This is a genomic window from Amycolatopsis speibonae (genome assembly GCF_042647925.1).
GTDB lineage: Bacteria > Actinomycetota > Actinomycetes > Mycobacteriales > Pseudonocardiaceae > Amycolatopsis > Amycolatopsis speibonae.
On record NZ_JBHRWK010000013.1, the window covers coordinates 1 to 111,142 of the forward strand.

Annotated in this window: 113 protein-coding genes and 2 pseudogenes (1 of these 115 cut by a window edge); 62 read left to right on the forward strand and 53 right to left on the reverse strand. The window is 69.2% G+C overall.

Annotated features, from left to right (window positions below; translation table 11 throughout):
- The 6 genes from ACFOSH_RS07250 to ACFOSH_RS07275 form a co-directional block, all read right to left on the reverse strand.
- The coding region (locus ACFOSH_RS07250) for a solute symporter family protein (RefSeq protein ID WP_378237918.1) at positions 1–1,343 on the reverse strand (1,343 nt) is incomplete at its 3' end.
- On the reverse strand, positions 1,340–1,681 hold the full coding sequence (locus ACFOSH_RS07255) for a DUF485 domain-containing protein (RefSeq protein WP_378237919.1): 342 nt from the start codon (positions 1,679–1,681) through the stop codon (positions 1,340–1,342). The genes ACFOSH_RS07255 and ACFOSH_RS07250, both read right to left, overlap by 4 nt.
- A gap of 67 nt (positions 1,682–1,748) precedes the next feature.
- Positions 1,749–3,482, reverse strand: coding sequence for a sodium/solute symporter (locus tag ACFOSH_RS07260; RefSeq protein ID WP_378237920.1), 1,734 nt, complete (start codon positions 3,480–3,482; stop codon positions 1,749–1,751).
- On the reverse strand, positions 3,482–3,829 hold the full coding sequence (locus tag ACFOSH_RS07265; RefSeq protein WP_378237922.1) for a hypothetical protein: 348 nt from the start codon (positions 3,827–3,829) through the stop codon (positions 3,482–3,484). Before ACFOSH_RS07265 ends, ACFOSH_RS07260 begins: the two co-directional genes overlap by 1 nt.
- The gene (locus ACFOSH_RS07270) at positions 3,826–4,596 is read right to left on the reverse strand and encodes a LytR/AlgR family response regulator transcription factor (RefSeq protein ID WP_378237923.1); all 771 of its coding nucleotides are present in this window, start codon (positions 4,594–4,596) and stop codon (positions 3,826–3,828) included. Before ACFOSH_RS07270 ends, ACFOSH_RS07265 begins: the two co-directional genes overlap by 4 nt.
- Positions 4,593–5,639 carry a sensor histidine kinase gene (locus tag ACFOSH_RS07275; RefSeq protein WP_378237924.1) on the reverse strand — a complete coding sequence of 349 codons (1,047 nt, stop codon included), beginning with the start codon at positions 5,637–5,639 and terminating at the stop codon, positions 4,593–4,595. The genes ACFOSH_RS07270 and ACFOSH_RS07275 overlap by 4 nt, the downstream gene beginning before the upstream one ends.
- Positions 5,640–5,710: 71 nt before the next feature.
- On the opposite strand from ACFOSH_RS07275, the gene ACFOSH_RS07280 reads away from it, so the two are divergent.
- Entirely contained in the window at positions 5,711–6,190 is a 480-nt protein-coding gene (locus tag ACFOSH_RS07280; RefSeq protein ID WP_378237925.1) for a hypothetical protein, read from the forward strand.
- An 81-nt stretch (positions 6,191–6,271) separates the two neighbouring features.
- Here ACFOSH_RS07280 and ACFOSH_RS07285 read toward each other — a convergent pair whose 3' ends face one another.
- Genes ACFOSH_RS07285 through ACFOSH_RS07305 form a run of 5 tightly spaced genes read right to left on the reverse strand, consistent with a single transcriptional unit; the run spans position 6,272 to position 11,147 of the window.
- Positions 6,272–7,261: an ABC transporter substrate-binding protein gene (locus tag ACFOSH_RS07285; RefSeq protein WP_378237926.1), complete on the reverse strand. Its 990-nt coding sequence runs from the start codon at positions 7,259–7,261 to the stop codon at positions 6,272–6,274.
- A gap of 28 nt (positions 7,262–7,289) precedes the next feature.
- Positions 7,290–8,351 (reverse strand): ABC transporter permease, encoded by a 1,062-nt coding sequence (locus ACFOSH_RS07290; RefSeq protein WP_378237927.1) that lies wholly within the window; start codon positions 8,349–8,351, stop codon positions 7,290–7,292.
- Positions 8,348–9,112, reverse strand: coding sequence for an ATP-binding cassette domain-containing protein (locus tag ACFOSH_RS07295; protein WP_378237928.1), 765 nt, complete (start codon positions 9,110–9,112; stop codon positions 8,348–8,350). The genes ACFOSH_RS07290 and ACFOSH_RS07295 overlap by 4 nt, the downstream gene beginning before the upstream one ends.
- Complete coding sequence (locus tag ACFOSH_RS07300) at positions 9,109–10,164, reverse strand: class I mannose-6-phosphate isomerase (RefSeq protein WP_378237929.1); 1,056 nt, start codon at positions 10,162–10,164, stop codon at positions 9,109–9,111. Before ACFOSH_RS07300 ends, ACFOSH_RS07295 begins: the two co-directional genes overlap by 4 nt.
- The gene (locus ACFOSH_RS07305) at positions 10,161–11,147 is read right to left on the reverse strand and encodes a LacI family DNA-binding transcriptional regulator (protein WP_378238056.1); all 987 of its coding nucleotides are present in this window, start codon (positions 11,145–11,147) and stop codon (positions 10,161–10,163) included. Before ACFOSH_RS07305 ends, ACFOSH_RS07300 begins: the two co-directional genes overlap by 4 nt.
- Before the next feature lie 284 nt (positions 11,148–11,431).
- Between ACFOSH_RS07305 and ACFOSH_RS07310 the strand changes: the two genes are divergently transcribed.
- Positions 11,432–13,822: a GH92 family glycosyl hydrolase gene (locus ACFOSH_RS07310; RefSeq protein ID WP_378237930.1), complete on the forward strand. Its 2,391-nt coding sequence runs from the start codon at positions 11,432–11,434 to the stop codon at positions 13,820–13,822.
- A gap of 203 nt (positions 13,823–14,025) precedes the next feature.
- Positions 14,026–14,391 (forward strand): DUF3817 domain-containing protein, encoded by a 366-nt coding sequence (locus ACFOSH_RS07315; RefSeq protein ID WP_378237931.1) that lies wholly within the window; start codon positions 14,026–14,028, stop codon positions 14,389–14,391.
- 62 nt (positions 14,392–14,453) lie between these two features.
- Here the strand turns inward: ACFOSH_RS07315 and ACFOSH_RS07320 are convergent, their stop codons facing one another.
- The gene (locus tag ACFOSH_RS07320) at positions 14,454–14,954 is read right to left on the reverse strand and encodes a MarR family winged helix-turn-helix transcriptional regulator (RefSeq protein ID WP_378237932.1); all 501 of its coding nucleotides are present in this window, start codon (positions 14,952–14,954) and stop codon (positions 14,454–14,456) included.
- An 87-nt stretch (positions 14,955–15,041) separates the two neighbouring features.
- On the opposite strand from ACFOSH_RS07320, the gene ACFOSH_RS07325 reads away from it, so the two are divergent.
- Positions 15,042–15,344 (forward strand): thiamine-binding protein, encoded by a 303-nt coding sequence (locus ACFOSH_RS07325; protein ID WP_378237933.1) that lies wholly within the window; start codon positions 15,042–15,044, stop codon positions 15,342–15,344.
- Here the strand turns inward: ACFOSH_RS07325 and ACFOSH_RS07330 are convergent.
- Positions 15,341–15,724, reverse strand: a complete 384-nt coding sequence (locus tag ACFOSH_RS07330; RefSeq protein ID WP_378237935.1) for a hypothetical protein — start codon at positions 15,722–15,724, stop codon at positions 15,341–15,343. The two genes, ACFOSH_RS07325 and ACFOSH_RS07330, sit on opposite strands and share 4 nt — an antisense overlap.
- A gap of 130 nt (positions 15,725–15,854) precedes the next feature.
- On the opposite strand from ACFOSH_RS07330, the gene ACFOSH_RS07335 reads away from it, so the two are divergent.
- On the forward strand, positions 15,855–16,832 hold the full coding sequence (locus ACFOSH_RS07335; RefSeq protein WP_378237937.1) for a tetratricopeptide repeat protein: 978 nt from the start codon (positions 15,855–15,857) through the stop codon (positions 16,830–16,832).
- A 660-nt stretch (positions 16,833–17,492) separates the two neighbouring features.
- Here ACFOSH_RS07335 and ACFOSH_RS07340 read toward each other — a convergent pair.
- The gene (locus ACFOSH_RS07340; RefSeq protein WP_378237938.1) at positions 17,493–18,965 is read right to left on the reverse strand and encodes a neutral zinc metallopeptidase; all 1,473 of its coding nucleotides are present in this window, start codon (positions 18,963–18,965) and stop codon (positions 17,493–17,495) included.
- Positions 18,966–19,103: 138 nt separating this feature from the next.
- Here ACFOSH_RS07340 and glgP point away from each other — a divergent pair, with 138 nt between their 5' ends.
- Both glgP and ACFOSH_RS07350 read left to right on the forward strand, forming a co-directional pair.
- The gene (glgP, locus tag ACFOSH_RS07345) at positions 19,104–21,644 is read left to right on the forward strand and encodes an alpha-glucan family phosphorylase (protein ID WP_378237939.1); all 2,541 of its coding nucleotides are present in this window, start codon (positions 19,104–19,106) and stop codon (positions 21,642–21,644) included.
- Positions 21,645–21,759: 115 nt separating this feature from the next.
- Entirely contained in the window at positions 21,760–22,593 is an 834-nt protein-coding gene (locus ACFOSH_RS07350) for a hypothetical protein (RefSeq protein WP_378237940.1), read from the forward strand.
- A gap of 4 nt (positions 22,594–22,597) precedes the next feature.
- Here the strand turns inward: ACFOSH_RS07350 and ACFOSH_RS07355 are convergent, their stop codons facing one another.
- Positions 22,598–22,993 carry a rhodanese-like domain-containing protein gene (locus ACFOSH_RS07355; RefSeq protein ID WP_378237942.1) on the reverse strand — a complete coding sequence of 132 codons (396 nt, stop codon included), beginning with the start codon at positions 22,991–22,993 and terminating at the stop codon, positions 22,598–22,600.
- Complete coding sequence (locus ACFOSH_RS07360) at positions 22,990–23,538, reverse strand: cysteine dioxygenase (protein ID WP_378237943.1); 549 nt, start codon at positions 23,536–23,538, stop codon at positions 22,990–22,992. Before ACFOSH_RS07360 ends, ACFOSH_RS07355 begins: the two co-directional genes overlap by 4 nt.
- 348 nt (positions 23,539–23,886) lie before the next feature.
- On the opposite strand from ACFOSH_RS07360, the gene ACFOSH_RS07365 reads away from it, so the two are divergent.
- The 6 genes from ACFOSH_RS07365 to ACFOSH_RS07390 all read left to right on the forward strand — a co-directional run bounded on the left by ACFOSH_RS07365 (position 23,887) and on the right by ACFOSH_RS07390 (position 28,898).
- On the forward strand, positions 23,887–24,699 hold the full coding sequence (locus ACFOSH_RS07365; RefSeq protein WP_378237944.1) for an ABC transporter ATP-binding protein: 813 nt from the start codon (positions 23,887–23,889) through the stop codon (positions 24,697–24,699).
- Positions 24,700–24,763: 64 nt separating this feature from the next.
- Positions 24,764–25,543, forward strand: coding sequence for an enoyl-CoA hydratase/isomerase family protein (locus tag ACFOSH_RS07370; protein WP_378237945.1), 780 nt, complete (start codon positions 24,764–24,766; stop codon positions 25,541–25,543).
- Positions 25,544–25,548: 5 nt separating this feature from the next.
- Positions 25,549–26,511 carry a class I SAM-dependent methyltransferase gene (locus ACFOSH_RS07375; RefSeq protein ID WP_378237946.1) on the forward strand — a complete coding sequence of 321 codons (963 nt, stop codon included), beginning with the start codon at positions 25,549–25,551 and terminating at the stop codon, positions 26,509–26,511.
- On the forward strand, positions 26,512–27,681 hold the full coding sequence (locus ACFOSH_RS07380; protein WP_378237947.1) for a class I SAM-dependent methyltransferase: 1,170 nt from the start codon (positions 26,512–26,514) through the stop codon (positions 27,679–27,681). It begins immediately after the preceding gene.
- An 11-nt stretch (positions 27,682–27,692) separates the two neighbouring features.
- The gene (locus ACFOSH_RS07385; RefSeq protein WP_378237948.1) at positions 27,693–28,457 is read left to right on the forward strand and encodes an HAD family acid phosphatase; all 765 of its coding nucleotides are present in this window, start codon (positions 27,693–27,695) and stop codon (positions 28,455–28,457) included.
- A gap of 66 nt (positions 28,458–28,523) precedes the next feature.
- Entirely contained in the window at positions 28,524–28,898 is a 375-nt protein-coding gene (locus ACFOSH_RS07390) for a DUF427 domain-containing protein (RefSeq protein ID WP_378237949.1), read from the forward strand.
- Positions 28,899–29,017: 119 nt separating this feature from the next.
- Here ACFOSH_RS07390 and ACFOSH_RS07395 read toward each other — a convergent pair whose 3' ends face one another.
- Positions 29,018–29,737, reverse strand: a complete 720-nt coding sequence (locus tag ACFOSH_RS07395; RefSeq protein WP_378237950.1) for a hypothetical protein — start codon at positions 29,735–29,737, stop codon at positions 29,018–29,020.
- 67 nt (positions 29,738–29,804) lie between these two features.
- Between ACFOSH_RS07395 and ACFOSH_RS07400 the strand changes: the two genes are divergently transcribed.
- Entirely contained in the window at positions 29,805–30,581 is a 777-nt protein-coding gene (locus tag ACFOSH_RS07400; RefSeq protein WP_378237951.1) for a helix-turn-helix domain-containing protein, read from the forward strand.
- Positions 30,582–30,608: 27 nt separating this feature from the next.
- Entirely contained in the window at positions 30,609–31,034 is a 426-nt protein-coding gene (locus tag ACFOSH_RS07405) for an acyl-CoA thioesterase (RefSeq protein ID WP_378237952.1), read from the forward strand.
- Positions 31,035–31,315: 281 nt separating this feature from the next.
- On the opposite strand, the pseudogene ACFOSH_RS07410 reads toward ACFOSH_RS07405, so the two are convergent.
- Positions 31,316–31,999 (reverse strand): annotated as a pseudogene (locus tag ACFOSH_RS07410) (DUF222 domain-containing protein); the annotation flags it as partial.
- Between the two features lie 311 nt (positions 32,000–32,310).
- Here ACFOSH_RS07410 and ACFOSH_RS07415 point away from each other — a divergent pair.
- A complete protein-coding gene (locus ACFOSH_RS07415) occupies positions 32,311–33,168 on the forward strand; it encodes a nitroreductase/quinone reductase family protein (protein WP_378237953.1) in 858 nt (285 codons plus the stop codon).
- Positions 33,169–33,627: 459 nt separating this feature from the next.
- Entirely contained in the window at positions 33,628–34,605 is a 978-nt protein-coding gene (locus ACFOSH_RS07420; RefSeq protein WP_378237954.1) for an acyl-CoA desaturase, read from the forward strand.
- Here the strand turns inward: ACFOSH_RS07420 and ACFOSH_RS07425 are convergent.
- Genes ACFOSH_RS07425 through ACFOSH_RS07445 form a run of 5 tightly spaced genes read right to left on the reverse strand, consistent with a single transcriptional unit; the run spans position 34,585 to position 38,393 of the window.
- Positions 34,585–35,121 (reverse strand): alpha/beta hydrolase, encoded by a 537-nt coding sequence (locus tag ACFOSH_RS07425; protein WP_378238057.1) that lies wholly within the window; start codon positions 35,119–35,121, stop codon positions 34,585–34,587. The two genes, ACFOSH_RS07420 and ACFOSH_RS07425, sit on opposite strands and share 21 nt — an antisense overlap.
- Positions 35,122–35,169: 48 nt before the next feature.
- Complete coding sequence (locus ACFOSH_RS07430; RefSeq protein WP_378237955.1) at positions 35,170–36,021, reverse strand: DUF4436 family protein; 852 nt, start codon at positions 36,019–36,021, stop codon at positions 35,170–35,172.
- A gap of 58 nt (positions 36,022–36,079) precedes the next feature.
- Positions 36,080–37,108, reverse strand: coding sequence for a sigma-70 family RNA polymerase sigma factor (locus ACFOSH_RS07435; protein ID WP_378237956.1), 1,029 nt, complete (start codon positions 37,106–37,108; stop codon positions 36,080–36,082).
- Positions 37,109–37,125: 17 nt separating this feature from the next.
- Positions 37,126–37,782 carry an enoyl-CoA hydratase-related protein gene (locus tag ACFOSH_RS07440; RefSeq protein WP_378237957.1) on the reverse strand — a complete coding sequence of 219 codons (657 nt, stop codon included), beginning with the start codon at positions 37,780–37,782 and terminating at the stop codon, positions 37,126–37,128.
- A gap of 2 nt (positions 37,783–37,784) precedes the next feature.
- Positions 37,785–38,393, reverse strand: a complete 609-nt coding sequence (locus ACFOSH_RS07445) for a TetR/AcrR family transcriptional regulator (RefSeq protein WP_378237958.1) — start codon at positions 38,391–38,393, stop codon at positions 37,785–37,787.
- 157 nt (positions 38,394–38,550) lie between these two features.
- Here ACFOSH_RS07445 and ACFOSH_RS07450 point away from each other — a divergent pair, with 157 nt between their 5' ends.
- Positions 38,551–38,898, forward strand: a complete 348-nt coding sequence (locus ACFOSH_RS07450; protein WP_378237959.1) for a DoxX family protein — start codon at positions 38,551–38,553, stop codon at positions 38,896–38,898.
- A gap of 2 nt (positions 38,899–38,900) precedes the next feature.
- Here the strand turns inward: ACFOSH_RS07450 and ACFOSH_RS07455 are convergent, their stop codons facing one another.
- The 3 genes from ACFOSH_RS07455 to ACFOSH_RS07465 are packed head-to-tail and all read right to left on the reverse strand — an operon-like array spanning position 38,901 to position 40,376.
- The gene (locus ACFOSH_RS07455; RefSeq protein ID WP_378237960.1) at positions 38,901–39,242 is read right to left on the reverse strand and encodes a VOC family protein; all 342 of its coding nucleotides are present in this window, start codon (positions 39,240–39,242) and stop codon (positions 38,901–38,903) included.
- 38 nt (positions 39,243–39,280) lie between these two features.
- Positions 39,281–39,937, reverse strand: coding sequence for a transcriptional repressor LexA (lexA, locus tag ACFOSH_RS07460; RefSeq protein WP_378237961.1), 657 nt, complete (start codon positions 39,935–39,937; stop codon positions 39,281–39,283).
- Positions 39,915–40,376 carry a nuclear transport factor 2 family protein gene (locus ACFOSH_RS07465; RefSeq protein WP_378237962.1) on the reverse strand — a complete coding sequence of 154 codons (462 nt, stop codon included), beginning with the start codon at positions 40,374–40,376 and terminating at the stop codon, positions 39,915–39,917. Before ACFOSH_RS07465 ends, lexA begins: the two co-directional genes overlap by 23 nt.
- Positions 40,377–40,504: 128 nt before the next feature.
- Here ACFOSH_RS07465 and ACFOSH_RS07470 point away from each other — a divergent pair, with 128 nt between their 5' ends.
- Entirely contained in the window at positions 40,505–40,939 is a 435-nt protein-coding gene (locus ACFOSH_RS07470; RefSeq protein ID WP_378237963.1) for a hypothetical protein, read from the forward strand.
- Position 40,940: 1 nt separating this feature from the next.
- On the opposite strand, the gene ACFOSH_RS07475 is transcribed toward ACFOSH_RS07470, so the two are convergent.
- Positions 40,941–41,390, reverse strand: coding sequence for a MarR family winged helix-turn-helix transcriptional regulator (locus ACFOSH_RS07475; protein WP_378237964.1), 450 nt, complete (start codon positions 41,388–41,390; stop codon positions 40,941–40,943).
- 53 nt (positions 41,391–41,443) lie between these two features.
- Here ACFOSH_RS07475 and ACFOSH_RS07480 point away from each other — a divergent pair, with 53 nt between their 5' ends.
- Entirely contained in the window at positions 41,444–41,815 is a 372-nt protein-coding gene (locus ACFOSH_RS07480; RefSeq protein ID WP_378237965.1) for a VOC family protein, read from the forward strand.
- Between the two features lie 24 nt (positions 41,816–41,839).
- Here ACFOSH_RS07480 and ACFOSH_RS07485 read toward each other — a convergent pair.
- A pseudogene (locus tag ACFOSH_RS07485) lies at positions 41,840–42,658 on the reverse strand (helix-turn-helix domain-containing protein); the annotation flags it as partial.
- Positions 42,659–42,760: 102 nt separating this feature from the next.
- On the opposite strand from ACFOSH_RS07485, the gene ACFOSH_RS07490 reads away from it, so the two are divergent.
- The 3 genes from ACFOSH_RS07490 to ACFOSH_RS07500 all read left to right on the forward strand — a co-directional run bounded on the left by ACFOSH_RS07490 (position 42,761) and on the right by ACFOSH_RS07500 (position 46,191).
- Positions 42,761–43,666, forward strand: coding sequence for an MBL fold metallo-hydrolase (locus ACFOSH_RS07490; RefSeq protein WP_378237966.1), 906 nt, complete (start codon positions 42,761–42,763; stop codon positions 43,664–43,666).
- 13 nt (positions 43,667–43,679) lie between these two features.
- Positions 43,680–44,957: a carboxylesterase/lipase family protein gene (locus ACFOSH_RS07495; protein WP_378237967.1), complete on the forward strand. Its 1,278-nt coding sequence runs from the start codon at positions 43,680–43,682 to the stop codon at positions 44,955–44,957.
- Positions 44,958–45,057: 100 nt separating this feature from the next.
- A complete protein-coding gene (locus ACFOSH_RS07500; protein WP_378237968.1) occupies positions 45,058–46,191 on the forward strand; it encodes an FAD-dependent oxidoreductase in 1,134 nt (377 codons plus the stop codon).
- A gap of 1 nt (position 46,192) precedes the next feature.
- Here ACFOSH_RS07500 and ACFOSH_RS07505 read toward each other — a convergent pair whose 3' ends face one another.
- A complete protein-coding gene (locus ACFOSH_RS07505) occupies positions 46,193–46,723 on the reverse strand; it encodes a hypothetical protein (RefSeq protein WP_378237969.1) in 531 nt (176 codons plus the stop codon).
- A 63-nt stretch (positions 46,724–46,786) separates the two neighbouring features.
- Between ACFOSH_RS07505 and ACFOSH_RS07510 the strand changes: the two genes are divergently transcribed.
- Genes ACFOSH_RS07510 through ACFOSH_RS07520 form a run of 3 tightly spaced genes read left to right on the forward strand, consistent with a single transcriptional unit; the run spans position 46,787 to position 49,468 of the window.
- Positions 46,787–47,437, forward strand: a complete 651-nt coding sequence (locus tag ACFOSH_RS07510) for a helix-turn-helix domain-containing protein (protein ID WP_378237970.1) — start codon at positions 46,787–46,789, stop codon at positions 47,435–47,437.
- Positions 47,438–47,449: 12 nt separating this feature from the next.
- Positions 47,450–48,553: a cytochrome P450 gene (locus ACFOSH_RS07515; protein WP_378237971.1), complete on the forward strand. Its 1,104-nt coding sequence runs from the start codon at positions 47,450–47,452 to the stop codon at positions 48,551–48,553.
- Between the two features lie 51 nt (positions 48,554–48,604).
- A complete protein-coding gene (locus tag ACFOSH_RS07520; RefSeq protein ID WP_378237972.1) occupies positions 48,605–49,468 on the forward strand; it encodes an alpha/beta fold hydrolase in 864 nt (287 codons plus the stop codon).
- Here ACFOSH_RS07520 and ACFOSH_RS07525 read toward each other — a convergent pair.
- Together ACFOSH_RS07525 and ACFOSH_RS07530 are read right to left on the reverse strand one after the other, a co-directional pair.
- Complete coding sequence (locus ACFOSH_RS07525; protein WP_378237973.1) at positions 49,438–50,562, reverse strand: C40 family peptidase; 1,125 nt, start codon at positions 50,560–50,562, stop codon at positions 49,438–49,440. The two genes, ACFOSH_RS07520 and ACFOSH_RS07525, sit on opposite strands and share 31 nt — an antisense overlap.
- A complete protein-coding gene (locus tag ACFOSH_RS07530; RefSeq protein WP_378237974.1) occupies positions 50,562–51,521 on the reverse strand; it encodes a nucleoside hydrolase in 960 nt (319 codons plus the stop codon). Before ACFOSH_RS07530 ends, ACFOSH_RS07525 begins: the two co-directional genes overlap by 1 nt.
- A 53-nt stretch (positions 51,522–51,574) precedes the next feature.
- Here ACFOSH_RS07530 and ACFOSH_RS07535 point away from each other — a divergent pair, with 53 nt between their 5' ends.
- Entirely contained in the window at positions 51,575–52,333 is a 759-nt protein-coding gene (locus ACFOSH_RS07535; protein ID WP_378237975.1) for an acyltransferase, read from the forward strand.
- Between the two features lie 32 nt (positions 52,334–52,365).
- On the opposite strand, the gene ACFOSH_RS07540 is transcribed toward ACFOSH_RS07535, so the two are convergent.
- Entirely contained in the window at positions 52,366–52,932 is a 567-nt protein-coding gene (locus ACFOSH_RS07540) for an NADAR family protein (RefSeq protein ID WP_378237976.1), read from the reverse strand.
- A gap of 106 nt (positions 52,933–53,038) precedes the next feature.
- Between ACFOSH_RS07540 and ilvA the strand changes: the two genes are divergently transcribed.
- Positions 53,039–54,295: a threonine ammonia-lyase IlvA gene (gene ilvA / locus ACFOSH_RS07545; protein WP_378237977.1), complete on the forward strand. Its 1,257-nt coding sequence runs from the start codon at positions 53,039–53,041 to the stop codon at positions 54,293–54,295.
- Between the two features lie 23 nt (positions 54,296–54,318).
- On the opposite strand, the gene ACFOSH_RS07550 is transcribed toward ilvA, so the two are convergent.
- Together ACFOSH_RS07550 and ACFOSH_RS07555 are read right to left on the reverse strand one after the other, a co-directional pair.
- On the reverse strand, positions 54,319–55,104 hold the full coding sequence (locus tag ACFOSH_RS07550; RefSeq protein WP_378237978.1) for an SDR family oxidoreductase: 786 nt from the start codon (positions 55,102–55,104) through the stop codon (positions 54,319–54,321).
- Between the two features lie 78 nt (positions 55,105–55,182).
- Positions 55,183–56,610, reverse strand: coding sequence for a short-chain fatty acyl-CoA regulator family protein (locus ACFOSH_RS07555; protein ID WP_378237979.1), 1,428 nt, complete (start codon positions 56,608–56,610; stop codon positions 55,183–55,185).
- Between the two features lie 229 nt (positions 56,611–56,839).
- Between ACFOSH_RS07555 and aceA the strand changes: the two genes are divergently transcribed.
- The 3 genes from aceA to ACFOSH_RS07570 all read left to right on the forward strand — a co-directional run bounded on the left by aceA (position 56,840) and on the right by ACFOSH_RS07570 (position 60,326).
- Positions 56,840–58,126 carry an isocitrate lyase gene (aceA, locus tag ACFOSH_RS07560; RefSeq protein WP_378237980.1) on the forward strand — a complete coding sequence of 429 codons (1,287 nt, stop codon included), beginning with the start codon at positions 56,840–56,842 and terminating at the stop codon, positions 58,124–58,126.
- Between the two features lie 103 nt (positions 58,127–58,229).
- Positions 58,230–59,834, forward strand: a complete 1,605-nt coding sequence (aceB, locus tag ACFOSH_RS07565) for a malate synthase A (protein ID WP_378237981.1) — start codon at positions 58,230–58,232, stop codon at positions 59,832–59,834.
- Between the two features lie 360 nt (positions 59,835–60,194).
- The gene (locus ACFOSH_RS07570) at positions 60,195–60,326 is read left to right on the forward strand and encodes a hypothetical protein (protein WP_378237982.1); all 132 of its coding nucleotides are present in this window, start codon (positions 60,195–60,197) and stop codon (positions 60,324–60,326) included.
- A gap of 209 nt (positions 60,327–60,535) precedes the next feature.
- On the opposite strand, the gene ACFOSH_RS07575 is transcribed toward ACFOSH_RS07570, so the two are convergent.
- A complete protein-coding gene (locus tag ACFOSH_RS07575) occupies positions 60,536–61,789 on the reverse strand; it encodes a glycosyltransferase family 4 protein (protein WP_378237983.1) in 1,254 nt (417 codons plus the stop codon).
- A gap of 119 nt (positions 61,790–61,908) precedes the next feature.
- Here ACFOSH_RS07575 and ACFOSH_RS07580 point away from each other — a divergent pair, with 119 nt between their 5' ends.
- On the forward strand, positions 61,909–63,675 hold the full coding sequence (locus tag ACFOSH_RS07580; protein WP_378237984.1) for a glycoside hydrolase family 2 protein: 1,767 nt from the start codon (positions 61,909–61,911) through the stop codon (positions 63,673–63,675).
- Here the strand turns inward: ACFOSH_RS07580 and ACFOSH_RS07585 are convergent.
- The 5 genes from ACFOSH_RS07585 to ACFOSH_RS07605 form a co-directional block, all read right to left on the reverse strand.
- Positions 63,663–63,890, reverse strand: a complete 228-nt coding sequence (locus tag ACFOSH_RS07585) for a hypothetical protein (RefSeq protein ID WP_378237985.1) — start codon at positions 63,888–63,890, stop codon at positions 63,663–63,665. The genes ACFOSH_RS07580 and ACFOSH_RS07585 overlap by 13 nt on opposite strands.
- Positions 63,890–64,951 carry a serine protease gene (locus ACFOSH_RS07590; RefSeq protein WP_378237986.1) on the reverse strand — a complete coding sequence of 354 codons (1,062 nt, stop codon included), beginning with the start codon at positions 64,949–64,951 and terminating at the stop codon, positions 63,890–63,892. The genes ACFOSH_RS07585 and ACFOSH_RS07590 overlap by 1 nt, the downstream gene beginning before the upstream one ends.
- 284 nt (positions 64,952–65,235) lie before the next feature.
- The gene (locus tag ACFOSH_RS07595; RefSeq protein ID WP_378237987.1) at positions 65,236–65,724 is read right to left on the reverse strand and encodes a glutathione peroxidase; all 489 of its coding nucleotides are present in this window, start codon (positions 65,722–65,724) and stop codon (positions 65,236–65,238) included.
- Positions 65,725–65,736: 12 nt separating this feature from the next.
- Positions 65,737–67,248: a 1,4-alpha-glucan branching protein domain-containing protein gene (locus ACFOSH_RS07600; RefSeq protein ID WP_378237988.1), complete on the reverse strand. Its 1,512-nt coding sequence runs from the start codon at positions 67,246–67,248 to the stop codon at positions 65,737–65,739.
- Complete coding sequence (locus ACFOSH_RS07605; RefSeq protein ID WP_378237989.1) at positions 67,245–68,018, reverse strand: class I SAM-dependent methyltransferase; 774 nt, start codon at positions 68,016–68,018, stop codon at positions 67,245–67,247. Before ACFOSH_RS07605 ends, ACFOSH_RS07600 begins: the two co-directional genes overlap by 4 nt.
- 130 nt (positions 68,019–68,148) lie before the next feature.
- Here ACFOSH_RS07605 and ACFOSH_RS07610 point away from each other — a divergent pair, with 130 nt between their 5' ends.
- The gene (locus tag ACFOSH_RS07610) at positions 68,149–68,589 is read left to right on the forward strand and encodes a hypothetical protein (protein WP_378237990.1); all 441 of its coding nucleotides are present in this window, start codon (positions 68,149–68,151) and stop codon (positions 68,587–68,589) included.
- On the opposite strand, the gene ACFOSH_RS07615 is transcribed toward ACFOSH_RS07610, so the two are convergent.
- Positions 68,570–69,421, reverse strand: a complete 852-nt coding sequence (locus ACFOSH_RS07615; protein WP_378237991.1) for a DegV family protein — start codon at positions 69,419–69,421, stop codon at positions 68,570–68,572. The two genes, ACFOSH_RS07610 and ACFOSH_RS07615, sit on opposite strands and share 20 nt — an antisense overlap.
- Before the next feature lie 243 nt (positions 69,422–69,664).
- On the opposite strand from ACFOSH_RS07615, the gene ACFOSH_RS07620 reads away from it, so the two are divergent.
- From ACFOSH_RS07620 to ACFOSH_RS07635, 4 genes are all read left to right on the forward strand, one after another.
- Positions 69,665–70,450, forward strand: a complete 786-nt coding sequence (locus ACFOSH_RS07620) for an electron transfer flavoprotein subunit beta/FixA family protein (protein WP_378237992.1) — start codon at positions 69,665–69,667, stop codon at positions 70,448–70,450.
- Between the two features lie 25 nt (positions 70,451–70,475).
- Positions 70,476–71,435, forward strand: coding sequence for an electron transfer flavoprotein subunit alpha/FixB family protein (locus tag ACFOSH_RS07625; RefSeq protein WP_378237993.1), 960 nt, complete (start codon positions 70,476–70,478; stop codon positions 71,433–71,435).
- Positions 71,436–71,611: 176 nt separating this feature from the next.
- Positions 71,612–72,394 carry a GNAT family N-acetyltransferase gene (locus tag ACFOSH_RS07630; protein WP_378237994.1) on the forward strand — a complete coding sequence of 261 codons (783 nt, stop codon included), beginning with the start codon at positions 71,612–71,614 and terminating at the stop codon, positions 72,392–72,394.
- The gene (locus ACFOSH_RS07635; protein WP_378237995.1) at positions 72,391–73,287 is read left to right on the forward strand and encodes a lysophospholipid acyltransferase family protein; all 897 of its coding nucleotides are present in this window, start codon (positions 72,391–72,393) and stop codon (positions 73,285–73,287) included. Before ACFOSH_RS07630 ends, ACFOSH_RS07635 begins: the two co-directional genes overlap by 4 nt.
- Before the next feature lie 74 nt (positions 73,288–73,361).
- Here ACFOSH_RS07635 and ACFOSH_RS07640 read toward each other — a convergent pair whose 3' ends face one another.
- The gene (locus ACFOSH_RS07640; protein WP_378237996.1) at positions 73,362–74,252 is read right to left on the reverse strand and encodes an NADP-dependent oxidoreductase; all 891 of its coding nucleotides are present in this window, start codon (positions 74,250–74,252) and stop codon (positions 73,362–73,364) included.
- Positions 74,253–74,386: 134 nt separating this feature from the next.
- Here ACFOSH_RS07640 and ACFOSH_RS07645 point away from each other — a divergent pair, with 134 nt between their 5' ends.
- The 4 genes from ACFOSH_RS07645 to mnmA all read left to right on the forward strand — a co-directional run bounded on the left by ACFOSH_RS07645 (position 74,387) and on the right by mnmA (position 79,598).
- Complete coding sequence (locus ACFOSH_RS07645; RefSeq protein ID WP_378237997.1) at positions 74,387–75,661, forward strand: helix-turn-helix transcriptional regulator; 1,275 nt, start codon at positions 74,387–74,389, stop codon at positions 75,659–75,661.
- Positions 75,662–75,867: 206 nt separating this feature from the next.
- Positions 75,868–77,247 (forward strand): MFS transporter, encoded by a 1,380-nt coding sequence (locus tag ACFOSH_RS07650; protein WP_378237998.1) that lies wholly within the window; start codon positions 75,868–75,870, stop codon positions 77,245–77,247.
- A 48-nt stretch (positions 77,248–77,295) separates the two neighbouring features.
- Positions 77,296–78,492: a cysteine desulfurase family protein gene (locus ACFOSH_RS07655; RefSeq protein WP_378237999.1), complete on the forward strand. Its 1,197-nt coding sequence runs from the start codon at positions 77,296–77,298 to the stop codon at positions 78,490–78,492.
- A gap of 5 nt (positions 78,493–78,497) precedes the next feature.
- Entirely contained in the window at positions 78,498–79,598 is a 1,101-nt protein-coding gene (mnmA, locus tag ACFOSH_RS07660) for a tRNA 2-thiouridine(34) synthase MnmA (protein ID WP_378238000.1), read from the forward strand.
- 131 nt (positions 79,599–79,729) lie between these two features.
- Here the strand turns inward: mnmA and ACFOSH_RS07665 are convergent, their stop codons facing one another.
- From ACFOSH_RS07665 to ACFOSH_RS07675, 3 genes are all read right to left on the reverse strand, one after another.
- The gene (locus tag ACFOSH_RS07665; protein ID WP_378238001.1) at positions 79,730–80,173 is read right to left on the reverse strand and encodes a GNAT family N-acetyltransferase; all 444 of its coding nucleotides are present in this window, start codon (positions 80,171–80,173) and stop codon (positions 79,730–79,732) included.
- Positions 80,170–81,207: an MBL fold metallo-hydrolase gene (locus tag ACFOSH_RS07670; RefSeq protein ID WP_378238002.1), complete on the reverse strand. Its 1,038-nt coding sequence runs from the start codon at positions 81,205–81,207 to the stop codon at positions 80,170–80,172. The genes ACFOSH_RS07665 and ACFOSH_RS07670 overlap by 4 nt, the downstream gene beginning before the upstream one ends.
- A gap of 107 nt (positions 81,208–81,314) precedes the next feature.
- Positions 81,315–82,124 carry a phospholipid scramblase-related protein gene (locus ACFOSH_RS07675; RefSeq protein ID WP_378238003.1) on the reverse strand — a complete coding sequence of 270 codons (810 nt, stop codon included), beginning with the start codon at positions 82,122–82,124 and terminating at the stop codon, positions 81,315–81,317.
- Between the two features lie 120 nt (positions 82,125–82,244).
- Here ACFOSH_RS07675 and ACFOSH_RS07680 point away from each other — a divergent pair, with 120 nt between their 5' ends.
- From ACFOSH_RS07680 to ACFOSH_RS07695, 4 genes are read left to right on the forward strand one after another with little or no spacing between them, the layout of a single operon-like run.
- On the forward strand, positions 82,245–83,282 hold the full coding sequence (locus ACFOSH_RS07680) for a methionine synthase (protein ID WP_378238004.1): 1,038 nt from the start codon (positions 82,245–82,247) through the stop codon (positions 83,280–83,282).
- A gap of 22 nt (positions 83,283–83,304) precedes the next feature.
- Complete coding sequence (locus ACFOSH_RS07685; protein WP_378238005.1) at positions 83,305–84,009, forward strand: hypothetical protein; 705 nt, start codon at positions 83,305–83,307, stop codon at positions 84,007–84,009.
- Positions 83,990–86,152 carry an NAD-dependent DNA ligase LigA gene (gene ligA / locus ACFOSH_RS07690; RefSeq protein WP_378238007.1) on the forward strand — a complete coding sequence of 721 codons (2,163 nt, stop codon included), beginning with the start codon at positions 83,990–83,992 and terminating at the stop codon, positions 86,150–86,152. The genes ACFOSH_RS07685 and ligA overlap by 20 nt, the downstream gene beginning before the upstream one ends.
- Positions 86,145–86,642 carry a GNAT family N-acetyltransferase gene (locus ACFOSH_RS07695; protein WP_378238008.1) on the forward strand — a complete coding sequence of 166 codons (498 nt, stop codon included), beginning with the start codon at positions 86,145–86,147 and terminating at the stop codon, positions 86,640–86,642. Before ligA ends, ACFOSH_RS07695 begins: the two co-directional genes overlap by 8 nt.
- A 101-nt stretch (positions 86,643–86,743) precedes the next feature.
- Here the strand turns inward: ACFOSH_RS07695 and ACFOSH_RS07700 are convergent, their stop codons facing one another.
- Entirely contained in the window at positions 86,744–87,397 is a 654-nt protein-coding gene (locus ACFOSH_RS07700; protein ID WP_378238009.1) for an amino acid-binding protein, read from the reverse strand.
- Positions 87,398–87,655: 258 nt separating this feature from the next.
- Between ACFOSH_RS07700 and gatC the strand changes: the two genes are divergently transcribed.
- The 9 genes from gatC (at position 87,656) to ACFOSH_RS07745 (ending at position 96,262) form a co-directional block, all read left to right on the forward strand.
- Positions 87,656–87,955 carry an Asp-tRNA(Asn)/Glu-tRNA(Gln) amidotransferase subunit GatC gene (gene gatC, locus ACFOSH_RS07705; RefSeq protein ID WP_378238011.1) on the forward strand — a complete coding sequence of 100 codons (300 nt, stop codon included), beginning with the start codon at positions 87,656–87,658 and terminating at the stop codon, positions 87,953–87,955.
- A complete protein-coding gene (gatA, locus tag ACFOSH_RS07710; protein ID WP_378238012.1) occupies positions 87,952–89,466 on the forward strand; it encodes an Asp-tRNA(Asn)/Glu-tRNA(Gln) amidotransferase subunit GatA in 1,515 nt (504 codons plus the stop codon). Before gatC ends, gatA begins: the two co-directional genes overlap by 4 nt.
- A gap of 1 nt (position 89,467) precedes the next feature.
- On the forward strand, positions 89,468–90,796 hold the full coding sequence (locus ACFOSH_RS07715; RefSeq protein ID WP_378238013.1) for an AAA family ATPase: 1,329 nt from the start codon (positions 89,468–89,470) through the stop codon (positions 90,794–90,796).
- A complete protein-coding gene (locus ACFOSH_RS07720; RefSeq protein ID WP_378238014.1) occupies positions 90,796–91,452 on the forward strand; it encodes a DUF4276 family protein in 657 nt (218 codons plus the stop codon). The genes ACFOSH_RS07715 and ACFOSH_RS07720 overlap by 1 nt, the downstream gene beginning before the upstream one ends.
- Before the next feature lie 25 nt (positions 91,453–91,477).
- Positions 91,478–92,983, forward strand: coding sequence for an Asp-tRNA(Asn)/Glu-tRNA(Gln) amidotransferase subunit GatB (gene gatB, locus ACFOSH_RS07725; protein ID WP_378238015.1), 1,506 nt, complete (start codon positions 91,478–91,480; stop codon positions 92,981–92,983).
- Entirely contained in the window at positions 92,976–93,482 is a 507-nt protein-coding gene (locus ACFOSH_RS07730) for a hypothetical protein (RefSeq protein WP_378238016.1), read from the forward strand. The genes gatB and ACFOSH_RS07730 overlap by 8 nt, the downstream gene beginning before the upstream one ends.
- 98 nt (positions 93,483–93,580) lie before the next feature.
- On the forward strand, positions 93,581–94,642 hold the full coding sequence (locus tag ACFOSH_RS07735; RefSeq protein WP_378238017.1) for a Gfo/Idh/MocA family protein: 1,062 nt from the start codon (positions 93,581–93,583) through the stop codon (positions 94,640–94,642).
- On the forward strand, positions 94,639–95,556 hold the full coding sequence (locus ACFOSH_RS07740) for a DUF6807 domain-containing protein (RefSeq protein WP_378238018.1): 918 nt from the start codon (positions 94,639–94,641) through the stop codon (positions 95,554–95,556). Before ACFOSH_RS07735 ends, ACFOSH_RS07740 begins: the two co-directional genes overlap by 4 nt.
- Positions 95,546–96,262, forward strand: coding sequence for a cupin (locus ACFOSH_RS07745; protein ID WP_378238019.1), 717 nt, complete (start codon positions 95,546–95,548; stop codon positions 96,260–96,262). The genes ACFOSH_RS07740 and ACFOSH_RS07745 overlap by 11 nt, the downstream gene beginning before the upstream one ends.
- Here ACFOSH_RS07745 and ACFOSH_RS07750 read toward each other — a convergent pair.
- Entirely contained in the window at positions 96,259–97,491 is a 1,233-nt protein-coding gene (locus tag ACFOSH_RS07750; RefSeq protein WP_378238020.1) for a PQQ-dependent sugar dehydrogenase, read from the reverse strand. The genes ACFOSH_RS07745 and ACFOSH_RS07750 overlap by 4 nt on opposite strands.
- Before the next feature lie 128 nt (positions 97,492–97,619).
- Between ACFOSH_RS07750 and ACFOSH_RS07755 the strand changes: the two genes are divergently transcribed.
- The 3 genes from ACFOSH_RS07755 (at position 97,620) to ACFOSH_RS07765 (ending at position 100,002) form a co-directional block, all read left to right on the forward strand.
- The gene (locus ACFOSH_RS07755; RefSeq protein ID WP_378238021.1) at positions 97,620–98,525 is read left to right on the forward strand and encodes a 2-hydroxyacid dehydrogenase; all 906 of its coding nucleotides are present in this window, start codon (positions 97,620–97,622) and stop codon (positions 98,523–98,525) included.
- A 32-nt stretch (positions 98,526–98,557) separates the two neighbouring features.
- Entirely contained in the window at positions 98,558–99,382 is an 825-nt protein-coding gene (locus ACFOSH_RS07760; RefSeq protein ID WP_378238058.1) for a DUF72 domain-containing protein, read from the forward strand.
- A gap of 77 nt (positions 99,383–99,459) precedes the next feature.
- A complete protein-coding gene (locus tag ACFOSH_RS07765) occupies positions 99,460–100,002 on the forward strand; it encodes a DoxX family protein (RefSeq protein ID WP_378238059.1) in 543 nt (180 codons plus the stop codon).
- 75 nt (positions 100,003–100,077) lie between these two features.
- Here ACFOSH_RS07765 and ilvD read toward each other — a convergent pair whose 3' ends face one another.
- Both ilvD and ACFOSH_RS07775 read right to left on the reverse strand, forming a co-directional pair.
- Positions 100,078–101,922, reverse strand: coding sequence for a dihydroxy-acid dehydratase (gene ilvD / locus ACFOSH_RS07770; RefSeq protein ID WP_378238022.1), 1,845 nt, complete (start codon positions 101,920–101,922; stop codon positions 100,078–100,080).
- Between the two features lie 73 nt (positions 101,923–101,995).
- Positions 101,996–102,466, reverse strand: a complete 471-nt coding sequence (locus tag ACFOSH_RS07775; protein ID WP_378238023.1) for a PH domain-containing protein — start codon at positions 102,464–102,466, stop codon at positions 101,996–101,998.
- Positions 102,467–102,787: 321 nt separating this feature from the next.
- Between ACFOSH_RS07775 and ACFOSH_RS07780 the strand changes: the two genes are divergently transcribed.
- The 4 genes from ACFOSH_RS07780 (at position 102,788) to ACFOSH_RS07795 (ending at position 106,566) form a co-directional block, all read left to right on the forward strand.
- Entirely contained in the window at positions 102,788–104,656 is a 1,869-nt protein-coding gene (locus ACFOSH_RS07780; protein ID WP_378238024.1) for an acetolactate synthase large subunit, read from the forward strand.
- On the forward strand, positions 104,653–105,159 hold the full coding sequence (gene ilvN / locus ACFOSH_RS07785) for an acetolactate synthase small subunit (RefSeq protein WP_005162051.1): 507 nt from the start codon (positions 104,653–104,655) through the stop codon (positions 105,157–105,159). The genes ACFOSH_RS07780 and ilvN overlap by 4 nt, the downstream gene beginning before the upstream one ends.
- 42 nt (positions 105,160–105,201) lie before the next feature.
- Positions 105,202–106,215 (forward strand): ketol-acid reductoisomerase, encoded by a 1,014-nt coding sequence (gene ilvC, locus ACFOSH_RS07790; RefSeq protein WP_378238025.1) that lies wholly within the window; start codon positions 105,202–105,204, stop codon positions 106,213–106,215.
- An 87-nt stretch (positions 106,216–106,302) separates the two neighbouring features.
- The gene (locus ACFOSH_RS07795) at positions 106,303–106,566 is read left to right on the forward strand and encodes a DUF397 domain-containing protein (protein WP_378238026.1); all 264 of its coding nucleotides are present in this window, start codon (positions 106,303–106,305) and stop codon (positions 106,564–106,566) included.
- Positions 106,567–106,636: 70 nt separating this feature from the next.
- On the opposite strand, the gene ACFOSH_RS07800 is transcribed toward ACFOSH_RS07795, so the two are convergent.
- On the reverse strand, positions 106,637–107,758 hold the full coding sequence (locus ACFOSH_RS07800) for a serine hydrolase domain-containing protein (RefSeq protein ID WP_378238027.1): 1,122 nt from the start codon (positions 107,756–107,758) through the stop codon (positions 106,637–106,639).
- A gap of 143 nt (positions 107,759–107,901) precedes the next feature.
- On the opposite strand from ACFOSH_RS07800, the gene ACFOSH_RS07805 reads away from it, so the two are divergent.
- Positions 107,902–108,561 (forward strand): TetR/AcrR family transcriptional regulator, encoded by a 660-nt coding sequence (locus ACFOSH_RS07805; protein ID WP_378238028.1) that lies wholly within the window; start codon positions 107,902–107,904, stop codon positions 108,559–108,561.
- A gap of 181 nt (positions 108,562–108,742) precedes the next feature.
- On the opposite strand, the gene ACFOSH_RS07810 is transcribed toward ACFOSH_RS07805, so the two are convergent.
- The 3 genes from ACFOSH_RS07810 to ACFOSH_RS07820 form a co-directional block, all read right to left on the reverse strand.
- The gene (locus ACFOSH_RS07810; RefSeq protein WP_378238029.1) at positions 108,743–109,630 is read right to left on the reverse strand and encodes a nuclear transport factor 2 family protein; all 888 of its coding nucleotides are present in this window, start codon (positions 109,628–109,630) and stop codon (positions 108,743–108,745) included.
- A gap of 81 nt (positions 109,631–109,711) precedes the next feature.
- On the reverse strand, positions 109,712–110,653 hold the full coding sequence (locus ACFOSH_RS07815) for an NADP-dependent oxidoreductase (protein ID WP_378238031.1): 942 nt from the start codon (positions 110,651–110,653) through the stop codon (positions 109,712–109,714).
- Positions 110,654–110,807: 154 nt separating this feature from the next.
- Positions 110,808–111,142 carry the end of an ankyrin repeat domain-containing protein gene (locus tag ACFOSH_RS07820; protein ID WP_378238032.1) on the reverse strand. The gene runs 622 nt beyond the window's last position, so the window shows 335 of its 957 coding nt (coding positions 623–957); the start codon falls outside the window, past its right edge; it ends in the stop codon at positions 110,808–110,810.

Sequence of the window (111,142 nt, forward strand, 5' to 3'; positions counted from 1 at the left end):
CACAACGCGCCCTGGGTGTTGAACCGCTTCCAGAACAGCGAGTACAGGATCGTCGGCAGGTTCGCCGACGCCGCCACCGCGAACGCCAGCGCCACCAGGAACGCGATGTTCTGCCCGTTGGCGAGGATCCCGCCGAGGATCGCGACCGCGCCGATCACCAGCGCGGTGATCCGGGCGACCTTCACCTCCGAAGCCGGTGACGCCTTGCCCTTCTTGATCACGTTGGCGTAGACGTCGTGCGCGAAGGACGCCGACGCCGTGATCGTCAGGCCGGCGACCACCGCGAGGATCGTCGCGAAGGCGATCGCCGCGATCAGGCCGAGCAGGATCGGGCCGCCGAGTTCGAGCGCCAGCAGCGGGGCCGCCGAGTTCACGCCACCGGGCGCGGCCTTGATCTTGTCCGCGCCGACCAGCGCGCCCGCGCCGTAGCCGAGCACCAGGGTGAACAGGTAGAAGACGCCGATCAGGCCGATCGCCCACACCACGGAACGACGGGCTTCCTTCGCCGTCGGCACCGTGTAGAAGCGCATCAGGACGTGCGGCAGGCCCGCGGTCCCGAGGACGAGCGCGATGCCGAGCGACAGGAAGTCCAGCTTGGTGGTGCCGGTCTTGCCGTACTGGTTACCCGGTCCGAGCAGCGCCTCACCGGCCTTGCCCGCCTTGTCCACGGCGCCCTGCAGCAGCGCGGAGAGATTGAAGCCGTACATGCCCAGCACCCACAGCGTCATCGCGAGCGCGCCGACGATCAGCAGTGCCGCCTTGATGATCTGGACCCAGGTGGTGCCCTTCATCCCGCCGATGAGGACGTAGGCGATCATGATGATGCCGACGATCACGATGATCACGGCCTGCCCGGCCTTGCTCTCGATCCCGAGCAGCAGCGCGACGAGGCCACCGGCACCCGCCATCTGCGCCAGCAGGTAGAAGAACGAGACGGCCATGGTGGATGTCGCCGCCGCGGCCCGCACCGGGCGCTGTTTCATCCGGAACGCCAGGACGTCGCCCATGGTGAACTTGCCGGTGTTGCGCAGCAGTTCCGCGACCAGCAGCAGCGCGACCAGCCACGCCACCAGGAAGCCGATGGAGTAGAGGAAGCCGTCGTAGCCGTAGACGGCGATCGCGCCCGCGATCCCGAGGAACGACGCGGCGGAGAGGTAGTCGCCCGCGATGGCGACGCCGTTCTGCGGACCGGTGAACGCGCGGCCCGCGGCGTAGTAATCCGAAGCCGTCTTCGTGTTGCGGCTGGCCCGGAACACGACGAACAGCGTGACCACCACGAAGAGGCCGAAGATGGTGATGTTGAGTGCGGGGCTGCTGCCCTCGACTCCGGCGGCGAGGGTCATTTGGCCTCATCCTCGATTTCCGTGCGGATCTTCTCCGCGATGGGGTCGAGCTTCTTGTTCGCGTAGCGGACGTAGAGCCCGGTGATCACGAAGGTCGAAACGAACTGCAGCAGACCGAAGACCAGGCCGACGGTGATGTTGCCGACCAGCTTCGTGCTCATGAAGCCGTGCGCGTAGTCGGCGAGCAGCACGTACAGCAGGTACCAGACGAGGAACAGCGCCGAGACGGGGAACACGAACCGGCGCAGCCGCGAACGCAGCTCTTTGAACTCGGGGCTGTCGTGGGCCTTGTCCCAGTCCACCTCGGGCGGACTGGGAGTGTCCGTTTCGGTGCTCATCGTGCTCTCCTCGCGCCGCGAATGTGTTCCGCGACACGTTAGGGAGGGGGCATGGAGACCGGAACCTTCAGCGGTTCAAACGCCTGCCGAGACGACGAACGGTCGACGAACGGTGGTCGGACCACGACGAAGGGGTCTCGGCCGTGCGATCGTCCAGGTGCAGCCGCAGCATGGCGGCCGTCGACCAGGCGGGCGGCCTGCCCCGCCAGGAAACCACGATCATTACGCCGAATGCCAGTGGAACCGACCACGGCGCGGGCTGCGACACCAGGATCGCGGGCAGCCCGCTCAGCCCGGGGGCGAACAACGCCACGAGGATCGAGCCCGAAGACGCGACGAGTCCGGTGAGGACACCGCTGATCGCGCCCGCCGCGGTGAGCCGGTTCCACCAGATGCCGAGGACCAGCAGCGGGCAGAACGTCGACGCGGCCACGGTGAAACCCCAGGTGACGAGGACGCCCGCGTCCAATCTGGCCGACGGCAGCGCGAGCAGCACCATCACCGCCGCGGCCCCGAGCACCGACCACCGCAGTCTCCGCAGGCCGCCGGGCGCCAGGTCGTGCGCGATCGCGCCGGAGATCACCAGCAGCAGGCCGAGCGACGTCGCCAGGAACGCGGCGAACGCGCCCGCCGTCAGCAGCCCGGTGAACAGCGACCCCGCCCAGCCGTCGTCGATCTGCGCCGGCAGCGCGACGACGACGGTGTCCGTCGCGCCGGAGACGTACAGCTCCGGCACCAGCACCCGGCCGAAGACGCCGTAAACCCCTGGGAACAGATAGAAAACGCCGAGCAGGGCGACGGTGATCGCCGCGGTCCGGCGGGCGGCGCGGCCGTCCGGGCTGGTGTGGAAGCGCATCAGGACGTGCGGCAGGCCCATCGTGCCGAGCATGGTCGCGATCAGGATCGCCCACGTGCCGAGCAGCGGATAGCCGTGGTCGCCGAGGTCGAGCAGCGGCCGTTGCCAATCCGGTCCGCCCAGCGGGGCACCTCCCCGGACGGCGGGAACCGGTGTGCCCGCGGCGAATTCCAGTGTCTCGCCGCTCCTGGCCACCAGTTCTCCCGGTGGCACGACACGCTTTTCCGGCGTGAGCAGGGTGGTCGGCTCGCGCAGGGTCAGTGTCACGTCGATCTCGAAGGACAGGCTGGTGTCGCGGGCGAAGTGGGTGAATTCCACCGGGTGCACCGAAGCCGAGCGTTCCGCCGGGGAGACCTGGGAGACCAGCCAGATCGCGGGGACGATGAACAGCAGCAGTTTCAGCACGAACTGGAACGCCTGGACGTAGGTCGCCGCGCGCATCCCGCCGAGCGCCAGTGTCGCGCTGACGGCGGTGCCCGCGATGACGACGCCGACCCAGTACGGCGTCCCGCCGACGGCGGTCAGCACGAGCCCCGCGGTCCGGAATTGCGGTACCAGGTAAAGGGTTCCGATCACCAGGACGACGAACGCGGCGAGACGGCGCAGGGCGGGCGAGGCGAGCCGGGCCTCGGCGAAGTCCGGGACGGTGAGCGCGCCGGAACGACGCATCGGCGCCGCGACGAGCACCAGCATCGCGATGTACCCGGCGGTGAACCCGACCGGATACCAGAGCGCGCCGATACCGTCCTTCACTACCAGTCCGGCGACGCCGAGGAACGACGCGGCGGACAGGTACTCGCCCGAGACGGCGGCGGAGTTGACCAGCGGCGAGATCCGGCGTGAGGCGACGAGGAAATCCGACGTCGTGCGCATGGCGGCGACGCCGCGCAACCCGATCAGCAGGGTGATCAGCACGACGGGGGCCACCGAGAGTGCGGCGACCACTAGTCGTCCTCGATCTTTTCCGCCCGGCGCAACTGCCACCACGAAAGCAGCGCCATGGCCGGATACGGGAGGACGGCGATCATCAGCCAGGACAGCGGGATCCCCAGCAGCCGCACCGAATCCAGGCCAGGGAACAGCCCGAACACCAGTGGGAGCCCGAACACCAGCCCGAACATCCCGGCCAGCGCGGGGAGTCCGCGACGGCGCTGGGCGCGGTAGAGCAGGTCCGCGCGTTCGGCGTCGCCCGCCGCCAGCCGGGGGACCCGCCAGCGGCCGCGAGCCCGGCGCCGCGAATGCGCGAGCCTGGTCTGCGGACTGGTGACGGCGACCCGTTTGACGCGGCTCACGGGTGGCTCCCCCGGCCCAGCTCACCGCGTTGCGCGGCGGCGAGCAGCCTGTCCCGCAGGTCGCGTGCGTGACGGCGGCTCACCGGGACGTCGCCCGCCTCCGTATGCGCGAGCAGCCCGCCGGTGGTGTCGCTGCGCAATTCGAGCACCGCGTCCACGGCGAGCAGGAAACCCCGGTGCACGCGGGTGAATCCCGTTCCCTCCCAATACTCTTCGAGTCGGGAGAGGGGCATCCGGGTGACGTGGACGCCGGATTTCGTGTGCAGCCGGACGTAGTCGCCGTGTGCCTCGACGAACTGGACGTCGTCGCGCCGGACGTATCGCGTGCGACCACCGGATTCCACCGGCAGCGCGGACATCGCGTCCGGTGCGGATTGCGGCTCGTCGGCCTGGTTGCCCGCCATCCGGACCACTTTGGACAGTGCGGCGGACAGCCTTTCGGCGCGGACCGGCTTCAGGAGATAGTCGACGGCGCCGATGCCATACGCGGCGACGGCGTGGCCGTCGTGCGCGGTGACGAACACGATCACCGGCGGTTCGCTGAGCCGCGAAAGCAGCGAGGCGAGTTCGAGCCCGTCGAGGCCGGGCATGGAGATATCGAGGAAGACGGCGTCGAAATGACTGCCCTGCAACATCTTCAGCGCGGTGAGCGCGTCACCGGCCGCGACCGCCTCGGCGACCTCCGGCGCCTCGCGCAGCAGGCTGCACAGCTCGTCGAGGGCGGGCGGGACGTCGTCGACCGCCAGCACCCGCAACCCGTTCGTCACGGCAGCACCCCCGGCTGGAATCGGGGCACGCGCACCACGACCCTGGTGCCCGCGCCGGTCTCGGTCTCGACAGTCAGGCCGTACCAGGGCCCGTAGACGCTGCGCAATCGTCTGTCCACATTGGCCAGTCCGACGCCGCCGTCGTCGCCGCGCCCGGCCAGGATCGCCGCCGCGCGGGCGGGGTCCATGCCGAGACCGTCGTCCTCGACGCTGATCACGCAGTCGTTCCCTTCCGCCATGCCCTGCACCTGGATGAAGCCCGCCTCGGCGCGCGGTTCGATCCCGTGCCGGATCGCGTTCTCCACCAACGGTTCCAGCACGAGGTACGGCACCGCGACGGCCAGGACCTCCGGCGCCACGCGCACCTGCACCCGGAGCCGCTCGCCGAGCACCGCACGCTGCAACGCCAGGTACGTCTCGATGGCGCGGAACTCCTCGGCGACCATCGTGTACTCGCCGTGCCGGGCGAGGCTGTAGCGGGTGTAGTCGGCGAAGTCGAGCATCAGGTCGCGGGCGCGGTCCGGATCGGAGCGGACCAGCGACGAGATCACGGTGAGCGCGTTGTACACGAAATGCGGGGAGATCTCGGCCCGCAGCGCGCGCAGTTCCGCCTCCGCGGCCTGCTCGGCGGACGCCTCCAGCCGCCCGCGTTCGAGCGCGTGGACGACGAGTTCGGCGGCCTGGCGGGCGATCGTGTTCGTCCCGCCGGAGACCAGGAGGACACCGGACAGTTCGTCGTGGACGTGCAGCGGCAGCGCCAGCAGCCCCGGCTCGGACACCGGCGTCTCGGAGTGGAGGACCTCGTCGAGCGCCGAGACCACGACGTCGTCGGACGCCGGGCGGCCGGACCAGATAAGCGAGCCGGAGAGGTCGGTGAGCCCGAGGCCGGGGACCCCGAACAGCCGGCGGAGGCCGTGTGTGGCGTGGCGGGCGCGGGGACCGGCGAGGCCGTCCATGAGATCGTCCGAGACACGCTGGGCGGCGGCGAGCACCGGCACCGGATCCGCGGTCGCGGCGGGACGCCAGGGCAGACGAGTGGTCATCCGGCCTCCTCCACGACGTCGAAGACCGAATCCTAACGTCGCTGCGTGGTTTCGCCGGTTACGCTCCGGACATGGTCCCCGGTGATGCTGTGGTGCTACGCCTGGACGTCGTGATGCGTCGGGTCGCGCTGGTCGGTTTCGTGGTCTTCGGCGGTGGCGGGATCGTCGCCGTCGTCGTGGCACTGTCCACGCCGGGGGTGTCCGGAGAGGTGTTCGGGCTGCTCAGCGTGGCCTTCGCGGGGCTGATCCTGCTCGCTCTCCGGCGCTCGGCCTCTGTGCTGACGCTGTCGGCCTCGGGTTTCTCGGTGCCCGGGGTTTTCGACGTCCGGTGGACCGAGGTGACGCGGTTGCGGGTGTGGCGCGAGAAGCGCCGGGTGGGGCGGTGGATGCACTGGTGGCACTACCGGCTCGAATGGACCGGTTCGGGGCCCGAGGTGCTGCTTGAGGACGGCGAGTACGCGTACGCGCTGGGGCACCTTGGTGGGGGCGCCCGGCTGTACGCGGCTCTCACGCTCTTCGCTCCCGCTGGGGTGGTCGAACTCGCGGAGTGAGTGCGTCCCGGGACGCTATGAAAGGTCCTTTCCTTGCAAAATTTGCAAGGAAAGGACCTTTCATGGCACTGCCGAAGCGCGTCAGCAGCTCTGCTTGTAGAAGTACTGCGCGTTAGCGTCCATGTTCGCCCTGGTGATGGAGTGCAGCGAAGCGGTCAGGTTGCGCGTCACCGGCTTGCCCTCCAGTGCCGCGATCGCCTGCTGCACGCCCTGCTGCCCGATGGCGGCCGGGTCCTGCGCGATGAGGCCCTGGTATTCGCCCTTCTTCAGGCCTTCGATCTCCGACGGCGAAGCGTCGAAGCCGATCAGGTTGACCGCGCCGATCTTGCCCGCGTTCCGCAGGCCGGTCGCGGCGCCCTCACCGGTGTTGAGGTTCGTCGCGAAGATGCCGATCAGGTCCGGGGTGGACGCCAGCGCGGCGGTCACCTTGGACGCGGCCTGGTCGGGCTCGTTCTGGGTGAACTGCACGCCCGCCGACTTCAGGTTCGGGTAGTTCTTCAGCTCGTCCTCGAAGCCCTTCGCGCGGGTGTTCGTGGTCGAGGTGCCCGCGATGGTGTCGAGCACCAGCACCGAACCGGTCTTGCCCGCGGCCAGCTCCGACATCGTCTTCGCGGCGAGCTTGCCGCCCTCGGCGTTGTCCGAGGAGATCGACGACTCCGCCACACTGGTGTCCTTCAGCGCGGTGTCGACCTCGATGACCTTCGCGCCGCGGGTCTTGACCTGCTGGATCGGCGCGAGCATCGCCTGTGCGTCGGTCGGCGCGATGAGCAGCGCGGCGGGCGGGTTGGAGCCCAGCGCGTTGACCAGCTGGGTCTGCATGGCCGCGTCGAACTTCTGCGGCGCCTGCGTGGTGATCTCGTAGCCGGCCTTCTTGGCCTCGGCCTCGGCACCGCACTGCATCGAGATGTAGAACGGCTCGGCCTGCACGCCCGGGATCAGCGACAGCTTCTTGTTGTTGGTCTTGGCGGCGGAGTCACCGGAGGACGATCCGCCGACCGTGCCGCCACCGCAGGCGGTCAGCAACGCGGCGGCGGACAGGACGGCACCGGTGACGAGCAGGGTCTTCTTCATGGGGATTGCACCTCTTTGTGCGTAGGAACTAACGAGAGTTGCGGCGACGACGGCGCCGCTGGTCGAACCAGACCGCGGCGATCAGCACCGCGCCGACCGCGATCATCTGCCAGAAGTCCTGGACCTGCGTGATGTTGAAGCCCTTCTTCAGCACGGCCGGGATGAACACGCCGATCACCGTGCCCAGCACCGAACCGACACCGCCGAAGAGGCTCGTGCCGCCCATCACCGTGGCGGCGATGGCGTTGAGGTTGTCGGTGGTGTGCGCCGAAATCGTCGTCGACGCGTAGTACGCCAGCGACAGGAAACCGGCGACACCGGCGAGGAAACCGGTGAGCGTGTACACCTTCAGCAGATGCGCGGTCACCCCGATGCCCGCCCGGCGCGCGCCCTCGGCGTTGGAGCCGACGGCGTAGGTGTAGCGGCCGAACTTGGTGGTGTGCAACAGCCAGGCGCCGATCAGCGTGATCACCACGGCCACCAGTACCAGGTTCGGCACGCCACCGAACGACGTCCCGTAGCCGAGCGTCTTGTTGAGCTCGGTCGGCACGCTGCGCACGTCGGACCCGTTGTTCAGCAGGTACGCGGCGCCGAGCGCGGCACCCATCGTGCCGAGCGTGACGATCAGCGGCGGGATGTTCGCCACCGCGATCAGGAAACCGTTGATCAGCCCCCAGATCGTGCCCGCGACGACAGCCGCCAGGAGCCCGACGAGGATGACGTCCCACCCGGCCTTGGTCGCGTCGCCGCCGGGGCTCATCGCCTCCATCGTCTTGCCCGCCACCATGCCCGCGAAGATCAGCACGGAACCGACCGACAGGTCGATACCCGAGGTGATGATCACGAACGTCATGCCGACCGAGAGCACCAGCAGCACCGAAGTCTCGATGAGCAGCGTCTGGAAGGTGAACACGGTCGCGAACTCGGCGGGCGCGATCGCGGTGAACACGATGATCAGCGCCAGCAGCACCAGCGCGATCCAGAACGTGTTGGCCCCGATCAGCCGCTGGCCGATCGACCGCCTGCCGAAGCCGCCCTCCACGGAGGACTGGATCTCGGGGTCCTTCTTCGTCGGAGTGGACACGGTCATGCCACCTCCTCTTGTACGAGGGCGCCCGTCATCGCGGCGACCAGGTCTTCCAGTTTCGTGTCGGCGCCGGTGAACCGGGCGACGCGCTTGCCGAGCCGCAGCACCTCGATGCGATCGGACACCGACAGCACCTCGGGCATGTTGTGGCTGATCAGCACGACGGCGATGCCCTTGTCCCGCACCTTCTTGATCACGTCGAGCACGCGTTCGCGCTGCACGACGCCGAGCGCGGCCGTCGGCTCGTCCATGAACACGACCTTCGAGGCCCAGACGACCGACCGCGCGACGGCGACGCTTTGCCGCTGCCCGCCCGAAAGCGAGCCGATCGGGACGTCGGTGCTCTGCAGGGTCACGCCGAGCCGTTTGAACTCGTCCACGGCCTGACGCTTCATCTCGGCCTTGTCCAGCATCCCGAGCTTGCCGAGGATCCCCTTGCGGTGGATCTCCCTGCCGAGGAACAGGTTCGCGGCCGGGTCGAGTTCCGGCGCGACCGCGAGGTCCTGGTACACCGTCTCGATTCCCATCCACCGGGCGGTGGTGGGGGAGTCCAGGTGCGTTTCCTCGCCGTCGAGCAGGATCTTGCCCGACGTCGGCTGTTCCGCGCCGGACAGGCATTTGACCAAAGTGGACTTCCCGGCGCCGTTGTCCCCGATCAGCGAGGTGACTTCACCGGCGCGGGCCTGGAAAGACGCTCCGCGCAGTGCTTCGACCGAGCCGTACCGTTTGACCAGGTTCTGTGCGTCGAGCAGGAGTTCGCTCACGATCGCTCCCTCTTCTCCGGTGCCGGTGGCCTGCAGCGGATGACCGTGACATCGCCCTCCACAGTGGACTGTCCGGCGTCGTGGGGGACCACGTACGTCTCGCCCTTGTCCAGCGCGTACTCGCCGCCGTGTTCGGTGCGGAGCGTGCCCGAACCGTCCATGACGACCAGGACCGCGAACGACGGGTCGAGTGACAACGTTGTCGACCTACCGGAAACAGCGGGACGGAGCTGGTCGGCCCGGAAGAACGCGTCGCTGCCGTCGGCGAGCAGATCCACAGTGGACGCTTCGTCGGCCGCGGTGCGCTTGACGATCGAGCCGAGCCGCTCTTCGTCCCAGCCCGAGGTGTCCAGGGTTTCGATGGCGGTTTCGAAGCCGATCCCGAGGTGCGCCTTCTCCGGGTTCGCCAGGAAGTCGCGCCATTCCAGGGTCAGCGAGAAGTCGGTCGGCTGCTGGAGCTCGACGACGAACACGCCTTCGCCGATCGCGTGCGGCAGCCCCGCCGGGATGTAGACCGTGTCGCCGGGGGTGACCGCGACGCTGTTCAGCGCTTCGAGCATGGCGGGCGCGTCCTGGCTGCGGGCCCATTCGTTGACCGTCGCCTTGTCGACAGTCTCCTTGAAGCCCGGGTAGACGCGCGGGTCGTCGCCGTAGGTGCCGACCACGATCCACGCCTCGGTCTTGCCGAAGTGCGAGTCGAAATGCCGCCGCGCGAACGAATCCGACGGGTGGAAGTGCACCGGCAGGCGCTGGCCCGCGTCGAGCAGCTTCACCAGCAGGCCGGTCGAATCGCCGAGTGCTTCGACGTGCTTGGCGCCGAGCCAGGCGGACGGGTTCTCGCGGACGGCGTCGCGCAGCCAGATCCCGCTGGGGAGTTTGGTCAGGCCGTTGGTCTCCTGGCCGAACATCGTGGTGGCCGAGCCGACCCAGTCCTCCGGGCCGTACTTGGATTCCGGCGACGCGCCCCGCAGCGCGGCGATGGCGTCGCCGCCGCGGTAGAACTGCGGCGGCTGGTTCGCCGGCAGGCGGATCGGTTCGAGGTGACCGCTCATGAAGGGGTGACCTCCCCGGAACCGCGGGCTACGAGATGCACGGGCAGAACTACCTTTCTCGGTGCGGATTGATCTCCCTGGACCCGGGCGAACAGCAGTTCCGCGGCCGCCCGGCCGAGTGCGCTCACGTCGTGTGAGATCACGGAGACCGGCGGATCCAGCAGATCCGCCAGTTCGAAGTCGTCGAAGCTGATCATCGCGGGCCGCCGTTCGGCGTGGGCCAGCGCGCGCAGCAGGTGCACGGCGACCCGGTTGTTGCCCGCGATCACCGCGGTGGCCGGGTTCGGCCCGGTGAGCAGTCGCTGCACGGCGTCGCCGACGCTCCCTGCCGTCGGGGTCCGCATCGCGACGAGGCTCTCGTCGTAGGGGATCCCGTTGCGGACGCAGCCCTCCCGGAACCCGCGCAGGCGTTCGCCCGCGGTGAAGATGTCCGGGCTGTCGGCGAGGAACGCGATCCGGCGATGACCGTGTTTCGCGAGGTGGGCGACCGCTTCGACGGTGCCGCCGATGTTGTCGACCAGCACCGTGTCGGCCACGATGTCGCCGGCGGGCCGGTCGAGGAACACCACCGGCGTGCCGGCGCGCATCTCGGGGACCAGGTAGCCGTGCTGCATCCCGGCGGGGACGACGAGGATGCCGTCGACGCGACGGGAACAGAACTCGAGCACCAGTTCGCGTTCGCGGTCGGAGTTCTCCTCCGACGAACCGGTCAGCACCTGGCGGCCGAACGAGGTCGCGATGCGTTCGACGGCGCGGTTGAGTTCCGAATAGAAGGGGTTCCCGACGTCCTCGACGATCAGGCCGATCGTCCCGGTCGTCGAGCCGCGCCGCAGGTTCCGCGCGCCGAGGTTGCGCCGGAACCCGAGCTGCTCGATCGCCGCCATGACGCGCTCGGCGGTGTCCGGATGGACGGCGGGCTCGTCGTTCACGACCCGCGAGACGGTCTTGATGCTCACGCCCGCGAGCCGGGCCACATCGCTCATCGTGGCCCGGCGGCCGGCGGTGCGGTGACCGTTGTCCGGTCCGCTGGAAGACAACGTTGTCATAGTGGCGGGAATTGAACGCGAGCGCCGCGTCGATGTCAATGCCCGGTCTGCTTCGAAGACGCTTTCCGAGGTCGAACCGTTACTGCCGGGTGCTTCCGATAGGCCTTTCGCGTGGTCTCTGTCCGGAATCGGACAGGGTTTCGCGGACCTCTTGACCAGGTGGTCTGTTCTTGTCGAAGGTGGGCAGGCAGCGACAACGTTGTCAGGAGGCGGCCTTTCTCATGCCCGCAAGCACTTCGACCCGCGTCGCCGGGTTGCTCACCGCGCTCGTCGTTCCCGCCGGGCTTTTCACGCCCGTCGCGGCGGCGGCGCCCGGTGGTGGCGACCCCGTGGACGCGGTCAACACCTTCATCGGCACCAAGGACGACGGCAACACCTTCCCCGGCGCTTCGGCGCCTTTCGGGATGACCCAGGTCAGCCCGATCTCCTCGCATTACGCCGGCTACCGCTACGACGACACCGCGATCCGCGGCTTCGGGCATTTCTTCCTGTCCGGCGCGGGCTGCTGGGAGCAGGGCGGCCTCGTGTCGTCCCTGCCCACCACCGGCGCGGTCGGGCCCGGCGCGGCGTTCGACACCACGAAACCGGAGACCTTCGACCACAAGAAGTACGCCTCGCCGTACACGCACGAGGGCGAGGTCGGGAAGCCCGGCTATTACAAGGTGCGGCTCACCGGCTACGGCGGCGTCGACGCGGAGACCACCGCGACCACGCGGACCGGCGTCGAGCGGTACACCTTCGCCAAGTCCGGTGACGCGAATGTCTTCGTCAACGTCGGCCAGGCCAACGACAAGGAACCCGTGACGGCGAGCCAGATCCGCGTCATCGGGGACCGGACGGTCGAGGGAATGGTGGAGTCGCAGGCGTTCTGCGGCGGGAAGCCGTACAAGACCTGGTTCACCACGACGTTCGACAAGCCGTTCAAATCCTCCGGCACCTGGTCGCCGACGGGTGGCGCCCCGGGCTCGAAGGAGTCCGCGGGCGGTGAAGGCCTGCGTGGCGCCTGGCTGACCTTCGGCGGCGGGCAGGTCACCGCGACGACGGCGATCTCCCACGTGGACGCTTTCGGCGCCAAGCTCAACCTGGCGTCCGAGAAGAGCCGTTCCTTCGACGCTGTCCGCGACGGCGCCCAGCGCGCCTGGCGCAAGGAACTGTCCTCAGTGGACATCAAGGGCGGGGCGAAGGACGACCGCACGGTGTTCTACACCTCGCTCTACCACGCGCTGCTCCAGCCACTGACCGGCAATGACTCCGACGGCCGCTACCGCGGCTTCGACGACAAGATCCACCGGGCGCTGGGCTGGACGTACTACGAGTTCTTCTCGTTGTGGGACACCTATCGCACGCAGAACCAGTTGCTCGCCCTCTTGCGGCCGGCGCGGGCGAAGGACGTCGCGAAATCCGTGCTCGCCATCCACGACCAAGGTGGCTGGCTGCCGCGCTGGGCGTACGCGAACCAGGAGACGAACACGATGACCGGCGATCCGGTCACCCCGTTCCTGGTCGACCTGTGGCGCTTCGGCGCGCTATCCGGACAGGAATTCAAGGCGTACCAGGCGCTTCTGCAGAACTCGCGGGAGATCCCGCCCGCGTCTTCGCCGTTCCAGGGCCGTTCGGGGAACGTGACCTACCAGAAGGACGGGTTCGTCCAGTACGACAAGGACTTCCCGAAGAAGGGGCAGGACACCGACCCGAACCACGGTGCTTCGGCCACCCTGGAATACGCGCTCGCGGACTGCTCGCTTTCGATCATGGCCGCCGGTCTCGGCAAGAAGGACGACGCGAAGGCGTTGGCAGACAAGGGGCGCAGCTATCGCACGCTGTGGGACTCGTCGGTGAGCGACCGCGGCTTCACCGGTTTCTACCGGCCCAAGGTCACCGGCGGCGACTGGTTCAGCCCGGCGGACAAGCCCTACACCCCGCAGAGCCCGGACGGGTTCCACGAGGGCACGTCGTGGCAGTACCAATGGCTGACCCAGCAGGATGTGCCCGGCCTGGTCGACCGCATGGGCGGCAAGGAGAACGTGGGCAAACGCCTCGACGACTTCTTCGCCTACGGGGATCTGGTCAAGGACCCGGCGAAGACCGTGCGCGAGGAATGGGTCGTCGGCCCGTACAACTACTACAACCAGTTCCGCTACAACCCCAACAACGAGCCGGATCTGCACTCGCCCTGGATGTACACGCTGACCGGGCAGCCGTGGAAGACCTCGGCCGTCGTCCGCGCGGCGCACACGCTGTTCACCAACGCGCCCAACGGGGTCACCGGAAACGACGACCTCGGGACCATGTCCGCGTGGTATGTCTTCAGTGCGCTCGGGTTGTATCCGGCGGTACCGGGCACCGGGCAGTTCGTGCTCAACGCGCCGCGGTTCGAGAAGTCGGTGCTGCATCTGGAGAACGGCCGTGACATCACGATCAAGGCCGACGGCGCCGACCCGTCGAAGCTCCAGTACGTCCAAGGACTGGGATCCGGTTCGCAGCGGGCGTATGTCGGCTTGGAACAGTTGACGCGAGGGACCACTTTGGACTTCAAGTTGACCGATGACGCGGCGAAAGCCACCTGGGCGACAGGCCTCGAAGGTGCCCCGAAATCGCCCTGCGCCGGGTGATCCGAGTGGTTTAGACCGGTTCGTGCCGGGGGTCGTGAGAAGCATCACGGCCCCCGGTGTTCCGGTGAGGGCCGTCACGCCTCACACTGGTCTCACCACGTCCGACAGCGCTGTTGACGTCCCTGGCGAGTCCGCCTTGGACAGTGCTCGTCGGACGTAGTCATGTAAACACACATAGTGGTGAGACCCCACAGGAGGAGAACGTGTCCAGCAAGGCCGCTCTAGTATTCCGCGTGGCCGCGGTAGCCGAAGCCCTCTCCTGGGCCGGGCTGCTGGTCGGGATGTTCCTCAAGTACGCCGTCAAGCTCGGCGAAGGCGGCGTCCCCGTCCTCGGCATGGTGCACGGCGTCGTGTTCGTCCTCTACGTGCTGGTCTCCCTGTCCGTGGCGAAGCCGCTCGGCTGGCGCCCGAAGACCCTGATCCTGGCGCTGCTCTCCAGCATCCCGCCGCTGTTCACGTGGCTGTTCGAGTCCTGGGCGCTGCGCAACGGCAAGCTCGACGGCCCGCAGCGGCTCACGCACGGTGGTGTCGGCCTGTTCACCAGGACCCCGGAACCCGCCGCCGTCTGATCTTCCGGTCCCCGCGAAAAGGCCCCCGTCCGATGGAAGGGGGCCTTTTCCGTTCGCGGGGGTTATTCGGTGAAGTCGCCGGTGGCCTTGCGGACCTTGGTCAGCAGGTCGGTCAGCTGCTCGGTCTGCTTGCCGGTGAGCCCGGTCAGCCCGAAGTCGATCTCGGTGACCGCCTGCGTGGCCTCCTCGCGGCGCGCGCGGCCCTCGTCGGTGATCTCGACCAGCGTGGTGCGGCGGTCGGTCGGATGCGGGACGCGCTTGACCAGTCCGTCCTTTTCGAGCCTGTCGACGATGTTGGTGACGCTCGTCGGGTGCAGCTGCAGCCGCTCGCCCATCACGCGCATCGGCAGGTGGGAGGCACGGGCGAAGGTCAGCAGGACGAGCGCCTCATACCGGGCGAAGGTCAGCCCGTGTGGTTTGAGCGCGCCGTCCACGGCGGACTGGATGATCTGCTGCACGCGCATGATCCCGGTCACCGCCGCCATGGTTTCGGACGGCCCGATGCGGGCCTCCCACAGCTGCGCCGCGCGGGCGATCGGGTCGAACGGCAACGGACGGCTCATGGCGTTCGAAGTTACCAGCGGGTACCCGCACCATGGTGCGCGACCGGGTGTTATCCGTGGGAAAAGTGTCCGAACGAGGAGCAGAAGATGATCGTGGCGTTCAGTGTCAGCCCGTCCGCGGCCGAGGAAGACGGCGGTGTCAGCGAAGCGGTCGCCCGCGCGGTGAAAGTGGTGCGCGAGTCCGGTCTGCCGAATTCGACCAACGCGATGTTCACGAATGTAGAAGGAGAAAGCTGGGACCAGGTCATGGACGTGGTCAAGCGGGCCGTCGAGGCCGCGGGCGAGGGATCGTCACGCGTCGGGCTGGTGCTCAAGGCCGACATCCGGCCGGGTTACGAAGGCCAGCTGACCGCGAAGGTCGAGCGGGTCGAGAAGCACCTGGAAGGCTAAGGGAGCGGTGGCGTGAAGGAGACCAGCCACAGCTTGTCCTTGACCGCGATGGCCACCGAGTAGCCGAACGTGCCGCCGTCGCCCAGTTTCCCGCTGACGGTGGCCGAAGTCGGCGCGGTGTCGTCCGGCGCGAACTTCACCGCGACGTCGTGGGTGCCGCGGCCCGTCAAGGCGTCGATATAGGACTTCGCGAAGTCGTCCGCCGAGGCGGGCGGGTAGTCGATGAGCTCGGAGAGGGCCTCGACGTCGTGTTCGTTGAGCGCGGCGGTGAGGCCCTCCCGGAGCTGTCCCGGACTGCCGACGCCGGGGTCGGGCTGATGCGCTATCAGCACCGTGATGACGCTCACCCAAACGATGGCGATACCTATCGCGACGGCCACGGTGGCTGTCCTGCGTGTCGGAATGTCGATCACCCCCTCGTGGGGAGCCTGCCGGAACGGGACCGTCCTGCCAAGCGGGCACCCGGGGGCATGCGGTGAATCGCTCGGGGATGCGTGCCAGGATGGAACCGTGACACACCCACGCGGATCAGCATCGAAGACGGCGGCCCTGTCCGCCGCGCTTTCCGGCGCGGTCGACCTTTCCGCCCTCAAGGCGCGTGCCGAAGCGCCCCAGAAACAGCCCCCGGCCCCACCGCGGCCGCCGTCAGCCGACGGTGACGTACCGGGCGGCCCCGCCGCGGAGGGCGCCGTGATCGACGTCACCGAGGCGAGCTTCCAGACCGACGTCGTCGAGCGATCCCTGCAGCAGCTGGTGGTCGTCGACCTGTGGGCCGAATGGTGCGGCCCGTGCAAGCAGCTCAGCCCCGTCCTGGAGCGCCTCGCCGCCGAGTCCGGTGGTGCCTGGGTGCTCGCGAAGGTGGACGTCGACGCCAACCCGCGCATCGCGCAGCTCTTCGGCGCGCAGTCGATCCCGACGGTCATCGCCATCGGGGGCGGCCAGCCGGTCGACGCGTTCTCCGGCGCGCTGCCCGAACCCGAGATCCGCAAGTGGCTCGGTTCGCTGCTTGACGCGCTGCGCGACAAACTGCCCGGCATCAAGGCCGCCGAGGAGAACGGCGGCGGTGTCGAGGTGCCGGAGGACACGCGGTTCACCGAGGCCGAGGACGCCTTCGAACGGGGCGACCTCGCCGCGGCGCAGGCGGCCTACGAGCGCATCCTCGACGTCGAGCCGGCGAACGAGGAGGCCAAGACCGCGCTCGCGCAGGTCAAGTTCACCGCGCGCGCCGAGGCCGCCGGCCCGGACGCGATCGCGAAGGCCGACGCCGACCCGGCCGACCTCGACGCCCAGCTCGCCGCCGCCGACCTCGAAGTCGCCGGGCAGCAGCCCGAGGCGGGCTTCTCGCGGCTGATCGCGGCCGTGCGGCGGACCGCGGGCGACGAGCGCAACAAGGTGCGGGAGCACCTGGTGGCGCTGTTCGAGCTGTTCGACCCGGCGGACGAGCGCGTGATGAAGGCGCGGCGGGATCTGGCGAGCGCTCTTTACTGAGCTTTTGGTTATGTGAAGGCCCTCTTCACTGCGTCTAGCGCGGTGAAGAGGGCCTTCACGTACTTGGGGCGGGGTCGCGAGGGGGTCGTGAGTGGTAAGTCGCGTTCTGGCGGACTCGTATTTGCTCACCCACCGGGATCTGGTCGCACGTCGGTTTTTCGTGCTGGGTGGAAAGTGTGACGGCCACCGGCCGGGACGCCCTCTCGACGATGGAGGAATCGGGACACTGAACGTCCCGATTCCTCCATCGTCGATCCCGGCACTCTCCCGAATCGCCACCTTCGCGCAGGTCAGCGGTAGGCAGGCAAAGACCGGTCCGCCCTGACGTGCTTTGCCACCCACGCCCCCTTGCGCCCGGCCCGCCGAGTGTCATGAAAGGGGCGTTCAGGACGAAAAGTGTCCTGAACGCCCCTTTCATGACACTCGGGGTTCGGGGTTCGGGGCGGAGTGCGCGGGGACGAGGCGGGTGGTGTGCGAGTGCGCGGGGACGGGGTGCGGGAGGTGCACGAGTGCGGGGTGCGGGAGGTGCAGGGTGTGCGTGGTGCAGGGTGCGGGCCAGGGACGAGCTCCACACCCCCAACGCCATGAAAGGTCCTTTCCTTGCGAAATTTGCAAGGAAAGGACCTTTCATGGCACTTCAGGGAGTCGTGACCGGACCGATCAGCCGTACTGCGTCGAGCACACCGCGGAGCTCTCCAGGTAGCCCTTCCGCAGCGCCTCGATCCGCTCGAAACCGTTGTCGACGCGCTTGCCGTTGACATCGGCCGAGACCAGGCTTTCCGGGCTCAGCAGGTCCGAAATGGCCTCGTCGAGGTCACCGGCCGAGAGCCGCAGCGTCCCGCCGGGCACCGAGCTGGCCTTCGCCCACGCGCCGACCAGGCACGCGGTGCGCAGTCCCGCGTTCGCGTTGTCGATCGACGCGCCGACACCCTTCTGGATGCCCATCGCGTAGCGGGACGCGATTTCCGAGAACGCGGCGAAGTCGCCCTTGCCCTCGCTGTGCCCGCTCTTCCATTCGGCCTCTTGGTCGACGGGCTGGGCGAGTTCGCGCAGTTTGGCCATGTCGATGCTGACGGTGTTGTTCGACGGGCAGTACGACGCGGGCGGGGTGCTGGGGCCGCCGGAGCAGCTGCCGTTGCCGTCCTCGGTGATCTCCGGACCCGGGACACCGGCGCCCTTGAAGGCCTCGTCGAGGCTCTTCTTCAGGATCCCGATGATCTCGGCGTCGAGCTTCGCGTCGCCCTTGCCCTTGTCACCCTTGTCGAACGGGCGCTCGGTGATGCGCGCCTTGATGTTCTCCTCGTTCATCGCGGCGCATTCCTTCGGGCCCTTCTCGAACCCGACCTGGAACGCGTACGTGCGGTCGAACGCCGTGCCGTGCGCGCCCTGTTTCGTCGCGCTGGTGCCCGCCTGGTCGCGGATCAGGAACAGCGACGCCATGACCTGGTTCAGGCCCTCGGAGGTGGAGAGCTTGTAGAACTTGCTCTTCTCCTCGGCGACCCAGCGGAAGTAGCCGCCGGCGAAGCAGTCGGCCTGCTGCTCCTTGACGATCGACGGGGTGGTCTTCTTGATGTTGGCCTTCTCGCCGAGCCGGTACTGCACGGCGTGGCCGAGTTCGTGGGCGAGCACGACGGCGCTCGCCATTTTCCCGAACCGCTCGCGCAGCATCGGCAGGAGCACGCCGCGGTCCCACGCCACCGAGTCGTCCGGCGGGCAGTAGAAGGCGTTGACCAGGCCCTTGACGCTGCCGCACTTGGTGTCTTCGTCGTCGGACCGCGCGCTGTAGGACAGCAGCGACTTCAGCGGCTCGTACTGCTGGCCGAAGTCTCGCGGCATGACCTCGGTCCAGTAGGTCTGCGCGTCGGCGATGGCGGCGATGGCGAGCTGGTCGTCTTCGGAGCCGTCCTCGTTGCGGACCTGCAGGTCCGGCTTGGGGGCGTCCGGCTTCAGGCCGCTCTCGAAGTGCGTGACCGGCAGACCGGCGATGTCGCCGGCGCCCGGCTGGCCGCCTTCCTTGCCCGCCGTCGAACCGCCCTTGTCGTTGCACGCGCTCAGCCCGAGGGCCAGCGTCACCACGATCGCGATCAGAGCCGGGCGGTAGAGGCCCCGACCTCCCCCTTGGATCATGTTCACTCGCTTGTCGTCAGGGCCCCGACCGGGCCGCGTACACCGGCAAGCAGGGACCCTACCCAGCGCTTATGGCTCGCGTGCAGGTAATCCCCGAAGTGGGTCTTGAGCGGGGTGGGGGCTCTGCCGATATGGTCGCTCCTCATGAGAGCAGTCCGCCGGTTCACCGTCCGCGCGAGCCTGCCGGAGTCGCTCTCCGGCCTCGGTGACCTCGCTACGAATCTGCGCTGGACCTGGCATCCGCCCACTCGCGACCTGTTCGCGTCGATGGACGCGGAGCTGTTCAACCGCGTCCGCGATCCGTTGCGGATGCTCACCGCGCTGCCGCCGACCCGGCTCGACGAGCTGGCCGTCGACGAAGCCTTCCTCGCCCACGCGCGCGAGGCTGTCGCCGACCTGGACCGCTATCTCGCCGAGCCGCGCTGGTACCAGAAGCAGGACGGCACAGATCTCCCTCCCGCCGTCGCGTACTTCTCGATGGAGTTCGGTGTCACCGAGGCGTTGCCGAACTACTCCGGTGGCCTCGGCGTGCTCGCCGGTGACCATCTCAAGGCCGCGTCGGACCTCGGCGTGCCGATGATCGGGGTCGGGCTGCTCTACCGCGCCGGGTACTTCCGGCAGGCGCTGTCGCTCGACGGCTGGCAGGTCGAGCACTACCCGGTGATCGACCCCAACGCCTTCCCGCTGGAGCTGCTGACCGACGGCGGCGAGCCGGTGCTCGTCGACGTCGCGATGCCCGCCGGGCGGACGCTGCACGCGCAGATCTGGAAGGCCCGCGTCGGCCGGATCCCGTTGCTGCTGCTCGACACCGACACCGAAGCCAACGACGAGGACCTGCGCGCGGTCACCGACAGGCTCTACGGCGGCGACGCCGACCACCGCATCCGGCAGGAGATCCTGTCCGGGATCGGCGGCTTCCGCGCGGTGCGGCGCTACTGCGAGCTGACCGGGCATCCGCAGCCGAAGGTGTTCCACACCAACGAAGGCCACGCCGGGTTCCTCGGGCTGGAACGCGCCCGCGAGATCATCCAGACCGACGGGCTGGCGTTCGACGAGGCGTTGCCCGCGGTCCGCGCCGGCACCGTGTTCACCACGCACACGCCGGTCAGCGCGGGGATCGACCGGTTCCCCGTCGACCTCGTCCAGCGGTACTTCGCCGACGGCAGGCTGGTCCCGGACGTCGACCCGCGCCGCGTGCTCGCGCTCGGGGCGGAGGACAACCCCGGCCTGTTCAACATGGCGCATATGGGCTTGCGGCTCGCCCAGCGCGCGAACGGTGTCTCGGCGCTGCACGGCCGTGTGTCGCGGAGGATGTTCTCCAGGCTGTGGCCCGGATTCGACTTCGACGAGGTGCCCGTCTCCTCGGTCACCAACGGCGTCCACGGGCCGACCTGGGTGGCGCGCGAACTGAGCGCGCTGCTCGGGCGCAACCACGAGGAGCTGGGGCTCGACGGCACGCAGGGCAAGCCGCTGCGGGACGGCGTCAGTGACGAGCAGCTGTGGGCGCTGCGGCGTGAACTGCGGGAGAAGCTGGTCGCCGAGGTCCGGCGCCGGGTGCGGGCCGCGTGGATGCAGCGCGGCGCGTCCGCGCTCGAACTCGGCTGGACCGACACGGTCTTCGATCCCGACGTGCTGACCGTCGGTTTCGCGCGCCGCGTGCCGACGTACAAACGGCTGACGCTGATGCTGCGCGACCCGGAGCGCCTGCGCGCGCTGCTGCTGGACGAGCGGCGTCCGATCCAGCTCGTCGTCGCGGGCAAGTCGCATCCGGCCGACGAGGGCGGCAAGCAGCTGATCCAGCAGATCGTCCGGTTCGTCGACGATCCCGAGGTGAGGCGCCGCATCGTCTTCCTGCCGGATTACGACATGTCGATGGCGCGCTACCTCTACCGCGGCAGCGACGTCTGGTTGAACACGCCGGTGCGGCAGCTGGAGGCGTGCGGGACGTCGGGGATGAAGTCCGCGCTCAACGGCGGCCTCAACCTCTCCATCCGCGACGGCTGGTGGGACGAGTGCTACGACGGCAGCAACGGCTGGGCGATCCCGACCGCGGACGGCGTCACCGACCCGCTGCGCCGCGACGAACTGGAGGCCGCGGCGCTCTACGACCTGCTGGGCCACCAGATCGCGCCGCTGTTCTACGACCGCGACGCCGGTGGCGTGCCCGGCGGCTGGCTGTCGATGGTGTGGCACACGCTGGAGAGCCTCGGGCCGCGCGTGCAGGCGTCGCGGATGGTGCGGGAGTACGTCGAATCGGGCTACCTGCCCGCCTCGCGGATGGTCGCGGAGGCGACGGGTGACGGGTACCGCGGCGCGCTGTCGCTGGCCGATTACCGGACCAAACTCGACGTCTCCTGGCCGCGCGTGCGGATCTTCGACACCGAACTGCTCGTCGAGGACGCCGCGCCGATGGTCACCGGGACCGAGGTGATCATCCGGGCCCGGATCGACCTCGCCGGCCTCGAACCGTCCGAAGTGGATGTTCAGGCCGTCGTCGGGAAGGTCGGTGACGGGGACGAACTGACCGATCCCGTCACCGTCGGAATGTCCGGCGACGGGATCGGCGCGTTCGCGGCGCGGCTGAAGCTGCCGCATCCGGGGTCGATCGGCTACACCGTCCGGGTGCTGCCGAAGCACCGTCTGCTGGCCACACCGGCGGAACTCGCCCGGGTCGTCCACGCGTAAGCCTTCGTCAAGCCGGTACCGAACAAAAGAAACCGCTGATTCTCGATTTCCGCCGAACAATGCGGAACAGGCCGGTGAAATACACTTTGCCGGGCCGATCCTGAATCGCGGAGGAATGGTGGCTTCGGCGAAGGAAACGAAAACATCGCGCAGGGCCAAGGACCGGCTGCACCACGTCCACGCCCGCGCCGGGATCCAGCAGGACGGGCTGCGCCGCGCGCTGGGGCCGGAACTGCGGGCCATCTGGGGAGTCGCCGAGGACGCCGAGCCCGGCAGGGTTCGCGAGATCGTCCTTTTGCGGCTGAACCGCGTCCTCGAACGGTTCGCCGATCCGCTCATGCCCGAAATCGTCTGGACCGCCTACAACCTCGGCGTGGATCCGGTGACCGGCGGGGCGGGCATGGTCGGCCGGATCAGGACGATGGTCGGCCGCGGGCGGGTGGCGGTCTCCGAGCGGACCTGCACCCGGCGGTTCTACGACTTCCTGGGGACCGTCAAGAACAGCTTGGACGGTTTCCAGGAGGACCTCACCGGCGAGGACTTCAGGCTCGCGTCGCAGTGGATCGCCGGGAACGTCCGGCCGGAGCGGGAGCAGACCGACGGCGGCCTGCGCGACCCCGTCCCCGCGGTCATGCGGATGTTCCTCGACGGCACGGTGTGGGGTCCGGCGGACGAGGCGGGCGCGCCGATCCCGGCCCGTCTCGGCCCGTACGGCGACTGGCTCTGTGTCTTCACCGACGAGCGCCTGCTGGCCGAGTACCGCGCGGTCACCGGCGCGGGCTGGGCCCGGATCCGGCCCCGGACCGGCCGCGAGGTCGTGCTCGCGGCCGCCAGGCGGGAAGTGGCGACGGGCGTCCTGGTCAACCCCAGGCCGACGCGAGGCTCCGGGATCCACGCGGCGCTTCCGCTGTCCCCGGACTCGATCGCCCGGCTGGCGATCCGCCGGTAGGGCGTCAGGGAACGGCGGGGGTGCCGCCTTCCCGGACCGGGAGGCCCGCCGAACGCCAGGCCCGGAACCCGCCTTCGAGATCGGTGGCGCCCGGCAGGCCGAGCCGCTTGAGGTCGGCGGCGGCCAGACTCGACGAGTACCCCTCGTTGCACACGACGATCACCGTCGAGTCCGGGTTCACCTCCGGCAGCCGCCAGTCGCTGTCCGGCGCGAGCCGCCACTCGAGGTGGATCCGCTCGACGATCACCGAGCCCGGGATCTCGCCCTCCTCGAACCGGTTGACGTGCGGGCGGATGTCCACGATCAGGGCGCCGTCGCGCTGCAGCCGTTGTGCCTGCTCGGGCTCCGCCCGGTTCAGTCCGGACCGGGCGGCGGCCAGCAGTTCGTCGATAGCGGTCATCGGCCCAGTATCGGGGCCAGCGAGGGGATCTCGGCGGGAACGTCGGCGAGGGTCACGTATTCGCGGGTCGCGACCAGCGGCGGAGAGTAGGCGTGGACGCTGGCGGCGGGCGCGGTGCCGATGCCGGTCACCTGGTGCGCGCGCCCCGCGCCGAAGCCGATGCCCTCGCCCGCGGCGTGCGTGCGGCGCCGGATCGGGCCGCCCGGGTAGCGGTACTCCTCGCCCAGTTCACCCTGCAGCACGGTGAACGAACCGGACGCGCCGCCGTGGTCGTGTGGTTTGGTCTGCTGGCCGGGCAGCCAGGACAGCAGCCACAGTTCGACGCCGTCGGTCAGCGCGAGCCGCGCCCACCAGCGGCGGTCCTCGTCGAAGCGCAGCAGGCCGCGCAGGCCCGAGGTCAGTTCGGTGGTGACGGTGGTGGTCAGGTCGGCCAGCTCCCGGGGCGTCCAGAGCAGGCGCTCGGGGTGCAGCAGCTCGGGCAGCAGCGGATCGGCCAGCCGCGGGTGGATCTCGAAGTCCTGGCGGGGCGAGACGGACGTGGTCACGGTGAGGCTCCTCGTGGAGGTTCGCGGGCTCGGAAGCAGGGGCCGAACGCGGCGCGACACGGGTGCCCAGGCACACCTGTGCCGGGAAAAGAGCAGGACTCAGCCGTGTCGCGCGGCGGTACACCCGGACGAGGCGACGAGGAGCAGGTCGATGGTCCGGCGGCGCCAGAAAGAGCCCCCGATGACGGGGAAGGCGGCGGACACGGACCTGATCACGTCTTCGATGTTGCCACAGCCGCCGGTTCGGCGGTTACTCGGAACAGCTCTGTCTCACTCCCTGGACCAGCCGCTTTCCGCCGACCGGCGGCCCGGTGCACACGCGCGCGCGTGTGCGGACACAATGGGCTCGTGAGCGAGCCGATCCAGCCCAGCGAACTTGACGACCTCGTGGTGAGGATGACCGGTGTCGGGGTCCGCCGAACAGGCAACGACCTCCTCGCCGACCTCGACTGGACCGTGGAACTGGACGAGCGCTGGGTGGTGCTCGGCCCGAACGGCGCGGGCAAGACCACCCTGCTCCGGCTGGCCGCGGCCGAACTCCACCCGACCTCGGGGACGGTCGACCTGCTCGGCGACCGGATCGGCAAGGTCAACATCTTCGAGCTGCGCCCGCGGATCGGGTTCACCTCGGCCGCGATCGCGCAGCGGGTGCCCGGCGAGGAACGCGTCATCGACGTCGTGGTGAGCGCCGGATACGCCGTCGTCGGCCGCTGGCGTGAGGAGTACGACAGCCTCGACACCGACCGCGCCCGCGAACTGCTGGCCGCGCTGGGCATCCCGCACCTGGCCGAACGCACTTTCGGCACGTTGTCCGAGGGCGAGCGCAAGCGGGCGCTGATCGCGCGGTCGCTGATGACCGACCCGGAGATGCTGCTGCTCGACGAGCCCGCCGCCGGACTCGACCTCGGCGGCCGCGAAGACCTCGTCGCGCGCCTTTCGGAGCTGGCCCTCGACCCGGAGGCCCCGGCCATGGTGCTCGTCACCCATCACGTGGAAGAAATCCCGCCGGGATTCACCCACGCGCTACTGCTGCGTGACGGCCGCGCGGTCGCGTCCGGCCTCGTGGACGACGTCGTGACCAGCGACAACCTGTCCAAGACGTTCGACCAGGACCTCCTGCTCGAACGGTCCGGTGATCGTTACTTCGCCCGTCGCCGTTGAGTGGTCGTACTGACCGGTAGCGTGTGAGTCTGTCGTTGTGGACGGCCCGTTGAGGAGGACTGGCGTGGGAGAGTTCGTAAGCCTTGAGGTCGAAGGCGGGGTCGGCACGATCCGGCTGGACCGCCCGCCGGTCAACGCGCTGAACAACCAGGTGCAGGCCGAGCTGGCCGAGGCGGCCCGTGAGGCCTCCGAGCGCGACGACGTGCGCGCCGTGATCCTGTACGGCGGCGAGAAGACCTTCGCGGGTGGCGCGGACATCAAGGAGATGGCCGAGCGCACCTACCCCGAGATCGCGAAGTTCGGCGCGGCGCTGACGGCGTCGCTGGCCACCATCGCGAACATCCCGAAGCCGGTCGTCGCGGCCATCACCGGCTACGCGCTGGGCGGCGGCCTCGAACTCGCGCTGACCGCCGACCGCCGGATCGCCGGCGACAACGTCAAGGTCGGCCAGCCGGAGATCCAGCTCGGCGTCATCCCCGGCGCCGGTGGCACGCAGCGCCTCGCGCGGCTCATCGGCCCGAGCAAGACCAAGGACCTCGTGTTCACCGGCCGCTTCGTGAAGGCCGAAGAGGCGCTGGCACTGGGCATCCTCGACGAGGTCGTGGCACCGGACGACGTCTACGCCGCCGCGCACAAGTGGGCTGCCCAGTTCGCGAACGGCCCTGCCGTGGCGCTCCGCGCCGCGAAGGTCGCCATCGACGGCGGTCTCGACACCGATCTCGCGAGCGGCCTCAAGCTCGAATCACACCTCTTCGCCGCGCTCTGGGCGACCGAAGACCAGCGCAACGGCATGAAGTCGTTCATCGAGAACGGCCCTGGCAAGGCCACCTTCGAGGGGAAGTAAGCACGATGACCCAGGTGAACGACCCGGCGCCGAACCCGCACGCCACCGCCGAAGAGGTCAAGGCCGCCTTCGACGACCCCAAGCTCGCCAACGTGCTCTACCACGACTGGGAAGCCGGGACCTACGACGAGAAGTGGTCCATCTCCTACGACGAGCGCTGCATCTCCTACGCGACCGGCGTGTTCAACGCCGTCGCCGGTGAGGACGGCCAGCCGTACCCGACCGCGATGGAACTGGGCAGCGGCACCGGTTTCTTCCTGCTGAACCTGATGCAGGGCGGCGTGATCAAGAAGGGGTCGGTCACCGACCTCTCGCCCGGCATGGTCCAGGTCGCGCTGCGCAACGCCGAGAAGCTCGGCCTCGACGTCGACGGCCGGGTCGCCGACGCGGAGCGGATCCCCTACGAGGACAACAGCTTCGATCTCGTCGTCGGGCACGCGGTGCTGCACCACATCCCGGACGTCCGCGCGGCGTTCGCCGAGGTGCTGCGGGTGCTGAAGCCGGGCGGGCGGTTCGTCTTCGCGGGCGAGCCGACGAAGGTCGGCGACTTCTACGCGCGCAAGCTGGGCCAGATCACGTGGTACCTCACCACCAACCTGACCAAGCTCCCGGCGCTGACCGGCTGGCGCCGTCCCCAGGAGGAACTCGACGAGTCCTCCCGCGCGGCCGCGCTCGAAGCCGTGGTCGACATCCACACGTTCGACCCGTCCGACCTCGAGTCGATGGCCCGCGGCGCGGGCGGCCAGGACGTCCGCGCGGTCACCGAGGAGTTCGCCGCCGCGCTCGCGGGCTGGCCGATCCGGACCTTCGAAGCCGCCGTCCCGCAGGAGAAACTGACCCTGCGCTGGCGTCTGTTCGCGTACCGGCTGTGGCTGCGACTGTCCGCTTTGGACAAGAAGCTGCTCGCCAAGGTGCTGCCGCGCGAGCTGTTCTACAACGTGATGATCACCGGTACCAAGCGTTCCTAGGTGCCTTACGCGTTCACTCTCGACGACGTCGCCTTCCTGCGCTCCGGCGCGGGAAGCGCGGCGCTCGCCGAATGCTCGTCCCTGCCGCTGACCGACAAGACCCGCATCGCCGACGTCGCCGCCGTCCGCCGGATCGCCCCGGAGCACGCGGCCGCGGTGCTGGAAACGGTGGTGCTGCGGCGGAAGTCGTCGTCCAAACTGGACTCCGCGGGCTCGTGGCTGTTCACCGGTGACGCCCTTCAGCAGGCCAGCGCCACACTGGTCGCCCGGCACCGGGCCTCGCGACTGGCCGGCCGCGACGTCCACGACGTGACGTGTTCCGTCGGCGCGGACCTGATCGAGATCGCCCGCGTCGCCGATCGGGCGATGGGCTCGGATCTGGACGAGGTCCGGCTGGCGATGGCCCGGCACAACGCTCTCGAGGCCGGCGTTTCGCCGGTGCTGGTGCGCGCCGACGCGTTGCGGCCGGTCAGCCGCTCCTCGGTCGTCGTCGCCGATCCCGCCCGCCGTGACTCGGCCGGGCGCCGGGCGTGGAAGCCCGCCGATTTCCTTCCGCCGCTGGACGGCCTGATCGAGGCGTACGCGGGCCGCGAACTTTCGGTCAAATGCGCGCCGGGTCTCGATTTCTCCATCGCACCCTGGGCGGACGAGGTCGAACTGGTCTCTTTGGACGGTCAGGTCCGCGAGGCCTGCTTGTGGCGCGGCGTGGGATCCACTGTGTCCCGGCGCGCGACGGTGTTGCGTTCGGACAGTGCACAGTGGACTGTCACCGACGCCGATCCCGACGAGATCCCCGTTCGCGAGCCGGGTGAATGGATCGTCGACCCCGACGGCGCCGTCGTCCGGGCCGGACTTGTGCGGCATTACGCGGCACGGCATGGCTTGTGGCAGCTCGACGAACGCATCGCGTACCTGACCGGGGACGTACCGCCACCGGGAATCCGGGCGTTCCGGGTGTTCGAGTACGGACCGTACAGCGAGAAGAATTTGCGCGTACTGCTGAAGAAGCACGATATCGGTCGGCTGGAAATCCTCGTTCGTGGTCTCGATATAGACCCGGATGCGTTGCGGCGCAAGCTGAAACCCCGTGGCGGTGAAGAAGCGACTTTGGTACTGACCAGAATCGGCCGTTCTGGAGTAGCGTTCCTTTGCCGCGCACAGCTGACGTGAGGAGCACTTCCATGAGCCGGTTCACCGGTCTGCTGAAACTGGCCGCCGCCGCGGCCGCCGGAGCCGTTCTCGCGGGCGGTGCCACCGCCGTCGCGAACCAGGACGACGCCTCCTGGCGGCGCGGGCACGAGCCCGCCAACATCGGCCAGGTCAAACTCGACGTCAAGGCCTACTACGGCGACGTCGTCGGCCCAGACGGCAAGCACCAGTACTCGGAGAACAGCCGATTCGTCTCCGACACCAAGCGCCAGGTCTCGGACGCCAAGCGCTACCTCACGCGGCGGCTGGACCGCGGCGTCGAGAACCCCGCCGTCGTGTTCGACGTCGACGACACCGCCGAGGTCACCTACGGCTGGGAGGTCGACAACGACTTCGGCTTCGACCCGAAGAAGCAGCAGGAAGCGATCGACAAGGGCACGTTCGTCGCGAACAAGCCGGTGCTGGAGCTGGCGAACTGGGCCGCGCAGCGCGGCGTCAAGGTCTACTTCCTGACCGGCCGCAACGAGTTCCAGGGCCCGCAGTCGCTCAAGAACCTCGCGAACGAGGGCTATCCGGCGCCCGCCGGCGCGTTCTTCAAGCCGAAGACCACCGCGCCGGACTACCTGCCGTGCGGGCTGACCTGCACCACCGTCCAGTACAAGGCGGGCACGCGGAAGCACATCGCCTCGACCGGCGCGACGATCCTGGCCAACTTCGGTGACCAGTTCAGCGACCTCGAAGGCGGTTACGCAGAGTTCCCGGTGAAGCTGCCGAACCCGATGTACTACCTGCCCTGAGGGGAATATCCGGGCGGGCGGCGTCGCTGTGCCAGGTAGCGGAGAAACCCCCGAGGGAGCTGATCCATGCCTGACAAGAAGGTGCTGAAGCCCAGCGCGAACCACCCGATCACGGTGGCGCCGAACAAGGCGCGCGTGGTCGTGACGGTCGGCGGGAAGGTCGTGGCGGACAGCGCGAACGCGCTCACGCTGCAAGAGGCGAACTACCCGCCGGCGCAGTACATCCCGCGTGCCGACGTCGACTTCGACTTGCTGGAGCGGACGGAACACTCGACGTACTGCCCGTTCAAGGGCGACGCGTCGTACTACAGCATCCGGACCGGCGACGGCGTCGCCGAGAACGCCGTCTGGACCTACGAAGCGCCGCACGACGCGGTCGCCGAGATCAAGGACCACGTGGCGTTCTACCCGGCGAAGGTCGACGCGATCGAAGAGCGCTGACCCCGCCCCGCAAGTGCTATGAAAGGTCCTTTCCTTGCAAATTTCGCAAGGAAAGGACCTTTCATAGCACGGGAGGCGAGTTCTTCCGGAGTGCGGCGTGGGCTGACGCTGTGTAGCGGTCAGGGGAGCTGGTTGATCCTGTCGGCGTCCGCGGAGAGGGAGGTGTCGGGCTCGATCCGCCAGGCGTCCAGCCCCGGTGCCTCGACGAGCGCGTCGATCAGGGCCTCTTCGCCCGCGACGAGGGTCGAGTCGAAGTCGACCTCGGTGGCCACGCACCAAGCGCGGTCTTCCGGCCAGAACAGGTTGGGGGACTGCGCCTCGAACCAGCTCGGCCGCGGCCGCCAGCCGAGTTCCGTCGCCGAGGTCAGCGGCCCGGTGAACATCAGGTAGTCCCGGCCCGGATGCCGCAGGCGCGGCGAGTCGAGGTGCTCGCGGGACAACGTCGTCTCGTCGGCCCAGCCGTAGCCCTCCCAAAGGCAGAACCAGGCGTCCGAAGAGGAGGTGTGGCCGCCGAGGACGGCCAGCAGCGCGGTGAGGCTGTGCGACGGCAGCGTGCCGCGTCCCGGCGGCGAGCCTCGCCACAGCGAGCCCGTGAGGTTCACCGGATCCGGGGAGCCGACGAGCGCGTGCCACTGCATGGCGCCGTGGGCGCGGCGTCCCGTTTCGGTCGCGGCTTCGCGCCAGCTCGCCCAGCCGCCGCGGTCGCGTTCCGCCGGGTGGCAGAGGCGGGCGTAGGCGGCATAGCCACGCGGGACCGTGCGGCAGGCAGCACCGAACGCCCCGCCGAGCCTGGAGGAGATCCAGCCGGCGGGGGACGGGTCGAGTACCGGCCTCAGCACGACGGCAAGTCTTCAGCAAGATCAAGCGAGGCGCATCTTGTCGGTGGGCGGGGGCATACTCCCGGACGTGGGTGTTCCGCTGCGCCGCCGTTCGGGTCGTTCGACGTACCGCGAAAGTGTGCCGGCCGCGAAGGTGGCGGAGGTGGTCGAGAGCGCCTGGACGGGTTTGGTGGGGCGCAGCCGTCCGCTGCGGGTGTTCCCGGACGGCTGCGTGGACCTCGTCTGGGACGGTCGGGGGCTCACCGCCGTCACCACGGTGCGCGGGGTGTTGCGGCGCGAGCTGCCGTCGGCGGAGTGGACAGTCGGGCTTCGCCTGCGGTGCGGTGCCGGTGGCGCGGTACTGGGGCTGCCGATGACGGATCTGACGGCGGAGGCCACCCCGCTGCGCGACCTGTGGGCTGGGAGGGCCCGTCGTGCGGAATCCAGGCTGGCCGAGTGCGACATCCCGGGCGAGGCGCGGTCGGTGCTGGAGGCGCTGGTCGCGGAAAGGCTCCGCGACGTCGAGCCGGACGGGCTCACGATCGAGGCCGCTCGCGCGTTGCGGTCGCCCGGCGCCCGCGCCGATCAGGTGGCGGCGGAGCTGGGCGTGAGCGAACGTGGTCTTCGGCGGCATGTGCGGCACGAGGTCGGCGTGGGTCCCAAGGAGTTGCAGCGAGTGCTGCGGTTCCACCGGTTCCTCAAGCGAGTCGAGGCCGTCGCGCGGGCCCGTTCGTCGCTCGCCGATGTCGCCGCCGAAGTGGGCTACGCGGACCAGTCCCATCTCGGACGGGAATGCCGGCGGCTGGCGGGCGCCTCGCCCGGCGCGCTCGTGCGTTCCTGGACTGGCCGAAACGTTCCAGACTGAGGCAGGTCCCCGGGCGAAGATCGGGGAGTGCTCGAACCTTTCCGCGTCACCCTCGATATCCGCACGGACGATCTCGACGTCAACGGGCACGTCCGCGGCCCTGCCTACCTCGCGTACGCCGATCACGCGCGCTGGGAATGCGTGTGGGCGGCCGGAGTGGATCCGCTGGCGCTCAAGGCCGGGAACCTCGGCCCGGTCAACCTCGAAACGACGATCCGGTTCCGCCGAGAGCTTCGGGCCCGCGCGCGGATCGACGTCCTGACCCGGTTCACCTGGGAGCCGGGCAAGGTTTCGCGGGTCGTCCAGGAGTTCGTGGCACCGGACGGTGCGATGGTGGCCGAGGTGGAAAGCCTTTCCGGGCTGCTGGATCTCGAACGCCGCCGCCTGGTCGCCGATCCCGGGCGATACTGGCGAAAGTACGCGGAGCGGCCGGAAATCCTCGGCCTGACTTGATCATTCGCCGGTGGTGACTCTCCTTTCGTAAAGGCTGGTGGGCCACTTCGCCTCGGGCGGGTCCGACACGTGGTCGAATCCCGCACCCCTCGTAGAGCGCGCGCAAAGCAGGATTGCCGCGTGTCGTCGCCACCCGGACGAACGCCTTGCCCCGCGCCGCGGCTTTCGCCTCGACCCAAGCGACGATCCGGATCCCGAGCCCCAACGAGGTCGAGGTGGGCTTCACCGATGTCCCGGATCAAATCCTCGTACGACATGGTGACGAGGATGTGGGTGGCTTCTCCGGCCTGGCCGGGCAAATTGCGGCTGGTGGTCTTCAACCGCACATAGTCGGTGAAAGCGTCGCCATAGCGTTCGTCTTGAGTGCGGGAGTCCCGGACTCCGTCGATGGCCTTGTGGGGCTTGGCCATCGGATCCAGGTCGGATTTGAGGCGGGCGTAGGTTTCCAGGTCGAGGGTGGCGGTGAGGCCGAGGGTGCCGTCGCGGCGTGTGACGAACCGCAACTCCGGCCGCACATCCTTGGGATCCTCGTTGCGGGGTTCTTTCCCGTCGGGGTCGAGGTTGTCGAGCAGGCGTCGTCCGGCTCGGGCGATGGCGCGGGGTCCGGTATGACGAGCGAGATCGACGAGGATCTTTTCGCCGTCTCGGATCTTGTGTTCGGGGATGGTGGCAGGGATGCGGGCGAGGGTGCGGATGATGGCGTCGATCTGTGAGCCGCCGATCGCGCCTTCCCTAGCCGCGTCGGCGGTCAGGGGCGCGAGAGGTGGGGCCGGGTCACCGCCGATAGTGGGGCCGGGGTGGAGGGCGAGGACGCGGTCGGCGCGGTCGTTGGCTTCCTTGTCGGTGACGAGGAAGTCTTCGTAGATCAGTGCCGCCAACGTCGAATGCCCGGAGCAGCCCCGGATCGCGGTGTCGACGCGCCACCACTCGGTGGGTGTCGTCGGGGATGTGTTGTCGCTGGCCACGGAAACAACGATACCCGTAATCGAACAAATGTTCTATCACACGTTTATGTGGCACCCACAAGTATGAGTGCGCGGCAGGGAAGCTTTGTGCTAGCGTCATGCCTGAGCCCCGTATGGGCCTATGCATGGAGGTAGCGGCTACTCGGCCACCAGAGATCGGCACACACCGTCTCTCGCATTCACTCATCCCCGCGTCGTGGGATGACGCCTCCATGCGGTGCGCTCGAATCCGGGCGTACCAAGACTTGTGCGCTTTTCTTCCGGTGATGGTTCCGCGTCCTCCTGTCATCACATCGACGGGAAGGAACGAATTGACCGGCTTCAATGACCAGGTGATCGAGGAATTCAGGCAGAACAAGGGAAAACTCGGCGGCATGTTCGAGGGGTGGCGGCTGATCCTGCTCACCACCGTCGGCGCCAAGAGCGGCAAGCGGTGGACGAGCCCGTTGGGGTGCCTCGAAATCGACGGCAAGACCGTCGTCGTCGCTTCGAACATGGGGGCGCCGAGGAATCCGGGGTGGTATCACAACATCCGGCACGACCATCGGGTCGCCGTCGAGACGGGGACCGAGACCTACGAGGCGATCGCGGCCCTTCCGTCCACGATGGAGCGTGACGCGTTGTTCGCGAAGGTCGTCGCCGAGGATCCGGGATTCGCCGAGTACCAGGCGAAAACGACACGCGAACTACCTGTCGTGATCCTGCACCGGATCGATGACCGGGTGCGAGGGATGGGGGATTTCCTGGTGGAGGTCCACGAATGGCTGAGGGAGGAGCTCAAGACGTTGCGTGCCGGGGTCGACGACCTCGTGGCCGGACGCGCGGAGTCGCTCGCCATGGAGAAATCCTTGCGGGCGCACTGTGTTTCGTTCTGCGAGGCGTTGACCAAGCATCATACCGGCGAGGACATGGGAGCCTTTCCCATGCTGGCGCAACGGTTTCCCGCGCTCGCGCCGACGTTGGCGAAACTGGGGGAAGACCACGTCGTCGTCGCGACGCTGCAGAAGCGGATCCGCGAGCTCGTCGAGGGTTACGTCCACGGCGAGAGCGACCCCGTGAGCCTGCGCGAAGACTTCGACGCGCTCGCAGGAAAGCTCGAAGCACATTTCGCTTACGAGGAGCGGACTGTCGTCGCGGCACTCAACTTGACGGCTCCGGCATACGGTTGATCGAAGTGGACGCCCTGGGGTTTCGGCCCCGGGGCGTGTATCGTGGTCGGTGGCGGCGCTCTTCGCAGCGTGACGCCGATCTCGTGCGAGGCGGTGGAAATCGCCCCCGGCCTCGCTGAAGACCGCGAAACGGCGGTCCCCTTCGAAAGGTTTAATCGTCAAAACTCACAGCACGGACAGTGCGCTGTTCAGCCATCCGCTCGAAACCCAGGTCGAGCGATCCGACCCCAAGACCCCTCAGGGTGAGCGATACATGGATCTTTTTCGCGAACCTTCTTATCCCACACTGGAACCTTCGGTCGACGCCGTTCGTTGAACGGACCGGTCCAACGTTTTGGGTGTCGTGTTGTCCAAGCACGCTCGCGCAGAATTCGTCGCGGGCATGCTTTCTCGTGCGCCGCGTCGTGCTCAGGCTTCCGCAGCTGACACATGCCTCGGCCATCGACCAGAAACGGCGACATGACCTCAGCTCTGAGACCTCTGGACAGTGAAGAGCGGCAGGCGCCGCAACCTCTGATGTCCGGGGAGCAGTCCCGCACCGAAAACCTTCTCGTCAAGTTGTTCGCGGTGGTGCCCCTGCTGGCACTGGCCGCCTCCGTCCCCTTCGCGTGGGGCTGGGGACTCGGCTGGGTGGACCTCGGCCTGGCCGCCGCGTTCTACTTCCTGACCGGCCTCGGCGTGACGGCCGGCTTCCACCGCTACTTCACCCACGGCGCCTTCAAAGCCAACCGCGGCCTGCGGATCGCCCTCGCGGTCACCGGCAGCATGGCCATGCAGGGCCCCGTCATCGGCTGGGTGGCCGACCACCGGCGCCATCACGCCTTCGCCGACCGCGAGGGCGACCCGCACTCCCCGTGGCGGTTCGGCACCAGCCCGGCGGCGCTGGCCCGCGGCTTCTGGCACGCACACATGGGCTGGCTTTTCGAACGTGAGAAGACCAATGCCCGGCGCTTCGCCCCGGACCTGCTCGACGATCGTGACATCGCCCGCGTCGACAGCCTGTTCCCGCTGCTCACCGTCGTGACGCTGCTCGCGCCCGCCGTCCTCGGCGGCCTGATCACGCTGTCGTGGTGGGGTGCGGTCACCGCGTTCTTCTGGGCGAGCCTCGTCCGGGTGGCGCTGCTGCACCACGTCACCTGGTCGGTGAACTCGCTGTGTCACCTGATCGGCGACCGCCCGTTCGCTGCCCGCGACAAGTCCTCGAACTTCTGGCCGCTCGCCATCGCCTCGATGGGCGAGTCCTGGCACAACTCCCACCACGCCGACCCGACCGGCGCCCGGCACGGTGTCCGCCGCGGTCAGCTCGACATCTCCGCGCGGCTGATCTGGCTGTTCGAAAAGGCGGGCTGGGCGACCGAAGTCCGCTGGCCGAAGGCCGACCGCCTCGGCCGCAAGCTCAACCCCGGCCACTCGCTGTCACTGCGCCGGAGGGCCTGAGCCGCCTGCGATGGCGTCGATCAGCTCCGGGCCGTCGGAGAACGCCGGGTCGTTGTGATCGGCGCCGGGGACTTCGACAGCCTTCGCGCCCGCGGCCTGCGCCACTTCGCGGCTCTGCGCTGCCGGGACGATCGAGTCCGCGGAGCCGTATACGACGGTGACAGGGGCCTTCACGCGCCCGACGTTGTCCCGCGTCGGGAACTCGTCCCGCAGCAGCCACCGGACCGGCAGGAACGGATAGTGCCGCTGCCCGACCGACGCGAGGTCGACGAACGGCGAACGCAGCACGAGCGCGGACGGCGGACGTTCGGTGGCCAGTTCGGTGACGACCGCCGAGCCGAGGCTTTCGCCGAAGTACACCAGCGGCACCCCGGCCTCGCGCGTCAGGAAGTCCTGGGCGGCGCGGACGTCCAGCGCCAGCCCGTCCTCGGACGGCTCGCCGGGATTGCCCCCGTACCCGCGATACTCCAGGAGCAGAACCGAAAGGCCGCGTGCGGTCAGCGCGCGGGCCAGCAGCGCCCGGTACGACCGGTTCCCGGTACGACCAGCACGGCTCCATCATGCTCATCCGGCGTCCGGTTTGCCGTGTTCGGTGATCGCGCCGGTCACCACCGCGACCACGACGCACAGCGCGATGACGACCTCGGCCCACAGGAAGGCCGTGTAATCCAGCAGGGAGCCGATCGGTGGCGAGCCCGGGGCGAGATTGCGGAATCCGGCGAGCGCGAACAGTGTCGCGGCCATGAACCCGAACGACGGCCAGACCAGGCCCTTCCTGCGCGCGATCAGATGCCGCGCGCCGAAGAACACCGCGATGGCCAGGCCCCACATGGTGATCATCATGAACAGCGCGAAGACCAGCACGCTGGTGGAGCGACTGAACCGGACATCGAGGCCGCCCTGGTCTTCGGCCGCGCGATAGTCCTTGACGGAGAAGGAGAACAGACTGTCCACTTTCTCCAGTGTGAACAAGACGGGGGCGGGTTCCCCGTTGTGGACGGCCGCGAACTCGATCCGCGCCTCGTAGCCGTCGAAGGGATAGTCGGTGACGGCCCCGCCGGTCAGCGCGATCGGAAGATCGAAACTGGAGATCCGATGGTGCGCGGGGAAGACGCGGTCATCGCGAAGGCTGGAAGACGTCAGCAGCCGGAGCTCGCCGGTCGACGCGACGCCGTCGTCTTCCCCGAACCGCCCGAGCGGGACGACCAGCACGCGCAGCACGGCCTCCCGCGCGGCGGCGTCCACCTTGAGCACGGACGCGTTGACCTCGATCCGGTCCGGGGCGTGCGAGCCCACCCAATGCCCGGTGTCGCCCGCGGTCCGGTCCGCGGCGTGCAGCCACAGGCCGAGCCCGGCGGCGATCACCACGGCCAGCACGGTGGCGACGACCTTGAACACCGGAGTGATCTTCCGCATGGCGGCCATCGTGGCAGTCCTGGACCGGTTCGGCCGCCGTTGTCATGCGGAGGAGTGATCAGGGCTTCGTCGGAGGAAGGCCGAACTCCGCGAACAGGGCCGGATCGAGGAACGACGTGATCTCGTGGATCCGGTCGTCCCGCAGCGACAGCACGTTGATCGACCAGGCGTGGTGGACGGCGTCGGCCGATTCGCCGACGTAGCAGGCGACCGTCGGCTGGCCGTTGGCGGTGATGACCTCGTTGCGCCAGCTCGGGCACCGGCTGATCGGCACTTCGACGGCGAAATCGGAGACGGCCTCGATGCCGCGGTACCAGTGCGCGAGTGGCGGCATGGACCAGGTGACGTCCTCGGTCAGCAATGCCACGAGCGCGTCTGCGTCGCCGCGGTCCAGCGCGGAGGCGAAGTCCGCGGCGATCTCGCGGACCCGCGCGTCTTCGAGCTTCCGCAGCGTCTGCTGCTGGCTGGGCGACGGGACCTTCTCGGCCACGATCGCCCGCGCCCGCTGCAGCGCGCTGTTCACCGCCGCGACCGAAGTGTCCATTGTGGACGCGATCTCCGCGGCGGAGAAGCCGAGGACGTCGAAGAGCAGCAGCGCGGCCCGCTGGTTGCCCGGCAGATGCTGCAGCGCGGCGACGAACGCCAGCTCGACGGCCTCGCGCTGCTCGTACCGGGTGTCCGGCCCGGCCGGGCCCCGGCCGAGGCTCCCGTCGGGATACGGGCCGAGCCACGCGACCTCGGTCACCGGGGCGTGTTCGAGCACCGCCCGCTCACTCGACGGGCCGAGGTCCATCGGGAGGGCGCGTTTGCCGCGTGCGGCGGCGGTGTCGAGACAGGTGCGGGTGGCGACGGTGTAGAGCCAGGTCCGCATCGAGCTCCGGCCTTCGAACCGTTCCAGCCCCCGCCAAGCCCGCAGGAGAGCGTCCTGGAGAGCGTCGTCGGCGTCGTGGGTCGAGCCGAGCATGCGGTAGCAGTGGGCGTGCAATTCGCGGCGCAGCGGCTCCACCAGGCGATTGAACGCCGCGTCGTCCCCGTTACGGGCTTCGGCGACGTCCGGGTCCTCGGCGCGCAGGATGTCTTCGCTCACAGTCGATGATTGTGCCCTTACTTGGCGCGAAGCGCGGTGAGGGCCGGGGTGAACATCGTCGTCTTGATCGCGGCCAGCGTGCCGCGGTCCTTCCCGGCCAGCGGGCGGACGAGGTCGGCCGCGTACTCCAGCAGCGCGGACTTCTCGGCGACGGCGTCCACGAGCCCCAGATCCCGCGCGTCCGTGCCGCCGAATCGCCGTCCCGTGGTCATCGACGCGATGGCGGCCGAGGGGGTGAGCTTGCTCTGGATGAGCCCGGCCATCCCCGGCGTGAACGGGATGTTGATGTCGGCTTCGGGGAAGCAGAAGAACCCGCGGTCGGCGCGCATCACCCGGAAGTCGTGCGCCATCGCCAGCATCGCCCCGGCGCCGAAGGCGTGCCCGTTGATCGCGGCGACCGTGTGCACGCCGAGGGTGAGCACGCGGGCCAGCAGTTCGTGGACGTCGGCGACGTACTGCGCGGCCTGGACGGCGTTGCTGGTGAGCCATTCGAGGTCGAGGCCGTTCGAATAGAACTTCCCTGATCCGACGGTGACCAGTACGGCCGGATCCGGATAGGCGACGACGGTGTCGAGCTGGGAATGCACGGTTTCCAGCCAGGACGGCGAGAAACGGTTCTCGTCGTCTCCGAGGTCGAGCAGGAACACCGGGGCGTCGTGACGCAGCGTCGGCATCGTCAGTCCTTTCGTGGGGGTGGGAGCAGGAGTATGGCGTGGACCGCGGCGGCGAGCCGTACGCGGGAGTCTTCGGGGATCGGCTCGCCCGCGGTGAACGCGCGCCGGAACAGGGCCGTCGGCAGGTCGACCACGCAGGTTGTCAGTACCTCGACGGCTTGCGCGTCCCGCCTTTCCCAGAGCCCGTCCGCGAGCCTGACCAGCAAGGAGACCAGGCGTTTGTCGAGCGTCAGGAGGTCGCCGGCGAGGTCGTCGGGCACCTGCGGACCGAGCAGGTGCTCCTTCTTGACCGTGATGAGCAGGCGGGCCGCCTCCGGCCTTCGGTCGGCGAAAGCGGCAGGAGCGTCCGCTGCCGCCGCGACCGCCGCGGCCGGGTCGGCCGCCTGATCGGCCAGTTCGGTCTGGAGGTCGAGGAAGTCGCCCGCCGCACGGAGCCAGACCCGGGCCAGCAGTGCGCCGAGTGAGCCGAAGGCGTGGTAGATCGTGCCGTTGGGGACCCCCGCGGCGGCCGCGAGGGACCGGACGGTGACGCCTTGGGCGCCGCCTTCGACGACGAGGCGCTCGGCCGCGTCGAGCAGCCTGTCCAGATCGTGCAGGCGGGGGCGGGCCATGGGGCGAGAGTAACAGAGCGCTTGCTCTAAAACTGCGGCACGCCTGCGCGAAACGCGCCGTATCGGGTTGTGACGTGCTTCACGCGCGGTGCTGTCACATCGGGCCGGTGGCCGGGGTCAACCCGACGAACCACCGAGAACCCAAGGAGAAACCGAAATGACCACCGCTTACGTCATCGTCACCGTCTTCGGAGCTTTCATGGCCGCCTTCTCGGCCGCCTCGATCTTCTTCCGCGCCAAGTGGGTCGTGCAGCCGCTCGCCGACTACGGTGTCCCCCGCGGCTGGTGGAACCCGCTCGGCGTCGCCAAGGCCGCGGGCGCGCTCGGCCTGATCGCCGGCCTGTGGGTGCCCGCGCTCGGTGTCGCGGCCGGGATCGGCCTGGTGCTCTACTTCGCCGGCGCCGTGATCACCGTGCTCCGCGCGCACTGGGCCTCGCATGTCGCGTTCCCGCTGATGTACATGGCGCCTGTCGCCGCTTCGCTGGTGCTCGGATTCGCCGCCTGATGTCAGGAGTCCGGGGACCACACCGCGAGTTCGGCGCCGCCGGGCTCGCGGAAGTGGAACCGGCGCCCGCCGGGGAACGAGAACGGCTCGACGGTGACGACTCCGCCCGCGGCCTCGACGGAACCCCTCGCCTGGTCGAGGTCGTCGGTGCGGATCGTCACCAGCGGCGCCGCCGTCTGCTCCGCGGTGTCCTGCTGGAAGCCGAACGAGACCGCGCCGCCGCTCTGGACGTCGGTGTACGTCGGGCCGTACGACGCCGCCGTCCAGCCGAAGGCCTTTTCGAAGAACCTGCTCGAGTCCGCCGCCGAACTCGACGGGAACTCGACGAAGTCGATTTCGTACATGGCCCGGAAGCTACCCCGGGCCACCGACAGAAACCGGCTCAGACGCTGCGCAGGACCGAGACCACGACGCCCAGCACGGCCGCGCGGTCACCGTCGATGACGTCGTAGGCGGGGTTGCGCGGTTCGAGGTACACGTGGCCGTCGCGGCGGCGGTACACCTTGACCGTGGCCTCTTCGTCGATCATCGCGGCGACGATCTGACCGGAGTGCGCCTCCTGCTGCTGCTTCACCACGACGATGTCGCCGTCGCAGATCGCCGCGTCGATCATCGAGTCGCCGCGCACCCGCAGCCCGAAGACGTTGCCCCGGCCGGTGAGTTCGCGCGGAAGTTTCATCACGTCGTCGACGTGCTCGACGGCCGAGATCGGCGTTCCCGCCGCGATGTCACCGACGACGGGCACCGGCACGGAGTCCTCTGTGGATTCCCGCGACGTGGTGCCGTGCAGGAAGGCGCGGACGTCGATGGGGCGGGAAATGGAGCTGCTGCGGCGAAGGAAACCCTTCTCCTCCAACGCCGCCAGATGCTTCGACACCGAGGACGTCGAGCGCAGCCCGACCGCTTCACCGATCTCGCGTGTGCTCGGCGAGTACCCGTGCTCCACCACCCATTCGCGGATGGTCAGCAGGATCTTCTGCTGGCGCTCCGGCAGCGAAGCGGCTTCCTCGAACACGTCAAGATCGTGGTAGGCGGTCATCAGTGGGATGGTAGTTCGTGCAGGCCGCCGCGATCGCCGCGGTGTCCCAGTAGAACGGCCGCACCTCGGTGATGCGCCCGTCCTCGACGGTGATCGTCTGCAGGATCGGGAAGTCCAGTTCGCGGCCGGTGGCCCTCGCCCGCACGTGCACGTGGGTAAGGACGACCAGCGGTCTGGTCTCGCTCAGGAAGCTCTGCTCCACCATGTCGAAGACCTCCCAGGTGTGGCCCATGGCGCGGAAGAATCGTTCCATGCCTTCGTGACCGCGCCAGATTCCGCCGTACGGCAAGGCGTCCGCCTGGTGCAGCACCACATCGGGGGAGAAGAACGAGGCGAGCGGCGCGAAGGTCGCCTTGCCGGGGCCGCCCGCGGCGAAGTAGCCGGCTTCCGCCGCGTACATGCCTTTGAGTACGGACAGCGCGTCTGTCGTCGAGGTCACGACGACCACTGTGGTGCGCGGAGCCCGCGGGCGCTGGCGGTTATCCGCCGTGGAGATCGGCCGGATGGCGGCCCGGCCGAGCCGAAAGTCCGATCCCGCGAACGCTTCCGCGAGGTTGACTCGATGGTATGAACACGAAGATCACCGCGGCGATCCTCGCCGCCGCGACGGCCACGGTCGCCCTGTCCGGCTGCGGACTCAAGGAAGGCCTGACCGAAAAGGCGAACGGCCACGTCAAGACGGTCGGCTACACGACCGGCGCCGCGGGCAAACGGGACGAGAACGCCCGTCTGCCGGAGTGGGTACCGGACCGGGCGAGGGCTGTCACGGAGGTCATCCGGACGACGGGTTCGGAGCGGATCCTGCGGTTCACCGGCGGGACCCTGCCCGCCGACTGTGGCCCGGGAGCGGCCTCGACGCAGCCCGCCACGCTCGCCGCCCAGTGGTGGCCGCAGGGACAGGAGGGCCGGACCGACAAGGTCTGCGGCGAATGGCACGTGCTCGTCCAGGGTGACGACGTGTTCGCGTTCAAGCCGGAAACGCTCGTGAACACGAGGTCCTGAGTCACTCCTTCGGGGAGAGCGCGTCGGTGCAGGCGGCGAGATCGTGCAGCAGCCTGTCCTGATCGGCCGCGGGAAACGGCTCCAGCATCCGTTTCTCCACCGCGCGCACGAGGCCGCTGGCGGCGTGGAGCAGGGCACGCCCGGCGGGGGTGAGCGTGCTGGGCAAGGCGCGGCCCTGCGGCGCCGTCGTCGGACGGGTGACCAGGCCGCGGTCCTGCAATCCGCGCAGCACCAGGTTCATCGACTGGCGGGTGACGAAAACGGCCCTGGCCAGTTCCGCGTTGGACAGTCCCGGCCGCTGTGCCAGCACTTCGAGGCAGGAGTACTGCGGCACGGTGAGGTCGAGCGGGCGCAAAGCGGCGTCCATGGCCACGCGAAGCGCCGTCGCGGCCCGTTTCAGCAGGTATCCCACCGACTGGCTCAGCGGTCCGACAGTCTCGCCTTGACTCATGTCAGCATCATGACATACCTTCGCTATGTCAACACCCTGACATGGAGGACGACATGACGCTGACCGGACCTTCTTTCCTTTCGCTGCAGGTGCGCGACCTCGACCGCGCCGCCGCGTTCTACGAAACCCACCTCGGGCTGCGCAGGCTGCCCGTCGCGCCGCCCCACGCGGTGGTGTTCGGCACCGAGCCGATCCCGTTCGCGGTGCGGGAACCGGTGCCCGGACTGGATCTGGACGCGATTTCGCCGCGACCGGGCTCAGGAGTGGCGCTGTGGTTCCACGCCGACGACGCCCAGGCGCTGCACGACCGGCTGGCCGCGGCGGACGTCTCCATCCTCACGGAACCGTTCGACGGACCGTTCGGCCGCACGTTCGCTTTCGCCGACCCGGACGGCTACGCGGTCACCGTGCACGACAAGGTCTGAGCTCGCCTGCCGGAGCAGCGCGAGGGCCCGCGCGCCGGGGGAGTCCGCGGGGGTCGTGCACACGATCAGCGACTGGTCCGGTGAACGGGCGATCGACAGCGTCTGCTGCGTCACCGTCACCCTGCCGACGACCGGATGGTGCAGCTCGTAGGACGCCGCGTCACAGGGTTGGACGCGGTGATCGCCCCAGAGCGAGACGAACTCGGGGCTCTTCATCGTCAGCTCGCCGATCAGCTCCGCGAGCAGCGGGTCGTCGGGATGCCTGCCGACCGCGATCCGCAGATTCCCGACCACCGCGCGGATCTTCCGCTTCCAGTCGACGTACAGCTCCCGGTTGTGCGGGTCCAGGAACAGCATCCGGCCGATGTTCGGCCGTCGCGCCGGGTCGTCCGGGGCGTCGAAGTCCAGGTGCCCGCCCAGCAGGGCGTGGCCGAGGGCGTTCCACGCCAGGACGTCCGAGCGGCGGCCGAGCACCAGCGCGGGCGCGTCGACGGTGCCCAGGAGGTCCCGTGTCTCGTCGTGGAGCTTCTCGGGCCGTGGACGGCGCGCCCGCGTCGTGTGGCGGGTGGCGCCGGCGAGACGGCCGAGGTGTTCGCGTTCGTGGACGTCGAGCCGGAGCGCGCGGGCGATGGCGTCCAGCACCTCGGCCGAAGCACCGCGTGACATGCCCTGTTCCAGCCGCGCGTAGTACGAGACGCTGACACCGGCGAGCTGGGCCAGCTCCTCACGCCGCAGTCCGGCCACCCGGCGGCGCGGCCCGAAGGCACGCAGGCCGACGTCTTCCGGCCGCAGCCCGGCTCGTCGGGCACGCAGGAAGTCGCCGAGCGGTCCAGGTCCGTCCATGAACCCGAGTATCCGTGGCCTGGTCCGCCTCAGCCACACCCTCCCAGTGGGAGGACAAGCGGGGCGTGGTCCCCGCCCGGCCGGATGATCAGGCTCGGTCACATGGAAGAGATCACCATCGGGGACGTCACGGTCACCCGCGTCAAGGAGTTCTACGGCTCGCTCGGCATGACCCCGGCCGAATTCCTGCCGGACAGCCCGGACGGCTCGTGGGACGAACACCGCGGCTGGCTCGCGCCCGACTTCTGGAACCCCGAGACCAACGAATGCCACGCGGCGCTCCAGTCCTGGCTTATCCGCAGCGAAGGACGCACGATCCTCGTCGACACCGGGGTCGGCAACCACAAGGACCGGCCCTACGCGGCGGTGTGGAACCGGCTCGACACCGCCTATCTCGACAACCTCGCGGCCGCCGGTGTGCGGCCCGAGGACGTCGACGTCGTGGTCAACACGCATCTGCACATCGACCACGTCGGCTGGAACACCCGGCTCGAAGGCCGTACCTGGGTGCCGACCTTCCCGAACGCCACCTACTTGATGCCGCGGCCCGACTTCGAGTTCTGGAATCCCGCCGAAGCGCACGATTCCGTGCTGGGACGCGGAAATCAGAACGTCTTCGAAGACAGCGTCGCGCCGGTGCGCGAAGCGGGACTGACCCACCTGTGGGACGACACTCACCGCATCGACCGGAACCTGCGGCTCGACCTCGCCCCCGGCCACACCCCCGGTTCGTCCGTGCTCACCTTGGAGTCGGGCGGGGAAAGGGCGCTGTTCGTGGGGGATCTCGTGCACACCGCGCTGCAGATCGTGGAGCCGGACACCAACTCGCCCTATTGCGAAGACCCGGCCGGTTCCCGGGCGACCCGGCACAAGCTGCTCGGCCAGGCCGCCGACGGCGACGCGCTCGTGTTCCCGGCGCACTTCGGTGCCCAAGGCGCCGTGCGGGTCGAGCGCCGGGGGTCGAAGTTCGCGATCGCGCGGTGGGCCGCCTTCCCCCACCTTTCCTGAGAGGAGTTTCTTCGTGTCCCCGCAAGCAGAAACACCGGCGGGCGTCGTGCGCGGCCGCCGCGACTCCTTCGGCGAGCTCTACCGCGCCATCCCGTACGCGGCCGCTCCGCACGGTCCCGGCCGCTTCCGTCCGCCGGCGCCACATCCGGGCTGGTCCGGCGTCCGCGACGGGACCGGGCCCTCGCCGACGGCTCCCCAGCCCGTACGCGACTTCGGCCGGCTCGACATGAATCCGTACTTCGGACCGGGCTGGGTGCGGGGCGAGGAGTACCTGACCGTCGACGTCCGGACGCCCGCCGCCGACGACGGCAAGCGTCCCGTGCTGGTCTTCGTGCACGGTGGCGGATTCGTCACCGGTTCGACCCGCGCCGCGCTCTACGACGGGCGGGCGTTCGCGCGCGACGGCGTCGTCCTGGTGACGGTGAACTACCGCCTCGGCGTCCCCGGTTTCCTCGATCTGGAGGACGCACCGGCCAACCGGGGGCTGCTCGACGTGCTCGCCGCGCTCGGCTGGGTGCGGGACACGGTCGCCGTGTTCGGCGGCGATCCGGACAACGTCACCGTCTTCGGGCAGTCCGCGGGGGCCACGCTCACCGGGGCGTTGCTGGCGACTCCGCAGGCCAAGGGGCTGTTTCGACGGGCGATCATCCAGAGCGGCAGCGGGACGGGCGCCTTCACGCCGGAGCAGGCGGCCCGGGTCACCGCGGCGGCGGCTTCGGCGCTGGGCATCGAGTCCACCGCGGAAGCGTTCGGGGAGATCCCGGACGAGCGATTCCTGGAGATCCTGCCCGCGCTGGCCGGTCTCGATCTGCGGACCGAGACCGCTTCGGATCCGCTGGCCGGGTTGAGCCCGTTCAGCCTGGTGCTGCCGGTCCAGCCCGCCGACGGTCTCCTCGGTGGCGACGTCGATCTGCTCATCGGCACCACCACCGAGGAAGGAAACCTTTACGGCGCCGCGAATCCCGGCGAGCTCGGGGAGACGTTGTTCGGGGCCGGAACGGCGCGGATGGCGCGGGCCCACGCGCGGAGCTCGGACGGCCGCACGTATGTCTACTCGTTCGGCTACCGCTCGACGGCGCTGGACGGACGGCTCGGCGCCGCCCACACCGTCGAGCTGCCGTTCGTCTTCGACGTCGCCGACGAGCCGTGGCTGCACGGGGACGCGGGGCTCCTCGGCCCCGATCCCGCCCCGGACGGGCTCGCGGCCAGGATGCACGGCGCGTGGGTCGCGTTCGCGAAGACCGGGGACCCCGGCTGGGGCGAGTACGACGCTGTCGAGTTCTTCGGCTGACAGGACGTGCCAGGCCGGTGCCAGCGTCGTGTGCGTGGTCTGCCAGCGGCCCGCGACAGTCTCTGGAATGTCATTCCAGTCGCGATCCTGAGGAGTCACCATGAACACACCGGTCACGATCATCGGCGCCGGGCTCGGCGGCCTCACGCTGGCCCGCGTCCTGCACGTCCACGGCATCCCGTCCGCCGTCTACGAAGCGGAGGCGTCCCCGGCCGCGCGTTCGCAGGGCGGGATGCTCGACATCCACGACTACAACGGCCAGCTCGCCCTCGAGGCGGCGGAACTCATGGACGAGTTCCGCGGCATCGTCCTGGAGGGCCGCCAGGCGCTGCGGGTCCTCGACATCGACGGGACCGTCCTGTTCGAGCGGGCCGACGACGGCACGGGCGGCCGTCCCGAGGCGCAGCGCGGGGACCTGCGGAAGATGCTGCTCGACTCGCTCCCCGAGGGCACCGTGCGCTGGGGCCACAAGGTCACCGGCGCCCGGACACTGGCGGACGGCCGCCACGAGGTGAAGTTCGAAAACGGCACCGCTGTCGTCGCCGGGCTCCTGGTCGGCGCGGACGGCGCGTGGTCGCGGATCCGGCCGCTGCTCACCGATGCCGTCCCCGAGTACAGCGGTACGTCGATCGTCGAGACGTACCTGTACGAGGCCGACACCCGGCACGCCGACGTGGCGAAAACGGTCGGCGGCGGTTCGATGTTCGGGAACGGGACCACGCCCGGCATGGGGATCAACGCCCACCGGGAAGCCGGTGACACCTTGCACGCCTACGTGGAGCTCGTCCGGCCGATGGACTGGTTCGACGCCATCGACTTCGCCGACACCGAAGCGGCCAAGGCGCGGCTGGTGGCGGAGTTCGACGGCTGGTCGCCGGAGCTCACCGCGCTGATCGCCGAGAGCGACATCGCGCCGATCCACCGTCCCGCCTACGCGTTGCCGTTCGGGCTGCGGTGGGATCGGGTCCCTGGCGTGACCCTGCTCGGCGACGCCGCCCATCTCGCGCTGGCGAACGGGGAAGGCGCCAACCTGGCCATGCTCGACGGCGCCGAACTCGGCAAGGCCCTCGCGGCGCGTCCCGGCGACGTCGAGGCCGCGCTCGCCGAGTACGAGCCGGCGATGTTCGTCCGCAGCGAGACGATCATCGAGGAGGACGTCATGATCGAAAGCATCTTCGGCGACGACGTCCCTGAGCGGCTGATCGCCATGTTCGAGGCCCAGCGCAAGTCCTGAATCAGGCCCAGCCGACCTTCTCGTGGAACGGGGTGATCCACGCCCGGAACCGTTCCCCGTGGATCTCCTGAGCGGCGGCGATCACGGCGTCCGGATCCTCGGCCGGTGCCAGGCCACGCTCCCGAAGCCATTCGACGAACATCTCGTGCGAGCCGCTGTGGTCGTCGTCCTCGTCCCGGAAGTAGTAGGCCGAGTCGTGGCCGACCGTGATCTCGGCGTCGAACCCCAGCAGCCGCAGGAGATCCCGGAGGTCGCGGGCGACGACCTGTTCGCCGCCCTCGTCGCCGAAGACCACGACGGGCAGCAGGGCGAGATCCGGTTCGTCGGAGGATCGCCAGATCGCGTACGTCGAGCCGCTCCCGTTCGCCTGGGCGATGGGGATCAACCGCGACAGGAACTCCGGATCGTCCAGTTCCTGGGGGAAGCTCTTCTTGTCGTCGTAGTCGTACAGCTCGAAGCCGTCGGCGAGGAAGTCGCGGGTCGAGTCGTAGAGGTCCTTCAGCTCGTTCAGGACCGGGATCGGTGAATACACGCGGTCACTATAGGCACCGAATTTCGGTGGCGGGGAGCGCTTGTCCGAGGTTCACTTCGGGAGGTGACCAGCGATGTCGTTCCGCCCGCCGAGCTGCGCGGCCGCGTCAGCCGCGTGTGGCGGCGCAGTGGGGAACTCCCGCTCGCGTTGCCGCAGCCGTTCGTGGATCTGCTGGTGTTCGCGGACGGGTCGTTGTGGCTGACCGGGCCGGAGACCGAGTCCAGGACCGGCAGCCTGACCGAGCCGTTGACGGGGATCCGGCTGCGGCCGGGGACGTGCGCCTCGGTGCTGGGGGTCGCCGCGGACGAGGTGCCGTTGGCGGGGATACGGATCCCCGGTTCGGGGCTCGACGACGGGTTGCGGGCGTTGCGGGCGCCGGCCCGGCAGGCCGATCGGGCGATGGACCCGGTGCTCCGGGCCATCCGCGCGGCTCCAGGGGCGCCGGTGTCCCGGCACGCGGCCGCCGCCGGCTTGTCCGAACGGCAGCTGCGGCGGCGGTTCCAGGTGGCTGTCGGGATGAGCCCGAAGGCGTACGCGAGGGTGATTCGGTTGCACGAGGCGATGGCGTTGGCGCGGTCGTCCCCGGCGCCGGACTGGGCGGAGATAGCGGTGCGAAGCGGCTTCTACGACCAGCCGCACATGCTCGCGGAGTTCCGGCGCGCGGTCGGGTCGTCGTGTGTCCGGTTCTTCCAAGACTCGGCCGCGGGCGGGTAGCACCCTGGGGAAATGCCCCTTGAGGAGATCTTCGCTTTCCACGAGCAGGAAGTGGGTCCGGTGCGGTTCGCCGAGCCGTTCGGCGGCTGGGTGGCCACCCGGTATTCCGATGTGGACAGAGTGCTCACCGACCACGCGGTGTTCTCTTCCGACGAGCTGCGCCACAGCACACAGCCGGTTCCGCACGGCTCGAACCCGTTGATGAACAGCCTGCTGGCGACCGATCCGCCCCGGCATCACGTATTGCGCCGGATCGTCAGCCAGGTGTTCACGCCCCGGGCCGTGGCGTCGCTGGAACCGGTGATCACGGCGAAGGTCCACGCGCTGCTCGACGCCGCCGGACCGGATTTCGACCTGATCGGCGAGGTGGCGTACCCGCTTTCGGTGCACACGATCGCGGGCCTGCTCGGGGTGCGGTCGTCGCGGTGGCCGGATTTCGTCCGGTGGACCGAGGCCATCACGTCGTTCTTCGGCACCTTCACCGCGGACGAGGCCCGCCGGACCGCTTTCGACCGGGCGCTGGCGGAAATGAGCGCCTTCTTCCGCGAGGAGTCCGAGCGGCCGTCCGGGATCATCGCCACCCTGATGGCGTCGGACCTCACCGAGGACGAGGTGCTCGGCTTCTGCGCGCTGCTCCTGATCAACGGCCACGAGACCACCAAGTCACTGCTGGTGAATTCGGTCCTGTGCCTGGCTTCCCGGCCGAAACCGGCCGACCTGCGGCGGGCCGTCGAGGAGGTTCTCCGCTACCTGCCGCCCACGGGCGGGACGGATCGGTTCGTCACCCGGCCCACCACCCTCGGCGGCCGGGAACTCCAGCCGGGGCAACGGGTCGTCGCGATGATCACGGCGGCCAACCGCGACCCCGAGGTCTTCGCCGACCCGCACACCTTCGACCCGGACCGGGCCGCCAACCCTCACCTGTCCTTCGGCCACGGCGTCCACTTCTGCCTGGGTGCGCACCTCGCCCGGATGGAGGTCCGGATCGCGCTCGCGGCCCTGCTCGAACGCTCCCGGCGGATCACGGATCTGGACACCCACCGGACGCCTGTCGGCATCGACGTCGTGAAGCTCGCCCTGGGCGCCGCGACTTCCGTGGCAGGAATATGTCGATAGGTGTCTTTCCTGCCACTTGGCCGGAGCCGGCCCCCGGGGAACAGTGGCTCCATGGAGGGATTCCTTGAAACCGGCGTGTCGAGGACCGAGGTACAGGTCGACGGCGAAAGCTGCAGCTATCTGACCGCGGGCAGGGACGGCCCCGCCGTGGTGCTGCTGCACGGGACGTACTGGAGCCGGGTGTGGCTTCCGGTGCTGGGCCGCCTCGCGGAGGCGGGACTTCGGCCCTATGCCGTCGATTTCCCGGGGATGGGGCGGTCAGGGGGCGAGCTCACCCGGGAGACGGCGACTGTCCCGGCCCTGGCCGGTTGGGTGACGCGATTCGTGTCCGCGGTGAAGATCTCCGGGCCGGTCGCGGTGGCGGGTCATGACATCGGAGGCGCCGTCGCCCAGCATCTCCTGGCGCACGATCGGACGGCGGTTTCCCGGCTGGCCCTGGTCAACTCGGTGCTCTACGACTCCTGGCCGGCACCCCACGTCGCCCGGCTTCTGGACACGGCGGCCGCCGCCGAAGACTTCCTCGGGGCCCGAAGGGACGCCGTGACGGCCGATCTGGCCGGCGCCGCCACCGAGCAGCGGATCGACGACTATCTGGGTCCGTGGACCGATCCGCGGGCCCGACGCTCCTGGATTGCCATGGCGGGCGCGGCCGATAGCCGCCACACCCTCGATCTCGTACCCGCGCTGCGGCGGTCCGCCGCTCCCAAGCTGCTGATCTGGGGCGAGGACGACCGCTTCGGGAAGGTGGAGTACGCCGAGAAGTTCGCCTCGGAGATCCCGCGAACCCGGCTCCTGCGCATCCCGGGAGCGGCGCACATCCCCACCGAGAACGCGTCCGGCCGGATCGCCCGCGCTCTCGCCGACTTCTTCGCGGACGGCAGCGGTCAGGCCGCCGGGCGGCCGGCCCCTGCGTAGTCGTCGCCCTGCTTCCGGTAGGTGTGCACCTGCACCGCCTGCCCGGTCTGCGGGGCGTCGATCATCTGCTGGTTCCCGATGTACAGCCCGACGTGGTGGATCTTCGTGTTCGGCTCGCCGTAGAAGATCAGGTCGCCCAGCTGGGGATCGGTCACCCTGGCCACGCTGTGGTACTGCGTGTGGGCGGTGCGCATGAGCTTGACGCCGGCGCTCGCGTACGCGGCCGTCGTCAGGCCGGAGCAGTCGAAACCGGGGTCGCCGCCGCCGGTGCCGTTGCCGCCCCAGACGTAGGGCAGGCCGATCTTGTCGATGGCGAAGTTGACCGCGCTCAGCGCCGCCGCGTTCGGCGGCTGCGGGTTCTGGCCGACCGTGCCGTAGACGTTCACCGTCGCGAGCGTGCGGTGCATCAGCAGCGGCGCGGGCTGCAGGGTGCTCACCGCGCTCCACCACGTCTGCCCCTGGCCGAGGTCGCGTCCGCCCGCGCACAGGGCGCGCCCGGCGGTGAGCGTGGCGTCGTCGATGTTCTGCTGGTTCGGTTTCCCGCCGCTCGCCGAGGCCTGGAACTGGTTCCACACCGACGGTGTCAGCTGCAGCGGGCCGCTGGCGTTCGCCGACGAGACGACCTTGTTGTAGAAGTCGCGGACCTCGACCGAGCCGAGCGGCACGGTCATCACGCCGTCGGCGTTCAGGCTCGAACCGGTGGCGCGGCCGTGGTCCGAGCCGATCTTCCCGAGCGCCGCCAGTGTCACCCAGGACAGCCGGCAGCCGGGCGTCTCCTTGCTCAGCGTCACGGTGGTCTTCGCGTAGCCGGTCATCGCGCGCAACGGGATGTCGAGCCAGCCGCTGGTCTTCGACACCCAGGCGTCGAACTCCTGCCCCATCTGCTGGGGGACCTTCGGCTGTTCCTTCGGTATTTCCGCGGGAGCGGACGACGACGGCGGCGCGGGCGGCGCCGACGACTGGACCGCGGCGGCCTCCGACTTCGGCTCGTCCTTCGGCGCGAAGGTGATGGCGGCGATCAGGGCGGCGCCCGCGACGACGACGGCGGCGATGATCACCGGAAGTCTGCGGCGGCGGGAGGTTTCCTTTTCCATCACCGGCCTCCGGTGATCCGGCCGAGGACGAACTCGCGGAAGGCGTCGACGTCGGTGGTCAGCGCGACGTCGATGGTGCGGCCCGGCACGGCCTGCGGATCGGTGCTTCGCAGCCTTCGCCGGTCTACGAGTGTCGCCCCGCGCGCGGGGCCGAAGCCGCACTCGACGTCCACGGGGTACGACTCGGTGTGGAGGAGGCCCGGCTGGATCGCTTCGGCCACCGCGACCGCGTCGTGCATGACCATCCCGGGCGAGCCGAGGATCGGGGTGTAGTGCTTCACGTAGGTCGGTGTCAGCGCTTCGAGCGCGGCGCCGAGCGGGCCGGACGCGGCGAGTTTGCCGAGCCAGCCGGTGTCGACCGAGCACTGGTGGGTGATGTCGAGCGGGACCAGCACCGTCGGGACGTCCCCGTCGACCAGCACCCGGCGCGCGGCCTCGGGGTCGCTCCAGATGTTGAACTCGGCGGCCGTGGTGGAGTTCCCCTTGGTCACCCCGCCGCCCATGATGACGATCCGGCCGATCTTCTCGTGGAGCTCGGGATGCGCCGCCAGCAGCAGCGCGATGTTCGTGAGCGGCCCGATCGGGGCGATGGTCACCGGCTCGTCGGCGGCTTCGAGCAGGTCTGCCAGCAGGCGGACGGCGCCGCGTCCGTCGAGCGGGCGCTTCGCCTCCGGCAGCGTGCCGGCGTGGCCGGACAGGCCGTCCTCGCCGTGGACGAACCCGGCGGGCTTGGCGTTGTCGTAGATCAGCGGCCGCGCGGCACCGGCGGCGACGGGCACGTCCTCGCGGCCGAAGAGCTGCAGCAGGCGGCGGGCGTTGGCGGTGGTGTGGCTCAGCGGGACGTTGCCGAACACCGTGGTCACACCGAGCAGGTCGACGTCCTCGGATCGCGTGGCCAGTGCCAGCGCGAAGGCGTCGTCGACCCCCGGGTCGGTGTCGATGATCAGCTTGGTGCGCATGCGCGTGCTCCCCTTTGCGGTCGACGGCCTGATCACAGGTTACGGTCACCGGTATGACGTCCATGTGGGGTGCGCCCGCGCTGTCGCGGCTCCGTGCCTGGGGCCAGGCCCGCCGGGATCCGCGTCAGGCGAAGTTCCTGACCAAGGACTCGCTGCGCTGGGTGCTGCGGAACCGCGCGTACACGCCTTGGTACCTGGTCCGGTACTGGCGGCTGCTGAAGTTCCGCGTCGCGCACCCGCACATCATCCTGCGGGGGATGGTCTTCCTCGGCAAGGACGTCGAGATCCACTGCCGTCCCGGCTACGGGCGGCTGGAGATCGGCCGCTGGGTGCACATCGGCGACGGCAACGCGATCCGCTGCCACGAGGGTTCGCTGCGCATCGGCGACAAGGCGGTGTTCGGGCGCCAGAACGTCCTCAACGGCTATCTCGACATCGAACTCGGCGCGGCCACTCTCGTCGCGGACTGGGTGTACATCTGCGACTTCGACCATGTCACCACCGACATCACCGTCCCGATCAAGGATCAGGGCATCGTGAAGTCGCCGGTGCGGATCGGGCCGGACACCTGGATCGGCACCAAGGTCTCCGTGCTCAAGGGCACGAGGGTCGGCCGCGGCTGTGTCCTCGGCGCGCACGCCGTGGTGCGGGGCGACATCCCGGACTACTCGATCGCCGTCGGTTCACCGGCGCGCGTCGTCCGGAACCGGCAGGACGACTACGCCGCCGACGCCGCCCGTCGTGAGGCTGTCGCGGACATGGCGCGGAAGGCGAACAAGGCGCTCCAGAAGACGCTGGGCGCCGACTCGTAACTCGCGTGATCAGAGACGGATCTCGTCGAAGACTAGCCGCGCAGCTGCTCGCGGACCTCCATGAGCGCGAAGCCCAGGAGGTTCTGCCCGCGCCAATAGTCGGGGCGGGTGGCGTTCTTGTCCTCGCGGGCGACGCCGCTGCCCCAGACCAGGTCCATCTTCGACGCCTCGACGATCACCTTGTCGCCCGTGCTCAGCAGGAACTCGCGCAGTTCGGCGTGCTGGCGGAACTTCTCCAGGTTCCCGTCGATGACGATGTCGTAGCGGTGCCGCTCCCACAGTTCGCCGTCGAAACCGGTGACCTCGCGGCCGAGGATCTTGGCGGTCTTGGGGTCCGGCGCCTGACGAATCGCCTCCGCGGCTTCGAGGTCGCCGAACAGTTCGGCCTTGCTCGCCATCATGAAGTGCTCGGCCGTCGGGTACTGCTCGCCGCCCGCGACGAACGGCGCGTGCCACCACTGGCTCAGGCAGGCCGCGTTGACCCGGCCGCTCTTGAGCGGGGTGTGGCCGTAGAAGAGCTGGTACTCGGGCTCCGCGCCGCTGTGGACCAGCTCGCGCAACGCATCGAGACTCCGGACTCCGTCGACCTTGCTCACCATGGCGACCAGTTGACCACAAGCCCCCGACAACTTGCGAACTGGCTCGAGCGCCCCGGCACGGACCACTCTCCGCCGTGGCCGGGGGCGGTCGGTACATTCAGCATTCGTGCAAGGGATCGAAACGGTGAGCGCCCGAACGGTCGAAGAGGCCGCCAAGCGACTGGCCGGGGTGGTGACCCGCACGCCGCTCGAACCGAACGAGCGGCTCTCGGCGCGGGTCGACGCCCGGGTCTGGCTCAAACGCGAAGACCTCCAGACCGTGCGCTCGTACAAGATCCGCGGCGCCTACAACTTCATCGTCCAGCTCGACGCGGAGCACCGGGAGCGCGGTGTCGTCTGCGCCAGCGCGGGCAACCACGCGCAGGGGGTCGCGTACGCGTGCCGCCGTCTCGGCGCGAAGGGCCGCGTCTACGTGCCCGGCACGACTCCCCGGCAGAAGCGCGAACGGATCGCGACGCTGGGCGGCTCGCATATCGAGGTCATCGTCATCGGGGAGACCTACGAAGACGCCTTCACCGCCGCGAAGCGGGACGCGGAAAGCACCGGCGCGACGCTGGTCCCCGCGTTCGACGCGCCGGAGACGGTCGCCGGGCAAGGCACTGTCGCGATGGAGGTCGTCGCGCAGCTCGGGTTCGTCCCGGACGTCATGGTGGTGCCGGTCGGCGGGGGCGGCCTGCTCGCGGGAATCGCCGCGTGGGCCGCGGAACGGGCGCCGGAGATGCGGATCGTCGGGGTCGAACCGGCGGGCGCGACCTGCATGGCGGCCGCGCTGGCGGCCGGCGAACCGGTGCGGCTCGGAGCCGTCGACACCTTCGTGGACGGTGCCGCGGTCGCGCTGGCCGGGTCGGTGACGTATCCGCTGGTCCGCGATGGCGGTGTCGAACTCACCGACGTCGCCGAGGGCGCGATCTGCACGGAAATGCTCGCGATGTACCAGTCCGACGGCGTGATCGCGGAACCCGCCGGGGCGCTCGCGACCGCCGCGCTGGGCACGACGGTGAAGATCGACCCCGGCCAGATCGTGGTGTGTGTCGTCTCCGGCGGCAACAACGACGTCAGCCGCTACGGCGAAGTGCTCGAACGATCGCTGATCCACGAAGGGCTGAAGCACTACTTCCTGGTGGGGTTCCCGCAGGAGCCCGGCGCGCTGCGGCGGTTCCTCGACGAGGTCCTCGGGCCGGACGACGACATCACGCGGTTCGAGTACGTGAAGCGCAACAGCCGCGAGACCGGCCCGGCGCTGATCGGCGTCGAACTCGCGCGGGCCGGTGACCTCGAGGGCCTGCTGCACCGGCTGGAGACGAGCCCGCTGCAGGTGGAGCGGGTGGAGCCGGGCAGCCCGCTCTTCCACTTCTTGGTGTGAAGCCCTTTCATGACACACGCGGGCTAGCGGAAGGCCCCGAGGTGCGTCCGCGCCCAGTCCGCGAAAGGCCGCGGCGCCCGCCCGGTGAGGTCTTGGACGGCACCCGTGACCACGGAGTCGTCGAACTCCTCCGGCATCTCCGGGCTCGTCGTCACCCGGGATTCGGCGTCCGGCAGCGGTTCCAGCCGTAGTTCCCGTCCCAGCAGTTCGCCCAGGACACGGAGCCGGTCACCGGGCCGGAGCGAGCCCGGACCGGTGATGGCGTACGCCCGGCCCTCGTGTCCCGGCGTGGTCAGGGATTCCGCGGCGACGGCGGCGATGTCGTACGGGTCGATCGTCGCCACCGGCACGTTCGCGAACGGCTCCCGGACGACGTCCCCCGCCCGCAGCTGCGGGACCCAACGCAGCGTGTTCGACATGAACCCGCTCGGTCGCAAGAAGGTCCATGCCAGCTCCGACGCGCGCACCGAAGCCTCGGCCGCCAGATGCGTCCCGGCGACGGTGTTGCCGGAGTGCCCGCCCACGACCGAACGCGACGACAGCAGCGTGACCTGCTCGACGTCCGCGTCCCGCATCACCGCGAGCGCGCCGGGCAGGTCGGCGTAGCCGCCGAGCAAGAAGACCGCCCGGACGTCGTCCAGAGCGGTCTTCAGGCTCGTCGGTTCGTTGAGATCACCCATCACCCCTTCGACGCCGTCGGGCAGCGGCCGCGGCGTGCGGACCAGTGCTCTGACGGAATGCCCGTCGCGGGCCAGGATTCTGGTCAGTTCCGAGCCGACGTTGCCGCCGGCCCCGGTCACCAAGATCATGCGATTCTCCCCAGTGCGGTGGCCGCCGTCACAGGAGGCGGCCGTCGTCGGCCACCCTGCCAGGGAGATCAAGACGGCTCAAGGTGCCTTGGGCACCGCCGGGTACGGGACGAAGGTGCTGGTGTTCTCGTCCACGGTCAGCTGCTTGCCGATCGTGGGGAACGCGCGCTGCGAGCAGGCGGGGCGTTCGCAGACTTTGCAACCCATGCCGATCGGGGTGGCCGCGGCGCGGTCGTCGAGATCGAGCCCGGTCGAATAGACCAGCCGTTTCGCGTGCCGCAGTTCGCAGCCGAGGCCGACGGTGAACGTCTTGCCGGGGCTGCCGTAGCCGCCGATGTTGCGCGACACCGTCCGCGCGATCCAGAAGTAGCTCTTGCCGTCGGGCAGGGTCGCGATCTGGGAGAGGATCTTGCCCGGCTGGGTGAACGCCTCGTAGATGTTCCACAGTGGACACGCGCCGCCGACGCGGGAGAAGTGGAAACCGGCCGCGGACTGGCGTTTCGACATGTTCCCGGCCCGGTCGACGCGCACGAACGAGAACGGCACCCCGCGGTTCTTGGGCCGTTGCAACGTCGAGAGCCGGTGGCAGACGGTTTCGAAGCCGACGCCGAAGTGGTCGCAGAGCCGCTCGATGTCGTAGCGGAAGCGTTCCGCGGTGGACAGGAAAGGCCCGTAGGGGAGGATCAGGGCGCCCGCGAAGTAGTTCGCGAGCCCGACCCGGGCCAGCGAACGCGCGGCGGGCCCGGAGAACGCCCAGGAGTCGGCGAGTTCGGTGATCAGGTCGTCGTATTCGAGCAGGGCGATCTGCGAAGCCATCCGGAAAGCCTGCTGCCCGACGCGCAGGCTCGGCGCCAGCCTCAGCACGCGGGGCCCCGGTTCGTACCGGTGCTGCTGGCCGTTGACCTCGTCGATGCCTTCGCTGGTGACGTCGACGCCGTAGCGCTGGATCAGGGCTTCCTTCAGCGCCGCGAGCACCTGGCCGCGTTGCAGCGGGATGTCGTGCGCCATCCGTTCGGCGCGTTCGTCCAGCTCGGCGACGTAGTTCTCCCGTTCGTAGAAGAAGTCGCGGACCTCTTCGTGCGGCAGGGCGGTGGCGGCGCTGCCGTGCAGGCCGAGGCCGTTTTCCGTGGTCAGCGCGGCGGTGTTCTCGACGGCGTTGCGGTAGCTGCGGTGCAGTTTGACCAGGGCTTGGGCGATCGTCGGCAGGTTCGTGGCGAGGTCGTTGAGCTCGCTGTTGGTGACGTCCACGCCGAGCACCTCGTCGAGCAGTGCCTCTTTCACGTCCGCCACCAGCCGGGCGGTGTCGTTGTTCGCGAAGAACTCGGTGTCCACTCCGAACGCCTGCGTGATGCGAAGGAGCACCGGGACGGTCAGCGGACGCGAGTTGTGCTCGATCTGATTGAGGTAACTGGGTGAGATCTCCAGCACACGAGCGAGATCAGCCTGGCTCATGGACCGGCTTTCGCGCAGATGCCGCAGCTTCGCTCCGGCGAAGGTTTTGTCCACAGAGGCCTCTCTGTCCGCAAGGTTTCCGGGCCTGAACGATTCAGTGAACGGTCAAGCCCGTGGATTTTCGCTCCGCTTGCGAACGCGAGATTCGCAACCTTTGCAAGATGCTACGGAAGCTTCGCAGAAATTGGCAAATTGGAGCCCTGGATCGGGTTTCCCCTGTCGTGTCAGGGTCGAATCTCCGAAAGGCGATCACTCGCAAACTTCGCAACACCGGGAGAATCCGATGACTCAGCACGCGCAGCAGCTGGAGCAGGCGGCCGCCGAACTGGCCAAGCAGTGGGCGACCGACCCCCGCTGGGCGGACGTGAAGCGGTCGTACTCCGCGGCTGACGTGGTCAAGCTGCGTGGCAGTGTGGTCGAAGAGCACACGCTCGCCCGCCGCGGTGCCGAGAAGCTCTGGGACCTCCTGCACAACGAGGACTACGTCCACTCGCTGGGCGCCCTGACCGGTAACCAGGCCGTGCAGCAGGTCCGCGCCGGCCTCAAGGCCATCTACCTGTCCGGCTGGCAGGTCGCCGCCGACGCCAACCTCTCCGGCCAGACCTACCCGGACCAGAGCCTCTACCCGGCCAACTCGGTGCCCGCCGTCGTCCGCCGCATCAACAACGCGCTGGGCCGCGCCGACCAGATCAACTGGGCCGAGGGCAACACCGACACCGACTGGTTCGCCCCGATCGTCGCCGACGCCGAGGCCGGCTTCGGTGGCCCGCTCAACGCCTTCGAGCTGATGAAGGGCATGATCGCCGCCGGTGCCGCGGGCGTGCACTGGGAGGACCAGCTCGCTTCCGAGAAGAAGTGTGGTCACCTCGGCGGCAAGGTGCTGATCCCGACCAAGCAGCACGAGCGCACGCTGAACGCCGCCCGCCTCGCCGCGGACGTGCTGAACGTGCCGTCGCTGATCGTCGCCCGCACCGACGCCCAGGCCGCCACGCTGATCACCAGCGACGTCGACGAGCGTGACCGCAAGTACGTCACCGGCGAGCGCACCGCCGAGGGCTTCTACAACGTCACCAACGGCATCGACCCCTGCATCGACCGCGGTCTCGCCTACGCCGAGTACGCCGACCTGCTGTGGATGGAGACCTCCAAGCCGGACCTCGAGGTCGCCCGCCAGTTCGCCGAGGCGATCAAGGCGAAGTACCCGAACCAGATGCTGGCCTACAACTGCTCGCCGTCGTTCAACTGGAAGAAGCACCTGGACGACGCGACCATCGCGAAGTTCCAGCGCGAACTCGGCCACATGGGCTACAAGTTCCAGTTCATCACCCTGGCCGGCTTCCACGCCCTGAACTACTCGATGTTCGACCTGGCGCACGGTTACGCCCGCGAAGGCATGACCGCCTACGTCGACCTGCAGGAGCGCGAGTTCGCTTCGGAGGACCGCGGTTACACCGCCACGAAGCACCAGCGCGAGGTCGGCACCGGCTGGTTCGACAACGTCGCGACCGCGCTGAACCCGGAGAGCTCGACCACCGCGCTCGCCGGCTCCACCGAGGCCGAGCAGTTCTGATCCCTCGCAAGTAGGTGCCAGGTGGCGGTCTTCCGGCCCCAGGGAGACCGCCGCCGCACCCCTTCCCCTTCTATCTTTTCGCGATGCCCAGCGGAGGCACACCATGGTTGAGAAGCTGAACTACCGGATCGACGTCTGCGGACCCGCCGGTGACCGGTTCGACGAGATCCTCACCCCGGCCGCGCTGGACTTCGTGGCCAAACTCGACAACGCGTTCGCCGGCCGCCGCCGCGAGCTGCTCGACGCCCGTCGTCTGCGCCGCGAAGAGCTGCAGTCCGGTGAGAAGCCGCTGGGTTTCCTGCCCGAGACGCACGCCGTCCGCGACGACAGCAGCTGGTCGGTCGCCCCGGCCGCGCCCGGTCTCGAAGACCGCCGCGTCGAGATCACCGGCCCGACCGACCGCAAGATGACGGTCAACGCGCTCAACTCCGGCGCGAAGGTCTGGCTCGCCGACTTCGAGGACGCGACCTCGCCGACCTGGCACAACGTGATCGACGGGCAGCTCAACCTGTTCGACGCGATCCGCCGCAACATCGACTTCACGACCGAGGCGGGCAAGCGCTACACGATCGGCGACGAACCCGCGACGATCGTCGCCCGCCCCCGCGGCTGGCACCTGGTGGAGAAGCACATCCGCATCGACGGCCGCCCGGTTTCGGCGAGCCTGGTCGACTTCGGTCTCTACTTCTTCCACAACGCGCGCCAGCTGCTGGCCCGCGGCAGCGGCCCGTACTTCTACCTGCCGAAGCTCGAAAACCACCTCGAAGCGCGGCTGTGGAACGACGTCTTCCTGCTGGCGCAACGCGAACTCGGCATCCCGCGCGGCACGATCCGGGCCACCGTGCTGATCGAGACGATCACCGCCGCGTTCGAGATGGAGGAGATCCTCTACGAACTGCGCGAGCACATCGCCGGGCTGAACGCCGGCCGCTGGGACTACATCTTCAGCGTCATCAAGAACTTCTCCTCGCACGGCGCGGACTTCGTCCTCCCGGACCGCGCGCAGGTGACGATGACCGTCCCGTTCATGCGGGCCTACACCGAACTGCTGGTCAGCACCTGCCACAAGCGCGGGGCGCACGCCATCGGCGGCATGGCCGCGTTCATCCCGAGCAAGGACCCGGAGATCAACGCGACCGCGCTCGAGAAGGTCCGCCAGGACAAGGAACGCGAGGCGAACGACGGCTTCGACGGCTCCTGGGTCGCGCACCCCGGTCTCGTCCCGGTCTGCCGCGAGGTGTTCGACGGGGTGCTCGGCGGCTGGCCCAATCAGCTCGGCAAGCTCCGTGAAGACGTCATCGTCACCGCGGAGGACCTGCTCGACGTCGCCAGCGCCGGTGGCGAGGTCACCGAAGCCGGTGTCCGCGCCAACATCAACGTCGCGCTGCGCTACATCGACGCCTGGCTGCGCGGCACCGGCGCGGCGGCGATCCACGGCCTGATGGAGGACGCCGCCACCGCCGAGATCGCCCGCTGCCAGGTGTGGCAGTGGATCCGCAACGGCACGAAGCTCGAAGACGGCACCGCGCTCACCCACGGACTCGCCGTGTCCTATTTGGACGAAGAGCTGGCATCGGTGCGGTCCGAACTGGGCGAGGGCAACCGCCTCGGCGACGCCTACGAGATCTTCACCGAGACCGCGCTGGGCGAGAAGCTGCCGAGCTTCCTCACCACCGGCGCGTACGCGCGGTACCTGACCGCGCGCTGACTCAAGGCTCCGGCCGCCCCTACCTGACGCGGGGCGGCCGGGTTCCACACCGGTTTGGGACGGTGTGGCCCAACGGGTCCGGTGGCGGTGGCTCCCCGCCGCCGGACCCGCTTCACGCGCGCGCTCTTCCGGTAGCGCTGTCGGGCGTGCGTCCCGTCGCGGAGGCCCCGCTCACCCCACACCCCGGGGGCGGGGTCTCCGCGACGCTTTCTTCTCGGACGGCTTGGACGGAACGGGATGAACCGCACACGGACCGCGAATAGGTAGCGGTACCTAGTGATACCCCCGTTGTTTCCGCGGCGGGTCGCGCGAATGCTCGGCGCCGGGTGGGGATTCCGCCCGTTTCCCCGAGGAGTCACCATGAAGAAGCAGTTGAGAAGCGTCTTGGCCGCAGCCTTCGTCGTCCTCGCCGTCGTCCTCGCCGCACCGGCGGTGTCCGCCTCGGTGGCGGTCCCGGCGCGCCCGGACTGCGTCCGGCCCTGCCACTTCTGATCTTCGTCACCTAGAGCAGCCCCGGGGGTCGCGCCCCTCGCGACCCGCGACACTCGTGGAGGGGGCCTTCACGTACTTCAGGCGGAGAGTGGGGGCGAGGGCGCTGGTACCGCGTTGGTCGGGGTGGTCGTGAGTGGTAAGTGTCGTTAGAACCCCACTTGCCACTCACGACCGACGCGCCCGACGCGTTTAGTCCTCTGAATGCGGGTTTAGGGCTCGAAAGCGTTGCCTGTAGCGATCTTCGGGCGCCCCAGTTCCACCGGCTCCCCGATGCGGGCCCGCCGGTAGACCGCGACGGTCGCTTCGGCGATCCGGCCCCAGTCGAAGTCCGCGGCCAGGCGCGACTGCGCGGTCAGCGCCCGCCGGGCAGCGGCGACCTCGTCGTCCAGCACCGCTTCGACGGCGTCCCCGAGGGCGTCGACGTCGCCGGGGCTGAACGCCAGGCCGGTCTCGCCGTCGACGACGACCTCGCCGAGCCCGCCGGCGGTGGACGCCACGAGCGGCGCCTTCGCGGCGGCCGCTTCCAGCGCGACGATCCCGAACGGTTCGTAACGGCTGGGCAGCACGACGGCGTCGGCCGCGGCCAGCACGGCGCGCAGTTCGCGGTCGGACAGGTGCCCGACGAAGTCCACCGCGCGGCGGACGCGCAGCTTGCGGGCCTGCTCGACCAGTTCCTCCAGATGCCTGCCCTTGCCGGCGACGACCACCCGGGTCCCCGGTTTCGCGCGGCGGATCCGGGGGAGCGCGGCGAGCAGGTCCTGCACGCCCTTCTCCCATTCCAGCCGTCCGAAGTAGAGCAGCAGCGGCGCGCCGGAGGGGCTGTAGACCTCGCGTGCGTGCGCGACCTCTTCCGCCGGCACCTGCCAGGTGCGTTCCTCGATGCCGTTGTGGATGACGGTGACCGCGCCACCGTCGACCTCGAATAGATGCGACACCTCGCGGCGCATGGCCTGCGAACAGGTGATCAGCGCGTCCGAGCGGTTCGCGAGCCACCATTCGACCGAGTGAACCTGCTGGTTCAGCGGATGCGAAAGCCAGCCGGAGTGCCGCCCGGCCTCGGTGGCGTGGATCGTGCCGACCAGCGGGACCCGCGCGGCCTCGGCGATCGCGATCGCCGGATGGGTGACCAGCCAGTCGTGCGCGTGCACGACGTCCGGCTGCCAGCCGCGCAGCAGGTCGGTCGCGGCGCGGACCATCGCGTGCCCCATCGCCAGCGTCCACGCGACGAGGTCCCGTTCGAAGGTCACGTGCAGCGGGTCTTCGGCGACCCGGATGATCCGCACGCCCTCGACCACGCGATCGGTCCTCGGATGGGTCTCGGCGTCGGTGCCCGCCGTGTGACGGCACAGGACGACCACGTCGTGTCCCTGCCGGGCGAGGTGCCGGGCCAGGGCGTGGACGTGCCGTGCGAGTCCGCCGACGACCACGGGTGGGTACTCCCACGACAACATCAGCACGCGCATGGGTGGAGGTTACTCGTGAGTCGGTCGTCACCGGGACGGGGCGATCACCCTCGGCGATAGAGCCGAGGATGGTCTTCGCGAGGGCGACAGGGACGGCGATCTTTGCCACCATCGGGCTGATGACGTCCTCGGTGAACGCGGCCGAACCGGCCTTCAAGCCCGTCGAACCGGTGTTGTCGACCCCGTGGTCCGCGCAGGTCGGACCGGGCAACGCCCTGCCCGAGTACCCGCGCCCGCGGCTGGTCCGCGAGCGCTGGCTGAACCTCAACGGCGTCTGGGAGTACGCGGGGGACCGCTCGCCCGGCCGGAACGGGTACGGCGAGCGGATCCTGGTGCCGTACCCGCCGGAGTCGGCGCTCTCCGGGATCGGGCGGCACGACGAAACCCTCTGGTATCGCAAGGTTTTCCAGGTCCCGTCCGGCTGGGACGGGCAGCGGGTGCTGCTCCACTTCGGCGCCGTCGACCAGTCCGCGACGGTCTGGGTAAACAACCAGGAGGTCGCCGTCCACGAAGGCGGCTACACGGCCTTCAGTGCGGACATCACCGACGCGTTGCGGCCGTCGGGATCGCAGGAACTGACCGTCCGCGCGATCGACCGCACCGACGCCTCGACACACGCCGTCGGCAAGCAGCGCAACGACGCGAAAGGGATCTTCTACACCGCCGCGTCGGGCATCTGGCAGACCGTCTGGCTGGAGCCGGTGCCGTCCGCGCACGTCGCCGATCTCCAGGTGGTCCCGGACCTCACCGGGGCGACGGTTGTGCCCAAGGTCACAGGCGGCGCCCGGGTGGAAGCGATCGTCAGCGAGCCCGGCGGCCGGGAGGTGGCACGCGTCGCAGGGGACGCGGGACGGCCGTTGCGCGCGGAGGTGCCTTCGCCGCGTCTGTGGACGCCGGACGACCCTTATCTCTACGACGTCGAGGTCCGCTTGCTCGACGAAAGCGGCACCGTGCTGGACGTCGTCGAGTCCTACACCGGGCTCCGCACGATCGGCACGGTCACCGACGGCGAGGGCAGGCCGCGGATCGCGCTCAACGGCCGGATCACCTTCCTGCACGGCCCGCTCGACCAGGGTTACTGGCCGGACGGGATCTACACCGCCCCGACCGACGAGGCGTTGCGGTTCGATCTGGAGAAGACCAAGGAACTCGGCTTCGACTTCGTCCGCAAGCACGTCAAGGTCGAGCCGGAGCGCTGGTATCACTGGGCGGACAGGCTGGGCCTGCTCGTCTGGCAGGACATGCCGTCGCTCACCGTCTCCTTCGACGGCCCGCCCGGGCCCGCGCCCGATCCGGTGCCGGAGGCGAAGGCGCGGTTCGAAGCCGAACTGACCGAAATGGTCGAGCAGCTGCGCGGGGTGACCTCCATCGTCGGCTGGGTGCCCTTCAACGAAGGCTGGGGCGAATTCGACACCGCGCGCATCGCGAAACTGGTGAAGGAACTCGACCCGACCAGGCAAGTCATCGCGAACAGCGGGGTGAACTGCTGCTTCTCGCGGCCCGACACCGGCGCGGGCGACGTCTACGACGACCACACCTACGTCGGACCTGGGAAGCCCGCGGTGAAGGACCACCGGGTGATCGTCGACGGCGAGTACGGTGGCCTCGGCCTCGTCCTCGACGAACACCGCTGGCCGGGGAAACCCCAGGCGTACGAGATGACGCCGACCTCGGCGCTGTTGACCAAGCGCTATGCCGAGGTCAGCGAACACCTCGAACGGATCCTCGCCGGTACCGGCCTTTCCGGCGCGATCTACACCCAGACCACCGACGTCGAGAACGAGGTCAACGGCCTGCTCACCTACGACCGGCGGGTGGCGAAGGCGGATTCGCCGACCGTCGCCGCCCGCAACCACGCGGTCATCGAAGCGGGTCAGTCCGGCTGAGCCTCCACCGGTCCGCCGGAGTCACGGACCCGGACGGGTACCCCGAGCAGCTGAGAAGGCAGCCGTCCGGGGTCGTGACCGGGGGTCATCCACACGTCGATCGTGGGGGCCCCCGAGGCCTCGCCCTGTCCGACCCCGACCACCCCGGGGACGTCGTCGAGCCACCGCGACGCCGAGACGAGGGCGGTGTCGACATCGGACACGTCGTCGGCCACTACGGGTGCACCCTGATCCCGAGCGCGGCCTCGACCAGTGTGATGCGGTTGACCACGGTGACCACCGGCGAACCCGCGAACAGCAGGCCGACGGCCAGGTCGGTGTTCAGCTCCGCCACGAGGCTGCCCGAGTCGCCACCGGCGGACATGTCGGTGGTGAGCAGCTGCTGTGCGAACCGGGCCACCCGGCCGCCGCCGTAGTTGACGTCGACGGTGGCGTTGATGTTGGTGACGGCCCCGGTCGTCCAGCTGGTGGTCCGGCCGGTCTTCTGCACTCGCGTGCCGACGGTCGGCGCGGGGTTGGTGCCCCTGAGGTCGCCGACCCAGAAGATCCGCCGGTCGAGGTCGTGGAACTGACCTTCGGCGACGGCCGCGTCGACGAGATTCAGTGGGGCGGGCTGACCGGGGGTGATGAACTTGATCGGCACGTACCGGCTCAGCCTCGCGATGATGTCGCTGGGAATGACGCCGCCGTCGAACGGGCCAGGCTGCAGGATCGGGTCGCCGATGGCCGCGGCGTTGGTGTTGGCCAGCACATGGTTGTTGCTCAGGATGTAGTAGCGCGGCGGTTTGCCGGGCAGCGCCGAGGCGTCGTAGACGGCGGTGCCGTACGTGCCGGCGGTGATCTGGAAGTGGCCGACGCTCAGTCCGCCGAACGCCGGGCGGAAACGCCTGGCCAGGGTGAGCGGGTCGACCATGTCACGGAGACCTTCCTGGCGGGAAGGCTGCGATGCCGGTGCCTCGTCGTGCATCGGGGTGGCACCGTTGGCCTTCGGCGGCGTGATGGTCCGGCCCGCCTGCAGTACTCCGACCTCCTGGACGTCCGTGGGCACTCCCGAGAGCTTCGCGGGGACGAGGTCGTTGTCACGGAGCAGTTCGTGCGGCAGCTTCGTGTCGACCAGGACCGTGATCGCCTTTTCCCCGGTGTCCGTTCCGTTCGACCACTTGGTGCCGAGTGCGACCCCCACGACGTTCTGCCTGTCGAGAAGGGCGCTCTCTTCGGATGCCTGTACGCTCGCGAGAGAGAGGAAGTCTTTCGGGATCATGTTTTTTTCGATCATTTCGGCCACACTTTTCTGGTTGTCGGCGTTGACGAAGTGCGGGAGTCCCGACGAACGAGTCTTCCCCTGGGCGCAGGGGTGCGCCATAGTGCAATCGGGTACACCGATTCACCCGTCGATGGCGGGAATTCCCTTGTGTGGCAAGGCTTTGTGATCGATCAACCGGCCATCGCGCGAGCGGGCGGGGTATTCAGGGACTTAAGTCACCGGTCTTCCGGAAAAGGAAACGGGCGGGTTTCCGGAGGCCGCTCCGGAAACCCGCCCGTCCTGTGTCGAATCGTGGGTCAGTCGTCGATCGCGGCGTCGATCGCCTCGGTGATCGTTTCGTCTTCGGGTTCGGTGCGCGGGCGGAACCGCCCCACCACTTCGCCGGACGGGGCGACGAGGAACTTCTCGAAGTTCCACTGCACGTCGCCGGTGGCGCCTTCCGCGTCGGCCGCCTTGGTCAATTCGGTGTAGAGCGGGTGACGGCTTTCCCCGTTCACGTCCAGCTTCGCGAACAGCGGGAACGAGACCCCGTACGTCGTCGAGCAGAAGGTCTGGATCTCCTCGGCGGTGCCCGGCTCCTGGCCCGCGAATTGGTTACACGGGAACCCGACGACGGAGAAACCCTTGTCCGCGTAGCGTTCTTGCAGCTTCTCCAGCCCGGTGTACTGCGGCGTCAGGCCGCATTTCGACGCCACGTTCACCACCAGCAGCGTCTTGCCTTCGAGCGCGCCGAGGGTCGTGTCCTCACCGGCGAGTGTCTTCAACGGAATGTCGTGGATCCCCATGATTTCCTTTCGTCATTTCCTCAGCAGGTCGCGCGCGTCGACGTGCCCGAACGGGCCGTCGTCGCGCCGGAACGCGGCCGCGGTCTCCCGCGCCCGGTCCAGCGCTCCTTCGCGGAGCAGCCCGGCGAGCGTGTCGAACCGGTCTGTGTGCACCTTCGCCCGCCGTTGCGCGTAGTCGGCGGCGGAGTCCTTGGTGACCATGAACGCCCAGTCGCTCGAAAGCGCCAGCATCGCCTCGGCGACGGCCTGGTCGCGGACGGCGTCCCGGGTCGTGGTGTCCATTCCGGCGACGAGGTCGAGCATCCGGTGCTGCAACGCGGTGTTGTCCCGCACCATGTCGGCGACCTGTTCGCCGTCCCAGACCCGCCAGTCCTTGCCCGAGCCCCACGACGACGCCGGGAGGTCGACCTTCCCGCCGAGGTGGCCGGCTTCGAGCGCGCCCTTGAGCGTGGTGACGCGGACGCCCGCCTCGGGCAGCGCGCGCAGGACGCCTTCGAGCCAGGCCGGTCCCTCGTGCCACCAGTGCCCGAACAGTTCCGTGTCGTACGCGGCGACGACGAGCGACTCGCGGCCGTGCTCGGCCTTGAGCGAGCGCAGGCGGGCGACGACGGTGTCCACGAAGTCCTGGACGTGGCCGCCGAGGGTGGCCGCCGCCATCGCCGGCTCATACGGCGCCTTGTCCGGCGGCTCGATGGTCTTGCCGGTCACCCGCGACGGCTTGAGCCCGACTTCGTGCGCCCAGGTGTGGAAGTCGCGATAAGCGGCGTGACCGGGGTATCCGGCCTTCGGTGACCAGACGCGGTACGTGACTTCGAGGTCCCTGCCGAAGCAGACGACGTCGGAATCGCCGACGGTCCGCGCCGCCGAGGTGTCGCCGTGCAGGGACGGCCCGTCGACCATGAAGCGCTGGACACCCGCGGCCGCGTACCCGGTCTCCATACCGGGCGCGTAGCCGCATTCAGGGGCCCAAATGCCTTCAGGACGCTGTCCGATGCGCAGCGCGGTGTCGGCCAGGCCGCCGCGCAGCATGAAGTCGCGGACAGCCGGGTCGAGCAGCGGCTGGAACGGATGCGCCAGCGGGCCGCCGAGCAGTTCGATCGTCCCGTTGTCCACAAAGGATCGAAGGATCGGTGAGAATCCGTGCCGCCAGCGGGTTTCGAGTTCTTCGGACGCCTTGACGGCCGTCCGGTACTCGCTCGCGGCGAGGTCGCGCAGCAGCGGGTCGCCGCGCCAGAGCGTGGACGCGTGCCAGGCGCGCAGCTGCCAGTGACCGAGCCAGTCGTGGAAGGCGCCGATGCAGTACGGGTCGTCGAGCTGGGCGGCGAGGACCGGCGTCATGCCGAGCGTGAGGACGTCTTCGCGGCCCTCGTCGGCGAAGCGGCGCAGGAGGTCGACCATCGGCAGGTAGGAATGCGCCCAGGCCTGGTAGAGCCATTCTTCGCCGACCGGCCAGGAGCCGTGATGCGGCAGCCACGGCAGGTGGCTGTGCACGACGAGGCAGAAGGTGCCCTCGTACTCGCTCATCGCCGCACCGCCACGGCGACCAGGTCGAGGCTCGCGTCGAGGTCTTCACCGTGGACGGCGAAGTCCGCGGCCTGGATGCCTTCGACGTCGGCGAGCAGCGCGGGCGGCCAGTTCGCCTGGCCTGGCAGCTGCCCCATGACGACGTCGAGCTGGGCGTCGATGATCGAGCCGCCGTACTTGTCGTCGAGCATCTTCACGCCTTCGCCGTGGTGGAGGCCGTGCAGGGTCTCGACCTCGAAGCCGGCGTCGCGCAGCAGTTCGTCCAATTCGGACGGTGCGAGTTCCCTGGTGTGGAACGGGTTGAGCGGGGTGTCGCTGTCCGGGGTGAAGGTCAGCCGGTTGGGCGTGGTGACGATCAGCCGTCCACCGGGGGAGAGCACGCGGCGGCATTCGGCGAGGAACGCGCCTTGGTCCCAGAGGTGCTCGATCACCTGGAAGTTGGCGACGACGTCGACCGAGGCGTCGCGCAGCGGCAGGAACACCAGGTTCGCCCTGGCCACGCCGACGCTCGCGTAGCGGCGGGCGACGTGCTCAGTGGTGAGGACGTCGTAGTCGAGCGCGAGCACCCGTTCGGCGACGGTGGCGATGAGCCCGGCGCCATAGCCCTCACCGCAGCCCGCCTCCAGGACGGTCTTGCCCTCGCACAGGGGCAGGAGCTTTTGATACGCGGCCTCGTGGCGGCGGTACCAATAGTTTTCCTCGGCGATGCCCGGCACGGTGCGTTCACCGGTGAGGTGCAGCGCTTCGGCCCTGGTGGCTGGGGTGGTCACGCCGCGACCCTACCGGCCGGTCACTTCGGCCCCGTCCGCAAGTAGTCACCTGGTTGCGTTGTCAGACCCCCGCAAGCAGGTGACTAATTGCGGCTTGTCACGTTTCGCGGCGCTTGCCAGTCCAGAAGACATGCAACGGACAATCACCCGCGTACTTCTCGTCGTCTTCGGTCTCGTCGAACTGCCCGTCGGGCTGTGGCCACTGCTCAGCCCGGACGGCTTCTACCGGGACTTCCCCGGCTTCCGCACCGGCTGGGTCGCCATGGACGGCCCCTTCAACGAACACCTGCTCCGCGACTTCGGCGGCCTCAACCTGGCGCTCGCCGCGATCCTGATCGGCGCCGCCGTGATCGGGACGACCGCCGTGGCCAGGCTCGCGGCGCTCGCGACCTTCCTGTTCGGACTGCCGCACTTCCTCTACCACCTGGGCCACGTCTCGCATTTCGAGCCGGTGGACCAGGTGCTGATCGTCGCGATGACGGCGCTCGGCGCGGTGCTCCCGCTGATGCTGGTGCTGATCCCGTCGCGGGTGTCGATCCCCAAAGAAGGGGCTACACCGGCGACACCGTGATGCCGATGGCGCCGGGGCCGAGGTGGGCGCCGAGGATCATGCTGGCGTCCACCAGGGTGCTGTCGACCATTTTGGGCAGCCGCGCCCGCAGCCGCCCGCCGATTTCGAGGTCGCGTTCGTCCGGGCCGAACCGGGTGATCGCGATCTCGACGTCCTGATCGCCCGCGGCCTCCACCGCGAGGTCGACGAGTTTGTTGAGCGCCCGCCGCTGGCCCGGCACCCTCGTCAGCGGGGCGACCTCGCCGTTCTTCAGCGTCAGCAGGGGTTTGATCGAGAACGCGGAACCGAGGAACGCCTGCGCGGCGCCGATCCGGCCGCCGCGACGCAGGAACTCCAGCGTGTCGACGTAGAGGATCTCCCGGCTGCCGCGGAACCGGCGTTCGGCCGCCTCGATCACCCGGGCGGCTTGCCCGCCGGCGGCGGCGACCTTGGCCGCCGAAGTCGCCGCGAAACCGAGGCTCATCCCGGTGGTCCCGCTGTCGAGCACGTGGACGGGGATGTTCACCTGCTGGGCGGCCTCACGGGCGGCGTTCACCGTCTCCGACATCCGTCCCGAGATGTGGATGCTGACGATCGCCGAGGCGCCCTTGCTCGCGGCGTCCTGGAACGCCCAGAAGAACGCGGCGACCTCGGGAGGCGCCGTCTTCACCGGCGTCCCGGCGCGCAAGTGATCGATGATCTCTTCGCGGTGGTAGCGGTTCTCCTCGTCGACCTGCTCTCCGACCTGCAGTTGGACCTGAACGACGCCGATTCCCCAGCGTTCGGCGACCGGGACGGGGAGGCAGGCGGTCGAGTCCGTGATCACGGCGACAGGGCCGGGCATGGAACGCATGGTGCGGCAGGTTAGCCCGTCACCGTCGCGGGGAGTACCCCGGAATACGGCCGTTCGGGTTAGTCGCCCGGTTACACTCACTTCCGGGTGAAATACCTGGACGATGGTCCCATTAAAACGTGCATCCAGGTGAATGAGGTCACCTCGGCGGGCCGCGGCGCCGAAATGGCCCTAATCTACCGGCCAGTAGAGCTGTTGCCCCGTGGCCGACGCCGGCCACTAACGGGAGGTCGAAGTAGACCCATGACGAACATCGTTGTCCTGGTCAAGCAGGTACCGGACACCTACTCGGAGCGGAAGCTCTCCGGTGCCGACAACACTCTTGATCGCGAATCCGCCGACGCCGTGCTCGACGAGATCAACGAGAAGGCCGTCGAAGAAGCCCTGAAGATCAAGGAAGCCGGAGAGGGCGAGGTCACCGTCGTCTCGGTGGGTCCCGACCGCGCGACCGACGCGATCCGCAAGGCGCTGTCCATGGGTGCCGACAAGGCCATCCACGTCTCCGACGAGGCGCTTCACGGCTCCGACGCGATCGCCACCGCCAAGGTGCTGGCCGCCGCGATCTCGAAGGTCGAAGGCTTCGACCTGGTCATCACCGGTAACGAGGCCTCCGACGGCCGCGGTGGCGCCGTGCCGGCGATCATCGCCGAGCTGCTCGGCCTGCCGCAGCTGACCCACGTGAACGAGCTGACCGTCGACGGCACCTCGATCAAGGCCGACCGCTACACCGAGGACGGCGTCACGCACCTCGAAGCGAATCTGCCCGCGGTGGTGAGCGTCGGCGAGAAGATCAACGAGCCGCGCTACCCCTCCTTCAAGGGCATCATGGCCGCGAAGAAGAAGCCGGTCGAGACGCTGACTGTCGCGGACCTGGGCCTCGACGCCGGAGAGGTCGGCCTCGGCAACGCCTGGTCGTCCGTGCTCGAAGCCTCCCCGAAGCCGCCGCGCACCGCCGGTGAGCGCGTCGAGGACGAGGGTGACGGCGGCAGCAAGGTGGCCGCCTACCTGGTCGCGCAGAAGCTCATCTGAGACAGGTTCGAGGAGGAATAGGGAAATGGCTGAAGTACTCGTCCTCGTCGACCACGTCGACGGTGAAGTCAAGAAGGTCACGCTCGAGCTGCTGACCGCCGCTCGTGAACTGGGTGAGCCGTCCGCGGTCGTCGTCGGCCCGACCGGCACCGCCGCCAAGGCGAAGGAAGCCCTCGCCGCGCACGGCGCCGCGAAGGTGTACGTCGCCGAGGGCGACAACGCCACCGGTTTCCTGGTCACCCCGAAGGTGGACGTCCTCGCCGCGCTGGCGGAGCGGACCTCCCCGGCCGCCGTGCTCGTCGCGGCCAGCGCCGAGGGCAAGGAGGTGTCCGCCCGTGTCGCGGTCCGCCTCGGCTCCGGCCTGCTGTACGACGCCGTCGGCGTGAACAGCGACGGCAGTGTCGACCAGTCCATCTTCGGTGGCGCGTTCTCCGTCAAGTCCAAGGCCACCAAGGGTGTCCCGGTCATCTCGGTCCGCCCCGGCGCGGTCGAGGCGACCCAGGCCGACGGTGCCGCCGCCGAGGAGACCGTCGAGGTCCCCGCCGGTGACCCGGCGAAGTCCGCCAAGATCACCGGTGTCGAGCCGATCGTCGGCGGTGACCGGCCGGAGCTGACCGAGGCCTCGGTCGTCGTCTCCGGTGGCCGCGGTGTCGGCTCGGCCGACAAGTTCGACGTCGTCGAGACGCTGGCCGACTCGCTCGGCGCGGCCGTCGGTGCTTCCCGCGCCGCCGTCGACTCGGGCTACTACCCGGCGCAGTTCCAGGTCGGCCAGACCGGTAAGACGGTCTCGCCGCAGCTGTACATCGCGCTGGGCATCTCCGGCGCGATCCAGCACCGGGCGGGCATGCAGACCTCGAAGACCATCATCGCGGTCAACAAGGACGCCGAGGCGCCGATCTTCGAGATCGCCGACTTCGGTGTGGTGGGCGACCTGTTCAACGTCGCGCCGCAGCTGACCGAAGCGGTCAAGCAGCGCAAGGGCTGAGTCCCGCATTTCGCGAAAGGGACCGCCGGGATTATTTCCCCGGCGGTCCCTTTTCTGTGACCCGGAAGTGATCTTCCACCCTGAGAGAAGCCTGAGAACCCGCAATTAACTGAACGTGCACTAATCGGCCATCGGGCGCATTGTCGTTGGTACCCCTCCAGGGGTAGACCTTGGTTATGACGACGTCACAGCTCCTCGTCAGTACTGACCAGGCAGGTGTCGAACTCCCGGCCGACGCGCCGCGTTACTCCCTTCTCGTCGCCAACGGAAACGAAGAAGTCGTTGCCGCGCAACGCCTTCGTCATCAGGTGTTCGCCGAGGAAATGGGAGCGACGCTCAATTCGCTCGAACCCGGCCTCGATGTCGACTACTTCGACGAGTTCTGCGATCACCTCGTGGTGCGGGACGACAACACCGGCGAGATCGTGGGCACGTACCGGATGCTGCCGCCCGATCGGGCCGTGCGAGCGGGAAAGCTGTACTCCGACAGCGAATTCGACCTCACGGCGCTCGACGCACTGCGTCCTTCGCTGGTCGAGACGGGCCGCTCCTGCGTGCACCCCGACCACCGCAGCGGCGCCGTGGTGAGCCTCGTCTGGGCGGGGATCGGGCGCTACATGCTGCTGGCCGGGCACCGGTACCTCGCCGGTTGCGCGTCCGTGCCGCTGACCGACGGCGGGGGATACGCGGCGGGCGTCTGGGATGTCCTGCGCGCGAAGCACTACGCGGATGAATCCCTTCGGGTGACGCCGCTGAACCCGTGGCGCACCGAAGGCGTCGAGCGGCCCGCCCGCGCCGTCCTCCCGCCGCTCATCAAGGGCTACACACGCCTGGGCGCGAAAACCTACGGCCCGCCCGCGCTGGACGAGGATTTCGGTGTCGCGGACTTCTTCGTCCTGCTGGATCTGCACAACGTCGACGAGCGGTATCTCAAGTTCTTCCTGGGAGAGCAGGGATGACCCACGCCTGGATGCCGAAGTCGCCGTGTGGCGACGGCTGCCTGACCGAAGGGGTGCCGACGGTGGCGTTCCCCCGTCGTGTCCTGCGGTTCACCGCGGCGATCGGCGTCATCCTCGGCGCTTTCGTGGCCGCGCCGCTGGTGCTCGTGCTGCGCGGCATGCCCCGGGAACGGTTGGTGCGCCTGCTGTTCTCGGGGATCCTTCGCTCGTTCGGGGTACAGCTGCGGGTGCTCGGTGACGAGCGTTTCCGCGCCGTGCCCGGCCGTGGCGCGCTCGTGGTGAACAACCACATCTCGTGGCTGGACATCATCGCGGTCAACGCCGTCCAGCCGATGCGGGCGCTCGCCAAGAAGGAGGTCGGCACCTGGCCGGTGCTCGGCCTGCTGGTGCGTCGCGGCGGCAGCATCTTCCTCGACCGGGAGAACCTGCGGAGTCTGCCCGCGACGATGGGCGAACTCGCCGACGCGATGCGCGGCGGATCACTCGTCAGTGTGACGCCGGAGGGCACCACCTGGTGCGGTCTGGGTTCGGGCCGGTTCCGCCCGGCGAGCTTCCAGGCCGCGATCGACGGCGGTGTCCCGGTGCGGCCGCTCGCGCTGCGCTTCCGGCTCGCCGACGGGCGGGAGACGACGCAGCCCGCGTTCATCGGGCCGGAGTCGCTCATCGCCTCGCTGCGGCGGGTGGCGGCCCTGCGTGGTCTGGTGCTGGAGGTGCACGTGTGCCCGGAGATCGCGCCGGGCCGAGCTTCGGACCGGCGGGAACTGGCCGCGCTGGCGGAATCCGCGGTGCAGGCGGCACTCGGACGGGTCCAGATCCCGGCTCAGCGTCGCCGCCGCCGTCCGATCTCCGCTCCGGTCGCTCCTCCCGCCCCCGCCCGGACTCCGGCGGCCTGAAGGGGACTTTCCCCGCATGGGACGTGGTGAAAGCGTCCTTCACCGCGTCCCATGCGGGCATGGTTCCCTTCAGCTCAGCCGAAGACCAGCGTGATCTTCCCGCCCGCGTGCCCGGTCGCGCTCTCCTTGTGTGCCTCGGCGGTATCGGCGAGCGGGTAAGCGGTTCCCAGCTTGAGCTTCAGCCCCCGCGAGACGAGATCCTCCAGCACCGCGGCGGTTTGCTCCCCGCCCGCCGAGAACTTCAGCCCCTGCGCGTACGCGGACGGGTCGGCGATGGTGATCAGCCTGTCGGGTGAACCGAGCAGGTCGACGGAGTCACCCAGGACACCGAACCCGGCCGCGTCGAACACCGCGTCGACGCCGTCCGGCGCGACCGAGCGGACCCGCGCGACCCAGCCGTCGCCGTACTGGACCGGCAGCGCGCCGAGCTCCTTCACCTCGTCCAGCGACGAAGCGCCCGCCAGCCCGACGACCGTGGCGCCCAGCGCGACGGCGGCCTGCGTCGCGATCCGGCCGACCTGGCCGCTCGCCCCGTGGATCACGACCGTCTCGCCCGGCTTGACCTCGAGTTCGCCCAGCACCCGCAACGCCGTCTCGCCGACGACGGGCAGCGCGGCGGCTTCGGACCACGAAAGCCCGGCCGGTTTGCGGGTGACCGTGCTCGCCAGCGCGTACTCCGCGTAGGACCCGGTGTCGGCCCAGCCGAAGACCTCGTCCCCGACGGCGAATCCGGCGCCTTCGCCGACCGAGTCCACCACGCCCGCGAATTCGTGGCCGAGGATATGCGGGAATTCGACCGGGAAGAGCTCCGCCATGGCACCGGACCGGATCTTCCAGTCGAGAGGATTGACGCCGGCGGCCTTGACCGCGACCCGCACCTGACCCGGGCCCGGCTCCGGCGCCGGGACCTCGGCGGACCGCAGGACGCCGGTGTCGCCGTACTGGGTGATGGTGATCGCTCGCATGTTCACTCCTCGTTCGGTTTCTTCGCTGCGATCAGTCAACCGGCGCCCGGACCCCGCCCGAACCGCTCGGACGAGCAGTGTTCGCTAGCCGGGCGAGCAGCGTCGCGCACGGCGACCGCGCCTACTGTGGAGCCATGGACGAGTGGTCGGATCCGCTGTACGTGCTGAGCCAGGTCGAGCGCATGCTCGCCGCCACGCGCGCCGAACTCCTGCCGCGCTTCTCCGCGGCGGCCGCGGCCGTCCTGCCGCACCGGGCCGCCGCCATGGAGACCGGTGACTGCTCCCGCATCCCGATCAAGGTCGACGGCGATCCGGTGATCACCGGCGCGGTCACGAGCGCGGAGCTGCGGCGGCTCACCGCGCTCGGTGTCCCCGGCCAGGCGGTCGTGGCCGAAGAGATACTTGGCGGGAAGCGGCGGAAGCTCGTCATCCTGACCTCGGCGCCGGTGATCGGCAAGGGCTCGACGATCGCGCTCGTCCCCACCGAGGAGGAGCCCGCGGACCGCGCGCTGGAGATCGTCGCCCGGCTGTGGGGCATCGTCAGCGTCAGCGCCGCCCAGCGCGCCACGGATCCCGAACCCGAGATCATCGCGAGCAATCTGGCGGCCGCGACCGCGCGGGCGCAGACGATCACCGACCTGGGGCAGACCCACGCGACCACGCTGGCGTCCCTGCTCGCGGTCCTGCGCTCCCGGCAGCTCGGCGACGCCGCCGCCCGCCAGACGGCCACCGACCTCGCCGCGTCCGCGCTGGTCGAGCTGCGCTCGGTCGCCGATCGTGATCAGGAGCTCTCGGCGGAACCGGCGTCGGCGGCGTTCGACACCCTCGCCGCGCAGCTGGAACCCTTGGTACGCCACAACGACATGACCGTCGACCTCGCCGGGCCCGGCGACGACAGGCCACTCCCGCAGGACATCGCGCACACCGCGCGCACGGTCACCCGGGGCCTCGTGCTCAGCGCCCTGGAACGCGGCAGCTCCCGGGTCCGGGCTTCCTGGGCGATCGACGGTGGAGCCCTCCGGATCACCGTGCGCGACGACGGCCCGGACGTCGCCCGCGCCGTACCCGCCACCGGTCTCACCGAGCGGATCACCCCGCTCGACGGCCGCTGGGAGGTCGACGCCGTGCCCGGCTGGGGCGCCACGATCACCGCGATCCTGCCGCTGGGCGTCCCGGAAACCCCGGAGCTGCGCCCGCTGGACAGGCTGAACTCGCGTGAACTCGAAGTCCTCGCCGGGATCGCGCGCGGCAAGCGGAACCGGCAGATCGCCGAGGAACTGCAGCTGACCGAGCACACGGTGAAGTTCCACGTGCGGAAGGTGCTGGGAAAGCTGGAAGTCACGTCGCGCGGCGAGGCCGCCGTGCTGGCGCGGGAGCTGCGGCTGGCGCCCGTCAGCCAGGTGTCGTGAGTGACCACGGCGCGGCCCCTGGTCGCCTGCAGTCCGTGAAGGCCTCCTTCACTACCTTCAGGGTAGGCAAGGGGCCCTTCACAGACCGTGCCAGCGAGCAACCGCAGCCAGAACCCAGTGGGTACCTAGACACGGTTGGTTCTGACCCGAATCGCCACTCACGACCAGCTTGACCTCCACCGAACTGGAGGTAGCACGCTCGTCGTATGACGATCACTGGGGACAAGGCGAAGCCGAAGGGCGTGCTCTGGACACCGGAGCACCGTGTGACCACGGTCGGGTTGCTGCTCATGGTCACGCTCATCGCGTTCGAGAGCATGGGCGTCGCGACCGCGATGCCGACGATGGTCGCCGACCTCGACGGCCTCGCCCTGTACGCCTGGCCCTTCACCACCTTCCTGGTCGCCAGCGTCGTCGCGACCGTCCTTTCCGGACGGCTCGGCGACCGCAAGGGCCCGGCGCCCGCGCTGCTCGCCGGGACCGCGTTGTTCGCCGTCGGGCTGCTGGTCGCGGGGCTTGCCCACGACATGCCGATGCTCCTGCTCGGCCGGGCCTTGCAGGGTTTCGGCTCCGGCCTCCTGCTGGTCTCGGTGTCGCTGCTGATCGCGCTCACCTTCAGTGACCGCGAACGTCCGGTGATCTACGCCGCCAACGCCGCCGCGTGGGTGCTGCCCGCGGTGATCGGGCCGTCGATCGCGGGAGTGCTGACCGTGAGCGTCGGCTGGCGCTGGGTCTTCCTCGGGTTGATCCCGCTGACCGCCGTGGGCGTGGGGCTGCTGGTCGTCGTCACCCGGAAACTGCCCCGGCATGTGCCCGGCGAGTCCGCGCGCCGCGCCGGGGTCGTGCCCGCGGTGGTCGCCGCCCTCGGCGTCGCCGCGCTCACCTGGGCGGCGCAGCACCCGTCCCTCGCCGCGCTGGCCTACGGCGGCGCCGGACTGGCCGCGCTGGCCTACGCGCTCCGCAAACTCCTCCCCGCCGGGACGCTGACGTCGCGGCCGGGGTTGCCGACAGTGATCGCTCTGCGCGGACTGATCGCGGGCGCGTACGCCGGGATGGAGGCGTACCTGCCGCTCACGATGACCGAGGTCCACGGCTACAGCCCCGCGCTGGCCGGGCTGCCGCTGACGGTGACCGCGCTGGGCTGGTCGGCGGGTTCGATGCTGCAGGGCCGCATGCTCGACTGGTCTCGCGAAGCGTCCTTGCGGGTCGGGTTCGCGCTGGTCGCGGCCGGTCTGGCGATCTTCGTCTTCGTCCCGCTGCCCTCGTTCCCGGCCTGGATGGCGTTCGTGGCATCGGCGGTCGGCGGCTCCGGGATGGGCATCGCGATGCCCGCGATCTCGGTACTGCTGCTCCGCTACTCGCCGGAGGCCGAACGCGGGTTCAACACCTCGGCGCTGCAGCTCGGAGACTGGGTCGGATCGGCCCTGACCATCGGTTTGGGTGGTGTCCTGCTCGCTTCCCTGGCGTCGGCGAAGGAGCCTTCGGTGGCGATCTTGGTGCTTGCGGTGCTGCTGACCGGCATCGCGCTGCTCGGGGTGCGGCTGACCGGCCGGTGGCCGTCGGGTATGAGCGGGGCCACCCGCTGACCAGGGTGGGCTTGGTCACGCCCCGGAGCGGTCTACCCTGGTAAGGCGATGACCTATCTCGACCACGCGGCGACCACCCCGATGTTGCCCGAAGCCGTAGCGGCGATGTCCGAGGCGCTGTCCACAGTGGGCAACGCCTCCGCACTGCATTCCTCGGGGCGCCGGGCCCGGCGAAGTGTCGAAGAAGCCCGCGAGGTGATCGCGGAGGCGCTGGGCGCCCGGCCGTCCGAGGTGATCTTCACCGCCGGCGGCACGGAGAGCGACAACCTCGCGGTCAAGGGCATCTTCTGGGCCCGCAACGGCGAGGATCCGGAGCGCCGGCGGGTGCTGTGCAGCACCGTCGAGCACCACGCCGTCCTCGAATCCGTCGAGTGGCTGGAGCAGCACGCGGGCGCCGAGATCGTCTGGGTCGAGGCCGACCAGGCGGGCCGCGTTTCCCCGGAGTCGCTGCGCACCGCCATCGGCGACAGCCCCGAGACGGTCGCGCTGGCCACCGTGATGTGGGCGAACAACGAGGTCGGCACGGTCAACCCGATCGCCGAGCTCGCCGCCGTCTGCGCCGAACACGAGATCCCGCTGCACACCGACGCCGTCCAGGCCGTCGGCGCGGTGCCGGTCGGCTTCGCCGAGAGCGGTGCCGCCGCGCTGACCCTGACCGCGCACAAACTCGGCGGCCCGTACGGCGTCGGCGCGCTGCTACTCGGGCGCGACACCGCGTGCGTGCCGGTCTTGCACGGCGGCGGCCAGGAGCGCAGCGTGCGTTCGGGCACCCTCGACGTGCCGGCGGTGATCGCGTTCGCGACGGCGGTGAAGGCCACGGTCGAAGGCCGTGAGGAGTACGCCAAACGCGTCGCCGAACTGCGGGACGACCTGATCGAGGCCATCCGGCGCGAGGTGCCGGACGCGGTGCTCAACGGCGGCGAGGGCGAGCGCCTGCCGACGCACGCCCACTTCACCTTCCCCGGTTGCGCGGGTGACAGTCTGTTAATGCTCTTGGACGCCAAGGGCATCGAATGTTCCACTGGATCGGCGTGCACGGCGGGAGTCGCGCAGCCGAGTCACGTGCTGCTGGCCATGGGTGCCGATCCGGCGGCCGCGCGCGGGTCGCTGCGGTTCTCGTTCGGGCATACGTCGGCGCCGGAAGACGTCGAAGCGGTTTCGAGGGAGATCGCGGGCGTCGTCGACAGGGCGAGGCAGGCGGGACTAGCCGGAATGCGCAAGCAGACGCAGAAGCAAGAGGTGTGAGGAAGATGCGCGTACTGGCCGCGATGAGCGGGGGAGTGGACTCGGCGGTGGCCGCCGCCCGCGCCGTGGACGCCGGGCACGAGGTCGTCGGCGTGCACCTGGCGCTGTCGGCGAAGCCCGGCACGCTGCGCACCGGATCCCGCGGCTGCTGCACGATCGAGGACTCGGGTGACGCGCGGCGCGCGGCCGACATCCTCGGCATCCCCTTCTACATCTGGGACTTCGCCGAGCGCTTCACCGAAGAGGTCATCGAGACCTTCGTCGGCGAGTACGCGGCCGGCCGGACGCCGAACCCGTGCGTCACCTGCAACGAGAAGATCAAGTTCGAGGCGTTGCTGGACAAGGCGATGGCGCTCGGCTTCGACGCCGTCGCCACCGGGCACTACGCCCGGCTGTCCCTTGTGGACGGTGTCCCGGAGCTGCGGCGCAGCGTCGACTCGGGCAAGGACCAGTCGTACGTCCTGGCTTCGCTGACGCCTGAGCAGCTGCGGCATTCACTGTTCCCGCTGGGTGATTCGTGGAAGACCGACGTGCGCGCCGAGGCCGAGAGCCGCGGCCTGTCGGTGGCGAACAAGCCGGACAGCCACGACATCTGCTTCATCCCGGACGGGGACACGAAGAGCTTCCTGGAGAAGCGGCTCGGTCAGCGCCCGGGGCAGCTCGTCGACGCCGAGACCGGTGCCGTGCTCGGCGAGCACACCGGCGTGCACGGCTTCACCGTCGGCCAGCGCAAGGGACTCGGCATCGAGGCGCCGGCGCCGGACGGGCGGCCGCGCTACGTGCTTTCCCTGGAGCCGGTTTCGGGCACCGTGAAGGTCGGTTCCGCGCGGGACCTCGGCGTGAACGTGATCGAGGCGAACCGCCCGATCTGGCCGAGCGAGCGGCCGCTGGACGGCCCGACCGAATGCGTCGTCCAGGTGCGCGCGCACGGCGGGATCGTCGAGGCCGTCGCGGAGGTTTCGGGTGACTCGGGCGACTCGGTGACCGTCCAGCTGCGGGAGCCGCTGCGCGGGGTCGCTCCGGGGCAGGTCGTCGTGCTGTACCGCACCGACGCTGCCGAAGGCGACCTCGTGCTGGGGAGCGCGAAGATCTCAGGGACCCGCTGACGCGGCAGTGAGTGGGCGGTCCGGTGGGTCGTGAGTGGCAAGTGTCGTTCTAACCCCACTTGCCACTCACGACCACGGTCGCTGGTCGTCACACGCCACGGAGACCCGGCTTTCCGCATTCAGAGGAGAAGTCAGAACTTCAGCTTGAAGCCGGTGTGGCTCGCTTCGAAGCCGAGCCGCTCGTAGAACCGGTGCGCGTCCTCGCGTTTCACGTCCGACGTCAGCTGCACGAGCGCGCAGCCCCGCCGCCGGGACTCCGCGATCGCCCACGCCATCAGTTCCCCGCCGAGGCCGGAGCCGCGATGGCTCGCCCGCACCCGGACGGCCTCGATCTGCCCGCGCAGCGCGCCTTTCCTCGCCAGGCCGGGAATGACCGACAGCTGGAGCGTGCCGACGGCCTCTCCGGCGTCGTCGGCGACGATCAGCAGCTGTGCCGGGTCGGCGTCGATCTCCTCGAACGCCTTGAGGTACGGCGTGAGGTCGTCGGCGGAATCACGGGTGCTGCCGATCTGGTCGTCGGCGAGCATCCCGACGATCGCCGCGACGTCTTCCCGGCGGGCTTCACGGATGATCATGAGGCGTAGTGTCGCACCCCGCCGGACTCGGTCGCGGTGAGTTTTCCTTGCGCCAGCAGCAGATCCAGATGCGAACCGGTCTCGAGGACGGCGAGCATCTGGTTGAACGGGTCCATCTCGTCGAGTTTGCGCTTCCGGCGGGTCCAGCCCAGCCGCAGCGCGACCTCGTACGCCGTCGTGACGTCCGCGGTGATCTCGGCGCCCATGACCTCCAGGCGGTCGCGGTGGTGCTCCAGCAGTTCGTCCACGCGCGCGTGGACGCTGTCGGTGACGAGGCCGTGCGCGGGCAGCATGCGCCGGTCCGGCATCTCGCGCACCAGGCGCAGGGAGTCGAGGTAGTCCCGCAGCGGTAGTTCGGCGGGCACCGGCTGGAACCCGATGGACGGCGTGATGTGCGGCAGCACGTGGTCGCCGGAGAACACCAGTCCGGCCTCGTCGTCGACGAAGACGACGTGCCCGGCCGTGTGACCCGGCGTGTGCACGATGTCGAACTCGCGGCCGGGCACGATCGTGCGTTTGCCGGGGGCCAGCCATTCGTCGGGCTGCTCCCACAGATGCGCCTCGGTGTGCCGGACACCGCCGAAGGCCTTGGCGAGCACCTCGACGACGGGGGCCGCGCCACAGCGTTCCAGCAGGCCGACCTGTGCCTCCATCGGGAAGCGGTCCGGATCGCCGGAACGCACGAGCGACGGCTCTTCGAGCTTCCCGAGCCCGACCTTGCCGCCGAATTCGCGGCGCAGTTCCACGGCCATCGTGTAGTGATCGCGATGCACGTGGGTGATCAGGAATTCGTCGATGTCGCCGAGGCCCGCGCCGAGCGCCTTGAGCCCACGCGAAAGCCGCTCGCGCGCCGACTCCAGCGCCCAGCCCGAGTCGACGAGGACCAGGCGGGTGCCGTCGGTGACGACGTAGACGTTGACCGCGCGCAGCGCGTCGTGCGGCAGGGGCAGCGGGATCCGGTGGACCCCCGGCGAAACCGTGTAGACGCCTGGCTCGGCCCAGTCCCGTTCGCCGTCTTCGGGCAACGGCTCCATGGTGACCTCCGTCCCGGACGCACTCCAGTGTGCCGCCCCAGTTCCTCCACTTTGTGCCGCCGGAAGCCGAGTGTCCACTTGAGTGGGGTGAGACCCCGGTCACTCACTCAGCCCTTGTCGTCCTGCTTCAGCGCCGTGTCGATGGTCAGCGCCGAGGCGACCACCATGGAGGCCAGCGGATCCCGCAGCGGCCGGTGGATCTCGACGACGTAGTTGTCGGCGGTGGTGAACGCGGCCTTCACGAAACCGCCCCAGGTCTTGGTGATCCGCGCGATCTCGACGTCGGCGTGGTCCTTGATCACGAAGTTCCACGCCCGCCAGTTCTCCGCGAAGATCCCGCCGACCTTCTGGCCGTTGACCAGGAAGCCCAGCCGGATCTTGCCGAAGACGTTCTCCTGCACGATCTCCCCGATCGGGGAGTCGTCGGCCTTCGTCACCAGGAACCGGGATTTGAACACCTTCGCCGGTCGCGTCACCTTCAGCACGGTGCTGTGGTTCGCGTCGCGGATTTCGAAGCGGTGGGTCAGGTACTGGTCGTAATTCGTCAGCAGCCGGATGGCCTTCTTGAACGTGCTCTGCCCGACCTGGACGACGCCGCCGAGCCGGTTGCCGTTCTGGTCGAACACGCCGAACTCGTTGGACATTTCGATGAGTTTCGCGCGCTGGTTGACCACCAGTACGGGTTCGGAGAACAGGGTTCCGCCGCCGGTGACCCCACCGCCCCGGTTCTGGGTTCCCTTCGCCACCTGCGCCCGGATCTTGTCCGGGGCGTGCCCGCCTTCGATGTCCAGCTCGATCATCTCGGCGTCGTGCGAAGGCCGCGTGTCGGCCGTCCAGGCCTGTCCGTCCCACCACCGGTACATCCGGGGGTTCTGCTGGTCGGGATACCAGCCGGCGGGCTGTGGAGAGCTCGTCATGGCAGGTCAGCGTAATGCGCTCGGTGCCGTCACGGGCTCGTCGATGGCAATTGCGTCGAATGTCCGTGTCCTCCTGTGCCCCGCTGCCCCGCGCACTCGGACCAAGGGGAGAATCCGGGTGTGAACGAACGATCTTGGCCTCCGGGCGCGGCGACGGCGATCGGTTCCCTGCCCGGTACCGATCCGGTCGAGGCCGCGTCGATCGTGTTCGGCGAACTGCCCGAATTCCCCTGTCTGCCCGAACTTCCGGCGCGCGGCGTCGGGGCCGACCTGATCGGCCGGACGGCGGCGCTGCTGGTCGATCTCGCGGTCGAGGTGGTGCCGAGCGGCTATCGCGTCGCCTCCCGTCCGGGGCACGACCACCGCCGGGCCCTCGACCTGATGAGCTGGGACCTCGACGCCGTCCAGGAGGCGCGGGAGAAGGCGGGCGCCGCGCCGCCGGTGTTCAAGGCGCAGGTCGCCGGCCCCTGGACGCTCGCCGCGAACGTCGAACTCCCGCGCGGGCACCGGATCCTCACCGATCGGGGGGCGCTGCGCGATTTCTCCGCGTCGCTGCTGGACGGCCTCGCCGCCCACGTCGCGGAGCTGAAGTCGCGCGTCGGCGCGCCGGTGGTGCTCCAGTTCGACGAACCGTCGCTGCCCGCTGTCCTCGACGGCGATCTCCCGACGGCGTCCGGCTACGGCACCGTTCCCGCCGTGCCCGCGCCTGAGGCCCGCGAGCTGCTGTCGACGGTGATCTCCGGCGCGGAGCGCATCACCGGACAGCCGGTCGCGGTGCACTGCTGCGCCGGAAAACCGCCGATCTCGTTGCTGCGCGCGGCGGGAGCGAAGGCGATCGCCTTCGATTTCGCCTTGATGAGGGGCGCTTCGCCCGCGCAGCTCGACGAAATCGGCGAGGCGCTGGACTCCGGCACGACGCTGATGCTCGGGCTCGTCCCCACTGCCGACCCCGGCGTGCCGGTGGAGCTGCGTGACGTGGTCACACCCGTGCTCAAGCTCGTCGACAGGCTCGGTTTCCGCCGCGAGATCCTCGCCGAACGCGTCGTGCCGACCCCGGCGTGCGGTCTCGCGGGCGCCACCCCCGAGTGGATGCGCCGCGCGCTCACGCTCAGCAGGGAGGCCGGCAAGGCTTTCACCGAACCGCCTGAAGGCTGGTGACCGGCGCGGTAGCGTGCCCTTCATGCGTTTGTTCCGCCGCTCCCGCAAGTCCGAGGACGTTCCCGACCCCCGCACCGCCTGGCCTGAGCAGCCGGTCCCCGAGGACGCGGCCGCAGCGGCGGTGACGTTCTGGGAGGCGTGGTTCGAGCTCCTGCCGGAGGTCAGCGCCGCGCTCGGCGACCGCGAACCGCACCGCGTGGAACACGATCTCTGCACCATCGTCGAGGCGCTGCACCCCCGCCTGCATTTTTCCCTCGATCGGGGGCACCGGGCGATCTACTCGCTGGTGCTCACCGGCCAAGAGGATCCGGAACTGCGCCCGTACACCGACGCGTGGAAGGCCGCCGCGCCGCCAGAGGACGCGATCTGGGAGTACCACGACTCCGTGCCGCCGGTCCCCGATCCGAGTGAGGTCACCGTCAACCTCGGCGAGACGAGCGTCGCGCTCGCCGACGTCCGGGTGACCGCGAAGGTGGACGAATCAGCCGGACGGGTGGACGTCACGGTGTTCCATCCCCTGATCGGGGAACTCCGCCCGGAGACCCGGACGACCATGACCTTCCTGCCGCTGGACGCCACGCTGGGTGAGCGCGTCGCGGCCGAACGACTGGGCAAGGTCGAGCTCGTGACCGAGGCGCAGGACGGGCCGCTGACCCTCCTGGAACTGCGCGAAGTGGTCGGCCGACTCGGCTCACCGACGCCGGGAAATGTCGGTACCCCCGACTAGTGTTACCCCCGTGAGCAGCGAACTTCCCGAAAACCTCGAGTCCGCGCAGGACGTCACCGACGTGCCGTCCGCAGTCCGTGAAAAGCATGCCGAACTGGCGGAGGAGATCCGCGGGCACCAGTTCCGGTACTACGTGCTGGATTCACCGATCGTGTCCGATGGCCAGTTCGACACGCTGCTCAGCGAACTCCAGGCCATCGAAGACGAGCATCCGGGGCTGGTGACGCCGGAGTCGCCGACGCAGAACGTCGGCGGCACGTTCTCGACCGAGTTCGTCGCGCACGACCACCTCGAGCGCATGCTCAGCCTGGACAACGTCTTCGACTCCGAGGAGTTCGAGACCTGGGTCGAGCGGGTCCAGAAGGAGATCGGCGCGACGAAGTACCTCGCCGAACTGAAGATCGACGGGCTCGCGATCAACCTGCTGTACGAGAACGGCCGCCTGACCCGCGCGCTGACCAGGGGCGACGGCCGCACCGGTGAGGACGTCACGCTCAACGTCCGCACGCTGGAGCAGGTGCCGGACAGGTTGACCGGAACGGACGAGTTCCCGGTGCCCGCGCTGGTCGAGGTCCGCGGCGAGGTGTTCTTCCGCGTCGAAGACTTCCTGGCGCTCAACGCGAAGATGGTCGAGGCGGGCAAGGATCCGTACGCGAACCCGCGCAACACCGCCGCCGGATCGTTGCGGCAGAAGGATCCCAAGATCACGAAGTCCCGCAACCTGCGGCTGATCTGCCACGGGCTGGGCAAACGCGAGGGATTCGAGCCGAAGCGCCAGTCCGAGGCGTACGACGCGCTCGCCGCGTGGGGCCTGCCGGTGTCGCCGCACAGCAAGGTGCTGGGTTCGGACAAGGAACTGCTGGAGCACATCGAGTACTGGGGTGAGCACCGCCACGACGCCGAGCACGAGATCGACGGCGTCGTCATCAAGGTCGACGAGGTCGCGCTGCAGCGCCGTCTCGGCACGACCTCGCGCGCGCCGCGCTGGGCGATCGCCTACAAGTACCCGCCGGAAGAGGCGATCACCACCCTGCTGGACATCCAGGTCAACGTCGGCCGCACCGGGCGGGTCACCCCGTTCGCGGTGATGGAGCCGGTGAAGGTGGCGGGCTCCACGGTCGCGATGGCGACGTTGCACAACCAGGAAGAGGTCAAACGCAAGGGCGTGCTGATCGGGGACAAGGTCGTCATCCGCAAGGCGGGCGACGTCATCCCCGAGGTGCTCGGCCCGGTGGCCGACGCGCGCACCGGCGAAGAGCGCGAGTTCATCATGCCGCTGCGCTGCCCCAACTGCGACACCGAACTGGCGTACCAGAAGGAGGGCGACATCGACATCCGTTGCCCGAACTCGCGGTTCTGCCTGGCGCAGCGAAGGGAACGGCTGTTCCACCTGGCGAGCCGGAATGTCTTCGACATCGAGGTGGTCGGGTACGAGGCCGCGGTGGCGCTGCTGGACGCCGGTGTCGTGCACGACGAAGGCGACATCTTCGACCTGGACGAGGAGAAACTGCTCGAAGTCGAACTGTTCCGGACCAAGGCGGGGGAGCTGTCGGCCAACGGTCGGAAACTGCTGGAAAACCTCGAAACCGTCAAGGACCGTCCACTGTGGAAGGTCGTCGTCGGGCTTTCGATCCGGCATGTCGGCCCGACGGCCGCGCAGGCGCTCGCGCGGGAATTCGGTTCGCTGGAAAAGATCGAGAACGCTTCCGAAGAGGAGCTCGCCGCCGTCGACGGGGTCGGCCCGACCATCGTGCGAGCCGCGAAGGAGTGGTTCGAGGTCGATTGGCACCGCGAGATCGTCGAGAAGTGGCGTGCGGCCGGGGTGCGGATGGAGGAGGAGCGCGACGAGTCCATCCCGCGCAACCTCGAAGGACTGTCGATCGTCGTCACCGGTTCGCTGAATCTCTACTCCCGCGACGAGGCCAAGGAGTTCATCATGGCCCGCGGCGGGAAGGCGGCCGGTTCGGTGTCGAAGAAGACAGCGTTCGTCGTCGTCGGCGACGCGCCGGGGACGAAGTACGACAAGGCCGTCCAGCTGAAGGTGCCGGTGCTCGACGAGAACGGCTTCCGGGTGCTGCTGGAAGCCGGCCCCGAGGCCGCCGCCGAGCTCGCGTTGCCGACCGAGGAGGAGACCGGTGAGTGACCTGGAGATCCGGCCCGCACGGGCCGAGGAACTGAAGGCGATCGGGGAACTCACCCTGACCGCGTACTCCGCGGAACGGGGCCTCGTCGAGGGCGTCGGCTACGCGGCCGAGCTCGTCGACGCGGCCAAGCGGGCGGAGCAGGCCGAGCTCCTGGTCGCGGTGGACGGTGACGGCACGCTGGTCGGCACGGTCACCATCGCGCGGCCGGGCACGCCGTTCGCCGAGCTGTCTCGCGAAGGCGAACTTGAGTTCCGGATGCTCGGCGTGGCGCCTTCGGCGACAGGTCGCGGCATCGGCGAGGCGCTGACCAGGGCGGTCATCGCGCGGGCCCGGGAACTGGACGCCGCCCGGGTGGTGCTGTGCAGCCTGGTCACGATGGAACGGGCGCACCGGCTCTACGAGCGGCTCGGGTTCGTGCGGCTGCCCGAGCGGGACTGGGAGCCGCATCCCGGTGTGACGCTGATCGCCTACCGCCTGGAACTCACCTGAGCGCTCCGCCAACGCTATGAAAGGTCCTTTCCTTGCAAAATTTGCAAGGAAAGGACCTTTCATAGCGCGCGTCAGAAGGCGCGGTGAGCGTCGGGAGCGGCTCAGCTGTCCAGGACGACGGCGACGATCCCCGCGAAGTGCGCCAGCCGCGCCACCTCGGCGGCCCGGAAGTTCGGCCCGCCCGGCCGCGCGACCAGCAGCGCCTTCCCCGGCTTCCCCAGCGGTGTGGCCGCGAGTTCGGTCCCCAGTTCCTTCCACGTCTCCGGCACCCACGCCTCTTCGGCGTCGAGGATGGTGGCGCGTTCCAGCGGCAGCCACGGCAGGTCGGTGATCGGGGTCTCGGGCGCCGCGCTGGACGACGCCAGCCGCAGCGCGCCGGGCTCCGAGTGCTCGACGACGACGGCCCAGCCCGCCCGGATGATCCGCGGCACCCCTTCGGCGAGGATCTCCAGCCCCGAAGCGGGCTTCGCGGCGATCTCCTCGACCAGTTCGAGTTCGCGATGGGTGTCCAGCACCCCGGCGTACGGGCGGACGGCGTCGACCTCGACCCCGTCGACGCTTTCGGCGGCGGTGATCAGCGCGTCCGGCAGCCTGCCGGAGGGGATTTCGACGACGAGGTCGTCGATGGCGATTCCGCCGCCGCGTTCGACCACGTCCACGCTCAGGATGTCGGCGCCGACGGTGCCGAGCGCGGAAGCGACCGCGCCGAGGGTCCCCGGGGTGTCCGGTAATTGGACCCGGATCAGGAACGACACACGCGCCCCTCTCGCCTCAGGCGTTCCAGCCTCGCCGTGGAACGCGCTACGCCGGGCGCCGATTGTGACAGACCGGACGGTGTAATGGGGCCCGCCATCCGGCCTTCGGGATAACGAACCAGGCACTCCTTACCCGAAGTGCCCTACCCCGGGCCGGAGCGCGGGCCGCGGCGTAACCCAGTCGAGTCCGCCGACACCGCCACCATAGACTTGCAGCTTCCGACAGAACCCGCACAGCACACCCCGGGAGTCACCCGCGTGCCCAACATTTCCCGCGACGAGGTCGCGCACCTCGCCAAGCTGGCCAGGCTTGCCGTCACCGAAGAGGAGCTGGACGTCTTCGCAGGCCAGCTCGACCAGATCCTGGACTCGGTGGCCAAAGTGAGCGAGATCGCAGGCGAGGATGTCCCGCCCACGTCGCACGCCGTGCCGCTGACCAACGTGTTCCGTGAGGACACGGTCCGACCGGGCCTGACCCAGCAGCAGGCGCTGGCCGGTGCGCCGGCCAGCGAAGAGGGTCGTTTCCGGGTGCCGCGGATTCTGGGAGAAGAGCAGTGACCGAAATCGTCAAGCTGACCGCCGCCGAGCTGGCGGAAAAGATCCAGTCCCGTGAGGTCTCGGCCGTCGAGGTCACGCAGGCCCACCTGGACCGGATCGCCGAGGTCGACGACCACATCCACGCGTTCCTGCACGTGGACACCGAGGGCGCGCTCGACGCGGCCCGCGCGGTGGACGCCGACGTCGCCGAGGGCAAGGCGCCGAAGTCGGCGCTCGCCGGGGTGCCGCTGGCGCTCAAGGACGTGCTGACCACCAAGGGCATCCCGACCACCGTCGGTTCGAAGACGCTGGAGAACTGGATCCCGCCGTACGACGCCACCGTGACGCGCAAGCTGCGCGAGGCCGGTGTCGTGGTGCTCGGCAAGACCAACATGGACGAGTTCGCGATGGGCTCCTCCACGGAGAACTCCGCGTTCGGCCCGACGCACAACCCGTGGGACCACGCCCGCATCCCGGGCGGCTCCGGCGGTGGCTCCTCGGCGTCCATCGCGGCGTTCGAGGCCGCGATCGCGATCGGCACCGACACCGGCGGCTCGATCCGGCAGCCCGGCGCGGTCACCGGCACCGTCGGCGTGAAGCCGACGTACGGCGGCGTCTCCCGCTACGGTCTCGTCGCCTTCTCGTCGTCGCTCGACCAGGCCGGTCCCTGCGCGCGGACGGTGCTCGACGCCGCCCTGCTGCACGAGGTCATCGCCGGGTACGACCCGATGGACTCGACCTCGATCGACGCGCCGGTCCCGCCGGTGGTCGCCGCGGCCCGCCAGGGCCTGACCGGAGACCTCAAGGGCGTCCGCGTCGGCGTGGTGAAGGAATTCGCCGGAGACGGCTACCAGCCGGGCGTGTCGCGGTCGTTCGAGGCCGCTGTCGAGCAGCTTCGCGCGCTCGGTGCCGAGGTCGTCGAGGTCTCGTGCCCGAGCTTCACCTACGCGCTGCCCGCGTACTACCTGATCGCGCCGAGCGAGTGCTCGTCGAACCTCGCCCGGTTCGACGCCATGCGCTACGGCCTGCGCGTGTCCGACGACGGCGCGCACAGCGCCGAAGAGGTCATGTCGCTCACCCGCGAGAAGGGCTTCGGCCCCGAAGTCAAGCGCCGCATCATGCTCGGCACCTACGCGCTGTCCTCGGGCTACTACGACGCCTACTACGGCTCGGCGCAGAAGGTCCGCACGCTCATCACGCGGGACTTCGAAGCCGCGTACGAAAAGGTGGACGTGCTGGTCTCGCCGACCACGCCGACGACGGCGTTCAAGATCGGCGAACGCGTCGACGACCCGATGGCGATGTACCTGGCGGACCTCTGCACCATTCCGTCGAACCTGGCGGGCAACGCCGCGATGAGTGTCCCGAGTGGACTGTCACACGAGGACGGCCTGCCGGTCGGCCTGCAGATCATGGCCCCCGCGATGGCCGACGACAGGCTGTACCGCGTCGGCGCCGCCTACGAGGTCGCGCGTGACGCCGCCAACGGTGGCTCGCTGGTGCACGAGGTTCCGGAGCTGGGAAAGGCGTGACTTGCTGACACGCATCGAGATCGACGGCTTCAAGTCGTTCGATCGCTTCGGGTTGGACTTGCCGCCGTTCCTGGTCGTTCTCGGCCAGAACGCCAGCGGTAAGTCCAACCTGTTCGATGCGATTCAGCTCCTGAGCCGTCTCGCGACCGCGCTGAGAGCGAAAGAAGCCTTCAACGACCAGCGCGGTGACCTGCTGGAGCAGTTTCGCCGGCGTGGCGATGGCACGTTCCTCGGAGCGATGACCTTCGCGGTCGAGCTCACACTCGAACCGTCCGTCGCCGACTCCTTCGGCGAGCATGCGGACATCAGCCACACGCGGGTTCGCTACGAACTGCAGATCGCTTTGATGCAAGACGGTGACGAGTACGTCAGCCCGATGGTGGTTCACGAGGCGGCGTACCCGATCGGACCTGATCAGGACAGGGCGCACGATTCCGCCGGTGCGAACTACGACGATGTGACTTCGCCACTGCTGGAGACAGTCATCGGTGACGCGGAACGCACTTTCGTCCTGCACCGGGAAGGTGAAAAGGCCAGGTTCATCCGTGCTGACTCGGCGTTTTCCACCATCTTGTCCACCATCACCTCGGCTGTGGACTTCCCCTACTTGTTCGCCATCCGCAAGGAACTCGAGTCCTGGCGTTTTCTGCAGCTCGACCCCGTCGCGCTGCGAATGCCGAGCAGGGTCGGCCGGTCCGACGAACAGCTGGAGTCGAGTGGAGCCAACCTCGCCGCCGTGCTGCACCGGATCCAGCGGGCCACTCGTGACGAGTTCGGCAGCGGGCTCGACGAGATCGCGGTCGATCTGGTCCAGGTGATCCAAGGGTTCAGCGGGGTCGAGGTCAAGGAGAACAAGGCGGCAGGTCAGTGGGAGGTCGAGCTGACCACTGGTGATGAAGGCAAGGTCAGCGCGCGGGTCGCCTCGGACGGGACACTTCGGGTGCTGGCCCTGCTGGCCGCCTTGTACGACCCGGAGCACCGCGGATTGCTGTGCTTCGAGGAGCCGGAGAACGGCATTTTCCCGCAGCGTCTGCGGAAACTCATGCACGTGCTCAAAGAGCTGACCGCCGAACCCGAACCGGGTGAGCCGCTGACCCAGGTGATCTTGACCAGCCACTCGCCCCTGATGCTGGCTGTCCTCGAGCCGCGGGACATCGTGGTCATGGACTGGGTGTCGCGTGTCTCGCCCGGCGAGCTCGCCAGCCGTGTTTCGCGGGTTCGGGTGCTCGCGGATCAGGTGGCGTCCGGCTTGGAGCCCGTGTCTCGGTTCGAGCAACGTGAACTGCTGGCGATCACCAAAGCCGAAGCCCGTCGGCTGCTGGAGGGCTGATGCGGCAGTTGCGCACGGTTGTCGCCGTTGAAGGGGCGACCGACGACACGTTCTTCAGCCAGTTGCTCGCTCGCGCGCTTGAGGAGATCGGCCAGGAGCGACCGGGCAAAGGATTCGATGTCGACCGGCCGCTCGTCTTCGAGCGCCAGGCCGATACCTGGCGGACGTTCGCCCACCAGGTGCTGGATCAAAGGCCGCGATTGAATCTGGTCTTTTTTCACTATGACGGGACGGCCAATCCAGATCGGGAAGCCGCGAAGAGCTGGGTTCCGATGATGGGCGAATGGGACAAGGCGACGAGCGGTGTGAGCACCGCTCCCTGCTTCGTGCCGCTGGTGCCGATCCGGGAGATGGAGAGCTGGGCTCTCGCCGACGTGACGTTGATCAACGAGCTCGCCGGTGTCGACGTCACGAGGACCGGCGTCTTTGAAGTGGACCTGCTCTCCAGGGTGGAGAAACTCACGGATCCCAAGCGCACGCTTGCCGAGGCCCTGCGATCCGGCACTCGGCGAAAGCGTCGAAGCAGGTCCGTGCACGACTATCTCGACACCATCGCCAGCCGGGTCGAACTCGACAGGCTGCGAGCGGTGCCCTCTTTTCAGGCTTGGCAAACCGACACCGAGACGGCGCTACGGCGGATCGGATTCATAGAATGACTTCCAGGACAGTAGGAGGAAAGAAGTGACCGCCGTGGTTGAGTTGATGGACTACGCCGACGTCATCGAGCGGTTCGACCCGGTGCTGGGCCTCGAGGTGCACGTCGAGCTGAACACGAACACGAAGATGTTCTGCGCCTGCGCCAACGAGTTCGGCGGAGAGCCCAACTCCAAGGTCTGCCCGACCTGCCTCGGGCTGCCCGGCTCACTGCCGGTGGTGAACGGCAAGGCCGTCGAGGGAGCGATCCGCATCGGCCTCGCGCTCAACTGCGAGATCGCGTCGTGGTGCCGGTTCGCCCGGAAGAACTACTTCTACCCGGACCAGCCGAAGAACTTCCAGACGTCGCAGTACGACGAGCCCATCGCCTTCAACGGCTACCTCGACGTGACGCTGGACGACGGCGAGGTCGTCCGCGTGGAGATCGAGCGCGCGCACATGGAGGAGGACACCGGCAAGTCGCTGCACGTCGGCGGCGCCACCGGTCGGATCCATGGTGCCGAGCACTCGCTGCTCGACTACAACCGCGCGGGCGTGCCGCTGATCGAGATCGTCACGAAGACGATCGAGCACACCGGCGGGCGCGCGCCCGAGGTCGCGCGGGCGTATGTCACCGCGCTGCGGGATCTGCTGAGCGCGCTCGACGTCTCGGACGTCCGGATGGACCAGGGGTCGGTCCGCTGTGACGCCAACGTGTCCCTGATGGCCAAGGACGCGACCGAGTTCGGCACGCGCACCGAGACCAAGAACGTCAACTCGCTGCGCAGTGTCGAGCGCGCCGTCCGCTACGAGATGACCCGCCAGGCGGCGATCCTCGCCGAGGGCGGCTCGATCAAGCAGGAGACGCGGCACTTCCAGGAGGCCGACGGCACCACGTCGCCGGGCCGCACCAAGGAGACCGCCGAGGACTACCGGTACTTCCCGGAGCCCGACCTGGTCCCGATCGCGCCGTCGCGCGAGTGGGTCGAGGAGCTGCGCAAGACGCTGCCGGAGATGCCGTCGGAGCGCCGCAAGCGCATCCAGAACGAGTGGAACCTGACCGACGAGGCGCTGCGAGACCTGCTCAACGTCGGCGCGGTCGACCTGGTCGCCGAGACCGTCGAAGCGGGCGCCACGCCGGACGAGGCCCGCAGCTGGTGGGTCAACACGCTGGCGCAGGAGGCCAACTCCCGCGAGATCGAGCTGGCGGAGCTGGCGATCACCCCGGCGCAGCTGGCCGAGGTCATCGCGCTGGTCAACGCCGGTGAGCTGACCAACAAGCTGGCCAAGGAGGTCGTGCAGGGCGTCCTCGCCGGCGAGGGATCGCCCGCCGAGGTCGTCGAGAAGCGCGGCCTGAAGGTCGTCTCCGACGACTCCGCGCTCATCGCGGCGGTCGACGAGGCGCTGGCCGCGCAGCCGGACGTCGCCGAGAAGATCCGCGGCGGCAAGGTGGCCGCGGCCGGGGCGATCGTCGGCGCGGTCATGAAGGCCACCAAGGGCCAGGCCGACGCCAAGCGCGTGCGCGAACTGATCATCGAGCGAGTCGGTGCCTGAACTCGCTCTGAAGAAGGTCACCTGGCGTGAGTGGCTCGGCCTCGCGGCCGGGCTGCTCGCGCTGGTGGCCTTGTACCTGCCGTGGACGACGCTGACCGCGTCGCGCCCGGAGATCGAGGACGCGCTGACGACGCTGCCCGCCAACGACGTCACCCGTGACGCGTGGCACGCGGGTTTCCTCGCCTGGGCGCCGCTTTTCCTGGTGTTCCTGCCCGGCCTCGCCGTCGTGCTGTTCGGCCGCGTCGACGCCGTCCGCCGCGCGGGCCTGCCGCATCTGTGGCTGATGGCGGTCATCGGCGGGCTGCTGCTGATGGTGCTCGGCCTGGTCACCCTCGACTGGCAGTTCGACGCTGACCAGCGCGGGATCTTCTCCGCCGCCGGCATCGAGATCGGTGCGGGTCTCGGCCGCTACCTCGGTCTGGCGGCGGCTGTCGTCTCCGCCGTCGTCGCCTTCTTCGACGTCCGGCTCCTGCGCGCCGAAACCCGCGCCCGCCGCTGACCCAGCACGCGGTTAGTCCTCTGGGTGCAGGGGGGTTGCGGTAGAAAGCGCTTTCTGCCTACCGTAGGAGTGCCTCATACGGACGGTGGAGGTCACGGGTGACGACCGGGAACCCCCTCCGGGCGGCCATCATCGGCACCGGAGCGATCGCCAAAAGCCATCTAGCCGCCTACGAAGCCCATCCGTCGGAAGTGACCGTGGTCGCCGTGGCGGACATCGACGAAGCCAGGGTCGCCGGATTCCGCACCGGCGATATCAAGCCCTACACCGAAATCGGGCGGCTTCTCGCCGAGGAGAAGCCCGACCTCGTCTCGCTCTGCACCCCGCCCGCGCTGCACGCCGGGCAGGCCTCGCGGGCGCTGGCCGCCGGGGCATGGGTCTGGTGCGAGAAGCCGCCTTGCCTGTCCCTGTCCGAATACGACGAGATCACCGCGGCCGAGTCCGAGGGCGGGCCGTACGCGGCTTTCGTGTTCCAGCACCGGTTCGGCTCCGCCGCAGGGCATTTCCGCGAGCTGCTGGCCGCGGGCGAACTCGGGCGGCCGCTGGTCGCGCACTGTCAGACGACGTGGTTCCGCGACGCGGACTACTACGCCGTCCCCTGGCGTGGTGACTGGGCGACCGAGGGCGGCGGGCCCGCGATGGGCCAGGGAATCCACCAGATCGACCTGCTCCTGCACCTGCTCGGCGACTGGGCCGAGATCCGCGCGATGACCGCCACGCTCGTGCACGACGTCCGCACCGACGACGTGTCGACGGCGTTGGCGCGCTTCGAATCCGGCGCGCTGGCCACGGTGGTCAACAGTGTCCTCTCGCCGGACGAGGTCAGCCGGATCCGCATCGACTGTTCCGGCGCGACCGTCGAACTGACCCATCTCTACGGCTACGAAAACGACGACTGGACCTACACGCCCGCGCCGCACGTGGCCAGGGATTGGCGCGCGCCGACGACGAACGTCGCCAGCTCGCACACCGCACAGCTGACGCGGGTTCTGGCCGCGATCAGGGCGGGAGAACGCCCGCCGTGCAGCGGCGCCGACGGGCGACGGGCACTCGAATTCATCGCCGCGCTGTACAAATCCGCGTTCACCGGGCGCCCGGTGAACGCGGGCGAGATCACCTCCGAGGATCCCTTCTACGCAGCGATGAACGGGGAATCGTGAGCGCACCCATCACCGTCACGCACCGGCACGGCGAACGCGTCACCGTCGAGGCCGCGGGCGTCGAACTCCTGTCCTATGTGTACAGACCAGATCCCGCCGCCTTCGAGTCGCGCAAGCCCTACACGCATCCGCTCCGGACGCTGGCCGGGCGCCAGGTCAGCGCCTATCGGCCGTCCGATCACCGCTGGCACAAGGGACTCCAGATGACGTCGAGTCATCTGTCCGGCCAGAACTTCTGGGGCGGCTGGAGTTACGTTCCCGGCGAGTGGTACCAGGACCTGCCGGATCTCGTCGGTTCGATGCGGCACGACGGTTTCGAGGAGTTCGCCGTCGAGGACGAAAGCCTGACCCTGGGCGAGAAGCTGACCTGGATCGAGAACGGCGGCGGGGAATGGGCGCGCGAACGGCGCGACCTCGTCGTCCATTCCGTGGCGCCGGACGAGGGCAGCTGGGCCCTCGACTGGGCGATCACCCTCACCAACATCCGCGGCGAGCCCCTGGAATTCGGCAGCCCGACGACGGCCGGACGCGAGATGGCGGGCTACACCGGCCTGCACTGGCGCGGACCCCGCGAGTTCAGCGGCGGCGAGATCCTCGGCCCCGGCGGCCTCGGCGGCGAGGAGATGATGGGGCGGCAGGCGCCGTGGCTGGCGTTCGTCGGCGAACACGACGAGGTCGACGCGAGATCGACGCTGGTCTTCGCGCACGCGCCGGAGAACGAGCACGCGATCCACGAGTCGCATTGGTTCGTCCGGTCGCGCGACATCCCGACGGTGGCGTTCTCCTGGGCGTTCTTCGACGAGTTCACCCTGCCGCCCGGCGAGAGTTTCCACTACCGCTACCGCGTGGTGGTCGCGGACGGCGCCTGGGATCGCGACCGCGTCGAGCACTACCTGAAGTCCCATGGATTCTGAGGAGGTCACCGTGTTCCCGCTTCCCGGCGGTATCGGCCTTTCCCATCTGTGCGCCTATGAATGGGAGGCCGCGGACGGGGTGTGCGGCGGCAGCCCGCATCTGCACCTCGCCTGCACGGAGGCCTACGTCGTCACCGGCGGCCGTGGCGCGGTGCAGACGCTCGACGTCGGCGGCTACACCGAGACCGACCTGGAAGCCGGGGTCGTCGCGTGGTTCGCGCCCGGCACGGTCCACCGGATGGTGCAGCGCGACGGGCTGCGGATCACCGTGCTCATGCAGAACAGCGGCCTGCCCGAAGCGGGTGACGCGGTCTTCACCTTCCCGCCGCCGATCCTCGCCGACCCGGACGCGTACGCCGAGGCCGCCGCGATGCCCGTGGACGACGTCACGGCCCGCCGCCGCCGCGACCTCGCGATCGAGGGCTACCTGCCGATCCGGGACGCCCTCGTCTCGGGAGATCCCGGCCCGCTGAGGGACTTCCACCGCGCGGCCGCCGCGCTGGTCGCGCCGAAGGTCGACGCCTGGATCCCGCGCTGGCGGTCCGGTGCGCTGGCCGCCGCGGAGCTGACCGGAGAACACCTGAAGGCGCTCGCGAACGGCGACGCGAGCCACCTCGAACAGGCCGGTGTCCGGGTCGTCCGGCCGGCCGAAGAGGACGGTTACGGGATGTGCGGGCGGCGGACGGAGTACGACCTCGACCGCTAGTCCTTGCCGCCCGTGCCGGCACTGGCCGACGGCGTGACGATGAGGACGCGGTCGTCGCTCGAAACGGGTGCCCCGCCGTCCTTGTTGAGGGTCCCGGTCAGCGCCATCTGCGGGTTGATCATGCTCATCGCGGACAGCCTGCCGAAGGTCCTCGGCGGCTTGCCGACCTTGCCGTCCATGAGGACGTTGGGCTTCCCGGTCACCGCGCCGTCCGGGGTGACCGGCAGGTTCTGCAGGTTGCCCGCGATCGACGTCGTGAGGGTGAGATAGCCGGTGGGACCGACGAAGTCCGCGCAGCCCGCCACGCCGGGCTTGTCGGTCCAGCTCCACGCCGGGGTGGTCAGCGGCTGGCCTCCGCGCAGCCGGTACAGGACGTCCTTGTCGGCCAGCCTGTCCGTCAGCCAGAGGCGTGAACCGCTCTGGTCGCGGCACATCCCGCCGGGGGAGTGCACGCCGGTCGAGAAGACCGCCGAGCCCGCCGTGGGGTTTCCCGGCGCCGGTTTGCCGGAGGTGTCGATGCGCAGCACCTTCCCGGCCAGCGAGCCGGGATCGGCCGCGAGCCCGGGGTTGCCCGCGTCGCCGGTGGCGACCAGGAGCGCGCCCTTGGCGTCGGTGCCGATCACGCCGCGGTTGCCGGTGGCGCCCTTGGGGATGCCTGTCAGCACCGGCTTCGGCGTCTGGCCCTTCGCGAGCCGGACGACCCGGTTGTCGCTCGGGGTGGTGATGTAGGCGAAGACGAGCTGGTCTTCGGCGAAACCGGGGGAGAGCGCGAGCGAGGTGAGGCCGCCGTCGCTGGAGCCGTCCACGGCGATGGCGGCCCAGTCGGCCGGGTCCTTCCCCGCGGCGGCGAGCACGATCCGGCCGCTCTTGCGTTCGCCCGCGAGCCCGCTGGGCGCGCTGCCGTCGCCGGGGAGCGCGGCCACGGCGGCGACGGTGTCCAGGCAGGTCGCGATGACGGCCTTGTCGAAGTCCTTGCAGCCCTGCGGCGGCGGGACCGGCGTCGGCGGCTGGTTCGGCCCGTTCCCGCGGCCAGGGCCACCGGGACCGGAGTCACCCGCTTCACCACCGGGCCCGACCTGTGGCGGGACCTCGGGGGACGGCGGGTTGACCGGCGTGAACTTCTGCCCGGCGGCCGTGTTGTCGAAGTCGGCGCAGCCGGAAAGCAGCAGCGCACCGCAGGCCAGCATGGCCAGCGGCGCGGTCCATTTCCGCCGGTACCGGGTACGCACGGGGCAAGCCTAGGTGGGCGTACGTGAGCCACGGGTAAGAGCCCTATGGCAGAGCTGAGATGTACCCGGAAATCGACAGACGCGGGTTCACCTACAGACACACAGCGGTAGTCGATACCGTGGCGATCATGACGGTGACCGTGCTCGTACCCGACGAAGAGGGAGTGGCCGCGCTTTCGGAGATCGAGGGCGTGCGTCCGGTGGTGTACCGCCGCGGGGAGCCAGTGCCCGCCGAGGCCGCCCAGGCCGAGGTCCTCGTGACCGGTGACCAGCCCAGCGAGGAACTCTGGCGCGAACTGCCGAACGTCAAACTCGTGCAACTGCTGGTGGCGGGAGCCGAAGACTGGATCGGCAAGGTGCCGGACGGTGTCCTGCTCTCGACCTGCCGCGGCGCGCACGGCGGGAGCTCGGCCGAATGGGTCGTCGCGGTCCTCCTGACGATCTACCGCGCTCTCGGCGGTTTCGCCGACGGCCACCGGCGGAAGCACTGGGAACGCCGGATCACCGACACCCTGCAGGGCAAGCGGGCCCTCGTCATCGGCGCGGGTGACCTCGGCAGGCATCTGCGACGGCGGCTGGAGACGTTCGACGTGCGCTGCACGATGGTCGGCACGACAGCCCGCGAAGACGTGCACGGCGTCGACGAGCTGCCCGACCTGCTGCCCGAACACGACGTCACGGTGCTGATGGTGCCGCTCACCCAGCACACGCGGGGCCTGGTCGACGCGGAGTTCCTGGCCGCGATGCCGGACGACGCGATCCTGGTCAACGTCTCGCGTGGGCCTGTCGTGGTCACCGACGCGCTCGTCGCGGAACTCGCTTCGGGACGGCTGCGCGCCGCTCTCGACGTCACCGACCCCGAGCCGCTGCCCGGCGGACATCCGCTGTGGGACGTGCCGGGACTGCTGCTGACGCCGCACGTCGCGGGCGCCGTCAGCGGGAGGCGGCAGCGCGCCTACGCGGTGGCTGTCCGGGAGCTGAGCCACTACATGAGCGGGGAGCTGCCGAAGAACCTGGTCCACGGCGAATACTGAGCAGCGTGGCGACACTTCATATCGGCTGCGCGATGTGGACGCACAAGGCGTGGGCCGGGCGGTTCGTACCGCGATCGGTGCCGTCCGGGGAGCGCCTGCGGGCCTACGCCGGCTGGTGCAACGCGGTCGAGGGCAACACCACCTTCTACGCGACCCCTGCCAGGGACACCGTCGTGACGTGGGCGCGGCAGACCGGCCCTGACTTCCGGTTCGTGGTCAAACTGCCCAAGACCGTCACGCACGAGCGACGGCTCGCCGGGGTCGAGACAGAGATGCGGGCCTTCCTGGACGCGATCGAACCCCTCGGCGAACGGGCGGTCCTGTGGACGCAGCTGCCCGCCTCGTTCGGCCCGTCGGACATCGACACCCTCGGCCGTTTCCTGCGACGGCTTCCCGCCGGCCTCCGACGCGCCGTGGAGGTGCGCCATCCCGATTTCCACACCGACGCCCGCGCGACGTCGCTGCTGGAGAGGACCCTCACCGACGCGGCCGCCGAATGGGTGCCTTTCGACACCACGGTTTTCTTCGGGAGCCCGCCGGTCAGCGAGGCCGAGCAGGACGCCTGGGCCAAGAAACCCCGGCTGCCGCGGCGGACGCGGGCGCTGACCGACCGGCCCGTCGTCCGCTACCTGGGCCGCGACTCGGTCGAGGAGACCGTCGAGGGGTGGCGTCCGTGGACCGAGGTGGTCGCCGGCTGGCTGCGCGAGGGCCGGTCGCCGACGATCTTCCTGCACACCCCCGACAACGACGACGCACCGTCGCTCGCCCGCCGGTTCCACGACGACGTGCGCGCCCTGGTGCCCGATCTCGACCCGCTGCCCGAACCCGAACCGGTCGAACCCGCGACCCTGTTCTGAGCCGCTTCGGCGGTTCAGTCGCCTGACGGGCTCGTTTCCCCTACCCTTCGCGCGTGAGCGATGACTATCAGACCAGCATGATCTCGGACGTGGCCGACGCCGACAGCGGCCCGGGCCCGGTGGAGACCCGGGGCGGGATCGACCTCGGTCTGCTCGTACTGCGAGTGGTGCTCGGCGTGACCATGGGCGCGCACGGGCTCCAGCACCTCTTCGGCGCTTTCGGCGGGCCTGGGGTCGGCGGCTTCGCCAAGGTGCTCGGCAGCCTCGGCTACACCAGCCAGACCACGCTGCTCTCCTGGATCACCGGGATCAGCGAGGTGCTCGGCAGCGCGCTCGTACTGGTGGGCCTGTTCACCCCCGTCGGCGCCGCCGCGCTGCTCGGGGTCTGCGCGAACATCGTGTTCGTGAAGTTCGGCGGCGGGTTCTTCCAGAAGGAAGGGCAGGGCTTCGAGTTCGAACTCCTGCTGGGCGCGGCCTCGCTGACCGTCCTGCTCGCGGGCTCCGGGCGGCTCGCGCTGGACGCCAACACCCCGTGGCGCAAGCGGCCGCTCTCGTTCGGGCTGATCGGCCTGCTGCTGACGGCGGCGGCTTCGGTCGTGGTGATCGTCCTCTGCCGCTGACCACCCGCCGCATTCAGAGGACTAAATGCGCTCGGTCCGCCCGTGCCGTGCACTTGAGCCCGGGCAACCAGCCGACTACTTGCTCGGGTCCCGCACGGCGCCGGTGTCGGCCGAGGTCGCCATGCGCGCGTAGGCCCGCAGCGCCGCGGTGACCTTCCGGTCCCGCGAGACGGGCTGCCAGGGCCGCTCGCTCGCCTCCATCTTCGCGCGCCGCTCGGCCAGCACGTCCGCGTCGACGAGCAGTTCGAGACGGCGCTCGTGGACGTCGAGCAGGATCCGGTCGCCGTTCTGGACCAGGCCGATCGCCCCGCCCGCGGCGGCCTCGGGTGAGATGTGCCCGACCGAGATGCCCGACGAGCCGCCGGAGAACCGGCCGTCGGTGATCAGCGCGCACTTCTTGCCGAGGCCGGAGCCCTTGAGGAACGCCGTCGGGTGCAGCATCTCCTGCATGCCGGGGCCGCCTGCCGGACCTTCGTAGCGGATCACCAGCACCTCGCCGGGCTGGATCTCCTTCTTGAGGATGGCCGAGACGGCCTCCTCCTGGCTTTCCAGCACCCGGGCCGGGCCCTCGAAGCGCCAGAGTTCCTCGTCGATGCCCGCGGACTTGATGACGGCGCCGTTCTCGGCGAGGTTGCCGCGCAGGATCGCGAGCCCGCCGTCCTTGGTGTAGGCGTGTTCGACGTCGTGGATGCAGCCGTCCGAAGCATCGGTGTCCAAAGAGGACCATCGGTTCTCCGTCGAGAACGCCTCGGTGGTCCGGACCCCGCCCGGCGCGGCGTGGAACAGCTCGATCGCCCGTGCCGACGGCTCCTTCGCTCGGATATCCCAAGTGGACAGCCACGAGTCGAGGTCCGGGGAGTGCACGGAGTGGACGTCGGTGTTCAGCAGCCCACCGCGGTACAGCTCACCGAGGATGGCCGGGATTCCGCCGGCGCGGTGGACGTCCTCCATGTGGTAGTCCGAGTTCGGCGCGACCTTCGACAGGCACGGCACGCGGCGGCCGATGGCGTCGATGTCGTCGATGGTGAAGTCGACCTCGCCCTCCTGCGCGGCGGCGAGGATGTGCAGCACCGTGTTGGTCGAACCGCCCATCGCCATGTCGAGGGCCATCGCGTTCTCGAAAGCCTTCTTCGACGCGATCGTGCGCGGGAGCGCGGACTCGTCGTCGTTCTCGTACCAGCGCTTGCACAGTTCGACGACCGTCCGCCCGGCGTCCTCGAACAGCGCCTTGCGGGCGGCATGCGTCGCGAGGGTGGAGCCGTTGCCCGGCAGGGACAGCCCGAGCGCCTCGGTGAGGCAGTTCATCGAGTTCGCGGTGAACATGCCCGAGCACGAACCGCAGGTCGGGCAGGCCGAGCGCTCCACAATGGACAGGCCTTCTTCGTCGACCTCGCTGCTGGCCGACGCGGCGATCGCGGTGATCAGGTCGGTCGGCGCCTGCGCGACCCCGCCGACGACCACGGCCTTGCCCGCCTCCATCGGCCCGCCGGAGACGAACACCACCGGGACGTTCAGCCGCATGGCGGCGTTCAGCATGCCCGGGGTGATCTTGTCGCAGTTGGAGATGCAGACCAGCGCGTCGGCCTGGTGGGCGTTCACCATGTACTCGACGGAGTCGGCGATGATCTCGCGCGAGGGCAGCGAGTACAGCATTCCGCTGTGCCCCATGGCGATCCCGTCGTCGACGGCGATCGTGTGGAACTCGCGGGCGACACCGCCCGCCTCCTTCACCGCACCGGCCACGATCTCGCCGAGGTCCTTGAGGTGCACGTGTCCCGGCACGAACTGGGTGTAGGAGTTCGCGATGGCGACGATCGGCTTGCCGAAGTCGCTGTCGGTCATTCCGGTGGCACGCCAGAGCGAGCGCGCGCCCGCCGCGTTGCGGCCGTGGGTGGTGGTCCGGGAACGGAGTTGAGGCACGGCTGACTCCAAGGTTCGGGATGGGGACCAGGGCCTTGCCGAACGAACCGGCGCCAAACTGGTCCTACCAATCCTACTCCCCGGAGCTCTCGTCCTTTTCCGGAGCCGTCTCCTCGGCCTTGGCGACGTCGTCGGTGAGCCCGGACGGGTCGGCCATGTGGCCCGCGCTGACCAGCGAGATCACCGGCAGGTGGCGGGTGCGCACGGCGGGCAGGGCGATCTTGGACTCGTCCTTCAGCACCGCCTGCACCTTCGCCTTGTCGGTGATGGCGAGGCCCTTGAGGGAGGACCACGGCAGGTCCCGCCGCCCGAACAGCGTGCGGACTTCCAGCCCCTCGGCCGTCGCCGTCGTGCGGGTCCGGATGACGAACACCGCCAGCGCGATCGGGAAGAGGTAGAGCCATTGGAGGTACGGCACGTCGCCGAACGCGACAGGCGTCACACAAACGACGAGGAAAGCGATCGCCAACAGCGCCGTGTTCGGAATCTTGAAGACGGCTTTGGGAGCCTCGTTCGCCTGTTCTTGCTGCTTTTCTTCGGCCACGTCAAAGATGGTGCACCGCCGCCTTTCGGACCCCGAACGCGGGTCGCGCCATGCGCCGAAGGTGTCCAGCATGCGGAACCGCCGTCCCGCAGAGTTGACACTCTTGACGGCGACCGACTAACTTCACTCCCGTGACAACGCAGACCGGCCTCGTACTTCCCAAGCGCGTCGACGCTTAGGGAAGTCTCCGCTGCGTCGACGCGCGACCCTCGTGCGACCACTCCGGTCGGCGGGGGTTTTTTGTTGCCTGGATAGAGTTTCACTGCCCAACCAGCCAATGAATACCCGAACGAGTGACTAGACAAGACGAGGCAAACAGCGATGACTAGTGCCACCTCGCGAGCTGAAGCGAACACCCCTGGAGCTCGTCCCAAGCCGGCGCCGCCGGCCGGGACCCCGGTGCGGGTCACGGGCGCGCAGTCGCTCGTCCGCTCGCTGGAGGCGGTGGGCGCGGAAGTCGTGTTCGGTATTCCCGGCGGCACCATTCTCCCGGCGTACGACCCGTTGCTCGACTCGACGAAGGTCCGCCACGTCCTGGTCCGGCACGAACAGGGCGCGGGCCACGCCGCCACCGGGTACGCGCAGGCGACCGGCAAGGTCGGTGTGTGCATGGCCACGTCGGGCCCCGGCGCGACCAACCTGGTCACCCCGCTGGCCGACGCGAACATGGACTCGGTCCCGGTGGTCGCCATCACCGGCCAGCAGTCCCGCGCGCTGATCGGCACGGACGCCTTCCAGGAAGCCGACATCTGCGGCATCACGATGCCGATCACCAAGCACAATTTCCTGGTCACCGACCCGGCGGACATCCCGCGCACCATCGCGGAGGCCTTCCACCTCGCCTCGACCGGCCGCCCCGGCCCGGTCCTGGTGGACATCCCCAAGGACGTCCTGCAGGAGATGACCTCCTTCTCCTGGCCGACGGAGCTGCGCTTGCCGGGGTACCGGCCCACGCTGCGCCCGCACGGCAAGCAGGTCCGCGAAGCCGCCCGGCTGATCAGCAAGTCACGGCGCCCGGTCCTCTACGTCGGCGGTGGCGTGATCAAGGCCGACGCCTCACGCCAGCTGATGGAGCTGGCCGAGCTGACCGGGATCCCGGTCGTCACGACGCTGATGGCCCGTGGCGCGTTCCCCGACTCGCACCCGCAGCACCTCGGCATGCCGGGCATGCACGGTTCGGTCTCCGCGGTCGCGGCGATGCAGCGAGCGGATCTGCTGATCGCCCTCGGCGCCCGCTTCGACGACCGCGTCACCGGGCAGCTGTCCTCGTTCGCGCCGGACGCCGCGATCGTCCACGCCGACATCGACCCGGCCGAGATCTCCAAGAACCGCAAGGCGGACGTGCCCATCGTCGGCGACTGCGCGGAGATCATCACCGAGCTGATCGAGGCCGTCCGCGCCGAGACCGACAAGTCCGCGAAGCCGGATCTGAAGGACTGGTGGACGCAGGCGAGCGCCTGGCGCGACGACTACCCGGCCGGTTACGAGTGGCCCGAGGACGGGACGCTCTCCCCGCAGTACGTCATCGAGCGCATCGGTTCGCTCGTCGGCCCGGACGCCGTCTACACCGCGGGTGTCGGCCAGCACCAGATGTGGGCCGCGCAGTTCGTGAAGTACGAGAACCCGCGCACCTGGATCAACTCCGGCGGCCTCGGCACGATGGGCTTCGCCGTCCCGGCCGCGATGGGCGCCAAGTTCGGCATGCCCGACAAGCAGGTCTGGGCCATCGACGGCGACGGCTGTTTCCAGATGACGAACCAGGAACTGGCCACCTGCGCCATCGAAGGCGCGCCGATCAAGGTCGCCGTCATCAACAACGGCAACCTGGGCATGGTCCGCCAGTGGCAGAACCTCTTCTACTCGGAGCGGTACTCCAACACCGATCTCGGTACCCACAAGCACCGCATCCCCGACTTCACCCTGCTCGCGGAGGCGCTCGGCTGCGCCGGGCTCCGCTGTGAGACCAAGGAAGACGTCGACGCCACCATCCGGCGCGCCATGGAGATCAACGACCGCCCTGTCGTGATCGATTTCGTGGTGGGGAAGGATGCTCAGGTGTGGCCCATGGTGGCCGCGGGCACCGGTAACGACGAAATCATGTCCGTGCGCGGGATCCGCCCGCTCTTCGACGACGACGAAGTCGCGGCTGAGGCGGAGATCAACGCGGCGGCAGAAGGAGACGCGCGATGAGCGTGCACACCCTGAGCGTTCTGGTGGAGAACAAGCCCGGTGTCCTCGCGCGGGTTTCCGGACTGTTTTCCCGGCGCGGTTTCAACATCGAATCCCTCGCCGTCGGACCCACGGAGAATCCCGAGGTGTCCCGGATGACGATCGTGGTCGCCGTCGAAGAGCTACCGCTCGAACAGGTGACCAAACAGCTCAACAAGCTGGTCAACGTCATCAAGATCGTGGAATTGGAAAAGTCCACAGCCGTGCAGCGTGAACTGCTGCTCGTGAAGGTCCGGGCCGACAACACCGTGCGCAGCCAGGTCCTCGAAACAGTGCAGTTGTTCCGCGCGAAGGTGGTGGACGTGTCTCCCGAGGCGCTCACCGTCGAAGCCACCGGGACCTCGGACAAGATCGGTGCCCTGCTCCGGATGCTGGAGCCCTATGGCATCCGGGAACTGGTCCAGTCCGGAATGGTCGCGGTCGGCCGGGGCTCTCGCTCGATCACCGCCACCTCCGCCCGCTAAAGAATCTTTGTTTGTAAGTCAGGAAAGGAAGTAGTACCCCTCATGGCAGTGGAAATCTTTTACGACGACGACGCGGACCTTTCGATCATCCAGGGTCGCAAGGTCGCCGTGATCGGCTACGGCAGCCAGGGTCACGCGCACTCGCTGAGCCTGCGCGACTCCGGCGTCGATGTCCGCATCGGTCTGCCCGAGGGCTCGAAGTCGCGGGCCAAGGCCGAGGAGCAGGGTCTCCGCGTGCTCACCCCGGCCGAGGCCAGCGCCGAAGCCGACCTGATCATGATCCTCGCGCCGGACACCAAGCAGCGCGCGATCTACGAGAAGGACATCGAGCCGCACCTCAAGGACGGCGACGCGCTGTTCTTCGGTCACGGCTTCAACATCCGTTACGACCTGATCAAGCCGCCGTCGAATGTCGACGTCGCCATGGTCGCGCCCAAGGGCCCGGGCCACCTGGTCCGCCGCCAGTTCGTCGACGGCAAGGGCGTCCCGGCGCTCATCGCGGTCGAGCAGGACGCTTCCGGCACCGCGCAGGCGCTCGCGCTCTCCTACGCGGCCGCCATCGGTGGCGCCCGCGCCGGCGTCATCAAGACGACCTTCACCGAGGAGACCGAGACCGACCTCTTCGGCGAGCAGGCCGTTCTCTGCGGTGGCGCGTCCGCGCTGGTGCAGACCGGTTTCGAGGTGCTCACCGAGGCCGGCTACGCCCCGGAGATCGCCTACTTCGAGGTGCTGCACGAGCTGAAGCTGATCGTCGACCTCATGTACGAGGGCGGCATCGCGCGTCAGCGCTACTCGATCTCCGACACCGCCGAGTACGGCGACCTGACCCGCGGCCCGCGGGTCATCTCGCCGGCGGTCAAGGAAGAGATGAAGAAGATCCTCGGCGAGATCCAGGACGGCACCTTCGCCCGTGAATGGGTCGCCGAGGACGAGGCCGGGCGGCCGAACTTCACCAAGCTCGAGAAGCAGGGTGACGAGCACCCGATCGAGGCGACCGGCAAGAAGCTGCGCGACCTGATGTCGTGGGTGGACCGGCCGATCACCGAGACCGCCTAGTTCGTGGGCTGAAGGGGCCCTTCACCGCATCCAATGCGGTGAAGGGCCCCTTCAGCTTCCGCACCGGAAAGCGATAGCGTGGGCACCATGAGTGAGCAGCCGGTGGACGACAAGGCCCATATCCGGCACGAACTGGACCTGAGCGGAGCTCGGTGGATCCGGGCGGAACCGGACGGCGCCACCCTCGAAGACTGCGTCGAGTACGCGATGGTGCCGCACACCGACGGCGTCACCTACACCGCGATGCGCCAGTCTTCGCAGCCGGAGGACACCGTCCTCGTGTTCACGCCGTCGGAATGGGACGCGTTCGTGAAAGGCGTGCGGGACGGCGAATTCGACCTTCCCGGCTAGAGTTCGACCTTCCCGGCTCAACCGACAAGAGCGCAGCACGGTTGCCTCGTCGGCGCGAAGCCGGTCGTGGTCATCGCTCTCCGCACATCGCCACGCTGTACAGAGCCGCGAGCGCGTCGTCGATGGGATGGGGCCGCGGCGCGCCCGTGGAGTCGAGCCTGTTCCACCGCTGCATGTTCACCGCGACGGACATCTGCCGCTGACCGTCGGCGCTGGTCATGGCCAGTGCGCCGGAGCCCCAGACGGTGCCGCCATGCCCCCAGAAGGTGCCGCCGGGCGTCTCCATCGGGTACAGGCCCAGCCCGTAGTCGATGATCTTCATTTCCTGGGACAGGACGCGGACGGTGCGCCGCATCTCCGCCAGCGACGACGGGCTGACGATCTCCCCCGCGAACAGCGAGCCGTAGAACCGGTTGAGATCCGCGACGGTCGAGACGAGCGAAGCCGCGAGCCACGCATAGGACATGTCGAAGACGCTGAAGTCGCGCGGCGGCTCGATCATGCCGAACCACGACTCGTAGGCCTGCGACCGCGGCCCGTTGAACGCCGGCCCATCGGGAAACTCGGTGTCCTGCAGCCCGGCGCGCTCGATGACGTTCTGGGTGACGTACTTCTCGGCCGTGGTGCCGGTTACGTGCTCCAGGAGCTGACCGAGGAGCAGGTAGTTGGTGTTGGAGTACAGCCCAGGAGTGCCGCCCGGTGCGCTGAAGGCGGGTGCGGTGACTCCCAGTTCGATCAGCTCGATGGGGTCGAACCGGGTGTGCCGGTGGTCGTCCAGGCTCTGCGGCGTGGTGTCCGCCAATACCGGGAACGGCTTGAGCGAGGGGTAGGCGTAGGAAAGGAATTCGGCGAGGCCGCTGGTGTGGTTGATCAACATCCGGACCGTGATCGCGTCACCGCGTGCCCCGGGAACCAGCTTCGGGAGGTAGCGGCCGATCGGCGCGTCGAGCCCGATCTGACCGCTCTCGACCTGTTGCAGGACCGCGGCGGCGGTGAAGGTCTTGGTGATGCTGCCGACGCGGTGCCGCATGTCGGCGGTGACCGGACGGCCGGTGGCGAGGTCGGCGACCCCGGCGGCGCCGCGCCAGACCTGGTCGCCATCTCGCACCTCGGCGAAAACGCCCGGCATCCCGGCACGGTGGACGTTCTCCAGGGCGGTGTTCAGTTTCGCGGGGTCCAGCGGATTCCTCACGACAGATGTCCTTTCGTATTCCCCAGGTGAGCCGCACGCCGGCCGACTGTCGCCGGGCTGCTCGTACGCTCATGCTGCCATGATGCACGCAGTGCGTGCAACAGTGAGTGCACAGCTATGCTGGGACCGTCGAAAGGGGTGAGATGACAGGCAGAAGGCGCTGGTCGACCGAGGAGATCCTGGACGCGGCGGCGGAGTTGCTGCGCACGGGCGACGCGGATTCCTTCAGCGTGCGCAAGCTCGCGGCGGCGCTCGGGACCGATTCTTCGAGTCTCTACCGGCACTTCCGCAGCAAGACCGAACTGCTGCGCGCGGTCGCGGACCGGATCCTCCTGGCCGCCATGGACGGCTACCGGCCCGAAGGCGACTGGAAGCAGCGCATCACGACACTGGCCCTGCGCGTGAGAGAGGCTTTCGGCAGGCATCCCCAGCTCGCCGCGGTCTGGGGACGTTACGCGTCAGGAGGCACCGGTTCCCGCCTGGTCACGGAAGAGGTGCTGCAGGCCCTGCGCGCGTCGGGACTGCCCGACGCGGAGGTTCCGGCGCGCTACCACCGGATCGCGGTCCTCATCGCCGCGCTGATCGCCTCCGAGGCCGGAGTCGGCACCCTCACTCCCGAAGAATACGAACAGGGAATGGAATTGTTCCGTGTCACGGTGCTCGGCGCCGACCCGGAACAATTCCCCGCTCTGGCTCACTTCGCGCGCGACGTCCGCCCTCTCGGGGTGGACCGCGGTGCCGCGTTCGAAGAGATCCTCGCCGTCCAGCTCGCCCACATCGAGGCCGCGATCGACCGGGGCTAGGGCGTGTTTTCACAAGTCTGTTCGATGGGCTTCGTGATCCAGGTGGTTCCTGGCGGTGCGGGCGGATCGGCCTCGTGGGTCGTACTCGGGCGCATCCGCGCGTGCCGTCAGGGGCCGCCTGGGCGCGAAGACCGCGAACTTGACTTGTGAAACACACCGTAGGTCGCAGGGAGCCGCGAGGTCACGCCTGGACTCGCGCGAGCAGTTCTCCGAGCCGCCCGGTGGCGGCCGCGATGGCGAGATGGTCGGCGTAGTCACGGGATTCGACGATCAGTCCGTCGCGGACGCGCAGCACGAAGATGTTGGAGACGCGGAATTCCGGGCTGTCTCCCGCCGTGCCCTGGTAGTCGAACTCGCCGATGACGACCTCGGGGTCGAGGGTCTCGTGGATCACCAGATCCCGGACCTGGAACCGGACCTTGCCCTGCTCGCCGAACTTGAAGTGCTCGCGCAGGTCTTCCCGGCTCCTCAGGGTTTCCGCCCCGGGCAGGAACGGGTGCGTGACGTGGGTTTCCTCGGCGTAGAGATCCGGCAGTCCGGCCCAATCGCCGTCCGCGACGCCGTAGGTGAGCCGCTCGAAGACGCCGCGCGGGCTCTTCGGATCCGCCGCCGACGCGGGGCGCGGCGGGACCGGCGTGGCCTCCCGTTCGGCGGTCTCGTAGCTCCTCTTCAGTGCCTCCAGGCCATCCTGTGCCGCGATGAGGCGCAGGTAGTCGTGATAGTCGCGCGAGTGGGCGATGAGCCCGTCGCGCACCCGGAGGAGCTGGATGTTGGCGATGTCGAAGGACTTCCCGGTGTCCAGCGCCTCGCCGACATTGCGGTACTCGGCGATGAGCACCTCCGGGTCGGTTGTCCCGTGAATCAGGACATCCGCCCTGCTCATGCGCACGTTGAATCCTCCGCCGAAGATCTTGCGGAGCGTCTCGCGGCCCTCGAACCGGGTCGGTACGGGCGGGCGCTGGGGGTTCTCGACGACGGCGTCTTCCGTGTAGAGCGCGAAGAGCTCATCCCAGTTTCTGGCGGTGATGCCTTCGGAAAGCTTGTCGAAGACGTCGCGGGGTGTGGTCATGAAGGTCTCCCAGTCAGACAGAAACGGAGTCTGTAGTCCGCCTTTGACGATACGGACTACAGACTCCACTTGTCCACCTGATCAGTCGACGAGCGACAGCACGACCTTCCCCGTGGTCTTTCCGGTCGCCACGAGTTCTTGGGCCTTCGCCGCCTCTTTCAGCGGGAACACGGTGTCGATGACCGGCTTGAGCCGTCCGTTCTCGATGAGTTCGGCCAGGGCCAGCAGGCCGGTGCGATCCGGCTCGGCGAGGGTGAACCCGGCGGTGACGCCCGCCGCCGCGGCCAGTTCGGGCATCCGCTCGTCATTCGTCCGGGTGAGCTGGACGATTTTGCCGCCGCGGCGCAGGGTTTTGAGGGAACGGGGTCCGTACTCCAAGCCGATCGTGTCGAGGACGACGTCGACGTCGCGGACCTCCTCGGCGAAGTCCGCTGTCCGATAGTCGACGAGTTCGTCCGCGCCGAGACCTCGAAGGAAGTCGTGCTTGGCCGCGCCCGCCGTGCCGATCACGTACGCGCCACGCGCCTTGGCGATCTGGACCGCGAGATGGCCGACGCCGCCCGCCGCCGCGTGGATCAGAACCCGTTGCCCAGGCCGGATGTCCGCCGTGTCGACGAGGCTCTGCCAGGCGGTCAGTCCCGCGAGCGGGACCGCGGCCGCGTGCACGTGGTCCAAAGTGGACGGTTTACGGGCGAAGTGACGGCTCGGCGCGACGACATATTCGGCGTACGCCCCGGCCTGGAAGGGGAACGACGGCATGCCGAAGACCTCGTCGCCGGGAGAGAACAGGGACGCGCCCGCGCCGACCTCCTCGACCACGCCGGAAACGTCCCAGCCGAGCACGAACGGCGGATCGCCCATCGGGCCGATGCCGCCGGTCTCGCGGGTCTTCCAGTCGACCGGGTTGACGGCGGCGGCGTGCACCCGGACCAGGATCTGGGTCGGGCCGGGGGTCGGTCTTTCGAGGTCGACGAGTTCGAGGACTTCGGGGCCGCCCAGGCGGTTCTGGCTGATCGCTCGCATGGGCTCATTGTTCGGTGAGCGTCGTACTTTCGGCGAGGGGCCGGTGGGCCACGTGCCGTCAGGATCGGGACAGCCGCTCGGATGTCATGAAAGGGTCGTTCAGGACGAAAAGTGTCCTGAACGACCCTTTCATGACACTTGGGGGGACGCGAGCTCACGCGCCTCGCAGCACCGCCAAGATCTCCGTCTGCCCGAAGTGCTCAGCCCACCCCAAAGCCGACGACGAGTACAAAGCATCTTCGAGCGAAGGATCCGCCCCCGCCGTCAGCAACGCCCGAACCGCGTCCACGTGCCCGCCCTGCACGGCCAGGTGCAGTGCCGTGACACTTTCGCCGTGGGAGAACCCGCCAAAGGTGCCCTGACGGTTCACCGAAGCCCCGAGTTCCGCCAAGGTCTCGATCGCCGAAGCCTTCCCCTGCGCGGCGGCCCAGGTCAGCGCGGTTCCCCGATAGACGTCGGCGTCCACCTTCGCGCCGCGCGCCACCAGGG

Bases quoted from the DNA above. Each gene is read 5' to 3' on its own strand.
- ACFOSH_RS07255 (WP_378237919.1), bottom strand. From the start codon at position 1,681: ATGAGCACCGAAACGGACACTCCCAGTCCGCCCGAGGTGGACTGGGAC.
- ACFOSH_RS07275 (WP_378237924.1), bottom strand. From the start codon at position 5,639: ATGACCACTCGTCTGCCCTGGCGTCCCGCCGCGACCGCGGATCCGGTG.
- ACFOSH_RS07280 (WP_378237925.1), top strand. From the start codon at position 5,711: ATGGTCCCCGGTGATGCTGTGGTGCTACGCCTGGACGTCGTGATGCGT.
- ACFOSH_RS07285 (WP_378237926.1), bottom strand. From the start codon at position 7,261: ATGAAGAAGACCCTGCTCGTCACCGGTGCCGTCCTGTCCGCCGCCGCG.
- ACFOSH_RS07290 (WP_378237927.1), bottom strand. From the start codon at position 8,351: ATGACCGTGTCCACTCCGACGAAGAAGGACCCCGAGATCCAGTCCTCC.
- ACFOSH_RS07300 (WP_378237929.1), bottom strand. From the start codon at position 10,164: ATGAGCGGTCACCTCGAACCGATCCGCCTGCCGGCGAACCAGCCGCCG.
- ACFOSH_RS07305 (WP_378238056.1), bottom strand. From the start codon at position 11,147: ATGAGCGATGTGGCCCGGCTCGCGGGCGTGAGCATCAAGACCGTCTCG.
- ACFOSH_RS07310 (WP_378237930.1), top strand. From the start codon at position 11,432: ATGCCCGCAAGCACTTCGACCCGCGTCGCCGGGTTGCTCACCGCGCTC.
- ACFOSH_RS07320 (WP_378237932.1), bottom strand. From the start codon at position 14,954: ATGAGCCGTCCGTTGCCGTTCGACCCGATCGCCCGCGCGGCGCAGCTG.
- ACFOSH_RS07325 (WP_378237933.1), top strand. From the start codon at position 15,042: ATGATCGTGGCGTTCAGTGTCAGCCCGTCCGCGGCCGAGGAAGACGGC.
- glgP (WP_378237939.1), top strand. From the start codon at position 19,104: ATGAGAGCAGTCCGCCGGTTCACCGTCCGCGCGAGCCTGCCGGAGTCG.
- ACFOSH_RS07350 (WP_378237940.1), top strand. From the start codon at position 21,760: ATGGTGGCTTCGGCGAAGGAAACGAAAACATCGCGCAGGGCCAAGGAC.
- ACFOSH_RS07355 (WP_378237942.1), bottom strand. From the start codon at position 22,993: ATGACCGCTATCGACGAACTGCTGGCCGCCGCCCGGTCCGGACTGAAC.
- ACFOSH_RS07375 (WP_378237946.1), top strand. From the start codon at position 25,549: ATGACCCAGGTGAACGACCCGGCGCCGAACCCGCACGCCACCGCCGAA.
- ACFOSH_RS07385 (WP_378237948.1), top strand. From the start codon at position 27,693: ATGAGCCGGTTCACCGGTCTGCTGAAACTGGCCGCCGCCGCGGCCGCC.
- ACFOSH_RS07390 (WP_378237949.1), top strand. From the start codon at position 28,524: ATGCCTGACAAGAAGGTGCTGAAGCCCAGCGCGAACCACCCGATCACG.
- ACFOSH_RS07420 (WP_378237954.1), top strand. From the start codon at position 33,628: ATGACCTCAGCTCTGAGACCTCTGGACAGTGAAGAGCGGCAGGCGCCG.
- ACFOSH_RS07430 (WP_378237955.1), bottom strand. From the start codon at position 36,021: ATGCGGAAGATCACTCCGGTGTTCAAGGTCGTCGCCACCGTGCTGGCC.
- ACFOSH_RS07440 (WP_378237957.1), bottom strand. From the start codon at position 37,782: ATGCCGACGCTGCGTCACGACGCCCCGGTGTTCCTGCTCGACCTCGGA.
- ACFOSH_RS07445 (WP_378237958.1), bottom strand. From the start codon at position 38,393: ATGGCCCGCCCCCGCCTGCACGATCTGGACAGGCTGCTCGACGCGGCC.
- ACFOSH_RS07450 (WP_378237959.1), top strand. From the start codon at position 38,551: ATGACCACCGCTTACGTCATCGTCACCGTCTTCGGAGCTTTCATGGCC.
- ACFOSH_RS07455 (WP_378237960.1), bottom strand. From the start codon at position 39,242: ATGTACGAAATCGACTTCGTCGAGTTCCCGTCGAGTTCGGCGGCGGAC.
- lexA (WP_378237961.1), bottom strand. From the start codon at position 39,937: ATGACCGCCTACCACGATCTTGACGTGTTCGAGGAAGCCGCTTCGCTG.
- ACFOSH_RS07470 (WP_378237963.1), top strand. From the start codon at position 40,505: ATGAACACGAAGATCACCGCGGCGATCCTCGCCGCCGCGACGGCCACG.
- ACFOSH_RS07475 (WP_378237964.1), bottom strand. From the start codon at position 41,390: ATGAGTCAAGGCGAGACTGTCGGACCGCTGAGCCAGTCGGTGGGATAC.
- ACFOSH_RS07480 (WP_378237965.1), top strand. From the start codon at position 41,444: ATGACGCTGACCGGACCTTCTTTCCTTTCGCTGCAGGTGCGCGACCTC.
- ACFOSH_RS07490 (WP_378237966.1), top strand. From the start codon at position 42,761: ATGGAAGAGATCACCATCGGGGACGTCACGGTCACCCGCGTCAAGGAG.
- ACFOSH_RS07500 (WP_378237968.1), top strand. From the start codon at position 45,058: ATGAACACACCGGTCACGATCATCGGCGCCGGGCTCGGCGGCCTCACG.
- ACFOSH_RS07515 (WP_378237971.1), top strand. From the start codon at position 47,450: ATGCCCCTTGAGGAGATCTTCGCTTTCCACGAGCAGGAAGTGGGTCCG.
- ACFOSH_RS07520 (WP_378237972.1), top strand. From the start codon at position 48,605: ATGGAGGGATTCCTTGAAACCGGCGTGTCGAGGACCGAGGTACAGGTC.
- ACFOSH_RS07525 (WP_378237973.1), bottom strand. From the start codon at position 50,562: ATGGAAAAGGAAACCTCCCGCCGCCGCAGACTTCCGGTGATCATCGCC.
- ACFOSH_RS07530 (WP_378237974.1), bottom strand. From the start codon at position 51,521: ATGCGCACCAAGCTGATCATCGACACCGACCCGGGGGTCGACGACGCC.
- ACFOSH_RS07535 (WP_378237975.1), top strand. From the start codon at position 51,575: ATGACGTCCATGTGGGGTGCGCCCGCGCTGTCGCGGCTCCGTGCCTGG.
- ACFOSH_RS07540 (WP_378237976.1), bottom strand. From the start codon at position 52,932: ATGGTGAGCAAGGTCGACGGAGTCCGGAGTCTCGATGCGTTGCGCGAG.
- ACFOSH_RS07550 (WP_378237978.1), bottom strand. From the start codon at position 55,104: ATGATCTTGGTGACCGGGGCCGGCGGCAACGTCGGCTCGGAACTGACC.
- aceA (WP_378237980.1), top strand. From the start codon at position 56,840: ATGACTCAGCACGCGCAGCAGCTGGAGCAGGCGGCCGCCGAACTGGCC.
- aceB (WP_378237981.1), top strand. From the start codon at position 58,230: ATGGTTGAGAAGCTGAACTACCGGATCGACGTCTGCGGACCCGCCGGT.
- ACFOSH_RS07570 (WP_378237982.1), top strand. From the start codon at position 60,195: ATGAAGAAGCAGTTGAGAAGCGTCTTGGCCGCAGCCTTCGTCGTCCTC.
- ACFOSH_RS07575 (WP_378237983.1), bottom strand. From the start codon at position 61,789: ATGCGCGTGCTGATGTTGTCGTGGGAGTACCCACCCGTGGTCGTCGGC.
- ACFOSH_RS07580 (WP_378237984.1), top strand. From the start codon at position 61,909: ATGACGTCCTCGGTGAACGCGGCCGAACCGGCCTTCAAGCCCGTCGAA.
- ACFOSH_RS07590 (WP_378237986.1), bottom strand. From the start codon at position 64,951: ATGATCGAAAAAAACATGATCCCGAAAGACTTCCTCTCTCTCGCGAGC.
- ACFOSH_RS07595 (WP_378237987.1), bottom strand. From the start codon at position 65,724: ATGGGGATCCACGACATTCCGTTGAAGACACTCGCCGGTGAGGACACG.
- ACFOSH_RS07600 (WP_378237988.1), bottom strand. From the start codon at position 67,248: ATGAGCGAGTACGAGGGCACCTTCTGCCTCGTCGTGCACAGCCACCTG.
- ACFOSH_RS07610 (WP_378237990.1), top strand. From the start codon at position 68,149: ATGCAACGGACAATCACCCGCGTACTTCTCGTCGTCTTCGGTCTCGTC.
- ACFOSH_RS07615 (WP_378237991.1), bottom strand. From the start codon at position 69,421: ATGCGTTCCATGCCCGGCCCTGTCGCCGTGATCACGGACTCGACCGCC.
- ACFOSH_RS07620 (WP_378237992.1), top strand. From the start codon at position 69,665: ATGACGAACATCGTTGTCCTGGTCAAGCAGGTACCGGACACCTACTCG.
- ACFOSH_RS07625 (WP_378237993.1), top strand. From the start codon at position 70,476: ATGGCTGAAGTACTCGTCCTCGTCGACCACGTCGACGGTGAAGTCAAG.
- ACFOSH_RS07630 (WP_378237994.1), top strand. From the start codon at position 71,612: ATGACGACGTCACAGCTCCTCGTCAGTACTGACCAGGCAGGTGTCGAA.
- ACFOSH_RS07635 (WP_378237995.1), top strand. From the start codon at position 72,391: ATGACCCACGCCTGGATGCCGAAGTCGCCGTGTGGCGACGGCTGCCTG.
- ACFOSH_RS07640 (WP_378237996.1), bottom strand. From the start codon at position 74,252: ATGCGAGCGATCACCATCACCCAGTACGGCGACACCGGCGTCCTGCGG.
- ACFOSH_RS07645 (WP_378237997.1), top strand. From the start codon at position 74,387: ATGGACGAGTGGTCGGATCCGCTGTACGTGCTGAGCCAGGTCGAGCGC.
- ACFOSH_RS07650 (WP_378237998.1), top strand. From the start codon at position 75,868: ATGACGATCACTGGGGACAAGGCGAAGCCGAAGGGCGTGCTCTGGACA.
- ACFOSH_RS07655 (WP_378237999.1), top strand. From the start codon at position 77,296: ATGACCTATCTCGACCACGCGGCGACCACCCCGATGTTGCCCGAAGCC.
- mnmA (WP_378238000.1), top strand. From the start codon at position 78,498: ATGCGCGTACTGGCCGCGATGAGCGGGGGAGTGGACTCGGCGGTGGCC.
- ACFOSH_RS07665 (WP_378238001.1), bottom strand. From the start codon at position 80,173: ATGATCATCCGTGAAGCCCGCCGGGAAGACGTCGCGGCGATCGTCGGG.
- ACFOSH_RS07670 (WP_378238002.1), bottom strand. From the start codon at position 81,207: ATGGAGCCGTTGCCCGAAGACGGCGAACGGGACTGGGCCGAGCCAGGC.
- ACFOSH_RS07675 (WP_378238003.1), bottom strand. From the start codon at position 82,124: ATGACGAGCTCTCCACAGCCCGCCGGCTGGTATCCCGACCAGCAGAAC.
- ACFOSH_RS07685 (WP_378238005.1), top strand. From the start codon at position 83,305: ATGCGTTTGTTCCGCCGCTCCCGCAAGTCCGAGGACGTTCCCGACCCC.
- ligA (WP_378238007.1), top strand. From the start codon at position 83,990: ATGTCGGTACCCCCGACTAGTGTTACCCCCGTGAGCAGCGAACTTCCC.
- ACFOSH_RS07720 (WP_378238014.1), top strand. From the start codon at position 90,796: ATGCGGCAGTTGCGCACGGTTGTCGCCGTTGAAGGGGCGACCGACGAC.
- ACFOSH_RS07745 (WP_378238019.1), top strand. From the start codon at position 95,546: ATGGATTCTGAGGAGGTCACCGTGTTCCCGCTTCCCGGCGGTATCGGC.
- ACFOSH_RS07755 (WP_378238021.1), top strand. From the start codon at position 97,620: ATGACGGTGACCGTGCTCGTACCCGACGAAGAGGGAGTGGCCGCGCTT.
- ACFOSH_RS07760 (WP_378238058.1), top strand. From the start codon at position 98,558: ATGTGGACGCACAAGGCGTGGGCCGGGCGGTTCGTACCGCGATCGGTG.
- ACFOSH_RS07765 (WP_378238059.1), top strand. From the start codon at position 99,460: ATGATCTCGGACGTGGCCGACGCCGACAGCGGCCCGGGCCCGGTGGAG.
- ACFOSH_RS07780 (WP_378238024.1), top strand. From the start codon at position 102,788: ATGACTAGTGCCACCTCGCGAGCTGAAGCGAACACCCCTGGAGCTCGT.
- ilvN (WP_005162051.1), top strand. From the start codon at position 104,653: ATGAGCGTGCACACCCTGAGCGTTCTGGTGGAGAACAAGCCCGGTGTC.
- ilvC (WP_378238025.1), top strand. From the start codon at position 105,202: ATGGCAGTGGAAATCTTTTACGACGACGACGCGGACCTTTCGATCATC.
- ACFOSH_RS07795 (WP_378238026.1), top strand. From the start codon at position 106,303: ATGAGTGAGCAGCCGGTGGACGACAAGGCCCATATCCGGCACGAACTG.
- ACFOSH_RS07805 (WP_378238028.1), top strand. From the start codon at position 107,902: ATGACAGGCAGAAGGCGCTGGTCGACCGAGGAGATCCTGGACGCGGCG.
- ACFOSH_RS07810 (WP_378238029.1), bottom strand. From the start codon at position 109,630: ATGACCACACCCCGCGACGTCTTCGACAAGCTTTCCGAAGGCATCACC.
- ACFOSH_RS07815 (WP_378238031.1), bottom strand. From the start codon at position 110,653: ATGCGAGCGATCAGCCAGAACCGCCTGGGCGGCCCCGAAGTCCTCGAA.